This window comes from Natronospira proteinivora (genome assembly GCF_024170465.1).
Lineage (GTDB): Bacteria > Pseudomonadota > Gammaproteobacteria > Natronospirales > Natronospiraceae > Natronospira > Natronospira proteinivora.
The window spans coordinates 458,179-573,521 of sequence record NZ_JALJYF010000002.1 but is presented as its reverse complement, the minus strand read 5'-3'; the positions used below and the strand labels follow the sequence as shown (position 1 = coordinate 573,521).

Annotated in this window: 85 protein-coding genes and 1 tRNA gene (1 of these 86 running past the window's edge); 72 read left to right on the top strand and 14 right to left on the bottom strand. The window is 60.3% G+C overall.

What is annotated here, in order from left to right:
• Positions 1–210: 210 nt before the first annotated feature.
• Positions 211–1,548 (bottom strand): MFS transporter, encoded by a 1,338-nt coding sequence (locus J2T60_RS09740; RefSeq protein ID WP_253449129.1) that lies wholly within the window; start codon positions 1,546–1,548, stop codon positions 211–213.
• A gap of 134 nt (positions 1,549–1,682) precedes the next feature.
• On the opposite strand from J2T60_RS09740, the gene J2T60_RS09735 reads away from it, so the two are divergent.
• The 5 genes from J2T60_RS09735 to J2T60_RS09715 all read left to right on the top strand — a co-directional run bounded on the left by J2T60_RS09735 (position 1,683) and on the right by J2T60_RS09715 (position 9,154).
• Positions 1,683–3,425, top strand: coding sequence for a COG3014 family protein (locus J2T60_RS09735; protein WP_253449125.1), 1,743 nt, complete (start codon positions 1,683–1,685; stop codon positions 3,423–3,425).
• A 23-nt stretch (positions 3,426–3,448) separates the two neighbouring features.
• A complete protein-coding gene (locus tag J2T60_RS09730; protein ID WP_253449122.1) occupies positions 3,449–4,057 on the top strand; it encodes a penicillin-binding protein activator LpoB in 609 nt (202 codons plus the stop codon).
• Position 4,058: 1 nt separating this feature from the next.
• On the top strand, positions 4,059–5,078 hold the full coding sequence (locus J2T60_RS09725; protein WP_253449119.1) for an LPP20 family lipoprotein: 1,020 nt from the start codon (positions 4,059–4,061) through the stop codon (positions 5,076–5,078).
• 14 nt (positions 5,079–5,092) lie between these two features.
• Entirely contained in the window at positions 5,093–5,668 is a 576-nt protein-coding gene (locus J2T60_RS09720; RefSeq protein ID WP_253449116.1) for a hypothetical protein, read from the top strand.
• A gap of 897 nt (positions 5,669–6,565) precedes the next feature.
• Positions 6,566–9,154, top strand: coding sequence for a bifunctional aspartate kinase/diaminopimelate decarboxylase (locus tag J2T60_RS09715; protein WP_253449113.1), 2,589 nt, complete (start codon positions 6,566–6,568; stop codon positions 9,152–9,154).
• 422 nt (positions 9,155–9,576) lie between these two features.
• Here J2T60_RS09715 and J2T60_RS09710 read toward each other — a convergent pair whose 3' ends face one another.
• Positions 9,577–10,296 (bottom strand): ComF family protein, encoded by a 720-nt coding sequence (locus J2T60_RS09710; protein ID WP_253449110.1) that lies wholly within the window; start codon positions 10,294–10,296, stop codon positions 9,577–9,579.
• A gap of 145 nt (positions 10,297–10,441) precedes the next feature.
• On the opposite strand from J2T60_RS09710, the gene bioB reads away from it, so the two are divergent.
• From bioB to J2T60_RS09660, 11 genes are all read left to right on the top strand, one after another.
• The gene (gene bioB, locus J2T60_RS09705) at positions 10,442–11,551 is read left to right on the top strand and encodes a biotin synthase BioB (protein ID WP_253449107.1); all 1,110 of its coding nucleotides are present in this window, start codon (positions 10,442–10,444) and stop codon (positions 11,549–11,551) included.
• Positions 11,535–12,725, top strand: coding sequence for an 8-amino-7-oxononanoate synthase (bioF, locus tag J2T60_RS09700; RefSeq protein WP_253449103.1), 1,191 nt, complete (start codon positions 11,535–11,537; stop codon positions 12,723–12,725). The genes bioB and bioF overlap by 17 nt, the downstream gene beginning before the upstream one ends.
• Before the next feature lie 5 nt (positions 12,726–12,730).
• A complete protein-coding gene (gene bioH, locus J2T60_RS09695; RefSeq protein WP_253449100.1) occupies positions 12,731–13,501 on the top strand; it encodes a pimeloyl-ACP methyl ester esterase BioH in 771 nt (256 codons plus the stop codon).
• Complete coding sequence (gene bioC, locus J2T60_RS09690) at positions 13,479–14,348, top strand: malonyl-ACP O-methyltransferase BioC (protein WP_253449096.1); 870 nt, start codon at positions 13,479–13,481, stop codon at positions 14,346–14,348. The genes bioH and bioC overlap by 23 nt, the downstream gene beginning before the upstream one ends.
• Before the next feature lie 280 nt (positions 14,349–14,628).
• On the top strand, positions 14,629–15,294 hold the full coding sequence (bioD, locus tag J2T60_RS09685; protein ID WP_253449093.1) for a dethiobiotin synthase: 666 nt from the start codon (positions 14,629–14,631) through the stop codon (positions 15,292–15,294).
• A gap of 82 nt (positions 15,295–15,376) precedes the next feature.
• A complete protein-coding gene (locus tag J2T60_RS09680) occupies positions 15,377–15,856 on the top strand; it encodes a DUF2244 domain-containing protein (RefSeq protein WP_253449090.1) in 480 nt (159 codons plus the stop codon).
• Between the two features lie 89 nt (positions 15,857–15,945).
• Positions 15,946–16,815, top strand: coding sequence for a cytochrome c oxidase subunit II (gene coxB / locus J2T60_RS09675; RefSeq protein ID WP_253449087.1), 870 nt, complete (start codon positions 15,946–15,948; stop codon positions 16,813–16,815).
• 24 nt (positions 16,816–16,839) lie between these two features.
• Positions 16,840–18,420 (top strand): cytochrome c oxidase subunit I, encoded by a 1,581-nt coding sequence (gene ctaD / locus J2T60_RS09670; protein ID WP_253449084.1) that lies wholly within the window; start codon positions 16,840–16,842, stop codon positions 18,418–18,420.
• A gap of 44 nt (positions 18,421–18,464) precedes the next feature.
• Positions 18,465–18,587, top strand: coding sequence for a hypothetical protein (locus J2T60_RS13325; RefSeq protein WP_301288404.1), 123 nt, complete (start codon positions 18,465–18,467; stop codon positions 18,585–18,587).
• Positions 18,588–18,605: 18 nt separating this feature from the next.
• Positions 18,606–19,163: a cytochrome c oxidase assembly protein gene (locus tag J2T60_RS09665; RefSeq protein WP_253449081.1), complete on the top strand. Its 558-nt coding sequence runs from the start codon at positions 18,606–18,608 to the stop codon at positions 19,161–19,163.
• Positions 19,164–19,230: 67 nt separating this feature from the next.
• Positions 19,231–20,097 carry a cytochrome c oxidase subunit 3 gene (locus J2T60_RS09660; protein WP_253449078.1) on the top strand — a complete coding sequence of 289 codons (867 nt, stop codon included), beginning with the start codon at positions 19,231–19,233 and terminating at the stop codon, positions 20,095–20,097.
• Between the two features lie 109 nt (positions 20,098–20,206).
• Here the strand turns inward: J2T60_RS09660 and J2T60_RS09655 are convergent, their stop codons facing one another.
• The gene (locus J2T60_RS09655; protein ID WP_253449075.1) at positions 20,207–20,413 is read right to left on the bottom strand and encodes a twin transmembrane helix small protein; all 207 of its coding nucleotides are present in this window, start codon (positions 20,411–20,413) and stop codon (positions 20,207–20,209) included.
• A gap of 96 nt (positions 20,414–20,509) precedes the next feature.
• On the opposite strand from J2T60_RS09655, the gene J2T60_RS09650 reads away from it, so the two are divergent.
• The 7 genes from J2T60_RS09650 (at position 20,510) to rpoH (ending at position 35,407) form a co-directional block, all read left to right on the top strand.
• Positions 20,510–21,220 carry an SURF1 family protein gene (locus J2T60_RS09650; protein ID WP_253449072.1) on the top strand — a complete coding sequence of 237 codons (711 nt, stop codon included), beginning with the start codon at positions 20,510–20,512 and terminating at the stop codon, positions 21,218–21,220.
• Positions 21,217–21,837 (top strand): redox-active disulfide-containing membrane protein, encoded by a 621-nt coding sequence (locus J2T60_RS09645; RefSeq protein ID WP_253449069.1) that lies wholly within the window; start codon positions 21,217–21,219, stop codon positions 21,835–21,837. Before J2T60_RS09650 ends, J2T60_RS09645 begins: the two co-directional genes overlap by 4 nt.
• Before the next feature lie 10 nt (positions 21,838–21,847).
• Complete coding sequence (locus J2T60_RS09640) at positions 21,848–22,885, top strand: COX15/CtaA family protein (protein WP_253449066.1); 1,038 nt, start codon at positions 21,848–21,850, stop codon at positions 22,883–22,885.
• A gap of 26 nt (positions 22,886–22,911) precedes the next feature.
• On the top strand, positions 22,912–23,805 hold the full coding sequence (gene cyoE, locus J2T60_RS09635) for a heme o synthase (protein ID WP_253449063.1): 894 nt from the start codon (positions 22,912–22,914) through the stop codon (positions 23,803–23,805).
• Between the two features lie 687 nt (positions 23,806–24,492).
• Positions 24,493–29,775, top strand: coding sequence for a S8 family serine peptidase (locus J2T60_RS09630; protein WP_253449060.1), 5,283 nt, complete (start codon positions 24,493–24,495; stop codon positions 29,773–29,775).
• 331 nt (positions 29,776–30,106) lie between these two features.
• Positions 30,107–34,153 carry a S8 family serine peptidase gene (locus J2T60_RS09625; RefSeq protein WP_253449058.1) on the top strand — a complete coding sequence of 1,349 codons (4,047 nt, stop codon included), beginning with the start codon at positions 30,107–30,109 and terminating at the stop codon, positions 34,151–34,153.
• Positions 34,154–34,525: 372 nt separating this feature from the next.
• The gene (gene rpoH / locus J2T60_RS09620; protein ID WP_253449055.1) at positions 34,526–35,407 is read left to right on the top strand and encodes an RNA polymerase sigma factor RpoH; all 882 of its coding nucleotides are present in this window, start codon (positions 34,526–34,528) and stop codon (positions 35,405–35,407) included.
• A 327-nt stretch (positions 35,408–35,734) separates the two neighbouring features.
• Here rpoH and ftsX read toward each other — a convergent pair whose 3' ends face one another.
• From ftsX to J2T60_RS09600, 4 genes are all read right to left on the bottom strand, one after another.
• Positions 35,735–36,763: a permease-like cell division protein FtsX gene (gene ftsX / locus J2T60_RS09615; protein WP_253449052.1), complete on the bottom strand. Its 1,029-nt coding sequence runs from the start codon at positions 36,761–36,763 to the stop codon at positions 35,735–35,737.
• A complete protein-coding gene (gene ftsE / locus J2T60_RS09610) occupies positions 36,763–37,431 on the bottom strand; it encodes a cell division ATP-binding protein FtsE (RefSeq protein ID WP_253449049.1) in 669 nt (222 codons plus the stop codon). The genes ftsX and ftsE overlap by 1 nt, the downstream gene beginning before the upstream one ends.
• A gap of 77 nt (positions 37,432–37,508) precedes the next feature.
• Positions 37,509–38,447 carry a signal recognition particle-docking protein FtsY gene (gene ftsY, locus J2T60_RS09605; RefSeq protein WP_253449046.1) on the bottom strand — a complete coding sequence of 313 codons (939 nt, stop codon included), beginning with the start codon at positions 38,445–38,447 and terminating at the stop codon, positions 37,509–37,511.
• 156 nt (positions 38,448–38,603) lie between these two features.
• Positions 38,604–40,673 carry a hypothetical protein gene (locus J2T60_RS09600; RefSeq protein ID WP_253449043.1) on the bottom strand — a complete coding sequence of 690 codons (2,070 nt, stop codon included), beginning with the start codon at positions 40,671–40,673 and terminating at the stop codon, positions 38,604–38,606.
• Positions 40,674–40,906: 233 nt separating this feature from the next.
• On the opposite strand from J2T60_RS09600, the gene rsmD reads away from it, so the two are divergent.
• The 3 genes from rsmD (at position 40,907) to ggt (ending at position 44,707) form a co-directional block, all read left to right on the top strand.
• Positions 40,907–41,500, top strand: coding sequence for a 16S rRNA (guanine(966)-N(2))-methyltransferase RsmD (gene rsmD, locus J2T60_RS09595; protein ID WP_253449040.1), 594 nt, complete (start codon positions 40,907–40,909; stop codon positions 41,498–41,500).
• Positions 41,501–42,129: 629 nt separating this feature from the next.
• On the top strand, positions 42,130–42,618 hold the full coding sequence (gene coaD / locus J2T60_RS09590; RefSeq protein WP_253449037.1) for a pantetheine-phosphate adenylyltransferase: 489 nt from the start codon (positions 42,130–42,132) through the stop codon (positions 42,616–42,618).
• Positions 42,619–43,012: 394 nt separating this feature from the next.
• Positions 43,013–44,707 carry a gamma-glutamyltransferase gene (gene ggt, locus J2T60_RS09585; protein WP_253449035.1) on the top strand — a complete coding sequence of 565 codons (1,695 nt, stop codon included), beginning with the start codon at positions 43,013–43,015 and terminating at the stop codon, positions 44,705–44,707.
• A gap of 656 nt (positions 44,708–45,363) precedes the next feature.
• Here the strand turns inward: ggt and trmB are convergent.
• From trmB to thiS, 3 genes are all read right to left on the bottom strand, one after another.
• The gene (trmB, locus tag J2T60_RS09580; RefSeq protein ID WP_253449033.1) at positions 45,364–46,053 is read right to left on the bottom strand and encodes a tRNA (guanosine(46)-N7)-methyltransferase TrmB; all 690 of its coding nucleotides are present in this window, start codon (positions 46,051–46,053) and stop codon (positions 45,364–45,366) included.
• A 307-nt stretch (positions 46,054–46,360) separates the two neighbouring features.
• Positions 46,361–47,164 (bottom strand): thiazole synthase, encoded by an 804-nt coding sequence (locus J2T60_RS09575; protein ID WP_253449031.1) that lies wholly within the window; start codon positions 47,162–47,164, stop codon positions 46,361–46,363.
• Between the two features lie 153 nt (positions 47,165–47,317).
• Positions 47,318–47,518: a sulfur carrier protein ThiS gene (gene thiS / locus J2T60_RS09570; protein WP_253449029.1), complete on the bottom strand. Its 201-nt coding sequence runs from the start codon at positions 47,516–47,518 to the stop codon at positions 47,318–47,320.
• Between the two features lie 121 nt (positions 47,519–47,639).
• Here thiS and J2T60_RS09565 point away from each other — a divergent pair.
• From J2T60_RS09565 to traF, 6 genes are all read left to right on the top strand, one after another.
• Positions 47,640–47,713 (top strand) — tRNA-Gly (locus tag J2T60_RS09565).
• Between the two features lie 356 nt (positions 47,714–48,069).
• Positions 48,070–50,379: a hybrid sensor histidine kinase/response regulator gene (locus tag J2T60_RS09560; protein WP_253449026.1), complete on the top strand. Its 2,310-nt coding sequence runs from the start codon at positions 48,070–48,072 to the stop codon at positions 50,377–50,379.
• A 104-nt stretch (positions 50,380–50,483) separates the two neighbouring features.
• Complete coding sequence (locus J2T60_RS09555; RefSeq protein ID WP_253449023.1) at positions 50,484–52,796, top strand: AsmA family protein; 2,313 nt, start codon at positions 50,484–50,486, stop codon at positions 52,794–52,796.
• A gap of 28 nt (positions 52,797–52,824) precedes the next feature.
• A complete protein-coding gene (mutY, locus tag J2T60_RS09550) occupies positions 52,825–53,871 on the top strand; it encodes an A/G-specific adenine glycosylase (protein ID WP_253449020.1) in 1,047 nt (348 codons plus the stop codon).
• Positions 53,872–54,085: 214 nt separating this feature from the next.
• Positions 54,086–54,364 carry an oxidative damage protection protein gene (locus tag J2T60_RS09545; RefSeq protein WP_253449017.1) on the top strand — a complete coding sequence of 93 codons (279 nt, stop codon included), beginning with the start codon at positions 54,086–54,088 and terminating at the stop codon, positions 54,362–54,364.
• 43 nt (positions 54,365–54,407) lie between these two features.
• Positions 54,408–55,658 carry a conjugal transfer protein TraF gene (gene traF, locus J2T60_RS09540; protein WP_253449014.1) on the top strand — a complete coding sequence of 417 codons (1,251 nt, stop codon included), beginning with the start codon at positions 54,408–54,410 and terminating at the stop codon, positions 55,656–55,658.
• 55 nt (positions 55,659–55,713) lie between these two features.
• Here the strand turns inward: traF and J2T60_RS09535 are convergent, their stop codons facing one another.
• Both J2T60_RS09535 and J2T60_RS09530 read right to left on the bottom strand, forming a co-directional pair.
• A complete protein-coding gene (locus J2T60_RS09535; protein ID WP_253449011.1) occupies positions 55,714–56,595 on the bottom strand; it encodes a pirin family protein in 882 nt (293 codons plus the stop codon).
• A gap of 100 nt (positions 56,596–56,695) precedes the next feature.
• Positions 56,696–57,169 carry a MarR family winged helix-turn-helix transcriptional regulator gene (locus tag J2T60_RS09530; RefSeq protein ID WP_253449008.1) on the bottom strand — a complete coding sequence of 158 codons (474 nt, stop codon included), beginning with the start codon at positions 57,167–57,169 and terminating at the stop codon, positions 56,696–56,698.
• Positions 57,170–57,291: 122 nt separating this feature from the next.
• Here J2T60_RS09530 and J2T60_RS09525 point away from each other — a divergent pair, with 122 nt between their 5' ends.
• The gene (locus J2T60_RS09525) at positions 57,292–58,206 is read left to right on the top strand and encodes an ATP-grasp fold amidoligase family protein (protein WP_253449005.1); all 915 of its coding nucleotides are present in this window, start codon (positions 57,292–57,294) and stop codon (positions 58,204–58,206) included.
• Between the two features lie 11 nt (positions 58,207–58,217).
• On the opposite strand, the gene J2T60_RS09520 is transcribed toward J2T60_RS09525, so the two are convergent.
• The gene (locus tag J2T60_RS09520; RefSeq protein WP_253448989.1) at positions 58,218–59,030 is read right to left on the bottom strand and encodes an ElyC/SanA/YdcF family protein; all 813 of its coding nucleotides are present in this window, start codon (positions 59,028–59,030) and stop codon (positions 58,218–58,220) included.
• Positions 59,031–59,146: 116 nt separating this feature from the next.
• Here J2T60_RS09520 and miaB point away from each other — a divergent pair, with 116 nt between their 5' ends.
• The 34 genes from miaB to J2T60_RS09350 all read left to right on the top strand — a co-directional run bounded on the left by miaB (position 59,147) and on the right by J2T60_RS09350 (position 106,702).
• Entirely contained in the window at positions 59,147–60,493 is a 1,347-nt protein-coding gene (gene miaB / locus J2T60_RS09515; RefSeq protein WP_253448986.1) for a tRNA (N6-isopentenyl adenosine(37)-C2)-methylthiotransferase MiaB, read from the top strand.
• 22 nt (positions 60,494–60,515) lie between these two features.
• A complete protein-coding gene (locus tag J2T60_RS09510; protein ID WP_253448983.1) occupies positions 60,516–62,243 on the top strand; it encodes an O-antigen ligase family protein in 1,728 nt (575 codons plus the stop codon).
• Between the two features lie 172 nt (positions 62,244–62,415).
• Positions 62,416–63,600: an MFS transporter gene (locus tag J2T60_RS09505; protein ID WP_253448981.1), complete on the top strand. Its 1,185-nt coding sequence runs from the start codon at positions 62,416–62,418 to the stop codon at positions 63,598–63,600.
• Positions 63,601–63,706: 106 nt separating this feature from the next.
• A complete protein-coding gene (locus J2T60_RS09500) occupies positions 63,707–65,044 on the top strand; it encodes a UDP-glucose dehydrogenase family protein (protein ID WP_253448978.1) in 1,338 nt (445 codons plus the stop codon).
• A gap of 376 nt (positions 65,045–65,420) precedes the next feature.
• Complete coding sequence (ssb, locus tag J2T60_RS09495; RefSeq protein ID WP_253448974.1) at positions 65,421–65,885, top strand: single-stranded DNA-binding protein; 465 nt, start codon at positions 65,421–65,423, stop codon at positions 65,883–65,885.
• A 473-nt stretch (positions 65,886–66,358) separates the two neighbouring features.
• Positions 66,359–68,224 carry an outer membrane protein assembly factor BamB family protein gene (locus J2T60_RS09490; protein WP_253448971.1) on the top strand — a complete coding sequence of 622 codons (1,866 nt, stop codon included), beginning with the start codon at positions 66,359–66,361 and terminating at the stop codon, positions 68,222–68,224.
• A 147-nt stretch (positions 68,225–68,371) separates the two neighbouring features.
• Positions 68,372–73,675 carry a S8 family serine peptidase gene (locus tag J2T60_RS09485; RefSeq protein WP_253448968.1) on the top strand — a complete coding sequence of 1,768 codons (5,304 nt, stop codon included), beginning with the start codon at positions 68,372–68,374 and terminating at the stop codon, positions 73,673–73,675.
• Positions 73,676–73,845: 170 nt separating this feature from the next.
• Complete coding sequence (locus tag J2T60_RS09480; protein WP_253448965.1) at positions 73,846–74,610, top strand: glycosyltransferase family 2 protein; 765 nt, start codon at positions 73,846–73,848, stop codon at positions 74,608–74,610.
• Between the two features lie 199 nt (positions 74,611–74,809).
• Entirely contained in the window at positions 74,810–75,016 is a 207-nt protein-coding gene (locus J2T60_RS09475) for a hypothetical protein (protein ID WP_253448962.1), read from the top strand.
• 319 nt (positions 75,017–75,335) lie between these two features.
• Positions 75,336–76,292: an NAD-dependent epimerase/dehydratase family protein gene (locus J2T60_RS09470; RefSeq protein ID WP_253448959.1), complete on the top strand. Its 957-nt coding sequence runs from the start codon at positions 75,336–75,338 to the stop codon at positions 76,290–76,292.
• Between the two features lie 3 nt (positions 76,293–76,295).
• Positions 76,296–77,363 carry an MraY family glycosyltransferase gene (locus tag J2T60_RS09465; RefSeq protein WP_253448956.1) on the top strand — a complete coding sequence of 356 codons (1,068 nt, stop codon included), beginning with the start codon at positions 76,296–76,298 and terminating at the stop codon, positions 77,361–77,363.
• Between the two features lie 126 nt (positions 77,364–77,489).
• Positions 77,490–79,373 (top strand): polysaccharide biosynthesis protein, encoded by a 1,884-nt coding sequence (locus J2T60_RS09460; protein ID WP_253448954.1) that lies wholly within the window; start codon positions 77,490–77,492, stop codon positions 79,371–79,373.
• Between the two features lie 128 nt (positions 79,374–79,501).
• Positions 79,502–79,780, top strand: a complete 279-nt coding sequence (locus J2T60_RS09455; protein ID WP_253448952.1) for a BrnT family toxin — start codon at positions 79,502–79,504, stop codon at positions 79,778–79,780.
• Positions 79,777–80,070 (top strand): hypothetical protein, encoded by a 294-nt coding sequence (locus J2T60_RS09450; RefSeq protein ID WP_253448949.1) that lies wholly within the window; start codon positions 79,777–79,779, stop codon positions 80,068–80,070. The genes J2T60_RS09455 and J2T60_RS09450 overlap by 4 nt, the downstream gene beginning before the upstream one ends.
• Positions 80,071–80,279: 209 nt before the next feature.
• Positions 80,280–80,561, top strand: a complete 282-nt coding sequence (locus J2T60_RS09445; protein ID WP_253448946.1) for a helix-turn-helix domain-containing protein — start codon at positions 80,280–80,282, stop codon at positions 80,559–80,561.
• Positions 80,558–81,796 (top strand): type II toxin-antitoxin system HipA family toxin, encoded by a 1,239-nt coding sequence (locus tag J2T60_RS09440; RefSeq protein ID WP_253448943.1) that lies wholly within the window; start codon positions 80,558–80,560, stop codon positions 81,794–81,796. The genes J2T60_RS09445 and J2T60_RS09440 overlap by 4 nt, the downstream gene beginning before the upstream one ends.
• Positions 81,797–82,138: 342 nt before the next feature.
• A complete protein-coding gene (gene galU, locus J2T60_RS09435) occupies positions 82,139–83,032 on the top strand; it encodes a UTP--glucose-1-phosphate uridylyltransferase GalU (protein WP_253448940.1) in 894 nt (297 codons plus the stop codon).
• 53 nt (positions 83,033–83,085) lie between these two features.
• Positions 83,086–84,675, top strand: coding sequence for a glucose-6-phosphate isomerase (pgi, locus tag J2T60_RS09430; RefSeq protein WP_445376059.1), 1,590 nt, complete (start codon positions 83,086–83,088; stop codon positions 84,673–84,675).
• Positions 84,672–86,225, top strand: coding sequence for a coiled-coil domain-containing protein (locus J2T60_RS09425; protein WP_253448934.1), 1,554 nt, complete (start codon positions 84,672–84,674; stop codon positions 86,223–86,225). The genes pgi and J2T60_RS09425 overlap by 4 nt, the downstream gene beginning before the upstream one ends.
• Positions 86,226–86,275: 50 nt before the next feature.
• Positions 86,276–88,309: a hypothetical protein gene (locus J2T60_RS09420; RefSeq protein ID WP_253448931.1), complete on the top strand. Its 2,034-nt coding sequence runs from the start codon at positions 86,276–86,278 to the stop codon at positions 88,307–88,309.
• Positions 88,310–88,348: 39 nt separating this feature from the next.
• Positions 88,349–89,359, top strand: coding sequence for a hypothetical protein (locus J2T60_RS09415; RefSeq protein ID WP_253448928.1), 1,011 nt, complete (start codon positions 88,349–88,351; stop codon positions 89,357–89,359).
• 20 nt (positions 89,360–89,379) lie between these two features.
• A complete protein-coding gene (locus J2T60_RS09410) occupies positions 89,380–91,017 on the top strand; it encodes a glycosyltransferase family A protein (RefSeq protein WP_253448925.1) in 1,638 nt (545 codons plus the stop codon).
• 50 nt (positions 91,018–91,067) lie between these two features.
• On the top strand, positions 91,068–92,090 hold the full coding sequence (locus J2T60_RS09405; protein ID WP_253450807.1) for a phosphotransferase: 1,023 nt from the start codon (positions 91,068–91,070) through the stop codon (positions 92,088–92,090).
• 136 nt (positions 92,091–92,226) lie between these two features.
• On the top strand, positions 92,227–94,242 hold the full coding sequence (locus tag J2T60_RS09400; RefSeq protein WP_253448922.1) for a hypothetical protein: 2,016 nt from the start codon (positions 92,227–92,229) through the stop codon (positions 94,240–94,242).
• A complete protein-coding gene (locus tag J2T60_RS09395; RefSeq protein ID WP_253448919.1) occupies positions 94,235–95,122 on the top strand; it encodes an endonuclease/exonuclease/phosphatase family protein in 888 nt (295 codons plus the stop codon). Before J2T60_RS09400 ends, J2T60_RS09395 begins: the two co-directional genes overlap by 8 nt.
• A gap of 277 nt (positions 95,123–95,399) precedes the next feature.
• Positions 95,400–98,492 (top strand): PEP/pyruvate-binding domain-containing protein, encoded by a 3,093-nt coding sequence (locus J2T60_RS09390; RefSeq protein ID WP_253448916.1) that lies wholly within the window; start codon positions 95,400–95,402, stop codon positions 98,490–98,492.
• A gap of 34 nt (positions 98,493–98,526) precedes the next feature.
• Complete coding sequence (locus tag J2T60_RS09385) at positions 98,527–99,171, top strand: class I SAM-dependent methyltransferase (RefSeq protein ID WP_253448913.1); 645 nt, start codon at positions 98,527–98,529, stop codon at positions 99,169–99,171.
• 30 nt (positions 99,172–99,201) lie between these two features.
• Positions 99,202–99,831 (top strand): gamma-glutamyl-gamma-aminobutyrate hydrolase family protein, encoded by a 630-nt coding sequence (locus J2T60_RS09380; RefSeq protein ID WP_253448910.1) that lies wholly within the window; start codon positions 99,202–99,204, stop codon positions 99,829–99,831.
• 2 nt (positions 99,832–99,833) lie between these two features.
• Complete coding sequence (locus tag J2T60_RS09375; RefSeq protein WP_253448907.1) at positions 99,834–100,610, top strand: phosphocholine cytidylyltransferase family protein; 777 nt, start codon at positions 99,834–99,836, stop codon at positions 100,608–100,610.
• Between the two features lie 178 nt (positions 100,611–100,788).
• Complete coding sequence (locus J2T60_RS09370) at positions 100,789–102,195, top strand: hypothetical protein (RefSeq protein WP_253448904.1); 1,407 nt, start codon at positions 100,789–100,791, stop codon at positions 102,193–102,195.
• 105 nt (positions 102,196–102,300) lie between these two features.
• The gene (wecB, locus tag J2T60_RS09365; RefSeq protein ID WP_253448901.1) at positions 102,301–103,437 is read left to right on the top strand and encodes a non-hydrolyzing UDP-N-acetylglucosamine 2-epimerase; all 1,137 of its coding nucleotides are present in this window, start codon (positions 102,301–102,303) and stop codon (positions 103,435–103,437) included.
• Complete coding sequence (gene wecC / locus J2T60_RS09360) at positions 103,427–104,674, top strand: UDP-N-acetyl-D-mannosamine dehydrogenase (RefSeq protein ID WP_253448898.1); 1,248 nt, start codon at positions 103,427–103,429, stop codon at positions 104,672–104,674. Before wecB ends, wecC begins: the two co-directional genes overlap by 11 nt.
• Positions 104,675–104,795: 121 nt before the next feature.
• Complete coding sequence (locus J2T60_RS09355) at positions 104,796–105,863, top strand: type IV toxin-antitoxin system AbiEi family antitoxin (RefSeq protein ID WP_253448895.1); 1,068 nt, start codon at positions 104,796–104,798, stop codon at positions 105,861–105,863.
• On the top strand, positions 105,860–106,702 hold the full coding sequence (locus J2T60_RS09350; protein ID WP_253448892.1) for a nucleotidyl transferase AbiEii/AbiGii toxin family protein: 843 nt from the start codon (positions 105,860–105,862) through the stop codon (positions 106,700–106,702). Before J2T60_RS09355 ends, J2T60_RS09350 begins: the two co-directional genes overlap by 4 nt.
• A gap of 131 nt (positions 106,703–106,833) precedes the next feature.
• Here J2T60_RS09350 and J2T60_RS09345 read toward each other — a convergent pair whose 3' ends face one another.
• Positions 106,834–107,073, bottom strand: coding sequence for a helix-turn-helix domain-containing protein (locus tag J2T60_RS09345; RefSeq protein WP_253448889.1), 240 nt, complete (start codon positions 107,071–107,073; stop codon positions 106,834–106,836).
• Positions 107,074–107,445: 372 nt separating this feature from the next.
• On the opposite strand from J2T60_RS09345, the gene J2T60_RS09340 reads away from it, so the two are divergent.
• The 5 genes from J2T60_RS09340 to J2T60_RS09320 all read left to right on the top strand — a co-directional run.
• Positions 107,446–109,227 (top strand): hypothetical protein, encoded by a 1,782-nt coding sequence (locus tag J2T60_RS09340; protein ID WP_253448886.1) that lies wholly within the window; start codon positions 107,446–107,448, stop codon positions 109,225–109,227.
• Positions 109,220–111,112: a glycosyltransferase family 4 protein gene (locus tag J2T60_RS09335; RefSeq protein ID WP_253448883.1), complete on the top strand. Its 1,893-nt coding sequence runs from the start codon at positions 109,220–109,222 to the stop codon at positions 111,110–111,112. The genes J2T60_RS09340 and J2T60_RS09335 overlap by 8 nt, the downstream gene beginning before the upstream one ends.
• 13 nt (positions 111,113–111,125) lie before the next feature.
• On the top strand, positions 111,126–111,725 hold the full coding sequence (locus J2T60_RS09330; protein ID WP_253448880.1) for a hypothetical protein: 600 nt from the start codon (positions 111,126–111,128) through the stop codon (positions 111,723–111,725).
• A 101-nt stretch (positions 111,726–111,826) separates the two neighbouring features.
• Positions 111,827–113,140 (top strand): glycosyltransferase family protein, encoded by a 1,314-nt coding sequence (locus tag J2T60_RS09325; protein ID WP_253448877.1) that lies wholly within the window; start codon positions 111,827–111,829, stop codon positions 113,138–113,140.
• Positions 113,137–115,343 carry the 5' portion of a glycosyltransferase gene (locus J2T60_RS09320; RefSeq protein WP_253448874.1) on the top strand. It continues 82 nt past the right edge of the window, so the window shows 2,207 of its 2,289 coding nt (coding positions 1–2,207); it begins with the start codon at positions 113,137–113,139; its stop codon lies beyond the right edge, outside the window. Before J2T60_RS09325 ends, J2T60_RS09320 begins: the two co-directional genes overlap by 4 nt.

Genomic DNA, 115,343 nt, shown 5'->3' with positions numbered 1-115,343 from the left:
CGCGGCGGACGCCGCTCCCACTGCCCACAGAATCATCGCGAATGAATTCGCTCCTACGATAGGCCCGCACCCAATTCAACTCCGTGTTCTCCGTGGCCCTCCGTGATCTCCGTGTTAAATTACCAACCCCGAATCCAACAAGACAGCATCAACCGCCCCGTAGCCCAGCAACATTACAATCCCTTCGTGTTCGATTTTCGTGTCATCCATTCAACCCTCACCCCGCTCCCGCCAGTTCTCGGCGACTTGTTCGCCGCGTTGTTCGTTGACGGGTAGGGCGAAGATAAAGGCCAGGATGAACAGGCTGAGGCAGAAGAGAATGGCATCCGCCAGGCCCAGCCAGGCCTGGATCAGACCCAGGCCCAGGATGCCGAAGATGGCCGCCAGTTTGGAGGCGAAACCCCAGAAACCGAAGAACTCCGCCGCCTTGCCCCGGGGAGTAAGCACCCCCACCAATGCCCGCCCGGCTGATTGGGCCGCACCCAGGCTCAAGCCGGCCAAGACCCCGGCAAACAGGAAGACATACTGGGCTTCCCACTCCAGGGACCAGAGGCTCTGGGCCAGGGCCGCCACATTGGGGGTCTGCCAGATGGCGATAATCGCGCCCATCCACAATGCCAGGGTGATCAGATAGGTCAGCCTGGCGCCAATGCGGCTTTGCAAAAAGCCAAAGCCCAGGGCCCCTACCGCCGCCGTGATTTGTACCGTGACAAACATCATCATCCGCACCGATTCATCCCACTGAATCACCTGGGCCCCGTAGATGAAGGAGAAGCTGATGATGATGTAGATGCCGGCCATGGTGAAAAAGATGGAGATCAGCAGAATGCTCAGATCCCGGAACTGGCGCAGTTGCTGGTAGGTGTCCCGGAGTCGCTGGAAGCCGGCGCGAACGTAACTGCTGCCCACCGGCACGGTACGCCGGCGTCCCCGCTCCCGGAGCCAGAGGAAAGTGGGAATGGCGGCCAGCAGGAAAAAGCCCGCAGCGAAGGGTCCCACCCAGCGCAGTCGATCAAAGTTGTCCGCCGCCACCTCCCCCAACACCACCAGGGTGAAGGCGGTGGCGATCAAGCCACCGATATAACCCAGGCCCCAGCCCAGGCCGGAAATCCAGCCCAGGTCTTTGCGGGGACCCAGGTCCGGCAGAAAGCTGGCAATGAAGTTCTCGCCGATGGCATAGGCGAAGTTGGAGACGATGATCAGCACCATGGCCAGCACAATCCAGCCGGGCTCCACGAAGTAGAGCAGGGCAGTGGCGGTGATGGTGAGCACATAGCTGGCAAACAGAAAGCGCTTGCGGCTGCGGGAATAGTCCATGATCGCCCCGCAAACCGGGCCGCTGACCACCACCAGGAAATAGCTCACCGCCAGTGCCAGGCTCCAGAGCAGATTGCCCAGACGGTAATCCGGCCCGTCGCCCACAATCACCCGGGTGAACAGATCCCCGAAGATCACCGTGATGATCAACAGGGTGTAGGCCTGGTTGGCGAAGTCGAACATCGCCCAGCCGAATATTTCCCGGGCCGGCGCCCGCCGCTTGCTGACCATGGTCCATTCAGTCCTTGTGCCGGGTATTCCTTGACATGCTATCGGATTCATTCCGGACCGACCATGATGCGCCGCCTGTCCATGGCCTGATGTAGCATAATCGTGTGACCCAATGAGACTGACGGCAAAACCCGATGCGGAATACACCCTGGCTGGCGCTCTGTTTGAGCCTGACCCTGCTTGGCGGCTGTGCCACCTATGGTGACGAGGTGGGCGGGGCCCTGCGCATGGCCGATGCCGGGGAGTACGAGGCTGCTCGGGAAAGCCTGAGTGAGGTGCTGGACCCGGAAGGGGATGATCGCCTGCTCTATCACCTGGAGCAGGGGGTGATTGCCCACCTGGCCGGAGACTATCAGCAGAGCATTGACTATCTGCTTACCGCCGAAGACATCGGCGATGCCCTCTATACTCGCTATTTTAGTGATGCCGTGCGTGCCGCCCTGAGCCATCCGCGCAATGCGCCCTACCGGGGCACGGCCTATGAGCTGGCCTACATCCATTATTTCCAGGCCCTGAACTTCACCCACCTGGCCCAGCAAAGTGATGACCGGGTCACCCGGCGCCGTCACCTGGACAGTGCCCTGGTGGAGACCCGCCGCCTGGATGCCCGGCTGCGGGAGTTGATGCTGCTGGAGGGGGATTACCAGGAGGCGGCCGCCGACCGGGAAGCCAATCGCATGTCCGGCCTGTTGCAGGCCTTCCATGGTATTTCCGCGGATATCAGCGATCCCAATCTGCTGCAGTTCCGGGAAGCGGCCTGGTTGCGCTACCTCAGCGGTGTCTTGTATGAGAAGGCCGGCGATCTGGATGATGCCCGTATTGCCTACCAGCGGGCGGCGGAGTTGTACGAAGAGGGCTACGCCCAGCAGTTTGCCATCGATGAGGGGATGGTGGACCGGGCCTGGCGGGATGCCTTTCGCATGGAGGCTGTCACGGGCAATTGGTCGGCGGTGGCCGAGACGGCCGAACAGCGGCTGGGCGAATCGGCCGCCCAAGGGATTCGGGAAAGCGATTCGGATACTGCGCATGTGGTGGTGATCCAGCATGTGGATCGACTGCCACCCCGGGGCGAGCTCAATCTGGTGATGTATGCCGACCCCCGTCGACGCTCGGTCACCCTTCAGCCGGTGGCCGTGGGTAGCTATGAGGAGCAGATGGCCCAGGAGATCTGGTTCCGGGCCCTGTATGCCGATACCGGTCCCCTGGGCTGGCTCACGCATTTCAGCCAGGGGGGCCTGGAAGGCCTGATCCGGGGCAGCTTCGAGAAAAGCTTCTATATCGGCCCCTTCTGGGGCCAACTGGAATCCCTGGGCCTGGTGGACGCCCTGCGGGGCGGGGTGCGGGTGGCGGTGCCCTATCCCGGCCCGCCGCGTCCGCCTCCGCCGCCAGCCAAGCTCTGGGTGGGCGAGGGCCAGCATGTTTTCCAGACGGCCGACAATCTGACTTACATGGCCTACCAGGACCTGCTCATGGAAGCCGGGGAGGAATTGCGCCGGGCCGTGGCCCGGGAGCTGCTGCGCCATTCCCTGGCCTCCCTGGCGGCCCGGGAACTGGAAGAGGAATTCGGGACAGCGGGATTGCTCCTGGGACTCTTCGCCCGGGCCGGCACCTCAGCCACGGTGCGGGCTGACACCCGGGCCTGGCAGGGGCTGCCCGCCGCGGTTCGAGTGGTTCGCCTGGAACTGCCCCCGGGGGAACATGAGTTGCGATTGTCCAGCGGTCGTTTCATGATTCCCGAAGGGGGCGAATCGGCCACCGTCCGGCTGACAGTCTCCGCCGGGGATGTCCATGTGCTTCAGGCCCGGCGTATTTCCCATCGGCATGATTTATTGCCCCCGCTGGAACGCAATGAGGCTATGATTCGTCTTAACCATTAGGGTCGATTCAGGGAGAAGGAAGGATGCAACGATTTTTGCCAGGCCTCTTGATCACGGTATTGATCGCCACGCTGGTGGGCTGCGGTGGCACGGAAGTGACCCGCCTGGATCCGGATGAGCAGGTGGATCTCACCGATCGCTGGAATGCCACCGATTCCCGCCTGGTCTCCGAGGCCATGATCGAGGAAATGCTGACCTTCCCCTGGGTGGATCGCTTCCACAGTGCAAATCCGGATCGGGACAGGCCCCGGGTCATTATTCAATCCGTGCGCAATCGCTCCCATGAGCATATTCCGGTGGAGACCTTCATCAATGATCTGCGCCGGGAACTGATCCGTGCCGGACGGGTGGATTTCGTCGCCGGCGGCGCCGATCGGGAAGACATCCGGGAAGAGCGCCGGGATCAGGAATTCCATGCCGACGAAGCCACCCGGGCCGAGATGGGCCGGGAGCTTGGGGCCGATTATGCCCTGAGCGGCACCATCAATTCCTTCGTGGATCGTCTGGACGGCACCCGGGCCACCTCCTATCAGGTGGATCTGAGACTGGTGGACCTGGAGACCAATGTGGAAGTCTGGAATGGTCAGAAGCGTATTCAGAAGGTCATGCAGCAATCCCGGCGGGGGCTGTGACGTGCGCCTTCGTCCATTATTGTCACTGATGCTGCTGGGCCTGGCCGTCTCGGCCTGCGCCACCGGGCCGGAAGAATCCGCCCCGGGCGGGGTCCCTGACTGGGTGCTGGAGACCCCCGAGGACCTGCGCTACGCCTACGGGGTGGGTTCTTCTCCGGTACGCGATGACCAGGCCCATGCCCGTCGGATTGCCACCGACCGGGCCCGCAGCGATCTCATCCAGGGCTTGCGGGTGACCGTCTCCGGGGGAACCGTGAGTTGGATCGAGCGGGTCCGCGAAGACGGCGCCGGCCCGGTGACCCGCGGTTTTGCCGAACAGGTGAGAACGCGGGTGCCGGACACCACTCTGGATGAGATGGAAATGGCCGAGGCGGTGGTGGATGAAGCCAGCGAGGTGCTCTATGTGCTGGTGCGCCTGGACCGCAGCGCCGCCACCCTGCGTCTGTCCAATCAGCTTAACCGGGTGCGTGACCGGCTTGAGGAGTTGGCGGGGCAGGTGCCCAACGGGGGCGACCGCCTGGCGCTGGTCCGCCATTACCTGCCTGCATTGGAGCAGTTTGCCCAAGCTGAACAGCTGGAGGAGCAACTCAGTCTGATTGCCCGCCAAGCTGCGATGCGGGATCCGGTTTCCCAAAGCCATGCCCATGTGCTCGATCAGGCCCGGGATGCCCTGGATGCCTTGCGCATCCAGGTGGATGATGAGGCCTTTGATAGCCGAATCGCCCATGCCCTGAAATCCGGCTTGCTGGAACAGGGCCTGCGGGTGGGCGGCGACCAGACACCGGATCTTGTAATCGGCGGTGACATCCGTATTCGCACCGTGAGCCGGGACCCCGACTATTTTGCCTTCGCCGAAGGCGATGTGGTGGTCCGGGACGCTGAAGGGCGAGCCTTGGGCCAATTCCGCCACCGCAGCCGGGAAGGCTCCACCGACGCCGGCCTGGCGGAGGACAGGGTCCTGTCCCGTATGGGTGACGCCCTGGGCCGGGATCTGGGCCGGCATCTCATCGAGTTTCTTTAAAAGGAGGGAAGATCATGTTCAAGCAAACCACCACCGTGGCCGTCGCGGCCCTGATATTGGCCGCCTGTGCCGGCCCTGAGCAGGCCCCGGAAGACCGTATTCCCGATTGGGTGGCCGATCCCCAGAGTGAGGTGAGCGATGGCCTGGCCGCGACCAATTGCGTGCCGGCCTCGGACAGCTTTTCCATTGATCGCAGTGAAGCCATCGCCCTGACCCGCCAGATGCTGGCGGCCCAGATCGAAGTGGGGGTGGAAGCCATGGATGAGACTTACCAACAGCAGACCCGTACCAGCGAGGGAGAAACCGTCTCCGGTTCCACCTTCCAGAGCGTGTCCCGTCAGCTCACCGATCAGACCCTGACCGGAGTGCGGGTCAACCAGGCCGGTTATGAAACCATCAATGAACAGCGCCAGCTTTGCACCATGCTGGTGATGGGGGAGTCCGATATGCGTGGCCTGTTCGACGACATCATTGAAACCAGTAACCGCCCCATGGCCGATCAGGATGAGGCCGTCCTCTGGGAACAGTTCCGTCACACCCAGGCCCGCGAAGAAATGGACAGCGCCCTGGAACGCCGCCGCGGGAATTGATTGATTGAAAAGCGTGACACGAAGGACACGAAGAAAGGCAGAAGGACACGAAGGAAAGAATGGCTAGCGGTTCTGTATCCGTAGGAGCGAATTCATTCGCGATAGGCCTGCGGGGCCATAGAGGGCTGGTTATTTAAGAACACAGAGATCACGGAGAAGCCACGGAGGAGACGGAGGGGGAAATGGGCAAGGCCTTAGCTGTGGGAGGGGCATTCCTGCCCCGACTTCCAGCCAGCTCGCTATTGATCGCGGCGGACGCCGCTCCCACAAGGCGATGTTACCTTCACAAATAACCCCTCTGTGATCTCTGCGGATCCTCCGCGCCCTCTGTGTTCCAAAGGCCCAACCCGCTACACCCCCAAAACCCAATCGCGGATGAATCCGCTCCTACAGCCGCCACATTTATACCCTCCGTGCTCTCCGTGGCTTCTCCGTGTCCTCCGTGTTCAAAACACCGAACCCGCTATACACCCCGAGACCCGATCGCGGATGAATCCGCTCCTACGGATGCGAGATCGCCAGCCATTGTCTTCCTTCGCGTCCTTCTGCCTTTCTTCGTGTCCTTCGTGTCAGAATTTCCTTGCCTCAGCCCTGAAAATGGGCGTAAAGTAGCGCCGCCCGGGTTCACCGTACCCGGGCTTATGACTGAACAATATTTCCGAACAGGACCAAGCCATGCGCAGCATGACCAGCAAATGCAAACGGGTGAAACAGGAGGCAGACAGCAAAAAGCTGTTCCCTGCCCGTTGATTTGCATGCCGGAAATCTGTTCCGAAAAACCGGCCTCTGCGCCGGTTTTTTTATGTCCTGAATAATCAACTATGGGCCACCCGTAGGAGCGGATTCATCCGCGATAAACCCAAGACCCAATCACAAGCAAGACTCAGGAGTAACAGAATGGAACCCAGCAGTCCCTTAGTCGTCCTCAAGTTTGGCGGAACCAGTGTTTCATCCAGTGACAACTGGAAGCAGATCGAAACCGTGGTGGCCAAACGAAAACAGGCCGGTTTTCGGGTGCTGCTGGTCCATTCCGCCCTGGCCGGTGTCTCGGACACCATTGCCGAAGCTTTGGCCGGGATCAGCAGTCTGGATCCGGACAGCCTGATCGATGAATTGCGTGCCCGTCATCTGAGCCTGGCCGCCAGCATGGATTTGGCCGGGGTGGAATCGGGCCTGGAAGAAGGGCTGGAAGAGCTGGGCCGCTTGCTGGAAGGGGCCCGCCTGATCGGTGAGGTGACCCCCCGCCTGCGGGCCCGGGCCATGAGTCAGGGCGAACGCCTGGCCGGGGTGCTGGCCGAGGCCCGCCTGGAAGCGGCCGGCTTGGCGCCGGATGCGGTGGACCCCACTGAACTGTTGAGCATCCAACCCCGTGACCTGGATGCCGCCGATTGGCTGTCGGCGGTCTGCGACGATGCCGCCGACCCGGGCGGCCAGGCCTGGCTGCAGGGCCGGGGCGAACTGGTGCTGACCCAGGGCTTTTTTGCCCGCCATCCGGAGGGCGGTCCCGCCCTGCTGGGCAGGGGTGGCTCGGACACCTCGGCGGCCTATCTGGCTGCCCGCCTGGGGGCGGAGCGGCTGGAAATCTGGACCGATGTGCCCGGCCTGTTCAGTGCCAATCCCAAGGCCCTGCCCTCGGCCCGCCTGCTTCGCCGCCTGGACTATGACGAGGCCCAGGAAATCGCCACCACCGGCGCCAAGATTCTCCATCCCCGCTGCATCGCCCCGGTGCGCCGCCACCAGATTCCCCTTTGGGTTCGCTATACCGGCAATCCCGACATGGACGGTACTGAGATCGGCCCCGGCAGCGGCGATACCGAAGCCCGGGTCAAGGCCATCTCCACCCGCAGTGGCGTGGTGCTGGTTTCCATGGAAACCCTGGGCATGTGGCAGGAAGTGGGCTTCCTGGCCCGGGCCTTTGATTGCTTCAGCCGCCACGGGCTCTCGGTGGACCTGGTCTCCACCTCCGAGACCAACGTCACCGTCTCCCTGGATGCCGATGCCAACGATCTGGGCGAAGAGGTCTTGACGGGCTTGCTGGATGATCTGTCCGGCTTTTGCCGTGCCACCCTGATCCGGGATTGCGCCACCGTCAGCGTGGTGGGCCGGCGTATCCGTTCCATCCTGCATCAACTGGGCCCGGCCCTGGAGGTCTTTGAAGAGCGCCATATCCACCTGCTCAGCCAGGCCGCCAATGATCTCAACTTCACCGCCGTGATCGAGGCCGGCGAAGCCCCGCGCCTGGTGGAGCAGCTGCACCGCAGCCTGATTCACACGGTCCCTGACGACCCGGTGCTGGGCCCCACCTGGCAGCAGCTGTTCGAGCCCGGCCCCCAGGCGGTCACCCCCCTGCGCCCGGCCAGCTGGTGGTGGCAGGACCGGGATCGCTTGCTCAGCCTGGCTGTGGAACAGGCCCCGGCCTTTGTCTATCACCTGCCCTCGGTGCAATCGGCCATCGATGAACTGGCCGCGGTCACCGCCGTGGACCGGGTCCTGTATGCGGTCAAGGCCAATGCCCACCCGCAGATTCTGGCCCAGGTGGAGCGGGCTGGCTTCGGATTTGAATGCGTCTCCCCCGGCGAGGTCCGCCATGTCAAAGAACAACTGCCGGGGCTGGACCCCGAGCGCATTCTCTTCACCCCCAACTTCGCCCCCCGGGCCGAATATGTCTTTGGCCTGGAGCAGGGCGTGCGGGTGACTTTGGACAATCTGCATCCCCTGATCCATTGGCCGGAGCTGTTCGCCGGCCGGGATATCTTCCTGCGCCTGGACCCGGGGCAGGGCCGGGGCCATCACAAGCATGTGCGCACCGCCGGCATCCAGTCCAAGTTCGGCATTCCCCTGTTCGAACTGGATGAAGCCGCCCGCCTGGTGGAAGCGGCCGGGGCCCGGGTGGTGGGCCTGCATGCCCATAGTGGCAGTGGCATCCGCACCCCGGACAACTGGCGCCAGATCGCCATCATCCTGGGCGAGGCGGCCGAGCGCTTTCCCGATGTGGAGATCCTGGATCTGGGCGGCGGCCTGGGCGTGGTGGAAAAGCCCGGCGACCAGCCTCTGGATACCGAGGCCATGGACGAATCCCTCAAGAGCATGGCCTCGGCCTTTCCCGGCAAGCAACTCTGGATCGAGCCGGGCCGTTACCTGGTGGCTCGTGCGGGGGTCTTGCTGGCCCGGGTGACCCAGACCAAGGGCAAGGGCGAGGCTCGCTATGTGGGCATCGAGACCGGTATGAACAGCCTCATCCGTCCATCCCTCTATGGCGCCTGGCACGAGATCGTCAATCTCTCCCGGCCCAATGAACCCGCGGGCAGCCCGGCCACGGTGGTGGGGCCCATCTGCGAGACCGGGGATGTGCTGGGCAATGAACGCCTGCTGCCCGAATGCACCGAAGGCGACGTCCTGGCCATCGCCAACGCCGGCGCCTACGGCCGCGTCATGAGCTCTAACTACAACCGCCGCGACCCCGCCGCCGAAATCGTCATTGAATGATTTCGGGGCGGTTAGGTTGTTGAAAATCGAACACGAAGGACACGAAGGAGTAATACTGTTGGGTGCAGGGGCGGTAGATGCTGCCTTGTTGGATTCAGGTTTGGGGATTTAACACGGAGATCACGGAGAACCACGGAGGGCACGGAGTTTAACTATGCCGTGGGAGCGGCGTCCGCCGCGATCAAGGCAGATAGATCCCCAATTCGCGGCGGACGCCGCTCCCACACCTAATAGCCCCCCATTCATCCCCTCCGTGATCTCCGTGGTCCTCCGTGCACTCCGTGTTCAAAATTTCGAGCCTTCTATACATCCCCGAGGCCCAATCGCGGATAAATCCGCTCCTACGGATGCGGGACTGCCAGCCATTTTTTCCTTCGTGTCCTTCTGCCTTTCTTCGTGACCTTCGTGTTCGATTTTCATAGTCAAGGCGTCCGGGCAATGGCCCAGACATCCACGCGGGTGGCGCCGGCTTGTTTGAGGGTGCGGGCCAGTTCGGCGACGGTGCTGGCGGAGGTGACCACATCGTCTACGATGGCCACATGCCCGGGCGGTTCGCGGCGGACCTTGAACAGGCCCCGGATATTGCGTCGCCGCTGGTCCAGGGGCAGCTCGGCCTGGGCGGGGCCGTGTTGGCGCCGGTGGACCAGGCCGTCGGCGATGGGGATTTGGAAACGGCGAGCCATGGGCCGGGCCAGCTCCCGGGCCTGATTGAAACCCCGCTCCCGCCAGCGTCGCCGGTGCAGAGGCACGGGGACCAGTGCCTGGGGCAAGCGCACGCCTTCACTGGCCAGGGCCTGGGCCGTCAATTCACCCAGCAAGCGCCCGGTGGCCAGTTGGCCGTGAAACTTCAGGTTCAGAATCAGCCGATCCAGGGGAAAGTCATACAGCAGAGGCGCGTGGATCCGGTCAAAGCCACGGGGCGTCTCCCCGGAAAGGCAGGCGCCGCAAAGGCTGTCTGGTCGGCTGCCGGGGGGCAGGGGATTGGCGCAGCGGGGACAGGAGTGGCGGTTCCAGGGCAGGTCTTCGCCGCAGCCCCGGCATAGATCCAGGCCGTCCTCACCATTCGCGCCGCAAAGCAGGCAGCGATGCGGCAGTAATACCCCCTCCAGCCAGCGCAGGCCGCGCCGAATCTTGTCAACCATGTATCCCCCTTTCAGGTTGACAGCGCATTCGTTAGACTTCTTCCTTTCGCTGCCTCGGCAGTGACCAGGCAGCAAGCATTAACTGTTGCCCAATTGCATTCGTCTTTCAACTCGCGCGCCCGCGATAGACCAGGATCGTTCAGCCATGTCCGTTTCACAGCAGACCGCCCAATCCCAAACCACCCTGGAACGCGTGCGCCGAGGCGAAATTCGCCATGACTGGACGGCGGAAGAAGCCCGGGCCCTGTTCGAGCTGCCCTTCAATGAGCTGATCTTTGCCGCCCAGACCGTGCATCGCCAGTACTTCGATCCCAATGAAGTCCAGGTCTCCACCCTGCTTTCCATCAAGACCGGCGGCTGCCCCGAGGACTGTGCCTACTGTCCCCAGAGCGCGCGCTATGACACCGGTCTGGAAAAGGAAAAGCTGATGGACGTGAATTTCGTGGTGGCCCAGGCCAAGGCGGCCAAGGCCAAGGGCGCCACCCGTTTCTGCATGGGCGCGGCCTACCGCAGCCCCACCGACAAGCACCTGGACCGCATCACCGACATGATCAGCCAGGTCCGGGCCCTGGGCATGGAAACCTGCGCCACATTGGGCATGGTCAACCGGGAACAGGCCGAGAAGATGGCCGACGCCGGGCTGGACTACTACAACCACAACATCGATACCGCCGAGGATTTCTACGGCGACATCATCACCACCCGCACCTTCGATGACCGCATGGACACCCTGGAAAACGTTCGCCAGGCCGGGCTCAATGTCTGCTGCGGCGGCATCGTGGGCATGGGCGAGGAGACCGGCCATCGGGCCGACATGCTGCGGGCCCTGGCCAATCTGCCCCAACACCCGGGCAGCGTGCCCATCAACCAGCTGGTCCAGGTCCCGGGCACGCCGCTGTACGGCCAGGAAGAAGTCCACCCGGTGGAGTTCGTGCGTACCATTGCCGCGGCCCGGCTGATGATGCCCGCCTCCCATGTTCGCCTGTCTGCGGGCCGTACCGACATGAACGACGAGACCCAGGCCCTGTGTTTTCTGGCCGGTGCCAACTCCATTTTCTATGGCGATAAGCTGCTGACCACCGACAACCCGGAAGCCGATGCCGACCAGCAGCTCTTCCAGCGCCTGGGTCTGCGCCCGGAAGCGGTGGGGCGGGTGGAAGAGCGCCGCGAATGCGGTCGCGGCAAGCGGGAGGACGCCGCCGCCGAAGCCGCTGCTCAAGCTGATCAGGCCGAGCCCCATGTCCGGGCCGACTGAGCCCGATAACCCCGCCCAACGCCTGGATGCCCGCCTTGCCCCCGGCCTTGCCCAGCGCGAGGCCGAAGGGCTGCGGCGCCAGACCCGCACCTTCCAGCGCCGTTCCGCCACCCGGGTGCAATGGCAGGGCCGGGAATGCATCAACTTCTGCGCCAACGACTACCTGGGCCTGGCCGCCGACCCCCGCGTAGTGGCGGCCGGTGAGCAGGCCCTTCAGGCCCATGGGGCCGGCAGCGGCGCCGCGCATCTGATCACGGGCCACAGTCCCGAGCATGCCGCCCTGGAAGCAGAGCTGGCCGAGTGGACCGGTCGCGAGGCTGCCTTGCTGTTTTCCACCGGCTACATGGCCAATCTGGGCCTGGCCCAGGCCCTGGCCGGCAAGGGCGACAGTCTCGTTCAGGACAAGCTCAACCATGCCTCCTTGATTGACGGGGGCCAGTTGAGCCGGGCTCGTCTGATCCGCTATCACCATGCCGATGCCGAGCATCTGGACCAGCGATTGGCGACCGCCCCTGGCCACCGCCTGGTGATGACCGATTCAGTGTTCAGCATGGACGGGGATATCGCCCCGCTGAAACAAATCGCGAACCATTGTCAGGCGCATCAGGCCACGCTCATGGTGGACGAGGCCCATGGTCTGGGGGTGCTCGGCCCGGAAGGTCGGGGCGCGGCCGCAGAAGCGGGGCTGGGTCCGGCGCAGGTCCCGGTCTTCATGGGTACCCTGGGCAAGGCCCTGGGCGGTTTCGGGGCCTTCGTGGCCGGCAGTCGAACGCTGATCGATTATCTGCAGCAATACGCTCGCGCCTATGTCTATACCACCGCCACCCCGCCCTCGGTGGCGGCCATGGTGCGGGCGGGCGTTGCCATCTGCCGGGAAGATACGGGCCCGCGCGACCAGCTTGCGGCGCGAATTGCCCAGTTTCGTGAAGGGGCCGAGGCCCATGGCATCCCGCTGATGCCTTCGCGCACGCCCATTCAGCCCATCCGGGTGGGCGAGGCGGCCCCGACCGTGGCATTATCCCGCGCCCTGGCGGAGGCCGGCTTTCTGGTCCAGGCCATCCGCCCGCCCACCGTCCCTGCCGGCACCGCGCGACTGCGGGTCACCCTCTCCGCCGCCCACAGCGAGGCGGACGTCGAGGCCCTGGTGGCGGCCCTGGCAACGCTTTGGAAGTAGAGACAATGACACCCTGGTATGAAACAAGCGGCGATGGCCCGCTCCTGGTCCTGATCCACGGCTGGGGCCTGCATTCCGATGTCTGGGATCCCATCCTGGCCGAGCTCACGGCTCGCTACCGGGTCACTCGCATCGATCTGCCCGGCCATGGCCACAGCCGCGAGGTGCCGGTGGGCGAGAGTCTGGCCGACTGGGCCGAGGCCGCCCTGTCCGTGGCCCCTGAAAAGGCCAGCTGGCTGGGCTGGTCCCTGGGCGGCATGGTCGCCACCCGGGCCGCCCTGGATGCCCCCGAGCGGGTGGAGCGCCTGCTGGCCGTGGCCACCACGCCGCGTTTTGTCACCGGCCCGGACTGGCCCCATGCCATGGCTCCCGAGACCCTGGAGAAATTCGCCAGCGAACTGCGAAACGATTTCAAGGGCACCGTCCAGCAGTTTCTGGCCCTGCAGGTCCAGGGCGACCCCCAGGCCCGGCCACTTCTGCGACAATTACGGGAAGCGGTCTTTCGCCATGGCGAGCCCCATCACCAGGTACTGGAAAACGGCCTTTCCCTGCTGGGCTCGGTGGACCTGCGGGCGGAATTGCCGGGCCTCAAGCCGCCCACCCGGGTGATCAGCGGCCGCCTGGATCGCCTCACCCATCCCGAGGCGGGCCGGGCCATGGCGGAGGCCATCCCCAAGGCGGATTATCATTGTTTACAGCGCACCGCTCATGCGCCATTCCTGTCCGATCCCGAGCATTTTCTGGAGCTGATCCATGACTTCACCCAAGCGGGTTGATCCCTCCCTGCCACGGCTGGACGACCGCCCCGAATCCCATCCGGAGCTGCCGGAGCGTTCCGCCGTGCGCCGCTCCTTTGATCGGGCCGCGGCCGAGTACGACGAGCATGCCGTGCTGCAACGGGAAGTCTGCGATCGTCTCCTGGAACGGCTGGACTACACCACCATCGAACCCCAGGTGATCCTGGATCTGGCCAGCGGCACCGGCCAGGGGGCCGGGGCCCTCTTTGAGCGTTATCGCAAGGCCCGGGTGCTGCCCATGGATCTGTCAGAGGCCATGCTCAAGCAAGCCCGCCGTCGGGGTGGCTGGTTCCGCCGTCTGCATCCGGTGGGCGCGGATATGACCGCCCTGCCCATCGCCGACCACAGCGTGGACCTGGTCTTCTCCAGCCTGGGCCTGCAGTGGGTGGATGATCTGGACCGGGTGTTTCGCGAGGTGCGCCGGGTCTTGAAACCCCAGGGGCTTTTCCTGTTTACCACCTTCGGCCCGGATACCCTCAAGGAGTTACGGGCGGCCTGGTCGGCGGTGGACGAGAAAAGCCATGTGAATGTTTTCACCGATATGCACAACATCGGTGACGGTCTGGTCCGGGCCGGTCTGGCCGAGCCGGTGATGGACGTGGAGCACTTCACCCTGACCTATGAAACCACCACCGAACTGATGCGCGACATCAAGCGCATCGGCGCCCACAACGTCACCGGCAACCGTCCCCGGGGGCTCATGGGCCGCAAAAAAATGGCCCGCTTCCAGGCCGCCTATGAAGACTACCGCCACGACGGCCGTCTCCCCGCCACCTACGAAGTCGTCTACGGCACCGTCTGGGCACCCGCATTGAAAAAAACCTGAATTGGTGCAGGTCAGATACAAAAAATCGAACACGAAGGACACGAAGAAAGGCAGAAGAGCACGAAGGAAGGAATGGCTGGTGGCCCCGTCCTCCGTGACCTCCGTGTTAAAAAACCAGCCTTCTATACGCCCCGAGACCCAATCGCGGATAAATCCGCTCCTACGGGGGCAGAACCGCCAGCCAATTTTTCCTTCCTGCTCTTCTGCCTTTCTTCGTGTCCTTCGTGTTCGATTTTTAATGTCAGATAGCAAACAAGCTCAATCCAAGGAGAAAAAAATCGTGGAGTACTTCGTAACGGGAACGGATACGGAGGTGGGCAAGACGCTGGTGACGGCGAGTTTGCTGCATGCCCTGCGGGGGCGGGGGGAGACGGCGGTGGGACTCAAGCCGGTGGCTTCCGGGGCCGAGCGTCGTCCCGAGGGGTTGCGCAATGAAGATGGCCAGGCCCTGTTGGCCGCATCCAGCACGGGGTTTTCCTATGAGCAGATCAACCCCCTGGTGCTGGAACCGGCCATCGCTCCGCATATTGCCGCCCGGGACGTTGGTCGGGAACTGAGTGTTTCGCGGCTGCTGTCCGGGATCACCCCGCGCCCCCAGGCCGACTACCACCTGATTGAAGGGGTAGGGGGCTGGCGGGTCCCGCTGAATGATCACGAGACCATGGAAGACCTGGCTCTGGCCATCGGCGCCCCGGTGATTTTGGTGGTGGCCTTGCGCCTGGGTTGTCTGAGTCACGCCCTGTTGACGGCGGATCGGATCAGAGCCGTGGGCCTGCCCCTGACCGGCTGGGTGGCCACCGAACCCCAGCCCGGCCAATCCCGTCTGGACGAGAATTTCCAGACACTTGAGTGCCATTTGGATGCACCCTGTTTGGGTCGCCTGGACCATACCCCCTCGCCGAAACCCGAAAAGCTGGCAGATAGATTCGATATCACCCGCCTCTAGCAGGCATCCTGCCGCTTGTCACCGTTGCGCCTCGGGGGGGCTTGAAGTACCATTTCGCCCTCCGGAAACCCGGACCAAGTCCATGACCAAGGTCAAGGGATCAGCCAGGGCAGGGCCCCATCGAATTGTGGTCCAACCCAACGACTCGCTGGGAAGCCGCGGTCGGCTGGTCTTTTTTTTATTGGTGGCCCTGGCGGCGCTGGCGGTTGCCGGTGTGGCGGCGCTGCGGGGTTTCTGGCCGGTGTTGCCGTATGCTGGCATCGAACTGCTGGTTCTGGCCATTTGTTTGTATCTGGTTCAGCACCGGCTTCGGTACCGGGAAGTGCTGACACTGGAGAAGGATCGGCTCAGGATAGAGCGTGGCTTTGGCCGGCCCCAGGCGGTTCGGGACTTTCATACGGCCTGGGTTCGTGTTGAGCTGGATCCTTCCGGACACCGTCATTACCCCGCCCGCCTGTTTCTGCGCGAAGGGCAGAGCGAGTGGGAGATCGGACGTTGCCTGACCGAGGATGAGAAGATTTCGCTTCGGGACAGGTTAAGAGACCTTCTGGCCGAAGGTTGAGGGAACTCCCCAAACCCTTCCGTAAGGGAGGGGTCGGTGGCCTGCGGTAAAGCGGGCTGCTTGATGAACCACGCAGGAGAAGTGAAAGCATGTTCACAGCCAAGCTTTCTGGCGCCATCCGCCACATTTTCTTGCTCGGCTTCTTGATGTTGCCGGGCCAGGCCCTGGCCTTCCGTGAGGGAATCAACCTCCCCCGCGGCGTCACCACCATGAGTGAAGACATTTACAATCTTCACATGCTGATCTTCTGGATCTGCGTGGTGATTGCCGTGCTGGTTTTCGGGGCCATGATTATTTCCATCTTCATGCACCGCAAATCCCGAGGCGTGGAACCGGCCAAGTGGCACCACAACACGGCCGTGGAAGTGGTCTGGACAGTAATCCCCTTCCTGATTCTGATCGGCATGGCCATTCCCGCCGCCAAGAGCCTGATCGAGCTGGAAGATTACCGTGACTACGATATGAGTATTCAGGTCACTGGTTACCAGTGGTTCTGGCATTACGACTATCGCGGCGAAGATGTCTCCTTCTACAGCCGTCTGGACCGGGACAGCAACCGGGCCCGCCAGCTACGACCTCACCGCGAGCTGAATCCCATGGAAGTGGACAACTACCTGCTGGAAGTGGACAACCGGGTGGTGGTGCCCATCAATCAGAAGGTCCTGATTCTGCTCACCGCGGATGATGTGATTCACGCCTGGTGGGTACCGGAGCTGGGGGGCAAGAAGGACGCCATCCCCGGGGTGGTCAATGAGATGTGGTTCGAGGTGACTGAACCCGGTGTCTATCGCGGCCAGTGCGCCGAGCTCTGCGGCCGTGACCATGGCTTCATGCCCATTGTGGTGGAAGCCGTGGAAGAAGAAGAATACGAAGCCTGGCTCGAAGAGCAGCGGGAAGAACAGACCGCTGAGGAAGACGACGAGTCCATGCAGCTTTCCGCCATTGAAGTGGCCCGGTAAGACTGAGCCGGAGGTCGAGGGAAAATGAGTACTGCTACCGATACCCATCACGACGAACATCACGGCCCGGCATCCGGGATGCGCCGCTGGCTCTTTACCACCAATCACAAGGACATTGGCTCGCTGTACCTCTGGTTCAGCCTGATCATGTTCTTCGTGGGCGGTGCCATGGCCATGGTGATCCGTGCCGAGCTGATCCAGCCCGGCATGAATCTGGTTGACCCCATGTTCTACAACCAGATGGTCACCATGCATGCCCTGATCATGATCTTCGGGGCGGTGATGCCAGCCTTCGTGGGTCTGGCCAACTGGATGATCCCCATGATGGTGGGGGCGCCGGACATGGCCCTGCCGCGGATGAATAACTGGAGCTTCTGGATTCTGCCCATTGGCTTCACCCTGCTGCTGATGACCTTCTTCGTGCCGGGGGGGGCGCCCGCAGCGGGCTGGACCATCTACCCGCCGCTTTCCCTGCAGACCGGGGATGCCTTCCCGCTCTTGGTCTTCGGCATCCACGTGCTGGGTATCTCCTCCATCATGGGCGCGATCAACATCATCGTGACCATCATGAACATGCGTGCGCCTGGCATGGGCCTGCTGAAGATGCCTATCTTCGTCTGGAGCTGGCTGATTACCGCCTACCTGCTGATTGCCGTGATGCCGGTGCTGGCAGGCGCGGTGACCATGCTGCTCACCGATAAGTACTTCGGTACCACCTTCTTCGATGCCGCCGGCGGCGGTGACCCGGTTCTGTTCCAGCATATCTTCTGGTTCTTCGGGCACCCCGAGGTGTACATCATGATTCTGCCGGCCTTCGGCATTATCTCGGAGATCATTCCCACCTTTGCCCGCAAGAAGCTCTTCGGCTACAGCGCCATGGTTTACGCCATTGCTGCCATTGCTTTCTTGAGCTTCATCGTCTGGGCCCACCACATGTTCACTGTGGGCATGCCGGTGGCGGGGCTGCTGTTTTTCATGTTCACCACCATGTTGATTGCAGTACCCACCGGGGTGAAGGTCTTCAACTGGGTGGCCACCATGTGGCGCGGGGCCATGACCTTTGAAACCCCCATGCTGTTCGCCCTGGCTTTCTTGTTCCTGTTCACCATTGGTGGTTTCTCCGGGCTGATGCTGGCCATCGTGCCGGCGGACTTCCAATACCATGATTCCTACTTCGTGGTGGCCCATTTCCACTATGTGCTGGTGCCGGGGGCGGTATTTGCCATCATGGCGGCGGCCTACTACTGGCTACCCAAGTGGACGGGGTATATGTACAACGAGTTCTGGGGTAAAACCCATTTCTGGTTGTCCACCATCTCCATCAACGTGACCTTCTTCCCCCAGCACTTCCTGGGCCTGGCGGGCATGCCGCGACGCATTCCGGACTATGCCGTGCAGTTTGCCGACTGGAACTTCGTCTCCAGCATCGGCGCCTTTGTCTTCGGCATCTCCCAGCTGATCTTCGTGGCCGTGATCATCGGCTGTATTCGGGGCGGTGTGGGTCGCGCCACCGACCGGGTCTGGGAAGGCTCCCATGGTCTGGAATGGACCGTGCCGTCTCCGGCGCCGTACCACACCTTCGAGACTGCGCCGGAAGTGAAATAAGACAGCGCGTTGGAAAGAAGATTGACACCCCTGGAGGGCTGATCGTGGACGATCAGGAAAGAACCCGAAAAAACCGGCGCCGGGCCCGAAACTGGGCCCTGGCGATCGGCGGTGTAGCCATCGCCTTTTATGTCGGTATTTTCTTCTTGATTCATGCGCGGTACTGAACCCCGGAGGTTCACGTCATGAGCGACGACAAGCGTGAGAGAAAACCCGAGAGCAATGCCAGCCTGGTGGTCAAGCTGGGCTTTGCCTCTCTGGCCATGTTCGGCTTCGGCTTTGCCATGGTCCCGCTCTATGATGTCTTTTGCGAAGTCACTGGCATCAGTAGCAGCAGTACCACCACGGCGGCGGCGGAACCGGTTTCCCTGGAACCCGATTACGACCGGACGGTGACGGTGGAACTGGCCTCCAGCCTGAACCAGCGGGACCTTTGGAACTTCTCCGCGGAAGAGACCCGCATGGAGGTCCACCCGGGTAAGCTCTATACCACCCATTACATTGCGGAAAACCTGGGTGCCGAGGAACGGATTGGTCATGCGGTGCCCAGCGTGGCGCCGGCCGGGGCGACCCGCTATGTTCAGAAGGTGGAGTGTTTCTGCTTCGAGGAACAGCTGTTTGCCGGCGAGGAAAGCCGACGCATGCCGGTATTGTTCTATGTGGATCCGGAGCTCCCGTCCAATATCGGCACGGTGACTCTGTCCTATTCCTTCTACGCCCGGGACCAGGTGGGCGAAAAATGATTCCTGATCCGGCCGCTCTGATCGGCGGCCGATCGCATCAACCAATGCAGGATTGAGGAAGAACGAGATGGCGCAGGAAAAGGGTAGTTACTACGTTCCCCATGAAAGCCACTGGCCGGTGGTGGGTACTATCGGCATGTTCGTGGCGGTTCTGGGCGTCGCCGCGCTCCTGAATGGCATTCAGTGGGGCACCCCGGTGATGTTCGTGGGCGGCCTGATCATCATCTACATGGTCTGGGGCTGGTTCCGGGATGTCATCAACGAGAGTGTTTCCGGCGTCTACGGTCCCCAGGAGGAACGCAGCTTCCGACAGGGCATGGCCTGGTTCATCCTCTCCGAGGTGTTCTTCTTCGCCGCCTTCTTCGGCGCCCTGTTCTACGCCCGCATCTATTCCGTGCCGTGGCTGGGGGGGGAAGGGGCTAACTTCTTCACCAATCTCCTGCTATGGGAAGGCTTCGAGGCCAGCTGGCCCACCGACGGCCCGGCGCCTCGTCACGACGAGTTCGGCACCATGGGTGCCTGGGGCCTGCCGGCGATCAATACCGCCATCCTGCTGACCTCCGGCGTGACCCTGACCATTGCCCACCACGCCATCAAGGAAAACAACCGCAAGGTCCTCAACTGGGGCCTGTTCGCCACCATTGCACTGGGCCTGATCTTCTTGTCCGTGCAGATGTATGAGTATGTCCACGCCTATGTGGATCTGAACCTGCGGCTGGATTCCGGCATCTATGGCTCCACCTTCTTCATGCTCACCGGCTTCCACGGCTTGCACGTGATCCTGGGGGCATTGATGTTGCTGGTGGTGTACTTCCGCTGTCTGAAGGGGCATTTCACGGCGGAGAACCACTTCGCCTTTGAAGCGGCCGCCTGGTACTGGCACTTCGTGGATGTGGTCTGGCTGCTGCTCTTCGTCTTCGTCTACTGGCTGTAGGAACAGGTGTTAAGAGAAAAGGGGCCTCTGTTCAAGCATTGAGGCCCCTTACACCATAGACGCGCGAACGCGCCTTATCTGTTCACTGGGAACTTTCACCTGTTCACTTTCAACCCACCGGCGGACCGGACGGCTGAAGAATCCCCAGGGCATAGCCCAGCCAAAGCAGCATGAACAGGCCGATGGAGACACCGACCCGCAAGGTCAGGGCCCAGACGGTCCGTTTTGAATGGCCGCCGTCCTTGAGCAGGTAGAACATGGCGGAGGCAAGGCTGGCCAGAATGGCCAGAATCATCAGCAGGATAAGCAGGCGCATGGAAAGGTCTCTTGCTGGGGTGAAGCATTTTTTGTCAGCCAGGCGGGACAGCATTCCCACCCATTGTTAACACCGGCCTTGCGGCCGGGAGGCAGTATGACACAACAGAGGCGCTGGCAGTTCAAGCCGCCTGTCTGGGCCTGCTTGCTGACACTGCTCACCGTACTGCTGTTTTCCGCCCTCTCGTTTTGGCAGGTGAACCGGGCCGAGGAGAAGCGCGAGATTCTCGCCTATTTCCAGGATGAACACCCGGCCAGGGAGGTGGTGGCACTGGAGGACCTGGAAGGCTTGCCGCCCTACGCCGATGTTCGCCTGAGGGGACATTTCCTCTCCGACCGGCAGTTTCTCCTGGAGAACATGTTGAGAGAGGGCCAGCCGGGTTTTCACGTCTGGACCCCGTTCAAGCTGCAAGACGATGACGCCATCGTCATTGTTGACCGGGGCTGGATCGTTGAGCAGGACGCACCCCCCTCGGCCCCCGGCGAGGAGGCCCGCACGGTGGAAGGACAGCTCAACAGCTTGCCGGAGCCGGGGTTTCGCCTGTCCGCGCCGATCCCCAGCGGTGATTGGCCCCGGCGGATTTATTTCCCCACCCGGGCCGACCTGGAAGAACAGCTGGATACGGTGGTTTTCGATGGCCGCCTGATGATGTCGCCGGAGGAAAGCCCCGGCTATCGCCGGGATTTCGAGCCCATCAACATGCCGCCGGAACGCCACCTGGCGTATGCCTTTCAATGGGGTGCCTTGGCCCTGGCTGTCTTTATTGTATTTTTGGTCGTCAATTTAAAGCGAGTACGCCGCCCATGACTGTGGATCCCAAGACCCGTCGTTTCCGTTTCACCCTGATACTGGTGTTCCTCGTCTGCGTGGGGCCCTTCATCCTTGCCTGGCTGTTTTTTGCCTTTCGCGGGGCCCCCGAGATCACCGATACCACCAACAAGGGCGAGCTGATTCATCCCGCTCAGCCCTTGGAGGATGTGACATTGCCGGCGCTGGCCTCCCGGGAGGAATTGAGCGAGCGTCCCGTGCTGGATGGCCGCAAGTGGACGGTGGTCTATTTGGCCGCCGACGGCTGCGGGGCGGATTGCCGGGAAGTGCTCTGGGGTACCCGTCAGATTCGCCTGTCTCTGGGTCGCGACATGGGCCGGGTCCAGCGCGTGCTGCTGACCCCGGAGAACGATGCCCAACTGGAATTCTTTCGCGAGGAGCATGCGGATCTCACCGTCTTCCCCATCGATCATCCCGCTGCCGAGGCATTTCTGGAACAATTTGAACTGGAGGACGGCCAGGTCCCGGCCGAGTCAGGACGTCTGTATATTGTCGATCCCCTGGATAATCTGATGATGTATTTCCCGCCGGGCTTTGATCCCGATGATTTCATGGATGATATGCGGCGACTGCTTCGGGCTTCCCAGATTGGCTAGGTGAAAAGAAATGACACGTCTGCAGCTGTTTAACCGATTGTCCCTTTTCGGCACCGTGCTCACCCTGATCGTGGTGATCCTGGGTGCCTTTGTTCGATTGTCCGATGCCGGCCTGGGCTGTCCCGATTGGCCCGGTTGCTACGGCGTGCTCACCGTCCCCCAGTCCGAGGAGCAGATTGGCTATGCCCTGGAGGGCTGGGATGACACCCCCCTGGCCCGGGGAGACGAGGCCTGGGTGGCCAAGGCCTGGAAGGAAATGGTCCACCGCTATGTGGCCGGACTTCTGGGTCTGCTGATTCTGGGCTTGGCGGTGATGGCTTGGATCAACCGGCGAGATCCCGACCAGCCCGTCAAGTTACCCTGGCTATTGCTGGCTCTGGTGATCTTCCAGTCCGCCCTGGGCATGTGGACGGTGACCCTGCTGGTGAAACCGGCCATTGTGCTGGCCCACCTGCTGGGGGGATTGGCGACCCTGTCCCTGATTTGGTTGCAGTACCTGCGCACTCGCGACAAGGGCAAGCCCAAGGAAGTGGCCGACATCCCGCCCACCCGCTTTAAGCGCCTGCGGCAACTGGGCATGGTGGCCTTTGTTGTGTTGATCGCCCAGATCGCCCTGGGCGGCTGGGTGAGTACCAACTATGCCGCCCTGGCCTGTCCGGATTTCCCCACCTGCCATGGCCAGTACTGGCCCGATATGGATTTCGAAGACGGCTTCACCCTCTGGCGGGAGCTGGGCAAGAATTATGAATACGGCGTGCTGGATAACCAGGCCCGCACCGCCATCCATTACACCCACCGCCTGGGTGCCATTGCCGCCCTGTTGGCCATCGGGGCCTTTGTCGCCTTCCTTTGGGCCTGGGGGCAGCGAATCATGCGGCGCATGGCCTATGTCGTGGCCGGACTGCTCACGGTACAGCTGCTGATCGGCGTCACCGTGGTGATCTTCAGTCTGCCCCTGTGGCTGGCTACGGCCCACAACGCCGGGGCGGCCCTGTTGACCCTCGCCATGGTCACCGCTCTGTGGACCCTGTATGGTAGGCGCCCCTGAGACGGACCCAGCCGGATCGAATTGATATGAGCAAGCCTGGTTTCCAAGCCGTGGCGGCCGACTACCTGGATCTCTGCAAACCCAAGGTCGTGGCCCTGATCGTCTTCACCGCCATGGTGGGGATGTTGCTGGCCGTGCCGGGCATGGTGCCCATTGACCTGTTCATCCTGGGCTCCATTGGGATCGGCCTGGCCGCCGCCTCGGCCGCTGCCATCAATCATTATATTGATCGCAAGATCGATGCCGAGATGGCACGAACCCGCAAGCGGCCCCTGCCCACCGGCCATCTGAAAGGCTGGCAGGTGTTGAGCTTCGCAGCCGTACTGGGCCTGATCGCCATGGCCCTGCTGTGGTTTCTGGTCAATCCCCTGACCGCAGTGCTGACCCTGGCCTCACTGGTGGGGTATGCCATCATCTATACGGTCTTTCTCAAGAGGGCCACACCCCAGAATATCGTAATCGGCGGGGCCGCCGGTGCCGCACCCCCCGTGCTCGGCTGGGCGGCCATTACCGGCGAGGTCCATCCCCACGCCTTGCTGCTGTTCCTGATTATCTTCACCTGGACGCCGCCCCATTTCTGGGCCCTGGCCATCCATCGCCGGGAAGAGTACGCCAAGGTGGACATGCCCATGCTGCCGGTCACCCATGGGGTGAGCTTCACCGGCTGGCATATCATTTTCTATACCGTCCTGCTGTTGCTGGTTACCTTGCTGCCCTGGTTAACCGGCATGTCCGGTCTGCTTTATCTCGTCTCGGCGGTGATTTTGGGTGTGGCATTTCTCGCCTACACCATTGCGCTGAAGCGGGATCCGGATGGCCTTTGGCCCATGAAAACCTTCGGCTTCTCCATTACCTATTTGATCCTGCTGTTTGCCGCTCTCATGGTGGATCACTACTTGACCATATGGCTTGCGAATTGAACGAATTCCATGGAAATGGGGTAAATATCTCGATTCTTCTGTGGTGAATACGTCTTGTTTGGTCGTGTTGAACGTGATGGCTCGCGCAGCCTTCCTGCTACCTTTCTTCTGAAAGCTTTTACAAGCTCCCGCACCCGAAATTTTTTGATCCCGCATTTTATCCCTTCCTGTTCCATGTCCTTTGACATAAAAATGCTCAAATCAACGAGATAAGCCATTCATCCCTTTCCGGCCACCTTCCATCACGCCTGTTGTTTATAGACAACGCTGTTGTACAGTTTTGACACCGCCCGGAGCTCATGCTATTTCATAACGTCACGGTATAAACCGTGACTTGATTTATCGAACACGAAAGATGTGAAGACGGCTCGGATGTTTTCATCCTTGGGGGGATGTGAGCCGCCAAACGATCAGTTCGATCGCTCTGTGGCACGGGAGGGAGCCAGAGCAAGACTCCTACCCAGGGGGGTACCAGACCCCAGCCCCGCGTTTTCACGCTTTCCGATATGGCGACAGGCCAGCCTCAGGCCGGCTTGTCCTGACCAGGGAGGAGTTGGTGCGTATGGGAAGCATTGTTCAGCCGGCGATTGACCGTCTGTTGCCTCCCCGGCGTTCCCGACTTCTGGACACCTTGGCGTGTCCGGCGTTTCATCGCTTAAACAACAACCTATAAAGGCTGGAGATCTCATGCAGGTACTTACCCAATCCCGCATGGCCGCATTGGCACTGTCACTGACATTTTCACTGGCGGCCGGTGGTTTGACGGCTGCATCTTCTTCCGAATCCATGGCTTATGCGGATAAGCCCTTGGACCGGCACCTTGATATCAGCAAGGATGCCAAGCAGGGAGAGGGTGAGCTGGATACTTTCATTATCCGCTTGTATGAGCCCCCGGCCGTTCGCTACCGGGGCGGGATCCCCGGCCTGGAGGCCACCAGTCCCTCAGCCACCGGCCACGCTCGTTTTGATGTCGATAATCCGGCGGTAAGCATTTATCAGAATTATCTGCGCCAACGCCAGGATGAAATCCTCGCCGGCATTACCCAGCACACCGGCCGGAACTTCAACCCGGAACGCCGCTGGCAGCTGGCCCTCAATGGCTTTGCCATCGAGACTGATGCCGCCACCGCTCGCAAGATCCAGTCCATGCCGGAAGTCCGGCATGTGAAGCGTGAGATTGTCTACGAGCCCATGACCTTTGCCGGCCCGACTCATATTGCCGCCCCGGAAATCTGGGAAGGTAATGCAACGGGCGTGGAGAGCAAGGGCGAAGACATGGTCGTCGCTATCGTCGATAGCGGCATCAATGATGTCCATGAGTCATTTGCCGAAGTGGCCGAAGATGGCTACGAGCATCAGAACCCGCTGGGTTCCGGTGAATTCATCGGTGCCTGTGATCCCGATCATGAGCAATACGATGATAGCTATCAGTGCAATGACAAGCTGATCGGCGCATTCGGCTTTGGACCGGCTACCAATGCCCATGATGACAACGGCCACGGTAGTCACGTGGCCGGTACGGCGGCGGGTAATCAGCTCACCACGTCGGACGGCTTCGATATCTCCGGTGTGGCGCCCCGCGCCAACATCATCAACTACCGCATCTGTGCGCCGGGCTGTTCCGGCATGCCCGACGTCGCTGAAGACATCCTGAGTCGAGGCGATCTGGTGGATGCGGTCAACTATTCCATTGGCCCCCAAACGGGTGGCGGCGATCCCTACGGGGAAGCCTCCGCCGAGGCCTTCCTCAGCCTGAACGAAGGCGGTGTTCTGGTGGCGGCTGCCGGGGGTAACTCGGGGCCGGGTGCCGGGAGCATCTCCAACTTTGGACCCTGGAACCTGACGGTGGCCAGCTCCAATCACGGTGGCGCCATCGTCAACCCGGTGACCGTGACCGGCCCGGGTGATGTGGATGAAGCCCTCGAGAACATGGGCGGTGTGCCCAGTGCCGAATTTGATATTAGCGCCGCCATCGACGGCGACCTGGTGGATGCCGGCGATGTGGGCGATCCACTGGCCTGTGATGCCCTGGATGCCGACAGCATGGACGGCGCCATCGGCGTGGCCAGCCGCGGTGATTGTCCCTTTACGGATAAGGTCTCGAACCTGGCTGATGCCGGCGCGATTGCTGCGGTGATCACCAATCATGAGAGCGGCGCCCCCATTGTGATGGGCGGTGATGATCCCTTTGCCGTGCCCGCCGTGATGATCAGCCTTGAGGATGGCGATGCCCTGTATGACTGGATCGCCGCGAACGATGATGCAAGCGCCGAAATCGGCGTGGATACCTTCGTCGCCTCTTTCGACGGCGACGTGATGGCCGATTCCAGTTCTCGCGGTCCCGGGAGTGGTAACTACACTGAATTCCACGGCCCTGACGTGGTTGCCCCCGGTGACGGTATTTTCGCCGCCTGGATTGGTGGCGAGCAGGAGTACGACACCATTGGTGGCACTTCCATGGCCTCGCCCCATGTGGCCGGCGCCATTCTCCTGATGCGGGACCTTTATCCAGACTGGACCCCGCAGGAAATCCAGTCGGCGCTCATGATGTCCGGCTATCCGGATCCGGTGCTCAAGGAAGATGGCGAGACCCCGGCAGATCCCTTCGATCGTGGCAATGGCCGGGTCGATGTGGGTGCGGCGGCTCAGGCTGGACTGGTGCTGGATGAGACCCGTGACCGTTTCGAGGACGCCAATCCCAGTGTGGGTGATCTGGCGTTGCATGAGCTGAACATTGCCTTTTTGAGCCAGGAAGGCTGTATCGAGGAATGTACCTGGACGCGGACCTTCAAGGCCGTTCAGGCCGGCACTTACGAGTTCACTGTCGACGGTGATGTCAGCGGTGAGGTTGAGCCGGCTTCCGCCACCCTCAGTACAGGGGACGAAGTGGAAGTGACGGTCACCGTTGACGGGCCTCGAGGTGAAAGTGATTGGGTCTTCGGTCAGCTGCTGATCAGCGAATCCAGTGGTGAGGCCTCTGATGCTCGCCTGCCCATTTCCGTGCTCACCATTGAAGGCCCTGCGGAGATCGACGCTGTCAGCAGCATCGATACCGAATTGACCGGGCCCTGGGGTATTACCCAGGCTCTGGAAAATGCCGATGGTGTCTGGATCGGCGCTGATGATCAGGTTCATGAGTTTGACCTGGACTTCAACGCCACCGGAAACAGCCATGACGCTGATTGGCTGGATGGTGGCCAAGGCGGTGGTCTGGTCTATACCGCCGCCTTTGGCAGCTTCTGGCAGCTTGAGGTGGGTGGTGACAACTGTCTCCACGAATGGACCGCTGCCGACGGCGACCAGGGCGCTTCCATCTGCCCCGATTGGGAGGAGTCGGTCCAGGCTGTGGCCTACGATCGTCGCGATTCCACTCTTTGGGCCGCCGGTGAATCGGGCCTGCTCCAGCAGATCGATTCAAGCGGTGACATTCTGGCCACCGAGCAGCTGGATGATTCAGTGACCGGTCTGGCACTGGCCGAAGGTTCCGGCATCCTCTATGTGATGCAGGATGCGGCTGAAGAAGGCCAGCTTCTGGCACTGGATACCAATAGTGGTTTCTCTCTGATCAACCAGTATGTCTTGAGTGCCGAGGACGGCAGCGCCGCCTTCGGTGAAGGTGATCGGGGTGATCTGACCATCAGCTGCGATGGCCTGGTCTGGGCCACGGACCCTGGCACCGGCTATGTCCATGCCTTTGACTTGCCGGCCGAAGGGGTGTGCCCCAGTGACTCCCTCCTTCTGGATGGTGACGTCCCCGGTGAGTCACGAGACGATGCAGCCGTGTTGACCTTCCTCGCCCCGGGTGGAGAGGTCGAGGAGCTCATGTGGGAGCTGAATTACGCCACGGAGGGGTCGGCCTGGCTGGAAGAGTTCCGCATGGAAATCGAAAGCCCGGAAGGCACTGTGATCATGGCCGGTGGTGGTGTGGGAAGTTTCACGGATCCCTATGACGACCTCGACTATGATTTTGGCTGGCCAGGAGAGACTGGCGACGATAGCGACAGCCGTAGCGTCAATGATTTCAACGGCGAAGATGCTGCCGGCCAATGGACGGTCCGGGTCTGGGGTACCTTTGGTGCCACCGCCGGCAACTTGACCAATGACAGCCGGATTCAGCTTGAGTTGGCTGGCATGTCGGTGTCCTTCTCCCCCGATGGCGGTGGCTATCTCCTCGACGATGCCCCGCTTGAAGTGAGTCTCACTTCCAGTGAAGGCGACAACGACACCATCCGCTATACCCTGGATGGAAGCGAGCCCGACGGTGACAGCGACTCGGTTACCAGCGGCGGTAGCGTGCATGTTGGTGCGGCTGATCCGGACTCGGGTGACACGGTCGAGCTCCGCGCCTATGCGGAAACCGCGGATGGACATACGGACGTCTTCAATCGTAGCTATACCTTCTACGACGAAGTTTCGGTTGAAGATGGTGACGGTGATCCCATCAGCGATCCCCGCGTATCCGCCGGTCAGGGTGTGACCTTCACGCCGTCCAGTGGCTCCGGTGACTACAGTGTGGATGCCGGCATGAACACCGTCAGCGGGTCGGAAGTTGAGGGCGAGCTGAGCGAAGACGATGGCGAGTGGACCTTCACTGCCCCGTCCAGCGGTGCCTTCGCGGGTAGCTATGAAGTCACGGTTACCGACGACGAGACCGGGTCGAGCAGCAGCTTCACGGTGGATGTGGATCTGCTGGTGGATGCTGACTTCAATCTGCTCCTCCAGGGCGATGAGCCACAATCCCTGGCTGTCCGTGGTGCGACACCGGGGTATGTGCTCCAACTGGCGGTGCAGGATGATGCGGGCGATGACAGTGATGTCGCCATCCTGGATCCAGTGGAAGTCGAGGCCGTGGACGATGCGGACTCGGGCAATGAAGCCCTGACCATGGCCAGCGCCAACACCACGGATGAAGTGGAGTTCCAGGTTCAGGTGCAAGACAGTGGTGGTACTTACGACACCGTTACCGAAGATGGCTTCTCCATTGCCGAGAGCCGTCAGTATGCCGGCTGGGTTCGCAGTGAATTTGACGAGCCTCTGGCTGGTGCCCGGGTCAAGACCACTGAAGAAGTGGGTCCGGACGGTGCCGAAGACCGTTATCGCGCATATACCGATGAAGAGGGTGTTTTCCACCTCTTCACGCCGGTTCCCGAGAATGGCGAACACGAGCTCACGGTCGTGGCCGATGGTTTTGCCATGCTCAATGTGGGTGGTGCGGACTGCGTCGGTAGCGAACCGCAATGTGATCTGACTGTGGAAGCCGCTGGTGAAATCAGTGGCCAAATGGCCGGCTTGCTGGCCGATGAGGAAGTGGCTCTGACACTGGTTGATTCCGGGGACGGCAGCAGTATCGGTCCCATGATGCTCACCGGCGATGGCAGTGGTGAAGACGCCTTTGTGCTGCCGGCCGTGACTTCCCGGGCCTATTCCGCCATCGAAGTCACCGGTACGGGCTATGAGCCCCTGTCCGAAGACAATGATGGGATGGGGTATGCATTCGAAGGCGATTCCGAGGAGATCAGCGGTGTAATGCTTGAGCCCACTCCCACCACGCCGGAGATTCAGGCTGTGAGCGTTACCGCTGGTGATGACAGTGCCACGGTAACCGTGGAGCTGGATGCCAATGAGCGGGCCGGTACGGTCACTGTTTCCTATGGCAGTGTCGGAAGTCTGGATTCCGAAAGCGACGCCGTGGAATTCGCCCCGGATGATGATGCGGTAGAGGTCACCATCGCCGGACTCGACTGCGGTAGCTCCTTTGAAATGCAGGCCGTCGCGGTGAATGACCGGGATATGGAAGATGAAAGCGACGTGGTTAGCGCCGATACGGATGCCTGTCCTAGTGCGTCATCTTCCTCCTCCTCTTCGAGCACCTGTTCCATTGGGGCAGGCAAAGGAAGGTTGGACCCGAGTCTGCCCTTGCTGATCCTGCTGTCCATGGTCGGTTTGATGGCGGCTCGGCGGAGAGTGTGATCTGAAATGTGGCCAGTCCGGGCCCTTGGGGCCCGGACTGGATTCAGAATTTAAGGACACGTCCTTTCTTGAAAAAAGCAGGATCGTGTACTTGACTTAGGAATGGTCCGGCGTGGGGGGCGACTTGATGGGGGACGTCTCTTCGTCGGATAAGGAGCCCGAAAGGGCTTTGTAATTGCCAGGCAAGGCAACGGAAACTTTCGCGGACTTGGCCCGCTGTTTGGGGGGGGTCCTCGAAAGGAGTGAATGTAAAACAGCAATGGAGCTTGTTATGAAATTGAGGCCAATACTATCAGTCGCGACCGGGGTCGGTCTGGCTGTGGGGGTTGCCATGGCGACTGCCACCGCCAGTGGACCGACCACAATTCCGGTTTCGGAATACAAGGGCGGCATCGGCTACAACGTTGATGGGGAGCTGGTAAGTCCTCGTCTCAGCGATGAAAAGCTGCGCGCCGCCGAACGGGGTCAGGATCCGAACCCGGGTCTGCGTGAGCTTGTCCAGAACCAGGGCGATGAAATGATGCGTTTCATCGTTGCCTTCGATGATCCCGCCGTTTCCCTCTATACCGGTGGAATTGAGGGTTTTGAAGCCACCAGCCCTGCAGTGACCGGCGAAAGTCGTTTGCAGACCCAGGGTAGTGCCGTTCAGGCATATAGCAATTACCTGATGGGCCAGCAGGACGAGTTCCTGTCCACCCTGCGTAATGAGCTTCGCCGCGATGTCAAAGTCGATCATCAATACATTCGCGCCATGAACGGCATGGCCATTACGGTCACGCCCAATGAAGCCATGAAGCTCAATCGCATGGACGGTGTTCGCTATGTGACACCGGACGAAGTGCGTGAGATGGATACCGATCAGGGTCCTGGCCGTATTGGGGCCGATGGCGTTTGGGATAATGACGACGCCGCAGTAGCTAACCGTGGCGAAGGCGTGGTTATTGGTATCATCGATAGTGGTATCAATCCCTTCCACACTTCCTTTGATGCTGAATCTCCCGATGGTTATCAGCATGTCAACCCGATGGGCGAGGGGGTTTACCTTGGGGTCTGTGATCCCTCCAGTGCGGATTACAACCCGGACTATCCCTGTAACAGCAAGCTGATCGGCGCCTACGACTATGCTGGTGAAGGCGGCTTTGACGTGAACGGCCATGGTAGTCACGTCGCCAGCACGGCCGCGGGTAACCCGACCGTTGCCACCATGATTCCGTTCTACGAGCCCTTCGATGTGCTGCCGGAAGCCGGCACTGACGAGCCCTATGAGCGGAACGTGACCGGTGTGGCGCCGAGAGCCAACCTGGTCAATTATCGCGTTTGCGCACCGGGTTGTCCGGTTGCTGATTCGGTGGCTGCTGTAGAGCAGTCCATCGAAGATGGTGTTGATATCCTCAACTTCTCCATCAGTGGCGCCAACAACCCCTGGGATGAAGATGCGGATCCGGTGAGTGATGCCTGGGCAGGTGCTACCCATGCCGGTATCTTCGTGGCCGCATCCGCGGGCAACGATGGCCCCGGTGCAGGGACCGTCTCCAAGGCCGCGCCCTGGGTCAGCTCCGTGGCCGCCAACACCCATGACCGGGTGCTGGAATCCATGGTGGATGTGACTTATGGCCCTGAAGGTGAGGAAGTCAACCTCGTCGGTGCCGGCTTTACCAGTGCTTACGAGGAAGACATCATCTATGGTGGCGATGTCGGTGTGAATGACGGTGCATTTTGTGCCGACACCCTTCTTGGGGGGCAGGTTTTCGCACCGGATGAGTTCGATGGTGAAATCGTCCTCTGCGACCTCGGTACGGATCTTTTCGGTGGCTCTCTGATGAATGCTGCCTTGGCCAACGTGTTTGAGGCAGGTGGTGGTGGTGTTCTCTATGCCAACACCGACGCCATCTATTTTATCGACGATGATGGTGACGAAACACTGCTTGATATGCGTGCGCCACTGCCGGCTGCTCATATCTTGAGCACGGACCGTGCTGAACTGATTGAAGCTCTGGATGGCGACACGCTGCCGGGTTCCATCGGACTGGCCTCCATCTCAGAAGAAGTGGACGAGGCGTTCGGTGGCCAAATGGCGAACTTCAGTTCCCGCGGGCCGATTACCTCCGATCCCGTATTGGCGGATCTCCTGAAGCCGGACATTTCCGCGCCGGGTCAGGGTATTCTCGCCGCTTATGCGGGTGCTACCGAGGATGTGGATGAGTACGACGCCATTGGTGGCACATCCATGTCCAGCCCGCATGTGGCCGGTGCCGCCGCGCTGGTGATGGCTGGCCGTCCGGACTGGACTCCGATGGAAGTCAAGTCGGCGCTGATGCTGACCGCTTATGCCCTGGAAGGCTATGACTGGTATGACCAGGGTGCGGGCGAAGCCCGGGTTGGCGCTGCCGTTGATGCCGGTCTGGTACTGGATGAAAGCATTGCCAACATGATCGGTAACGATCCCCATGAGTTCGGCAACATCCGGACGCTGAACCTGGCCAGTATGGCCAATCGGGATTGTCTGGCCAGCTGTTCCTGGACCCGTACGTTCAAGGCGACCCGTGCCGGGACCTACAGCTTTGAAGGGATGACTGTTCAGGGTGATGTGGAAGTCTCCGTTGAACCCGCTGAACTGACCCTTGAGGCCGGACAGCAGGCTGCAATCACCGTGACCATGGCCGGCGCCGGCCTGGTGGGTGAAGGGCCGACCAACTTTGGTCGTGTGATGATCACCGACCACAATGGTGGCCCGGATATGGCCATGCCCATTGCGGCGGAGCCGGATGACAGTGTGGATCTGGTGGATGCCAGCTTCGATACTGGTCTGATGGGTAGCTATGGCATTGCCCACACCCTGCGTGGTGGTAATGTCTGGGTGGCCGATCGCGAGCTTTATCAAGGTAGCGATCACATCCACGGCTTCAACTTCGATGGTTCGCCCACCGAGAGCAGCATCTCCACCAAGCCCTATGCGGATGGTGATGACGGTGACTGGACCGCAGGTATGACCTACGATCCGGAAAGCGGCATGCTCTGGCACCTGAATGTGGGTGGTGATCAATGCCTGCACGAAGTGGATCCGTCTGAAGGCGAAGCCACCGGCAACGCCATCTGCCTGGATCAGGAAGATCTGGAAGATGGCCGTCTCCGTGGGGTTGCCTACGATCAATCCAGCGAGCTGCTGTACTTCGGTGACCGCGGTGGCTGGATTTACGAGGTCAACCTGGATGGTGAAGTGCTGAACTCGGTTGATACCGGTTACGCCATTGGCGGCCTGGCCGTCAATCCGGCTACCGGCAGCATCTTCATCACTGACTATCAGCGGGACACCTCTGCCGATGTCTTCGTGCATGACCTCAACGATGGCTATGCCTTCGTTGATGAGATTGTCTATGCCGACGAAGCAGGTGAGCGTGTACTGCTGGATACGGTGCGGGATGTCACCATCGACTGTGATGGTACTATCTGGGCCACCAACCAGATCACGGGTATGGCTCATGGCATCAACCGTTCCTATGCTCGCGGTGCATGCACCACAAATCTGCTGAACCTGGCTGGTATTGAGGTGAGCGGTGGTGTCGGTAATCCCACTGTGGTCACTCTGGATGGCATTGACGGTACGCTGACCGCAGGTGCCACGCTGGATATCACCTATACCGCTACCGGTGGTGACTGGCTGGACGAGTTCCGTATGCATCTCACTTCTCCGGAAGGAACCGAAGTTCTGATCGGCGGTGCTGCCGGTGCTACCGGGGCAGATCCAGATGAAGAGCTGGACTATGACCTGGGTTGGGCCTCTGGTGGCGGAACCGATTCGGCGGAAGAGCTGCTGGAAGAGTTCGCCGGTGAAGAAGCCGCTGGTGAATGGACCGTTGAGCTGTACTCCACCTGGGATGGCAGCGCGGTTGCCGGTGTAATCGATGCCGGTGGCCTGGTGCTGGAAGGTCTTGGTGATGAGATCGAGCTGATGAGTGTCGATGGTCAAGCCATTGATGAGGAATCGGTCGAGTTGACCATGACCGCCAACACCTTCGGTGCAACGCCCTCGGGCTACTTCATCGACGGTGATGGTGAGCAGACCGAAGGCTTCGAGCTGATGGCGAGCTTCTATCCCCAGACCTACACGGAAGTGGTGGATGGACTCGAGTGTGGTGCCTCCTACGACTTCCAGGGCGAAATTGCCGCCTCGGCGGGGGATATCACCAGCGAGGCCTTCAGTGTCAGCACGGCTGCCTGTGTTGATGATGAAGATGAGGATGTCGCTGAGCCAAGTGGGCCCAGTGGCAGCAGCTTCTTCAGTTGCTCCATGGGTAGTGGCAAGGGACCGATTGATCCGCTGATGCCGACGCTGTTCCTGTTGGCACTGCTGGGTCTGGCGGCCCGTCGCCGTGTGTAAGGGCCTTCCAAGGCCATAGTCAGTCCCCGCCGGCTTAGCCGGCGGGTCTGACCGAAAAGATTCCGCCCCCCGGCTTTGCCGGGGGGCGGTTTTTTTTGGGGCCGCTGACCCGGGGGGAGATTCGGCGCCTGGACGTCTCTGACGACCGCTCGCTTGGTATTTACTCGGCACGTAGCTTTGGCTACGCACCTCGCTCCATACCGGCGCGAGCGGCCGCCAGAGCCGCCCAGGCCCTCGAATTCCCCCGGGCCAGCGGCCCTGGGCCGCTTGGTCGGTGAGCTTGGGAACTCATTTCGGGATTAGCACTCCAACCCGGTGAGTGCTAGAATAGAGCGTGGAAATTTCCCTGAACCGTTTTTGGAGGCCGACGGGATGGCGGATAAGAAAGCTTTAACCCTCAAAAACAATGCCGCATTGGCGCTGGCCGGTCCGTCCAACAGCCTGGACGCCTATCTCAGTGCCGTGAGCAGCATCCCCGTGCTCTCCGAAGATGAAGAGCACGACCTGGCCGTGCGTTACCACGACGAAGGCGACCTGGATGCGGCCCGCACCCTGGTCCTCTCCAATCTGCGTTTCGTGGTCCATGTGGCCCGGGGTTACCAGGGCTACGGCCTGCCCTTTGCCGACCTGATCCAGGAAGGCAATGTGGGCCTGATGAAGGCGGTCAAGCGCTTCGACCCCAGTGTTGGCGTCCGCCTGATTTCCTTCGCCGTGCACTGGATTCGTGCCGAGATTCACGAGTACGTGATCCGCAACTGGCGGATTGTGAAAATCGCCACCACCAAGGCCCAGCGCAAGCTCTTTTTCAACCTGCGCAAGGCCAAGCATCGTCTGGGCTGGTTCAGCAAGGACGAAGTAGACAACGTGGCACGGGATCTGGGTGTGAGCAGCGAACAGGTGATGGAAATGGAAGGCCGCCTGGCCCACCATGACGTGGCCTTTGACCCCTATCCCGGCGCCAATGACGATGAGGAGGGCAGCTACGCTCCGGCCCACTACCTGCCTGACAGCAGCAGTGACCCGGCCGTAGCCGTTGAGGCCGATGACTGGAGTGACTCCGGCAGCCGCCGCCTGAGCCAGGCCTTAAGCCGCCTGGATGAGCGTTCCCGTCACATCGTCCAGTCCCGCTGGATGAGCGAGGATGGCAAGACCACTTTGCATGATCTGGCCGACGAGTACGGCGTCTCCGCCGAACGAATCCGCCAGATCGAGAACAGCGCCATCAAGAAACTCAGGGGCTACATGGCCGCCTAACACCGGCGGCCCTATCCGAGGCTTTGCCCCTTCTGCAGGACTGGATAAACCCGCCCCTACGGATGCGGGAATGGCAGTCATTCTTTTCTTCGTGTCCTTCTGCTCTTCTTCGTGCCCTTCGTGTTAGATTTTATAGAGCCAGAGAAAGACATGGCACGAAGGACACGAAGAAAGGCAGAAGGGGCACGAAGGGTTAATTTGCTTGGATTTCGGGATATTGATGCCGGCTTGGCGAACCCAGGCTGGATATTTTACGCGGAGATCACGGAGGACCATATCCCGGCAGATCAATCGCGGATAAATCCGCTCCTACGGGGGCTGTTCTGATCAGGCCGGCTCGATTTCACTCAGGTGGCGGGCCACCGCCAGCCAGCTGCCGCCCCAGCCCAGCAAGGCCCCGACCCCGAGCACCTGCAGACTGGGCAGAAAACCCAGGCCGGACAACTGGAAACCGCTGCCGTAGAGCCCCGCCAGGGAACGCACCGGATCATGCAGCACCCAGACCGCCCCGGTCACCAGCAGACAGGCCAACACCCCGCCAAACACTCCGTACCAGAGCCCGGTATAGAGGAAGGGTCGGCGTATAAAGGCATCCGTTGCCCCCACCAGCTTGGTGACCTCAATCTCCTCCCGCCGGTTCTGGATCTCCAGGCGGATGGTATTACCCACCACAATCAACACCGCGAGGGCCAGCAGCGCCGCCACAACCGCAATGCCCCGTTCGGCAATCTCCAGCATGGCGTGGAACCGCTCAATCCACTGGGTATCCACCTGCACCAGGTCTACTTCCTCCAGGTCCTGCAGTTCCGAGACCAGGGCCCGCAGCCCCTCCGGCGTGGCCGCCGACTCGGTGGGATGCACCACCAGCACCGGGGGCAGGGGATTCTCCTCCAGCACCGCCAGGGCATCACCGAAGCCCGAACGCTCCGTGAACTCCTCCATGGCCGCCTCGGCACTGATGTGCTCCACCTGGGACACTTCCGAGCGGGCCTCCAACTCCTCCCGCAGGGAACGCGCCCGGGATTCCGGGCTGCCCGGCTCCATGAAGACCGAGACCCGCGAAACCCCTTCCCAATTGCCGGCCAGGCCACTGGTGTTTTCCACCAACACATACATGGCCGCCGGCAGGGCCAGGGCCACGCCGATCACCCCGGCGGTGAGTGAGCTGGAACCGGGCCGGCGCGAGATTCGGCCCAGGGTAAAGACCAGGGTCTGGGCGTGACGCAGCAACCAGGCCTGGAAGCGGGCAATCAGGCCCAGACCACCGCGACGGGCGCCCTTCTTGTCGCGCTTGGGGGGATTGGGCCGGCGGGCAGAGCGGTCCGGGCGAAGTCGATTGGGGCGTCGAGAGGCCATCAGTCCATTAACTCCGCGTCGGTCATTCGTCCGTCGCGCAGGGTCAGCACCCGGCGGCCGGTCTCGCGAATCAGGCGATGATCATGACTGGCCACCATGACGGTCACCCCCACCTGCTGGAAGCGTTCGAACAGGCTCATGATTTCCCGGGACAGGGCCGGGTCCAGATTACCGGTGGGCTCATCCGCCACCAGCATGGGGGGCCGGCCCACCACCGCCCGGGCAATGCCCACCCGCTGCTGTTCACCGCCGGAGAGGGTGGCGGGCAGGGCGTGTTCCTTGTGCAGCAGCTCCACCTGATCTAGGGCCGCCTGAACCCGGCGACGAATCTCGCGATGCCCCATGCCGGTAATCACCAGGGGCAGGGCCACATTGTCGAACACGGTGCGATCCTGCAGCAGCTTGTGGTCCTGAAAGATCAGGCCCACCTTGCGGCGGTGATAGGGAATACCCCATTTGCCCACCTTGCCCAGATTGCGTCCGTCAAAAAGCACATGCCCGCGAGTGGGCCGCTCCAGCATGGCAATCAGTTTCAGCAAGGTGGATTTGCCGGCCCCGGAATGGCCGGTGAGATAGACGAACTCCGCCGGCTCCAGCTCGAAGCTGACATCGCTCAAGGCCTGGTTGCCCCCGGGATAACTCTTGCTGACACGATCAAAGCGAATCATTCATCCACCTTCTCTGTCCTCGTAGGAGCGGATTTATCCGCGACCGGGCCCCCGGGCCCGGTTGGCTCCCGGTTCCCTCAATCCCCAGCCTCAAGCAATGCCCGGGTAAAATCCTCCGCCCGAAACACATCCAGATCCTCGGCCGCCTCGCCAATGCCGATAAAACGCACCGGAATCTTCAACTCCCGGGCCACGGCCAGCAACACCCCGCCCTTGGCCGAACCGTCCAGCTTGGTCACCGCCAGGCCGCTCAGCTCGACCGCGGAATGAAACTCACGCGCCTGGGCAATGGCATTCTGCCCGGTGCTGCCGTCCAGCACCAAGAGGGTTTCATGGGGGGCCGATGGCATCACCCGCTGGATCACCCGGCGGACCTTCTTGAGCTCATCCATCAGCCCGGCCTGGGTATGCAGACGCCCGGCGGTATCGATCAGCAATACGTCGATATCCCGCGAGAGGGCGGATTGCACCGCATCATGGGCCACCGCTGCTGAATCCGCCCCGGTGGCATGGGCGATCACCGGCACATCGTTACGCTCGCCCCAGACCTGGAGCTGTTCCACCGCCGCCGCCCGAAAGGTATCCCCGGCCGCCAGCATCACCGACTTGCCCTGGTCCCGGAAACGCCGGGCCAGCTTGCCGATGGTGGTGGTCTTGCCACTGCCGTTCACCCCCACCACCAGAATCACGAAAGGCCCATCACCTGGCTGCCTGGGCTCCAGGGCCGATTCCACCGGATCCAGGATGGCATGAACCTCTTGCCGCAGCCCCTGCAACAGCTGATCTCGGTTGGCCAGGGCCTTGCGGTTCAGCCGCTCACGCAGACCATCCATGATCTGCTGGGTGGCCGAGACCCCCACATCCGCCATCAGCAGGCGGGTCTCCAGTTCTTCCAGGGTGTCTTCGTCGGGCGGCCCGGAACCGGGCAGCAGTTCGGTGAGGTCCTTGGTGAGGAGGGAGTCGCCCCGGTTCAGTCGTTCCCGGAGGCGGCCAAAAAAACCTTTTTTCTCGGACATGGAATGGGTTGGTGCCTGCAATGGAGAATGGTCAAAAACGTTGCCACATCCTACCAAGTTCACCCTGCAAAATCGCCCCTGCCCGGCGCTCGCCCATAAAAAAGCCGGGGCCCTGAAGGGCCCCGGCCAAACTGCCTTCGATCATTGAACCAAGACTTATTCGATCAAGTCCATGTTGGCTGCTGCAGCACAGTTGTCCGGACTCTGCTCCGCTTCGCCGCTTGCGTCGATAACGGCATTGCCGCTGGCCGCCGTAGCGATGAAGAACGCCGTTTGGCATTGGATGGAGGCCCATACTGCCTGGCTCTCTGGATCATCAGCGCCCGGCTGTAGCAGTGAACCGTGGTTGCCGGCGAGATAGCGCACCCAGCCCTGCCCATCGGAACCATCGGCTGTCGTACTAACTTGTGCCAAGTCCAAGGTATTGGAGAGGTATTGGGTCGCACTGTTCGGAACCACGGAATCCCCATCGATTTCGATGACGAACACATCCCGATCATCGGCCAAGTTCCCGTAATTGGCAGGGTCCCCAGCATCAATGATGGTCTGCGCTTGGCGGAAGAAACGGTCAAAGAGCGTCGTACCCTCAACCAGGTTGGAGTTTTCCGCCACCAATCCATCTCGGATGCGGTCACCAAACTCATCAGATTCCAGCAGCAGATCAGTGATCTTGCCGCCGGGCATTGCCAGTACAGAAGCGACAATGCTCTCGTCCAGCCCGGTTAGGCTGGTGCCTGCGATGCCACCCAGGGAGTGGCCAACGAAGAATTTGGCATCCGTATCAATGGCCAACTGTCCATCGGGATTCCCGTCTTGATCCAGAGTGACGATGGCCCCCGCCGAAGCGGAAAGCTGCAACAAGTCGGCAACGGACTGGCGGAGATTGTCCCGGCTGGTGGGCAGGCTGGCGATGTTGATGTAGTGCTCCCCAGAACCGTCGAAGCTTCCGTCCTCGCCTATGACCTCGGCTGGATCAGAAGGCTGCCCTTGCACCATGTAGAAATGCCGTTCCTGTACGTCGAAGGCTTCATACAAGGGGGAGCCTGGCCCCACGAATAACGGGCTTTCAGGGTCGGTGATCCCGTGCAGGGGATGGTCGATGGCGGCCATGGCAAAGCCCTGGCAACTGAGCGTGTCGGCCAGGCCGAGCATCTGGCTTCGGTCACCGGTGATGCCGTGCTGGAAAATGACTACTGGCCAGCCATCGCCGGGCTCACCTGATACCGGGCAGTTAGCGTCATCAATCGCTTCCTGACTTGGAACGGTGACAAACAGGGGAATGGACTTTTGATCACGCGCTGCGGGCATCGGATTAGCCCGGGTTAGCGGCTGACCCTCATCATCCACCCAAAACTCGCTCAGGGGCGCTTCCGGGTCGAGATAGTAGGCTACATCGAGAAAGCCAGCCCAAATATCGGCATAGCCCGGTGAACCGTCAACGACATCGCCGGAGTCCATGCCGGATGGGCTGATGGCTGCCATGTCCGGAGCAGTTTCATTAGCCACCATTTCCATGGAGTTGCGCGTGCCAACGGTCTGGAAGGTCCAGAGAACGGCAACATCACCGCTATCGACACCCAGTGCCGAGGTCAATTGGAGCGGACCCTGAATGGCCTGCCGGATATTTTCGAAGGTCTCATTGGCCAATTCTTCATCAGCAACGGCCGCATCCCGGATAGTCCTGAAATCCGTATCCGGCGCCAGGCTGTTGCCCGTCGTACTCTGGATGCCGGAAGTCAGAAAGGCCATATAGCGAGCGGGTATCACACCCCCTTCACCATCGGGCATGTCGCTCCGGAGCGGCTGGTGGACATGGAAGTCGATGCGATGCTGGGCAGTGCCCTCGAGCTGGGAAACCGACACTGAATAGTGCTCTCCCGGTGTCAGCGGTGCTGGTTCAGCGGGGTTGGTGATATCCACCAGTACAGCATTCTCACCCGCCACGATGCTGTCTTCGTCCACAGTGTCCGTGGTCATGGTGACCGTCGAGGCGGTGGTGGAGAAGCCATCGACCGTATTGATCGGCGTTAGCGGACTTGGGATGTCCACAGTGCCGTCTTCCTGATCAATATAGAGGTCGTTCCCGAAGGGCAGTAGGCCCACGGCGGGAATAAACTCTGCTCGAAATGTGGGTTTCGGCTCGGTGGATTCCTCGTCATCCACGAAACAACCATTCAGGCCCACCAGGGGCAGCAAAACGGCGACAGGCAAAAGTCGTTTAAACATTGTTCTATCCCTCCAGGGCGAAACACGCCAGAATGAACCGGGCCGACGCTCAGTATGCAACACTGGAGTGCCTCGGCACACTCACTTAGGATGGCCAGCCTGCTTCATCGTGTATTCCCCGTCGAAGCAGGTACCAGCCGTTTCATTACGGCTCCCTGACAACTATAGGTAGGTGGGCGCTTTCAAACAAGCGTACGAGTGAATTCAGCGTGGTAAAAAAACGACACAAAGCGGTGAGGCGCGGAAAAAGGACTCGCGAGGCCCCCCGGTCCGGCCAGCTGCGCCTGATTGCCGGGCAACATGGCGGCCGTCGACTGCGCTTTCCCGACGCCGGTGGTGTGCGCCCGACACCCGACCGGGTGCGCGAAACCCTGTTCAACTGGCTGGCCCCCACATTGGTCGGCGAATCCGCTCTGGATCTTTTCGCCGGCAGCGGCGCCCTGGGGCTGGAAGCCCTGTCCCGGGGCGCGGCCCGAGTGGATTTCGTCGAGCGCGACCGCCGCCTGGTGGCGGCCCTGAAGCAGAACCTGAACCTGCTGGGGGCGGAAGACAAGGCAAGCGTGCACGGCATGGAAGTGGAGAAATATCTTGGATCTCCCTTGCCCGATTCCCCCTATGGCCTGGTCTTTCTCGATCCCCCTTATGACGCCGGCCTCTATGGCCCCGTTCTCGAAGCCTTGCAAGCGGGGGCATGGCTCAAGCCCGGCGCCCAGATCTACCTGGAATACCGCAGCCACAACCCGCCCCCCGAGATCCCCCCGGCCTGGATCTGGACCCGCCAATCCACCGCCGGCGACGTCACCTACGGCCTGATCACCACTTCCTAGGCGCGCTTGCACCCCCGTAGGGGCGAATTCATTCGCGATAGGCCTGCGGGGCCATAGAGGGCTTGGTATGAGGAACACGGAGATCACGGAGGAGCCACGGAGACCACGGAGGGGGTAATGCCGGGAGCGCCGTAGGAGCGGATTTATCCGCGATTGGGTTTGGGGGGGGTAGCGAGTTGGAGTTTTGGAACGCAGAGGGCACGGAGAATCCGCAGAGGTCACAGAGGGGTTATATGTGGAGGTAACATAGCCTTGTGGGAGCGGCGTCCGCCGCGATCAATAGCCGGCTAGCTGGAAATCGCGGCGGACGCCGCTCCCACAGCTACCTAAGCCCAATTGCATTCCTCCGTGTCCTCCGTGGCTTCTCCGTGATCTCCGTGTTCCAAAAAAACGAACCCGCCTATAACCGCCTCGCTCGAATCGCGAATGAATTCGCTCCTACGGCCGCGACATTCATCTCCTCCGTGACCTCTGCGGATTCTCTGCGTCCTCTGCGTTCCAACACACCAGCCTTCTATATCCCGGCAGATCAATCGCGGATAAATCCGCTCCTACGGCCTCCCGCCGAATTCCAAAAACCAGCCCTGATACACTAGAAAGAAACCCGAAGATTCAAGGACCCGCAGCCAATGAGCGTCAAAGCCCTGTATCCCGGCACCTTCGATCCCATTACCAACGGCCATACCGACCTGGTGCGCCGTGCCGCCCGCCTGTTCGACAGCGTGGTGCTGGCGGTGGCGGCCAGCCCCGGCAAGCAACCCAGCTTCTCACTGGAAGACCGGGTCCGCTTCGCCGAGCTGGCCCTGGCAGACATCCCCAATGTGGAAGTACTGCCCTTCAAGGGACTGACCGTGGAATTTGCCCGGGATCACGGGATCAGCGCCATCCTGCGTGGCCTGCGGGCGGTCTCGGATTTCGAATTCGAATTCCAGCTGGCGGCCATGAACCGGCATCTGGACCCCGGGGTGGAAACGGTCTTTCTCACGCCCAGCGAGCAATACACCTTCGTCTCCTCCAGCCTGGTGCGGGAAATCGCCTCCCTGGACGGCGAGGTTTCCGACTTCGTCCATCCCACCATCGAGGCCGAGCTTAAAAAGGCCCTCAGCAAGAAGGCCTGAACGGCAGCGGGGGATAACCCCCCTGGCTGAAACATTGCGGCATACGACTTCGGCCAGTCACTGGCCGGTCACTTTGGCGCCATGGTGCGGTGGGGTTTCTGCTTGATTGCCACGGATTGATCCGGGGGTAGCCTTGCCCAGGAACGCCATGGACCCATCCCTGGGGGCTTTGACGAGAACATCCTGTTCTCGACAATCCTGCTCAGGCCTACCCCCGGATCAATCCTCCTGGCTTCAAACATCGGGGGTGGTGAGATGCCTGCCCTTCGATAAACGGGCGCAAGCGATTGACCACATATCCCTAGCGAACCAGAAGAACCCCCTCTCACGTCCTGCCGGAAAATCAGTTAATCTGTGCCCTCCTGCAAAGCAAGCCAAAGCCCTGAAGAACACCATGCTCAAACTGCAACGCCTGCTGATTACCCTGCTGACCGCCCTGTTTCTCACCGCCTGCGCCGGGCTGTCACCAAACGACGGACCAAGCCCGACCAGCGAAGGCGGCGCGGTGGCCACCGCCCACCCTCTGGCCACCCAGGCTGGCCGGGAAATCCTGGAGCAAGGGGGCAATGCCTTTGATGCCGCAGTGGCCGTGAGTGCTGTCCTGGCGGTGGTGGAACCCTTCGGTTCCGGCGTGGGCGGTGGCGGCTTCTGGCTGCTGCATCAAGCCGGCGAGGATCGCAGTATCATGGTGGACGGCCGGGAAACGGCCCCCGGCGAGGCCCATGCCGAGATGTACCTGGACGAAGACGGGGAAGTGGATGACGACCTCTCCCGCAACGGGCCCCTGGCCGCCGCCATCCCCGGCCAGCCCGCCGCCCTGATTCACATCACCGAGCAATACGGCCAACTCAGCCTGGAAGACAACCTGGCCCCCGCCATTCGCCTGGCCCGGGAAGGCTTTAGTGTGGGTGAACGCTATATCCGCGGCGTGGACTTCAAGCAGGATATTCTCAAGCGCTGGCCCGCCGGCGCCGACGTCTTTCTGGATGACGGGGACGTCCCCGAAGAAGGCTGGACGCTGAAACAACCCGACCTGGCCGACACCCTGGAACGCATCGCCCAGCAGGGCCGGGCCGGCTTCTATGAAGGGGAACTGGCCGAGCAAATGGTGACCCAGGTGCGCGAGGCCGGGGGTATCTGGCAGCTGCAGGACCTGGCCGACTACCAGGTGGTCGAGCGTGAACCCATCACCAGCGAGTATCGCGGTGCCCGCATCACCGCCGCCTCACCCCCCAGCGCCGGTGGCGTGGCCCTGGCCACCACGCTCAACATCCTGGAAGGCTATGACCTGGATGCCGTGGATGAGGCCACCCGCATTCACGTAATCAGCGAAGCCCTGCGCCGCGCCTATCGGGACCGGGGCGCCTGGCTGGGGGACCCGGATTTCGTGGACATGCCCATCGAGCGGCTCACCAGCGCCGACTATGCCGCCGGCCTGCGGGCCAGCATCCGCCAGGACCGGGCCACCCCCAGTGATCACCTGCCCGATGTGGTCAGTCCCCTGGAAGGGCCCCAGACCACCCATTTCTCCATCATGGACCGGCAGGGCAATCGGGTGGGGGCCACGCTTTCCATCAACTTCTGGTTCGGCTCCGGTTTCATGCCCGAAGGCACCGGCGTCATCCTCAACAATGAAATGGATGATTTCTCATCCGAGCCCGGCACCCCGGACGGCTTTGGCCTGGTGTCCTCCAAGGCCAATGCCATCGAGCCCGGCAAGCGCATGCTCTCCAGCATGACCCCCACCTTCGTGGAAGACGAGCGGGGCGTGGCCATCCTGGGCAGCCCCGGCGGCAGCCGCATCATCACCACCGTGCTCACCGGCATCCTGGCCTATCTGGACGGGGCCGACGCCGAAGCCGCCGTGGCCAAGCCGCGCTTCCACCACCAGTACCGCCCGGATCACATCAGCCATGAGCCCGATTCCATCTCGGCGTCCGCATTGGAAGCGCTCAAGACCAAGGGTCATGAGCTGGAAAGCCGGGACCGCCCCTGGGGCAACCTGCAAATGGTGATCTGGAACCGGGAAAGCGGCGAGCTGGAAGCCGCCTCCGACCCCCGCGGCGAAGGCAGCCCCGATGTTTATTAAGCTCCCAAAACCCAATCGCGAATGAATTCGCTCCTACGGCGGCCCATTGTCCGTAGGAGCGGATTTATCCGCGATCCGAACGAGGGGCGATAGCGGGTTCGGTTTTTTGAACACAGAGATCACGGAGAATCCACGGAGGTCACGGAGGGATGAATGTCGCGGCCGTAGGAGCGAATTCATTCGCGATTCGAGCGAAGCGGTTATAGCGGGTTCGTTTTTTGGAACACGGAGATCACGGAGAAGCCACGGAGGTCACGGAGGGATGAATGCCGTGGCCGTAGGAGCGAATTCATTCGCGATTCGAACGAGGGGGCGATAGCGGATTCGTTTTTTGGAACACGGAGATCACGGAGGACACGGAGGAAGGCAATGGGGCCTGTAGAAGCTGTGGGAGGGGCATTCTTGGCCCGACTTTCCAGCTAGCCAGCTATAGATCGCGGCGGACGCCGCTCCCACAAGACACTGCTATTTCCCAACAACACCCCCTCCGTGCTCTCCGTGTCCTCTGTGTTCCAAAAAAACGAACCCGCTACATCCCCAAAACCTGATCGCGGATAAATCCGCTCCTACGGCAATACCTATCCCCTCCGTGTTCTCCGTGACTCCTCCGTGATCTCCGTGTTCCAAATACCCAGCCCTCTACACCCCCAACAGCCCTAAACCCGCTCATAAACCAGATCCCAAACCCCATGCCCCTTGCGCTTGCCGCGTTGTTCGAAATGGGTCACCGGGCGGTCATCCGGCCGGGGCACGGTGCCACCATCGCCAGCGGTATTGGACAGGGCCGGGCAGGCATCCAGCACCGCCAGCATGTGGTCCTTGTAGTTTTCCCAGTCCGTGGCCAGGTGCAGCCGGCCACCGGGGGCGAGCCGGCTGGCCGCCAGCTCGGCAAAGGCCGGCTGAATCAGGCGGCGCTTGTGGTGGCGTTTCTTGGGCCAGGGGTCAGGGAAGAAGATCAGCAGCCGATCCAGGCTCTTGGGTGGAATCTGCTCCCGCAGCACTTCCACCGCATCGTGGGTCGAGACCCGTACATTCTCCAGGCCTTGCTCGTCCAGCTGATTGAGCAGCCGCCCCACACCAGGACGATGGACCTCGATCCCCATGAAGTTCCGTTCCGGGTGACTGACCGCCAGTGTCGCCAGCAGATCCCCGTTGCCGAAACCGATCTCCAGGGTCACCGGCGCTTTGCGACCGAACAGGACGTTGAAATCCAGCGGCTCGGCCTGAAATTCAATGCCGTAACGGGGAAAAAAGCGATCCAACGCCTTCTGCTGCCCGGGCGTCAAACGCCCCTCCCGCCGCACAAAACTCCGTATCGGCCGCCAGTTCTTTTCCTGCTCAGTCATTCAGGGGGTCCTTTTGGGGAGGTGGAGGTATAAAAGCGTTGCACGAAGGACACGAAGAAAGGCAGAAGGACACGAAGAAGGACAAGAATGTGGGAGCGGCGTCCGCCGCGATTTCCAGCTAGCTTGCCATTAGTCGCGGCGGACGCCGCTCCCACTTCTGGCCCACCCCATCAGATTTTCCTTCGTGCCCTTCGTGCTTTTCTTCGTGTCCTTCGTGTTACCGCATTAAATGTTCTCTAAATCCTTGACGCTGAAACCGCCCCAACGTTTCTGGGCCAATCGCGGATAAATCCGCTCCTACGGGTGATTAGCGGATTACTCCTTCAATCGGGGAGGAGGCCGAGGCGAAGCGTTTCTTGGGGATGCGTCCGGCCAGGAAGGCTTCGCGGCCGGCTTCCACCGCCTTGCGCATGGCCGAGGCCATCAGCACCGGGTGCTGGGCGCCGGCGATGGCGGTGTTCATCAGCACCCCGTCACAGCCCAGCTCCATGGCCACCGAGGCATCCGAGGCCGTGCCCACGCCGGCATCCACCAGAATGGGCACCTTGGCATTCTCCACAATGGTGATGATGTTGTAGGGGTTCTGAATCCCCAGTCCAGAACCGATGGGCGCCGCCAGGGGCATCACTGCCACGCAGCCGATTTCCTCCAGGCGCTTGGCGATGATGGGATCGTCATTGGTATAGACCATCACCTCGAAGCCCTCGTCCACCAGGGTCTTGGCCGCTTCCAGGGTGGCCGGAATATCCGGGTAGAGGGTACGCTCATCCCCCAGCACCTCCAGCTTCACCAGGCGATGATCGTCCAGCAGCTCCCGGGCCAGGCGGCAGACCCGCACCGCATCCTCGGCCGTGTAGCAACCGGCGGTGTTGGGCAGGATGGTGTACTTCGATGGCGGCACCGCATCCAGCAGATTGGGCTCATCGGATTTCTGGCCGATGTTGGAGCGGCGCAGGGCCACAGTCACGATCTCGGCACCACTGGTTTCAATGGCTTCCCGGGTTTCCTGGAAATCCTTGTACTTGCCGGTCCCCACCAGCAGCCGGGATTGATATTCCCGCCCGGCAATCACCAGCGGTTTCAGGGTCGGTGTGTTCTCGTTATCGCTCATTGTGACTCCAAAGGAAAAGGGTTGCTCTTGTCGGGCGAATCCATGATCGCGGTGTGACTAGGCTCCAGCGTAATCGCGGATCAATCCGCTCCTACGGACGAGGAGCCACCGTAGGAGCGAATTCATTCGCGATCAAAGCGCGGATTGGCCCCTTCAACCGCCGCCGACGGCCTGGACGATCTCCAGGCGGTCGCCGTCCGCCAGCCGGGTGTCGGCATGCTGGCTACGGGGGACGATCATGCCGTTGCGCTCGACAGCCACCCGGCGGCCGGTGAAGGCCAGGGCTTCAAGCAATTCGCTGATGGTGGGTTCGCCATCGAATTCTCGAGTTTCGCCGTTAACCTCAAGCCGCATGCCTGAACTCCATCGGGGTAAAATGGCATTTTAACATCAGAGCGGGAACAGGGCGGGGCCGTTAGCGGCACTCAGCGAGGGCTTTCCCGCAATGCCCGCCTACTATAGAATTGAGGGCGATGCGGGTGTAGTTCAATGGTAGAACATCAGCTTCCCAAGCTGAGAACGTGGGTTCGATTCCCATCACCCGCTCCACCTTCCTGGTCTATACTTCAGTCACTCACTCCCCAATCCGGTTTGCCCGGCGCCATTCATCCTGACAGCACGCGCGTCTGTCGCCGAATTTCCCGAATTGTCTTGCGGGCCGGCCTGATTTCGCCAATATCAGGGAAAACGTTATTTAACGATAAATCCAGACATAAGTCGGCTTGTTGTAGGCCGTTTTTAATTGCACCTGATCGTGGCAGGTTCTTGCATTGTTGGGTAGGCAGTAATTGCGGTGAGGGTTGCAGGATGCAAAAGGGAGCGTGTTTGTCGGGCCATGGGACACAGGGTCGGACGGAGCCATCCAAACCGGGAGTTGTTTGCCCACGGTACAAGACTGGGCGTCCATGAGACTGCTGCGTTACGCCGTTAAACGCTTACTCAGGCCACGGTCCTCACGGCGGTTGATCTGGATTGCCCCGGTAGTGCTCCTACTGGTGCTGATACTGGATCTGCTCACCCCCCTGGGCTATGCGGTCGGGGCCCTGTATGTCTTTCCCGTTCTGCTTGTGGCCTTGACCCGGAGTGCCCGGGCCGTGGTGTTAATGGGGCTCCTGGGGGCAGGGCTGGTACTCGTTGGCTATGCCCTCTCTCCCTCGGTGGAACAGCTTCCCGAATTTCTGCCGCCATTGCTCAACCGCCTGTTCAGCCTGGGCGTGATTCTGGGGGCAACCCTCATGGGCCTGGTCCTGGCCCATTTGCTGCATCGCCATCGCCGGGTAGGCCGGGTGGTGCTCGCCGCCCAAAAGGCTCGCCGGGAGAGCCTGGAACAGATGGATCTGGCCGCCCGCATGGCTTTGCTGGGGGCCTGGTCATACCAGGTGGACAGCAATACCCTGGAATTGTCCCCCTTGGTGATGGAGTTGCACGGGCTTCCGCCGGGTGAAAGCCTGACTCTTGAGTCGATCTTGCACTATTACACGCCGGAAAGCCGGGCCCGGATGCGGGCCTGTTTCCAGCAGTGTCTAGAAAAGGGCGAAGGATTCGACGAGCAATTCCAGTTGCGTCTGCGTGAAGGCTCGCAGCGCTGGGCCCGCTGTATCGCCCGTGCCAGTCGTGATGCTGAGGGGCGAACCGTCGAGGTCCTGGGGGCCTTCCAGGACATCACCCGTCAGAAGGAAATCGAAAATCTCCTGCTGGTGAGCGAGCGCCGCTTCCAGCGGTTGGTTGATGCCATCCCCTTGATCGTCTGGTCGGCCGATCCAGAGGGCCGTGTCGATTACTTCAGTCGGGATCTGCATGTATTCACCGGCGTGAATGATTCGGATCGATTGATGGGGGACGGCTGGCTGAGTGTGGTCCATCCTGATGACCGGGATAATGCGGCCGAGCAATGGCAGACCGCTGTGAAGAAGGGCGGGAACTACACGGTGGAATTGCGGCTTCGACGTCATGATGGCCGCTACCACTGGCATCTGGTCCGGGCCGAAGCGGCGAGGGATGGCGAGGGGCTGATCCGGAAATGGTATGGCAGCGCCACCGATATTGATGATCAAAGGCGCCTGCAACAACAACTGCAGCAGGCCCAGCAGTTGGAGGCGCTGGGTCACCTCACCGGCGGGGTGGCCCATGACTTCAATAATCTGATCACCGTGATCCAGGGCAATGCCGAGCTGTTGATGGCTGCATTGCATGGGGATCAGAGATTGTATCCATTGGCCGACATGATCGATGGCGCCGCTCGCCGGGGCGCGGCCCTGACCCAGCGCCTGCTGGCGGTTGCCCGTCGCCAGCGTCTGGAACCAAGGACGGTGGATATCAATGAAATGGTTCGGGAAATGCAGGATCTGCTTTGTCGGACCCTGGGTAAGCATGTGGCGGTTGAACTGCAGCTGACGGAAGGGGCCTGGCCGGCCCGGGTGGATCCCAGTCAGTTGGAGTCGGCATTGCTCAATCTTTGCATCAACGCCCGGGACGCCATGCCCCAAGGCGGTCGCCTGACCATCGAAAGCGACAATATCGTGCTGGATTTGGACGATGCCAGCAGTGACCCGGATCTGGTGCCTGGGGAGTACGTGATGCTGGCAGTCTCCGACACCGGTGAAGGCATGGATGAAAAGACACAGGCTCAGTTGTTTGAGCCTTTTTTTACCACCAAGGAACCCGGCAAGGGCAGTGGTCTCGGCCTGCCCATGCTCTATGGTTTTATCAAGCAATCCCGTGGTCATGTGCGGGTGGATTCCAGCCCGGGGCAGGGCACCACCGTCCGCTGTTATCTGCCACGGGATACCGAAGGACAGGATCAGCAGGAGAGCGAAATGGTTGTACCAATGGAAACACGAGGTAGTGAAACCGTACTGCTGGTAGAAGACGATGATCTGGTGCGTCGCTATGCCAGCGAGCAAGTGCAGAATATGGGTTACAAGGTGGTTGAAGCCACCGATGGATCTTCCGCCATGAAGGTGCTGGAAGCACGGGATGATATTGATCTCTTGTTCACCGATGTGGTGATGCCTGGTGGCATGGCCGCCCAGGACCTAGTGGTCGAAGCCAGGCGCCTGCATCCCGAGATTCGTGTCCTGTATACCTCCGGTTACACCGAAAACGCCATTCTTCACCGTGGCCGCCTGGAATCGGATGGGCTGATGCTGTCCAAGCCCTATCGCCGGGAAGACCTGGCCAGGATGATTCGAGTCGCGCTGGAGCAGGAGGGTTGAGCACCTAAGTCGGGTCATCAATTTGAAAGACGCAGGGCTTTTCCTGTCCCCGGCCGGGCGCCATAATGACGGTTCGGAATGTCCCGGGATCAAGGAAGGCGATCATGAAACGACTCCTCATTGCACTGGCATCCATCCTGCGTGCCCTGGTTCTACTGCTGGTTCTCGCGGTGGTGATCATCACGATGGTCATCGACCCCAATGATTACCGCGAGGACGTGGAAGCGGCGGTCTACGATGCCACCGGCCGGAATATGCAAATCCAGGATGAACTATCCCTGTCCTTCTTCCCCTGGTTGGGGGTGGAAACCGGTCGGGTCACCCTGGGCAATGCCGAAGGTTTTGAAGACGATTTCTTCAGCCTGGACAGTGCCGATATGCGGCTGCGCCTGATCCCCTTGCTGCGCCGCCAGCTGGAAGTGGCCGAGATTCAGGTGGATGGCTTGCGCCTGAACCTGGCGGTCAATGAAGACGGCGTGAGTAACTGGGATGATCTGGTCGCCCCCGAGGAGGCCGAAGACCGGCCTGAGGAAGAGGTGGACGCAGAGCTGGATTTCAGTGATCTGGAACGCATTCGTATTGGTGGGCTCAGTCTCAGCAATGCCACTCTCAGTTGGCGGGATGATGTCAGCGGTCTGCGGGCCCGTGTGGATGATTGGTCCCTGACCCTGGGCGAGATTCGCCTCGGTGAGCCCCTGAGCTTTCAAACCGCGCTGGATTTTGATCTCAATGAACCCGAACTGTCGGGACGGCTGCAAGCCAATGCCCGGCTGATGGCGGATCTGGCCGGGGACGGTCGTATTCGCATTGATGCCATGGAGCTGGAGCTGGACAGTCAGGGCGACATCCTGCCGGTCTCCCCCCTGGCGGTGCAGCTGTCCTGGCGGGAGCTGTTGTTCGATCCCGAAGCCGACCGCCTGACCCTTGAAGATTTCACCGGCCAGTTGGCGGAAATGCCTTTTGGAGGCGATGTCATCATTGACGCCCTGTCCAGCGACCCGCGCATTGCCTTTGAGCTGGGTTCCGGTGATTTCCCCGGCGCGGCCCTGATGTCCCTGCTGGGCGAGGACGCCCCCAAGGGCCTGGATCTGGAACCGGTGGAAACCGTCAACTGGCGCCTGAATGGCCATCTGGATACCGCCGAGGACCGCCTCACCCTGGATGAAGGGGTACTGCGGCTGGACGAGCTGGATGCCCAGCTGGCACTGGTGGTGGAGCAACTGGGCGCTGAGACCCCGGAAGTCTCGGGTCGCCTGGAAATCCCGGGTTTCTCCCCCCGGCAACTGCTGACCCGCATCGGCCTGGCCGACATGCTGCCCGAAACCAGTGATCCAGAAGTGCTTGAGCGATTCGCCCTGCGCAGTGACTTATCCTATGGCCAGGCCGGGCTGGCCCTGAACGAGCTTAACCTGACCCTGGATGACAGCCGCATCCAGGGCGCGGTGACCCTGCCCGAACTCGAGCCTTTGGCCCTGCGTTTTGATTTGCACCTGGACACCATTGACCTGGATCGCTACATGGCCCCCGATGAAGACGGCGAGCCGGTGGATAGCGACGAGCCGCTGGACCTGGATGCCATCGAGATCCCGGCCCAGGCCATTCGCGGCCATGACCTGGAAGGTCGGCTTCGTATTGATTCGTTGATGCTGGCCGGCATGCAACTGGAGGAAGTGGAAACCGGCGTGCGCATCCGGGACGACGTGTTGCGTTTGGCGCCCATCGACGCCCGGCTCTACGGCGGTCGCCAGCAGGGTGAGCTGGAGGTGGATGCCAGCGGCGAGGTACCGCAAATCCGCTTCACCGAGGAGCTGGATGGCGTGCGCATGCAGGGACTGATGAATGATCTCTTCCAGATCGAACAGTTCAGCGGCGGCCTTGAGCTTTTCATGGAACTGTCCGGAGAAGGCCATACGGTGGGTGAGTTGCGGCCCACCCTGGATGGCCGTTTGCGCTTGCGTCTGGATGAGGGGGCCATCGAAGGGGTGGATGTGGCCCATGCCTTGTCCGAGGCCACGGCCCGCTTCCGCGATGATGGCAGCGTCGCACCCGATCGGGGGCGTACGCCTTTCTCCACCCTGGCCCTGCGCGGCCAGATTCAAGAAGGACGACTGACCAGTGAAGACTTTGGTCTCCTGGTGGATAAGCTCGCCATTCGGGGTGATGGTTGGCTGAGCCTGGTGGATTTCTCCATGGAGTATCAGATGCGGGCCCAGGTTCTGGATGGTGCCCGCAGCGAGCTGCGGGCGGATGAATTCAACGTTCGGGGCCGGGAGTTTGCCTTCCGCATCACCGGCACGCCGCTGTCGCCCCGGCTGCGCTTTGATGTGGAGACCATGCTCCGGGATGCCACCGAGGATCGGGTCCGGGACCGTGCGGATGAAGTGGAAGACAGGTTGCGGGATCGATTCGGGCGATGATTCGGCCAGCGCGTCAACCGGAGCGGTCATGAGCCAGCTGGCGCCCCGGGTCATCGCCTGGTATCGCCGGGCCGGTCGCCACCGTCTGCCCTGGCAGCAGGACCCCAGCCCCTACCGGGTCTGGGTCTCCGAGATCATGCTGCAGCAGACCCAGGTGACCACGGTGATTCCCTACTTCGAACGTTTCATGAAACGTTTTCCCACCGTCAGTGACCTGGCCGCGGCACCCATCGACGAGGTGCTGCACCTGTGGTCCGGGCTGGGTTATTACGCCCGTGCCCGCAATCTGCACAAGGCTGCCGTGCAAATCGAGACCGAGCATGGCGGCGTTTTTCCTGAGGATATCGAGGCGGTCATGGCCCTGCCGGGCATCGGCCGCTCCACTGCCGGGGCCATCCTGGCGCTTGCCCGGGGCCAGCGTCATCCCATTCTGGATGGCAATGTGAAGCGGGTTCTGGCCCGCTATCACACCATCGACGGCTGGCCCGGGCGCACCGCCGTGGCTCGGACACTCTGGGCCAAGGCCGAGGCCCATCTGCCCGAGACGGATATCAAGGCCTACACCCAGGGCATGATGGATCTCGGGGCTACCCTTTGTACCCGCAGCCGGCCGGCCTGCGGGCAATGTCCCCTGGAAACCGATTGCCAGGCCCGGGCCAGTGGCACCCCCGAGCGCTGGCCCGGCAAGAAGCCGAAAAAGGCCAAGCCCCGGCGCCGCAGCCGCATGCTCATGACCGTCGCCGAAGGCCAGGTACTGCTGGAGCGTCGTCCCCCCAGCGGTATCTGGGGCGGGCTATGGGCCTTTCCCGAAATGAATGAAGAAGTCGAGGCGGGCGAGTGGTGCCAGGCCCAATTGCAGCGTACCCCCCAGGCCACCGAGGCCTGGGCCCCGCTGCGCCACGTATTCACCCATTTCGAGCTGGATATCCACCCGGTGCGGGCTGATTTGCCCCGCCTCCCCCAGGCCGTTACCGACGGCGACCACCAGGCCTGGTTCGACCTCAACCAACCCATCAAAGTCGGCCTCGCGGCCCCCGTCAGCAAGCTCCTGGAAAAACTCCGCCAACAGCTCTAACCGAGGAGAGGGCTGTGGGAGGGGCATTCCTGCTCCGACTAGAACCCGAAAACCCAATCGCGGATAAATCCGCTCCTACGATCGTGCACCCCATCGCCGTAGGAGCGGATTCATCCGCGATTACCAAACCGTCTATAGCCCCAGTCACAACAACCCCCGCCATCATCCGTTACAATCAGAACCCATCTACCACCGACACAACACGGAGTTCTTCATGACCCGCAAGGTACACTGTGTCCTGCTGGGGACCGAAGCCGAAGGCCTGGATCGCCCTCCCTACCCTGGAGAGCTGGGGAAAAAGCTGTATGAAAATGTCTCCAAGGCCGCCTGGCAGCAATGGCTGAATCACCAGACCATGCTGATCAATGAATACCGGCTCTCGCCCATCGAGCCCGGGGCCAGGAAATTTCTGGAAGAGGAAATGGAAAAGTTTTTCTTCAGCAAGGAAGCCGTCGACAAGCCCGAGGGATATGTGCCGCCTGACAAGGACTGACAAACCCCCGGGTTGGGGAATTTGCCTGGGCCTGGGCACCTTGATGCTTGCGTTTCCCGCGCTGGTCTCGGCCGACGCCTTCACCGCCCTGGACCCCCGCTCCATGAGCCTGGGGGGCGGCGGGGCGGCGACCATGCGCCCCTACAATGCCAGCCATTTCAATCCGGCCCGTTTCGCGGGCAACCCCCGGGTCCAGGCCCGCCGGGATGACCGGCCCTTTGGCCGTTTTTTCCTTGGTGCTCGCCTGATCGACCGGGACAGTTTCCTGAACTCACTGGATGAATACCAGGAAAGCAACAACAACGACCGTTTCGACAGCGCCCTGGAGCATTTGCAACAGCGTATCGACGATCAGAACACCAGCGGCCAGGATTTCCGGGACGTGACCAATGCCGGCAATGCCCTGCTGGATGACTATGAATCCCTCTCCGACAAGCCCCTGCGGGCCGCTGCCTCCGCCGGACTCAATGTCGGTTACCCCGGCGATCAATGGGGCATCGGCGCGCATGTTCGCCAGAACCTGGCGGTGGGCATGGAAGTACGTGTTTCCGAATCCGACCGCCGGAGGATCCGGGAAACACTGAACTTCATCGATACTCTGGTGGATATCTCGGAAACCGGGGAATTGCCCGATGATGTGGTCATCCCCCGGCCGGTGGATCAGTTCACCTCCGAGTTCGCCCTTCAGGGCGCCATGGTCCGGGACAGCGGTGTCAGTCTGGCCGGTCGTATCCCCGGCAATGAGCGCACCATGGTGGGGGTGACGGTCAAGTCATTGTATGTGGAGACAGTGGACTGGCGGGTGGATGTGGATAGTGCCGACAGCGATAACTTCGACTTCGATGAACACCGCCGGGCCCACAGCGACCCCAACCTGGATCTGGGCTTGATTCATGAACTGGACGAGCACTGGACCGCCGCCATTATGGTTCGCAACCTCATCAGTCGGGATTACAAGACCGTACTGGACAATGAAGTGCGCCTGCGTCCGGCACTGCGGGGTGGCTTGGCCTGGCAGACCCGGCGATGGAGCGTTTCGGTGGACATGGATTTCAATGAGACCGAGGCCATCGGTTTCGATCCGGCCAAGCGCTACACCACCGTAGGGCTGGAATACCGGCCCATGCGTTGGCTGAGCTTGCGTGGTGGCTATCGCTACGAGAATGTCCTGCATGAGGGCAATGCCTCGCTGGGCTTCGGTCTGGATTCCCGCCATGCCCATTTTGATTTCGCCGTCAGCGGCGACACCGGCGATTCCCTCGGCATCGCCCTCCAGGCCGGCACCCGTTTTTAGCGGATAGAGGGCGGGCAACCCCTCCGCCGTAGGAGCGGATTCATCCGCGATTTCCTCAGGCCATCTCCCGGGGCTTGATGGCGCCCATCTTGCCCGCCTGGAAATCCCGAATGGCCTGTTCAATCTCCTCCGGCTCATTCATCACAAAGGGCCCATAGCGGGAAACCGGCTCGGACAAGGGCTGACCGCTCACGATCAACACCCGCATGCCATCCTCACCGGCACTGGCCGGCACTGTCTCCCCGTCATTGCCGAACAGGGCGAAATGCCCCCGCTCCAGGGCGGTCTGGTTATTCCCCACCCGGCCCGAGCCGGCCACCACAAAGGCCATGGCATTCCAGCCCTCGGGGATGGGCACCGCGCCACTGGCACTGGCTTCCAAATGTAGATCCACAATTCGGGTGGGCACCACCGTCTGCACCGGCGAGGTCTGACCCGCCATCTCCCCCGACACCAGTCGAGCCAGGGCCCCTTCGCCCAGGACTATCTCGGGAATCTGCTCGGCCGGAATATCCCGATACCCCGGGGCCATCATCTTCTGATCCCGGGGCAGATTGATCCACATCTGAATGGCATGCATGCGGCCACCGTCCCGCAGCAGGGCATCGGAGGGCTTTTCCTCATGCACAATGCCCGCCCCGGTGGTCATCTGCTGGGCACCGCCGGCATGCACCACCCCCTGGTTATCAAAGGAATCCCGGTGCGCGATGCCCCCGGCGATCACATAGGTCAGGGTCTCAAAGCCCCGGTGGGGATGGGGCGCGGTGCCAATGGCCTCGCCCGGGCCGTGATCCGAGGGACCCATCTCATCAAACAGCAACAGCGGATCCACCAGCGACAGGCGGGGGCCGGGGAAGGGTCGATGGACCACAAAACCTTCTCCCTCACGGCCTTCCGGCGCCTCGTAATTCAGAACAACCTTTCTTTCCTGGCTCATGTCAGCCTCCCGGCGCAACGCGTTCAATAGATGGTACGATATCGTACTATCTGAGGGCAATATTCGCCCGAATCAAGCGCGTTGGAAAATTCGTGGGGGCTTAGCCGTCCAGGTAGGAGCGCACCTCACGCAGGGCGCGGACCAGGCGGTCCCGCTCCCGCTTGGGAATACGGCCCACCCGCTTTTTCAGATGGGCGATATGGGCCGGGAAAACCTCCTCAAAGCGGTGTTCGCCTGCCTCGGTGAGCCGGGCGTAAGTCCGGCGGCGGTCGGTATCGCAGGGGATGCGTTCCACCAGGCCCTTCTTTTGTAGCCGGTCCACCACGCTGGTCAGGGTGGTCTTGAACAGCAGGGTGCTGTCTCCCAGCTCGGTCAGGGTCATGCCGCTGGTATTGCCCAGGGTCACCAGCACATCGAATTCGGCCGGGTTGAAACCGTGACTGCGAATATCCGGCATGGCGTAGGATTCAAAGGCCTGGTAAGTGCGGACCAGCTCCCGGATCAAGGTCATGAAGGGTTCCCGCGCCGCCTGCATGGTGTTGTCGGGTGCGTCTTCTGCCTGCTTATCACTCATTATGTATCTGTCCGGTGGCCGTCTCGGATGGGTTCTTTTGCAAGAGTACCGCTTCCGCCCCATACTTGTCAGTTCCGGATGCTGATCGAAATAGGGTCAGAATATGGCCCGAAGGGGGGGGAGTGAAATTACTGGGGGGAAGAGTGGAGGCCTGGCTGGATCGTATGCTGGGCTATCCCGTAGAGCGTCATCGTTTTCGCCGCAAGCTGGGCTATGCACCGTCATTGCTGCGACCGCGCTCCTATAATGAAAAGATTGTCTGGCGAAAACTGTTTGATCGCAATCCGCTATTTCCCCGGGTTACCGACAAATGGCTGGTTCGCGGCTACATTGTTGAGCGCTTGGGTCAGGCCCAAGCCGAGCAATATCTGCCCCCGGTCCTGGCCGTGTTGGATAAGGCCGAACAGCTTCAGGCCGATAGTCTCAAGCAGCCCTGCGTGATCAAGCCCACCCATTCATCGGGCCGGGTGATTCTGCTGCCCGAAGGGCTGGGAAACAGCCGACAATGGACACTGTCCGGCATCCAGAAGGAATGTCGTCGCTGGTTCCGGGAACCCCCTTATCATTCCACTCACCATGAATGGGCCTATCAGACACTAAAGCCCCGCCTCATGGTGGAGTCCTTCATTGGCGAGGCCAACACACCGGCCCCCGACTACAAGTTCCTGGTTTTCCACGGTCGGATTCGCCTGATCCAGGTCCATCTGGGGCGTTTCGCCGAGTCTCAGCGTCAAGAGTTTGATATGGATTGGCGTCCGGTTCACGAAACCCGGGATCTACCTGAGGCTGATCGTCTGTCTGCACCGGAGCAACTTGGGACCATGGCCCGGCTGGCCCAACAACTGGCCGCGCCCTTCGATTTCATGCGCGTGGATATGTACTGCGTGGCCGGACGCATCTACCTGGGCGAGTTGACTTGCTACCCGGCCTCCGGCCGCCGCCTTTTTGTCGATCCCTCAATGGATTTTCATCTGGGTGAGTATTGGCGACTGCCTGGCCGGGAGATTGTCGGCATTCGTTTGCCGGTGGGCGACTGAAGCGTTCCGAATCAGTCAATATCGCCCTGCAGTTTCGACCAGGCCAGGCCCAGGTATTCATGGATGGCCCGTTCGGTCATGGCCAGGGCGGCGGAGGAGGGAGCGAAGCGGCGCGGATCGCTGCGGGAACTGGCCCGCCAGACGGTGGGGGCGGGAATGGGATTGAGCCCCAATTTTTCGCACAGGGCCATGGCCCGGGGCATATGCGAGGCCGATGTCACCAGCACAAAGGGGGCATCCCCCAGCGATTCACTCAGAATGCGAGCCTCTTCCCGGGTATTCTCCGGTCCCGGGAAGGTGCGCAGGCGGAGAGGATTAACCCCCAGTGACAGGGCCGCCCGGCTCATCACCGTGGCGCTGGGGCTGCCCGCAAACACCGTGCCGCCGGTGAGCACTAGTTCACTGTCCGGCAAAGCCTTGTGAATGCGAATCCCCTCCATCAGTCGCAGGCTGGCCACCCCCGACAGCCGGGTGGTGGCCGGGCGGCTGGCTATATCCGAAGCATAGGACCCCAGCACCACCACCGAATGAACCCCTTCCAGTTCAGCCAGGTTTTCCAGCGGGGGATAACGGTCCTCCAGCGGCGAGAGCAGCAAGCGCGCCACCGGCTCATTACTGAACAGCCCCAGCAACAACACACCGCTCAGCACCAGGCCCCCGCCCAGCCGTCTCCGCCCCAGTACCAGCAATACCAGCCCGGCCATGGCCAGCAGCATGACCAGGGGCAGGGGAGAGAGTAGGGTGATGATGGCACCCAAAATGTGATTCAGCGTCATGAGGGTTGCTGTGTTTGGGTTGAGATAGGCGTATTCTACCGCTGCCATCACCGTTCTGTCCCCTTTCGGTGGTCATTCTGGTCCCGGCCATGCGGCCCGCTGGCCCGGGCCGCTGCCAGTGCGATAAAATAGCGGGTCATATTTCCCAACCGCGGTAGGTCATCATGTCCGGCAAGCTTTTCGTCCAGACCCACGGATGCCAGATGAACGAGTACGACTCCAGCAAGATGGTGGACGTGCTCGTCGACGCCCATGGCATGACCGTCACCCAGGACCCCCGCGAAGCGGATGTCATCCTGCTCAACACCTGTTCGGTGCGGGAAAAGGCCCAGGAAAAGGTCTTCTCCCAGCTGGGCCGCTGGAAGGACCTCAAGCAGGCCAATGAGAATCTGGTGATTGGCGTGGGCGGCTGCGTGGCCAGCCAGGAAGGCGAGGCCATCGCCCAGCGGGCGAGTTTCGTGGACATGGTCTTCGGTCCCCAGACGGTTCACCGCCTGCCGGCCATGGTGGAAGAGGCCCGGGCAACCCGACAGCCCGTGGTGGATGTCTCCTTCCCCGAAATCGAGAAGTTCGACAATCTGCCCGAACCTCGTGCCGAAGGCCCCACCGCCTTCGTGTCCATCATGGAAGGCTGCTCAAAGTACTGCACCTTCTGCGTGGTGCCCTACACCCGCGGCGAGGAAATCTCCCGACCCTTTGACGATGTCATCGCCGAGACAGTCCAGCTGGCCGAGCAGGGCGTGCGCGAAATCACCTTTCTGGGGCAGAACGTCAACGCCTACCAGGGCCCCATGGCTGACGGCGCCACCGCCAGTCTCGGCCTGCTGATCCGTTTTGCTGCCCAGATCGACGGCATTGAACGAATCCGTTTCACCACCTCCCACCCGGTGGAATTCACCGATGACCTGATCGAGGCCTACCGGGACGTGCCCGAGCTGGCCAATTATCTGCACCTGCCGGTGCAGAGCGGTTCCGACCGGATACTGGCGGCCATGAAGCGCGGCCACATGGTGCTGGAATACAAGCAAAAGATCCGCAAGCTGCGGGAAGCCCGACCGGATATCAGCATCTCCTCGGATTTCATCATCGGTTTCCCCGGCGAAACCGAGAAAGACTTTAATGACACCATGAAGCTGATTGCCGATATCGGCTTCGACCAGAGCTTTTCCTTCATCTACAGCCGTCGTCCGGGCACTCCGGCCGCCAGCTTTGAAGATGATGTGAGCCTGGACGAGAAGAAACGTCGCCTGGCCCTGCTCCAGGATCGGGTCAACAAGCAGGCCCGGGCCATCAGCGAGTCCATGGTGGGTACCACCCAGCGGGTGCTGGTGGAACGCCCCTCCAAGAAAGACAGCAATCAGATGGCCGGGCGTTGCGAAAACATGCGCTGGGTTAACTTCGACGGCCCCGAATCCCTGACTGGCCAATTCGTGGATGTGGTGATCACCGAAGCCATGCCCAACAGCCTGCGCGGTCGATTAAGTGATGATGCGGTGAAGCAGGCTTCGTGAACCAAGGTCGGGAGACGGTCGAATGATCCAGGAAACCAGGGAATGGTGGTCGGCGCTGAGCAATGCTCAGCGTTTCTTTATTGTCTGTCTCCTGGTTTCCCCCTTGCTGTTACTGCTCTGGCGCGACGGCCGTAATCTTTCCCTGTTGCTGGCCGGTTTGCCGGGCCTCTGGTTCGGCTTTCGTGTGGGCTTTCGCCAGTTCATCGGCCGCGATGGTCATCGCTGGCTTTGGCTGGTCTGGGCCTTTCTCGCCGCCGGTGTACTGTCCTGGGGGATTAGCGGCTTCCCTGAGGTCGGCTCGGACCGCCTGGACCGCCATTTCCGTGTACTGTTCTTTCTGCCCTGGCTGATCACCCTCATTTGGGCCCGCCCGCCGGCCCGCCTGATCTGGCTGTCCCTGGCGGTCGCCGGCATGGGGATCGGCCTGGGTGGCCTGATAGAGGTTTGGCTCTCCGGTGAAGGGCTCTCCCATCGGGTGGAGGGAGATGCCCATGTAATGAGCTACGGCCTCATCAGCGCCCTGATCTTCACCGCCTTGGTGGGCGCGGCCTGGCAGCATCGGGGGCAACGTTTGTTTGCCTTGTTGCTGGCGGTGGGGGCCATGCTGGCCCTGGTGGGGGTGGTGACTACCGGCGTGCGGGCCGCCATCCTGGGGCTGGCCGGCGGCATTGCCATGCTGGCGGTGTTGTTTGCCTGGTTCGGTGATCGCCGGGGCGCTGTGCTGTTTCTGGGCTCGCCGGCCCTGCTGGTCGTCGTGGCCCTGGTCCTGGCCCATGAAGGCGTGACCGCGCGATTTTCCGCGGGGGTAGAGGAAGTAAAGCGCTATTACGAAACCGAAGCCGCCATGCCGCCGCGCAGTGAAGTCCGCATGGGCTGCCAGGATGATGACCGGTTGCTGAGAGCCTGGCTGGGGAGCTATGGGGTGTCCCTTTCCGGCCCCGTTAGCGTGGTGGTAGTGGATGGGCCTGCTACAGAGCATTGCGAGTATGGTCACCGCTTTCGCATGAGCGCTGAAACCGCCAATGCCCGGGCTGCCTTTGATCGTTCCGTGCAGGTGGAATTGGCACCCCGGCCTCTGCGCCTTGAAGCCCGTGGCGAGGGCGCCCGGGTTCGCCTGGGCGACGGGGAGTGGCAGCGCGTGGACGGAGAATTCCGTCTCTATGAGCTGGAAACCGCCTTGCGCCCCGGCACCCGTATCGATTGGTGGGTCCGGGATGGGGGCTGGGTGGAATGGGTGCCACTGGCCTCCCGCATGGGAGATTACCGCTATCCCCACGTGGTGGGCTCCATGCCCCAGCGTCTGGAAATGTGGAGTGTTGCCTGGCAGGGTTTTCGGGAGAATCCTCTGGTCGGTCACGGCACCGGGCGTTTCCATCATCTGACCGAACCATTGATCGAACAGGGCTTGTCGGCCGAGGCCATCCGAACCTATTCCCATGCCCATAGCGAATACCTGGATACCCTGGCGACCCGTGGGTTATTGGGGCTTGCCACGCTGGTACTGTGGCTGCTCGGTCTGATCTACATTGCCATGCGTCCCGGTCCCGGCCAGACCAAGAACGCCTTTCACCCCGGGATTCCCTTCGCCGCAGTCTGGGTGGCGTTCTCCCTTGCCCTGGTGACCGAGGCCAGCCTCTCCATGAACCTGGTCACCGTTACCGTTGGCCTGCTCATGAGCCTGACCCTCTACCTTACCCGGCGAGGCAAACAACCCCCCGACTGGACCCGCAACCGCCTGAAATTCTGGTAACCCCCGAACCACCCCTCCGTGATCTCCGTGCCCTCCGTGTCCAAAAAACCAAACCCCCTACAACCCCGAACCACCAATCGCGGATAAATCCGCTCCTACAGCAATCCACCCCTGTAGGAGCGGCGTCCGCCGCGAATCAAATCCCCACCGATTCTGATAAACTTCCGCCCCCGTGAATACCAGCAATCAACAACCCACCCCCGAGCAAGCCAACTGGCGTGCCGTCGGTGCCCTGTCCGGTGTTTTTGCCCTGCGCATGCTGGGCATCTTCATGGTCTTTCCGGTGCTCGCCATCTGGGCCGAAGACCTGCCCGATGCCACCCCGGCCCTGATCGGCCTGGCTCTGGGGGTCTATGGCGTCACCCAGGCCTTCTTCCAGATCCCCATGGGGGCGCTCTCTGATCGCATTGGCCGCCGCCGGGTGATTGTGGTCGGCCTGATCATCTTTGCCCTGGGCAGCTTGCTGGCCGCCAGCGCCGACACCATCTGGGGGGTGATCGCCGGCCGCGCCCTGCAGGGGGCCGGGGCCATCGCCGCCGCCATCACCGCCCTGGTGGCCGATGTCACCCCGCCCCATCTGCGCACCCGCTCCATGGCCATCATCGGGGCCAGCATCGGCGGGGCCTTCGGCCTGTCCATGGTGCTCGGCCCACTGCTGGAAGGAGTGATCGGCGTACCGGGAATCTTCCTGCTCACCGCCGTGCTCTCCGTGGCCGCCATCGCCTGGCTGCTGCTCACCGTGCCCAATCTGCCGGTCAAGCCGAAAGCGGAAGGGACGGGGCTCGGTCTGGCCCTGTTCCGTGAGCCGGGCTTTGCCGGTCTGACCATCGGTATTTTTGTCCTCCATCTGGTGCTCACCGCAGCCTTCGTGATCCTGCCCGGCCTGCTGCGTGACAGCACCGGGCTGGGCGTTTCCCAGCACTGGCAGATCTATCTCCCGGTTCTGCTTGCCGCCGTGGCCGGTATGGTACCCATGGTGCTCAAGGCCGAGCGCGGCACCCGGGCCCACGGCATGGTGCTGCTGGCCCTGGCCCAGGTGGCCGTGGGCCTGGCCTTGATGGCCTTTACCATCCAGACCGCCTGGGGCGTGGTGGCCGGTCTCTGGGTCTTTTTCATCGGTTTTACCTTCATGGAAGCCCATCTGCCCGCCCGGGTTAGCCAGGTGGTGCCCGAAGCCCAGCGCGGCACGGCCCTGGGCCTGTATTCCAGCGCCCAGTTCCTGGGCGCCTTCGTGGGCGGCGCCGGCGGCGGCCTGCTGCTGGGCTTTACCAGCCTGCCCGTTACCCTCGGCAGCGCCGCCGCCCTGGTCGCCCTCTGGCTCGCCTTCATGGCCACCACCTGCCGCCCCCGGGACTGAACACCCCGGCGCCCAATCGCGGATAAATCCGCTCCTACGGCCAATAGCCCCACAATCTTGTACAATCCCCCCCTTTCCAAACACCGCCATCAGGGAGAGGCCAGGAATGAAGATCGCTGTCGTCGGCACGGGCTATGTGGGCCTGGTTACCGGAGCCTGCTTTGCCGAAATGGGCAATCAGGTGATCTGCGTGGACCTGGATGCCGAGAAGGTCGAACGGATGCGCCAGGGCGAATGCCCCATCTACGAAGCCAGCCTGCCGGAAATGCTGCCCCGCAACATCGAAGAAGGTCGCCTGCGCTTTACTACCTCCCTGGCCGAGGCCGCCGAAACGGCTGATATCTTCTTCATCGCCGTGGGCACCAACCCCGCCGCCGACGGCTCCGCCGATCTCTCCGCCGTGATGGCCGTGGCCCGTCAACTGGGCGAAACCATCCAGCGCCCGGCCATCATCGTGGACAAATCCACCGTGCCCGTGGGTACCGGCGAGAAGGTCGAAGCCACCGTGCTTGATGCCCTGAAAAAGCGTGGCGAGAACATCGAATTCGAAGTCATCTCCAACCCGGAATTCCTCAAGGAAGGCGCGGCGGTGGCCGACTTCATGAAGCCCGACCGGGTGATCATCGGGACCGACAGCGAATGGGCCCGGGACGTGATGGGTCAACTCTACGCCCCCTTCACCGCCAAGAACGACCGTGTCCTCTATATGGGTCGGCGTGATGCGGAAATGACCAAGTACGCCGCCAACGCCATGCTGGCCACCAAGATCTCCTTCATGAATGAAATGGCCAGCCTGGCCGAGAAGCTGGACGTGGACATCGAGCAGGTCCGCCACGGCATCGGCTCCGATCCGCGCATCGGCTATTCCTTCATCTATCCCGGCTGCGGCTACGGCGGCTCCTGCTTCCCCAAGGACGTCAAGGCCCTGATCCAGACTGCCCGGGAGCAGGATTTCGACCCCGCCATCCTGGATGCCGTGGAACGCCGCAACGCCGCCCAGAAGCAGCGCCTCAGTGAAAAGATCAGCGCCCGCTTCGGCAACGATCTTACCGGCCATCACTTCGCTCTCTGGGGCCTGGCCTTCAAGCCCGGCACCGACGACATGCGTGAAGCCCCCTCCAAGGAGGTGCTGGCCCACATCATCCAGTCCGGCGGCACCGTCACCGCCCACGACCCGGAAGCCATGGACATGGCCCGGACCGAGCTGCCGGCCGAGTGGTTCGAATCCGGCCGGCTGAAACTGGCCGAGCACCAATACGATGTCCTGGACGGTGCCGATGCCCTGATCCTGGTCACCGAGTGGAAGCCCTACCGCCAGCCCGATTTCGACACCCTGGCCGAGCGCCTTAAGCAAAAGATCATCTTCGATGGCCGAAACCAGTACGACCCGGCCCTGATGAAAAAACTCGGCTTCGAATACCAGGGCATCGGCCGCAAAAACTAATTTGGGCTAATAACCTAGCCTGTGGGAGCGGCGTCCGCCGCGATCAATAGCCAGCTACCTGGAAATCGCGGATAAATCCGCTCCTACGGCTAGACCCCCCCCCACCCCGTAGGATCGGATTCATCCGCGATTCGGGGCAGATTCCGACCCTGATCGCGGATGAATCCGATCCTACAGCCAACAAATACACCCCATTTGCCTTCCTCCGTGTTCTCAACACCAAACCCGCTACAGCCCCATAAGCCGAAATCACGGCACAGCGCCCCCTGTAATCCTCCCCCGACACCCCCCATCGACATCCCCCTAATGATTCCCCCCGAGGAATCCCGTAGAATCTCCGCATTAGCAACATTCCAGCCAGACACGAGGAAACACCATGGCCAGAGGCATCAACAAAGCAATCCTCATCGGCAACCTGGGCGCCGATCCCGACACCAAATATGCCCCCTCCGGCTCGGCGGTCACCCGCCTGAGCGTGGCCACCTCCGACCAATGGAAGGACAAGCAAACCGGGGAAATGCAGGAGCGCACCGAATGGCACCGGGTGGTGATGTTCAACCGCCTGGCCGAGGTCGCCGCCGAATACCTGCGCAAGGGCTCCAAGGTTTACATCGAAGGCCGCATCCAGACCCGCAAATGGCAGGGCCAGGACGGCCAGGATCGCTACACCACCGAAGTCGTCGCCAATGAAATGCAGATGCTGGATTCTCGCGGTGGTGGCGGCGGCGAATTCACCCAGCGCCCCCCGGCCCAGAATCAAAACCAGAACCAGGGCCAGCAACCCGCCAACCAGAGCGGCGGCATGGGCGACACCGACTTCGACGACGACATCCCGTTCTAAAGACCCCCGTGGCTACCCTGCTGTGGGAGGGACATTCCTGTCCCGATACACACACAGGCAGTGGGAGCGGCGTCCGCCGCTCCCACTGCAAAAAGCCCCCACTGCATAGCGCCCCCGTAGGAGCGAATTCATTCGCGATCTCCCGCCCCGCTACGGGGCAGGAACACCCCCCTCTTAATGCGTCCCATTGGCAGTTGCACCGCATACGCATCCGTAGTTGATTCTCAATAACCGTCTATATTCATTAATCCCGTGAATATTCGGGTTTCCTAGAACCTTGGTTCCTTCTCCCCATAGCCCATCTAATGTCAGGCAGTTCAATGCCTTGCATGCCTGGAATGGTTCTAATTTTGTCTCTTGCGTTCAAAGCTCCCTAACTGCGTGCTAGGTTCAGGCCAGCAAATTCGTAAGCCGATGGTCTCCCTCCCAACAAGACCATCTCCCCTGAAGTAATCACCTGAGGAGTGATATTCATGCCTATGCATTCTCATAAACGCGGTCTGGTTTTGCTTTCCATGTTGCTTGTATCGCCGGCCTTTCTAACGGGTTGTTTCCTGGAAGGGGATGACGGCAGTGATGGGGCACAAGGACCGGAAGGTCCTGAAGGGTCTCAGGGACCGGAAGGTCCGGTGGGCCCGGTGGTTTCCTCCATGTCTTCCGTAGGTTTGCCTGCCAGCCCGGGTAGTCAGGTTCAGATTCTTGTCTCCGCCAATAGCCCGGAAGGCAATGATCTCAGTTATAGCTGGGAGGTTCCCGAGGGCTGGTCCGGCGAATCGGATTCCGATGTGCTGGTTATGACAGCACCGGACGAACAAGCCAACTCGGGCACCGTTGAAGTCGTGGTGGATGACGGCGAGCGTCAGGCAAGCGGCACCATGTTGGTGGCAACGGGTGGACCGGCCATCTCCGAAATGAGCATCGATTCCGATCTGCCGGTGACAGACGAAGCGGTCATGTCCGCCATGGCCTTCAACAAGGATGGCATGCGTCTGGATCCGATCCGTTGGAACGTCAGTGATTCCGACTTTGGTGAAGTGGGTGAGCAGTTTGTCTGGTCCAACCCGGGCCTGGGCGGTGACTATCAGGCCGTTGCTTATGTGGAAGATGCCGTGGGCAACTCCGCCGAGAGCCATATCGGTTTTTCAGCGGAAAGCATCGGTGCCTGGCAAGTCTTCGGTGGCAACATTCAGGGCCTTGCCCGTCATGGTGAACCCAGTGATGTGGCCGAAGGCGAGCTGCGCTATGAGTTTGAAACCGGCGGTATGGTGCAGGCTTCTCCCTCCATTGGCGAGGACGGCACGGTCTTTATCGGCGGTGATGATGATCATGTCTATGCCCTGCACCCGGACCCCAGTGATCCGGAAGACCCCCTGCTGTGGAGCTTTGAAACCGACGGCAACGTGCGCGGCACGCCGGTGATTGATGAGGACGGCATTCTGTATGTGGGCACCATGGGCGGAACCATGTATGCCCTGGACCCTGAAGCCGATGATGCCGATCGCGTTGTCTGGAGCTACGAGCTGGGCGATGGTGGCGATATCATTTCTTCTGCCGTTCTGAGCGCGGAAGGTGTTGTCTACTTTGGTTCCATCGACAACCACCTGTATGCCCTGGATACCAGTGCCGAAGATCTGGATGATGAAGACCGCCTGCTGTGGAGTTTCGAAGCCGGCGATGTGCCGGAGAACCCCACCATCGGGGCCGACGGCACCATCTACGTGGGCTCACGGGATCAGAACCTGTATGCCCTGGACCCGAGCCATGCGGATCTGAGTGACGCGGATCGTGAGCTCTGGCGCTTTGAAACCGAAGGGCGTATCCGTGGGCGTGCCGCCATTGCGCCGGATGGCACCCTCTATGTCGGGGCCTACGATGGTTTCCTGTATGCCATTGATCCCAGCCGGGACCAGCTCAGCAATGATGAGCGTGAGCTCTGGCGCTTTGATGCCCAGGGAGCCATCAACGCCTCCGCCATCATCAGCGAGGACGGTGTGTTGTACATCGCTTCCCGGGGTGGTGACGGGGCATTGAATGCGCTGGACTTGAATGCCGACAGTGCCGCTGACCGCCTGCTGTGGCGGTATGAGGCGCAAAACGGAATGGAAAGTGCCGCCACCATCGGTGCTGACGGAACCGTCTATATCGGTGGCAATGACGGCAATCTGCACGCCATCGATCCGGCCGTGGAACCGGAAGGGGATCGCCAGCTGTGGACCTACAACACGAGCATCCTGGCGGTGGACTCTTCGCCCGCCATTGGTTCTGACGGCACCATCTACTTTGCCAATTTCTGGGACATTGACCCGGATATAGAAGGCAAGATCTGGGCGATCGAATAAACCCCCATTGAACAAGCGTTGCTTGATCATCAAAGCAGGGGATGGGGCGGTGAAGACCGCTCCATCCCCCTTGTGATTCAGCCGGGGGCGTCAAGGCTCTGCCGGAACGTATCCCGCCCTCGGTCCCTATTCAGTTGGAAGTCCATCATGTCTCAAGTACTGCGAAAGCTTACCTCACTGTTGCTCCTGCCCATGCTGGGTCTGGTCTTGCTGGGCGGCACACAGCCAATTCATGCCTTCAGCGAAGACAGCCTCTCAGCCGATCCGGATGAAGTCAGCACCTGGATTGTCATGCTCAGCGAGCCGCCCGCAGCACGGTATCGCGGGGGCATTGCGGGATACATGGCCACCAGTGCCAAAAGCCGCGATGATCGGCAATTCGATGCGAACGCTCCGGAAGTGGAGGTGTATCGCAGTCACCTGGCACAGCGCCAGCAAGACGTGCTGGGCAGAATCAGTGAGCTGACCGGTCTGCCGGCCGAGGCCGAGCGCCAGTGGCAACTGGCCGCCAATGGCTTTGCCATCACCATGAGTGCCCTGCAGGCAGAGCAGGTGGAACGGCTCTCCGGCGTGCGCCGGGTATTCGAGGAACAGGAACTGATCCCCCTGACGTTCGCAGGCCCGGACCATGTGGGTGGCACGGATGTCTGGGAAGGGGTTGAAGGCGCCGTTACCGAGACCCGGGGTGAAGGGATTGTTGTCGGCATCATCGACTCTGGCGTTAACCTTGGCCACGATTCATTTGCCGGCACCGCCCCGGCGGATGGCTATGAACATGACAATCCCCTGGGAGAGGGGAATTATCTGGGGGCATGTGACCCGGACCATCCGGACTATGAAGAAGATCTCTCCTGCAATGACAAACTGATCGGTGCCTATGACTACACCGGTTCCGGGGCCGCTGATAATGACGGTCATGGCAGTCACGTGGCCGGTACCGCTGCGGGCAATGAAATGACCACCCCTGACGGTGAAGCTGTTTCCGGTGTGGCCCCCCGCGCCAACATTGTCAGTTTCAAGATTTGTGACGGTGGCTGCACCGGCGTGCTGGATGTGGCCGAAGACATCCTGGCCGACGGCGTGGTGGATGTAGTCAACTTCTCCATCGGCCCGATTCTTGGTGGCGGTGACCCCTATGCCGAGGAATCCGCCCAGGCCTTTCTTTCCCTGAGCGAAGCCGGTGTACTGGTGGCAGCCGCAGGTGGTAATGCCGGTGAGCCCGGCACCATCTCCAATTTTGCGCCCTGGAATCTGACCGTGGCCAACAGCTCCCACGACGGCATGATGGCCCATGAGATCAGCATTACCGGTCCGGGCAGTGATATTCCCGATGAGCTGGTGGAGATCAATGGCCTGCCCGGTGATAACCCCCACCCCGACAGTGATATCGATGCGTCCATTGTTGACGTTGGGGAACTGGGTGATGAGCTGGCATGCGAGTCACTTCCCGATGACAGCCTGTCGGGTGCCGTGGGCGTGGCCGTTCGGGGTGAATGCCAGTTCGATGTCAAGGCCGCCAATCTGGAAGCAGCCGGCGCCATTGCCATGATCGTGGTGAATGATATTCCAGGCGCCCCCATCGCCATGGGCGGGCTGAGCGATGCCATTCCAGCGGCCATGATCGACCGCGACGATGGCGATGCCATCCGTGATTGGCTGGCCAGTGAAGACGATGCGACGGTGTTCTTCAGCCAGGCCGTGTCAGCCGTGTTCGTGGATGAAGCCGCCGATGTGATGAGCCCCAGCAGTTCCATCGGTCCCGGGCAGGCACCCTATAACCAGATTCCCGGTCCCGATGTGGCCGCACCGGGGACCAATATCCTGGCCCCCTGGTACGAAGAGCAGGACGACTTCAATATCATCAGCGGCACGTCCATGGCTTCTCCCCATGCCGCCGGTGGTCTTGCCCTGATGCGCTCGCTCTATCCGGACTGGACGCCCCCGGAGATTCAGTCCGCCCTGATGATGACTGCCAAGCCCGACCCCATGCGCAAGCAGGATGGCCAGACCCCGGCCGATATCTTCGACCGGGGCAGTGGTCGCCTGGATCTGGCCGCGGCGGTCCAGGCCGGGCTGGTCATGGACGAGACCATCGACAACTTCGAGGCCGCCGATCCGGAACTGGCGGAGTTGGAGTTGCATGAATTGAATGTGCCCTATCTGAGTGCGCTTGCCTGCACCCTGCAGTGTGAATGGACCCGCACCGTGACCGCCACGGCGGAGGGCAGCTGGGAAGTCCTGGTGGATAATGACAACAGCGATTTCGAAATCACTGTCTCCCCCCAGAGCTTCACTCTTCAGGTCGGTGAATCCCAGGAGATTGAAGTGACCGCCCTGGGCTTTGTGCCCGATGACAGCTGGGCCTTTGCCGAGCTCACATTGAGCGAGACCAGTGGCAACCATCCCGATGCCCGCCTGCCCATGGCCATCAATGACCTGGCCGGTCCCGTGGCGGTGGATGCCGAGCGTGAGGCCGATACCGGCCTGTCGGGTGCCCGTGGCATCGCCGCCGGGCGGGATCAGCATCTCGGCGAGCTATGGCTGGGAACCGCCGAACAGCAGGGCGAGGGCAATGAACTGCATGGCTTTGATATCGAGACCCTCTCGGCCACCGGTGATGTCGTTACGGTGGACTGGTTGAGCGACGATGCCTGGCCGGCCGCCATCACCTATTCGGTCAACAGCGAGAGCTACTGGCAACTGGAGACGGAACCGGGGAATTGTCTGCACGAGTGGCGCCCCGATGAAGGTGCCACCGGCGAAGTCATCTGTCCTGACTGGCCGGAGCCGGTTCGCGCCGTCACCCATGATCCTTATGAACGGGTCTTCTGGGCCGGTGGTGCCGACGGCAATATCCATCAGATCAATCACGATGGCGAGGTGCTGGCCAGCCACGACACGTCTTACAGTGTGGCCGGTCTGGCCCTGGCGCCATTGTCCGGGCAGTTGTACGTCTCCAACGAGGGCGATGAACCCTTCGATGTGGCCGTGCTGGATAGTCGTGATGAGCTGGAACCACTGATGGTTTATGCCCTGCGCGACAGTGACGGCAACCCTGTCTTTGGTGATTTCAATCAGGCCGATATTCACCTGGCCTGTGATAACCGGCTCTGGCTCAGCCATCCCGGGCAGGATGAGATGTTCGCCTATGACCTGGGCGAAGAACAGGCCTGTCCCCAGAGCATGACCCAGCTGGATCTGGACGGCATTGCCGTACCCGGTGCCGGACAGACCAACAGTGAGTACAAGACCCTGCGTTTTGTCGGCCCCGATCAGCTGGTGGGAAGTTTCCAGTGGGACCTGGTCTATGACGCCGCCCAGGGCAATGGCCAGGCCGATGAATTCCGCATGGAGATCGAGTCCCCCGACGGTACGGTGATTCGGGTCGGTGGCCGTGAAAACAGCGCCGGCGCCCTGCCCAGTGAAGAGCTGGATTATGTGCTGGGCTGGCCCAATGAGGGCGATGCCGTGGTCAGCGACGCCCAGAGCATCGATGACTTCCAGGGGGAAAGTGCCAACGGTATCTGGCAGGTCCGCCTCTGGAGCAGCTTCGGTCTCGGGCTGCAATACGGTTTGCTGATTGACGATTCACAGATCGGTTTTACCACCCAATTGCCGTCGCCGAGTCTGGCACCGGATGGCGGTGACTTCGTGGAAGAAGAGGGCGCGTTGGCCGTGCAAATCACCGGCCCCGAGCCGCCGGCCGTGATTCGCTACACCCTGGACGGTAGCACCCCGGGGCCGGACAACGGCAACGAGATTGAGAGCGGTGAGACCGTGATGGTGGACGAGGATCTGACTTTGAAGGCCATCGCCCTGCCCGATGACGAGGAACTGGAAGCCTCGCCCGTGGTGGAAGCAGATTACCACTTCCATCCGGCCGTGGTCTTTGAAAGCGAGGACGGCGAAGAGATGGGCGATCCCTCCCTCGCCGCCGGTGAGACCGTCGAGTTTCAGGTGGCTGGCGGCAGTGGTCAGACCCAGGTGGAGGCCGACCCCAACGCCGTGTCCGGCGTGGAAGGCGAGCTGGATGTAGACGGTGAGCAAGGCAGCTTCACCGTGCCCGAGGAGGGCGCCTTTGCCGGCAGCTACCGGATCACGGTCACTGACAATGCTACCGGCGCCACTGACAGCTTTGATGTGATCGTGGACCTGGAAACCGAATCCGACCGCCGCTATCTGGTGGTGGATGAATCCGAAGCCATGCGCGTTCTTGGGGCCACCCCGGATTATGGCTTCAGCTTCCAGGTCACCGCCGATGGGGCGGCCTCGTCCATTGCCTCGGTGGATCCGGAGCAGGCCGATGCCAGTGACGATGCCGAAGCCGCCAACCCGGCCCTCACCCAGGTGACGGTGGAAGAGGCTGACGGCGTGGAGGCCTTCGCCGTCGAGGTCACACCGGAAGACGGCAGCTATGATGCCGTGGCCCATGACATGGAGGCCGATGAAGGTCAGCCCTATGCCGGCTGGATTCAGGATGAAAGCCAGACGCCCCTGGAAGGCGCCATGGTTTCCACCGCCGAGCCGGTGGGCCCCGCTGAACGCTATTACTCGGCCGAGAGTGATGCCGACGGGGTCTTTGCCTTCACCGCGCCGTCGCTGGAAGAGGATGAGTCCCGCCAGCTGTCTGCCAGTCTGTCCGGCTATGTCAGTCGCCAGCTGGATGCGATCGACTGCGAGGGCAGCTCACCCCAGTGCACCGTGACCCTGTATCAGTCAACGGCGGAAATTCAGGGTGATCTGCTGGGCCTGCTGGCTGAGGAAACGGTCAGCCTCTATCTGCTGGTGAGCCCGACGGACGCGGATGAAGAAGAACTGGGCCCCCATCATGTGACCGGATCCGGCGACGGGGTGGATCCCTTCACCCTGGATGTCAGCCACGAAGCCCATTACCCCGAGATCCGGGTGGAAGGCTTCGGCTATGAGTCGCAGACTGCGGATGGCGGCGGTGACGGCTTTGAGTTCCAGGAAGAAGGCCAGATCATCGCTGACGAGGAGATCGAAATGGTCCCCACCACACCCGAAATCGTCCAGGTTGAAGCCCGCGATAGGGACGAGGATAGCCTGACCCTGGTGGCCGAAGTGGCGCCCCGGGAACGTGAGACCAACGTGGTCTTCGAATGGGGTGACAGCAGTGAGTCACTGGATGAAACCCTGGAAGCCGGCACCCTGGATGCCCATACCGAGAGCGGTGAGCTGAGTGCCGAGCTGGATGGGCTGGAGTGTGGCAGCACCTTCCATTTCCGCGCCCGTGCGGAGAACGATCAATCCGTCAGCGCGGAATCCGAGACCAGCAGCGTCTCCACGGAGGATTGCCCGGCCACGCCGGAGCCACCGTCGTCCTCCAGTAGCAGTGGTTGCAGCCTGGGTGAGGGGCGCAGCCCCGTGGACCCGACCCTGCCGTGGCTGCTGCTACTGGCCGGACTGTTTGTACTGCGTCGAAGGGCCTGACCGGCTCCTGTAAACTTCCCTTGTAACCCCGGGCCCATCGGTGAGCGACATCACCGGTGGGCCCGGTTTTATATAGCCCCCATCACCGCCCACCGCAAGAGAGACATTCCCGGCGCTATCCCATAAAATCCTCCCTTCGCTGAAACGTTTTCAATATCAGCCGGAGTCCAATGACCACGCCCACCACCTCCATCATCACCCCGGTTCACAACAGCGCCGCCTTCCTGGACGCCTGTATTGATTCCGTCCAGGCCCAGACCCGGGAGGACTGGGAACTGATCTTGGTGGATGATGCCTCCAGCGATGACAGCCGCAAACGCATGGCGGCCCGCGCCGAGGACGATGCCCGCATCCGGCCCATTTATCTATCCCAAAACCAGGGCGCCGCCGTGGCCCGCAACACCGCCATCGAAAAGGCCCGGGGTCGCTACATCGCCTTCCTGGACAGCGATGACCTCTGGGCCCCGGACAAGCTGGAACGCCAGCTGGCCCTCTGTGAAGCGCAGGGCGCGGCCTTCGTCTACGGCGCCTATACCCTGCGCAAGGAAAACAGCGCGCCATCCCGGGAAAAAACCATCACCCCCCAGGCCCGCATCCATTACCGGGGCCTGCTCAACGCCACCATCATTGCCACCTCCACCGCCTTGTATGATCGGGAGGCCTTCGGCGGCCGGGTCTACATGCCCGAGATCCGCAAGCGCCAGGATCTCGGCCTCTGGCTCAAACTGCTGCGCCGCACCGATTGGGCCCATGGCGTGGTGGATAGCCCCGTAGCCACCATCTGCAAGCGCCCCGGTTCGCTGTCGGATAACAAGTTCTCCGCCCTCTACAACACCTGGCGCCTCTACCGGGACCACGAAGGCCTCTCCGCCTCCGCCAGCCTCTGGCATTTAGCCAACTACGCCACCCGCGCCGCCTTCAAATACCTCGGCTAGTCCACCCCTGAATCGCGGATAAATCCGCTCCTACGGCTAGACCCCTCACCCCGTAGGAGCGGATTCATCCGCGATTGGCGTGCGCGGCTGTAGCGGGTTTGGTTTTTTATCACGGAGGGCACGCCGCTCCCACAGCTTAAACAAACACGCTAAACTCTATTTGAAAAGCAGGATGAATTGACGACCTTGGAGTCTTGGTATGGCGCGGCTGAGTGAGGAAGAAAAGCAGGCTCTGAAAGCGGCCGCGGAATGGCCGCCGCAGCAACCGGCCTCGGCTCAGGATGTTGAGCTGGTAGCGCCCACGCCGGAAGCACGCATGCGCTATATCCGCTTCGCCACCGAAGCCGCCCGGCTGCACAGGCCAGGGCCCATCCGCCCCATGCGAGGCGAACACTGGAAATTGTAGCTCGGCCTCCCACCCGTAGGAGCGGATTCATCCGCGATTGGCGTGCGCGGTTGTAGCGGGTTTGGTTTTAAGAACACGGAGGACACGGAGGATCCACAGAGATCACGGAGGGGTAAATAGGGACAGGCATCGCCTGTGGGAGCGGCGTCCGCCGCGATTTCCATCTAGCTTCCCACAACAACACCACCCCTCCGTGTTCCAAATCCCCCTATCGCGAATAAATTCGCTCCTACGGCTAGACCCCCCACCCCGTAGGAGCGAATTTATTCGCGATACCCATTAGAATCCCCCCATCACCACCAACCCAACGAGCCAAGGAATGCCCGAGACCATCCTGATCACCGGCGCCACCGGCTTTGTCGGCCGTCACCTGATTCCGCCCCTGCAACAGGCCGGCTATTCCCTGCGCCTGGCCGTGCGTCAACCCGGGGCGGAGACGGCCGAGCAATCCGTGGTGGTGGGCGAGATCGGTCCGGACACCGAATGGGGCAGGGCACTGGACGGCATCGACACGGTGATTCACCTGGCCGGCCGCGCCCATCATCCGGACGGCCCCGGCGAAGCCGAGGCCCACGAGGCCATCAATCACCAGGCCACCCGCCGCCTGGCCGAGGCCTGCGAAGGCCGCGTGCAGCGCCTGATCCACATGAGCTCCTTGTCCGTCCACGGCTTAAACGCCAGCGACGAACCCATCACCGAACACACCCCCATCCGCCCCACCACCCCTTACGGCACAGCCAAGGCCCGGGCCGAGGCCGATCTGGCCGAGCGCCGGGAACAGGGCCGGCTGGACAGCCTCAGTCTGCGCCCACCCATGGTTTACGGCCCCGGCGCCCCGGGCAACCTGGCCCGCCTCAAAGCCGCGGTGGAACGGGGCTGGCCGCTGCCCCTGGCTTGGGTCCGTAACCAACGCAGCCTGATCGGCGTGGAGCACCTGGCACACATCCTCCTCGCCGCCCTGGCCCTGAGCCCCGAGGCTTTTCGCCAATTGCCCCCGGCCCTGGCCGTGTCAGATGATCACCCCATCTCAACCCCGGACATGGCCCGTGCCCTGGGCGAGGGCCTGGGCAAGCCGGCCCGTCTTTGGCCCTGCCCGGTGTCACTGCTGCGCCTGGGCGCCCGCATCACAGCACGTCAGGCCATGATGGATTCCCTCACCGGCTCGTTGATCGTGGATAATCAGGTCAGCCGCGAAGCCCTGGCTCAATCTCCCCGGGCCCTGCCGGCGTCACCCGAGACCTATCAGTGCCTGGTCCAGGCCATGCAGGAGAAATAGCCAATGCCATGGGAGTTACCCATACAAGGCAGCGCCATCTGGCCCCTGAGCTGGTTGTTGGCGGCTGTTTTCTCAGCCCTGGCCTGCACCGCCTGGCGGCCCCTGGCCCGTTATTTCGGCTTTCTCGATTACCCCAGCGAGCGCTCCCTGCATGCCGAGCCCATGGTCCGCGCCGGGGGCCTGCCCATGGCCCTGGCCCTCGCCCTGACCCTGCTGCTGATCCCGTCCAGTTTCGTGGGCAGCCCCGTCCTGGCCCTGGCCCTGGGCCTGGCGGCCGGGCTCATGGTTATTGCCACCTGGGATGATCGTCGCCCCCTGCCCGTGGGCCCGCGCCTGTCCCTCTATCTATTGCTCTGCGCGGCCATGGTCTTCAGTCTGCGCGATACCCCCGAGGCCACCCGGCTGCTCGGTGATGCCCCCGGCTGGATGCTTTTCTGGGGTGTCTTGTTCACCCTGGGCCTGGCCTGGATGACCAACCTCTACAACTTCATGGACGGCGCCGACGGCCTGGCCGGCGGCCAGGGCCTGATCGGCTTCGCCGCCATCGCCGCCCTGGCCCTGATCCAGGATGCCCCCCAGATCGCCCTGGCCAGTCTCGCCATCTCCGGTGTCTGCGCCGGTTTCCTCTGCTGGAACTTCCCCCCGGCGCGGCTGTTTCTGGGCGATGCCGGCGCCATCCCCCTGGGCTTTCTGGCCGGGGCCTTCGCCCTGATGCTGTTTCTGGAAACCGGCCTGGCCCCCTGGCTGGCCCTGCTGCCTTTCGCCCCCTTCTGGCTGGATGCCAGCGTCACCCTGCTGCGCCGCATCCTCAATCGGGAAGCCTTCTGGCGGCCCCACCGCAGCCATTTCTATCAGCGCCTGGTCCGCTCCGGCGTCGGCCACCGGGGCACGGCCCTGGTCTTCTATGCCCTGATGGTCTTGTGTGGCGGCCTGGCTCTGCTCGGCGCCGGCTTGGCCTCTGTCCTGCCCTCCGTCCTGCCCGGGCTGGGCGTGAGCGCGGTGGCTCTGGTCATTCTGGTGGCAACAGGTTTCTGGATTGACGGGCACTTTCAGCAGGCTCAGCGGCACTAAGTCTCCGGCAAGTCTCCAGAAAATATCGTAGAATGGGAGTATTATCCCGGACTCTGCCAAAGCATGGGGGGTGGCGGAGCGGGCAGGAGGCCCTATTTTCTACCCTCGACGGAAGAGGCAGGTTCAATGAACGACATGCAAAGGACTTTGCAATGGCGCCGCCCATTGGTGGTGCTGCATGACCTCCTGTGGATCCCCGTGGCCATCATCATGGCCTACTGGATGCGCTTTAACCTGGATACCATCCCCGCCGAGTTCCACACCTCCATTCTCGTGCTGATTGGCGTGGCTGTTCCCATCCACGCCGCCAGCTATTGGTACTTTGGCTGTTATCGCGGTGTCTGGCGCTTCGCCAGCATGCCGGACCTGTTTCGCCTGTCCAAGGCCATCGTGGTGGGCGCCCTGCTGGCGGTGACCGTCGTATTCCTCTATGACCGCCTGGCCGGTGTTCCGCGCTCGGTGGTCTTTCTCTACCCCCTGTTTCTGATCGTGGCCACCGGTGGTGCCCGGGCTGCCTACCGGGTGTACAAGGAGTTCTATCTCTCCCGCCTGCGCGATCCCAATGTCCAGCGCATGATCGTGGTGGGCGCCGGTACCGATGGCGAGCACCTGGTGCGGGGCCTTCGCAGCCGCCACGACGTGCTGCCCATCGGTCTGGTGGATGACGATCCCATCAAATGGGGCACCGAAATCTACGGCGTACGTGTACTCGGCCCCATCAGCCAGCTGGCCGAGATCTGCCGCCGTTACCACGTGGACAATGTCATCCTGGCCATCTCCTCGGCCTCCCGGGAGGCCTTCTCCCGGGTGCTGAGTCAGACCAATGAAGTGGGTGTGCCCTGCCAGATCAGCAGCGCCCTGTCCGAACACGACAGCATTCTGGGCGGTCTGCGGCCGGTCACCACCGAGGACGTCCTGGGCCGGGATCCGGTCACCCTGGACGAGCCGGCCATCAGCGCCACCTTCCGGGGCAAGACCGTGCTGGTCACCGGCGGGGGCGGCTCCATCGGCCTGGAGCTCTGCCGGCGGGTCCTGGGCCACCAGCCCGCGCGCCTGCTGCTGCTGGATCTGAGTGAATACAACCTCTACCGGGCCGAGCAGATCCTGATGCCGGAAGCCGGTGCCACCCGAATCGAGTTTATCCTGGGCAACGTCTGTGACCGGTCCCACATGCAGGGCCTGTTCGGCAAGCACCGCCCGGATATCGTCCTGCATGCCGCCGCCTACAAGCATGTGCCCCTGCTGGAATCCAATGTCCTGGCCGCGCTCTGTAACAATGTCCAGGGCACCCGCGTGGTGGCCGAGACCGCCGCCCAGTTCGAGGCCGGGAAATTCGTGCTGGTCTCCACCGACAAGACCGTCAACCCCACCAATGTCATGGGCGCCTCCAAGCGGGTGGCCGAGCTGATCTGCCGGGACCTGCACGAGCGCCACTCGGCCACCGACTACCTCATTACCCGTTTCGGCAATGTCCTGGGCTCCGCCGGCTCGGTGATTCCCCTGTTCGAGCGCCAGATTGCCGAAGGCGGGCCGGTGACCGTGACCCATCCCGAGGTCAAGCGCTTCTTCATGACCGTGGAAGAGGCCACCGGCCTGATCACCCAGGCCGCCGCCCTCAGCCGGGGCGGGGAAGTGTATGTGCTGGAAATGGGTCAGCCCGTGCTGATCCGGGAACTGGCCGAGAACATGATCCGCCTCTCCGGGCTCAAGCCCCACAAGGATATCGAGATCACCTATACCGGCCTGCGCCCGGGTGAAAAGCTGGAAGAAGAGCTTTTCTACGACAGCGAAAACCTCCACGGCACCGCCCACAGCAAGCTCATGCTGGCCGATTGCGGTGACGACCTTTGCCCCAAACTGCCCGAGTACCTTCAAGCCCTGGATATCGCCCTGGCCGAAGGCGACGAAGCAAGAGCCATTGCCCTGCTCAAGGACCTGGTCCCGGCCTTCAACCGCTTCATCCCCGAAACCGACCCCGGCGACCCCACCCCCCTGCGCATCGTCAAATAACCCCCACCCCGTAGGAGCGGATTTATCCGCGATCCAGAGCCATCTACCCTGTGGGAGCAGCGTCCGCCGCGATCAAGCAAATCACTCGCCTGATGACAAAAGGCATCCATAAGGGCTAGACTTCCCCTATGAAAACCCTCACTTGGAATCCAGAGAAAAATCGCTGGCTACTCCAGGAGCGCGGGGTCGCATTTGAAGATGTTGTCTATGCACTGCAGTCCAATGGATTGCTGGATGACCTAAAGCATCCGAACCGGGAAAAATACCCCGATCAGCGCCTAATGGTCATTGAATTGGATGGATATGCCTGGCTCGTTCCTTATGTGGAAAATGAATCGGAACTATTTTTGAAAACGATATTTCCCAGCAGGAAGGCAACGCGAGACTACCTCAAGAGGCAATCATGAGTAACACCAAGCTCGACAAAGAGGAAAAGGCCCTTCTGGAAGCCTATGAAGGCGGTGAATTTGAATCAGAACTCGACCAAGCCCGTGCCGGGGAACTTGCCGAGATCGCTGAAGCAACCGCCCGAAAGGATCAGCGGATTAATATCCGCATCTCCAGCCGGGACCTCATGCTTCTCAAGCGTCATGCCTTGCGGGAAGGGCTGCCGTACCAGTCGCTCGTCGCCAGCATCCTTCACAAGTACATTGCCGGCAGCCTCAAGGATGTGGATACCAACAACAACCAGAATTAACCCTCAATCCTCCCCACGCCTGTGGGAGGGCCATTCCTGGCCCGACAACCCCAGTCAATCCCACCCCCTGTGAGAGCGGCGTCCGCCGCGATCAAAGCCGCCACCGCCGTAGGAGCGGATTCATCCGCGATCACCCTCTCTAACATCCCTATACCCAGAAAAAGCAAGAATCCTTGCAAAAACCCAAAAAACCGCAATAATATTTGCATATGCAAACCGCCACCGAACAAACCCTGCAAACCCTGGCCCGGCAACTCGGTGCCAACCTGCGCGCCGCCCGCAAACGCCGCTTTCCCGGCGATACCCAAAGCGATTTCGCCCGCCGCATCGGCGTCTCCCACTACACCTGGCGCAAAATGGAAAAAGGCGACCCCTCCGTGGCCATGGGCAGCTACCTGCGCGCCGCCCATCTCCTGGGTCTGGCCGAAGCCCTGGTGGCCGCCTTCCACCCCCCCGAACCGTCCCTGTTTGACCGCAGGAGCGGCCCATGAGTACCGCCAACCGCCTTGAGGCCTACACCCTATGGCTAGCACTGCCGGACGGCCACTGCCGCCCCGTGGCGGAGTTCCTGCTTGAAACCGACCCCCGGGGCCGTCATCGACGCTCCGGCCTGCGCTATCTGCCCGCCTGGCTGGATGCGCCCGAGGCCTTCCCCCTCAATCCGGTACACGCCCCCCTGCAAACCGAGCCCCGGGAATGGCTTGGCCCTGAACTCCCGGCCGTGCTGGATGAGGTGCTGCCCGGGCAGTGGGAACGTCAGCTGCTACGCCATGCCTGGAACCAGTCAAACACCCTACGGGATCCGGGCGATCTGCATGCCGTACTCTCGGCACCGCGCAGCAGCTTCCGCCTCGGTGCCATGGAAATACTGCCCGGCAATGCCCAGCCGCCGGCCCTCAACAGCCCGCTATCCCTGTCCGACCTTGAAGCCTTGATCCTGGACGCCCGTGCCGTGGAAGCCGAGGCCTTTCCCGAGGCGGCCGCGCTCAAGCGACTGCGGCAAGGCTCCTCGGCCGGGGGCGCCCGTCCCAAGGCGCTGATCCAGGACGGGGGCCAGCCATGGCTGGCCAAGTTCAACCGGGCCGACGACCCCTTCAACCATGTCCGGGCTGAAGCCCTCTGCCTGAATCTGGCCGAGCGCGCCGGCCTCCAGATCCCGGCCCACCGGGTCATGCGAATTGGCGAGCTGGAAGCGCTGTTGCTACACCGTTTCGATGTGAACGAGGCCGGCGGGCGCTACCACATGCTCTCGGCGAATGCCCTGCTCAAGGACCCGGAGACCCAAGCCGACCTGGCCCATCCGCGCTATGACGATCTGGTCGAGCTTATCCGCCACCATGGCGCCGAACCCGCCCGGGACTTGAAACGGCTTTATGCGCAGATGCTGTTCAACGAAGCGATCAACAATCGCGACGACCACCTGCGCAACTTCAGCTTTCTTCAGGGGGAGGGCGGCCTGCACTTGTCACCGGCCTATGACCTGGTTCCCTCGGAGGCCCTTGGGAGCTGGCCCGTACTGGGTTTTGGCCATCAGGTGAGCCTTCCCCGGCCGGGCAGCGACAAGGCCCTGGCCGCCGCCCGCCATTTCGGCCTGCCTCCCACCGAGGCGCGAGAAGTGAATGAAGCCCTTCGCCACGCCTTCAGCGATCTGCCCCAGGCCCTTCAAAACCTGGACCTCAGCCCAAAGGACCAGGCTCTTTTCAAACGCCTCTTCTGGACACCCTAAACCAACCCTCCCCCCCACCCCGTAGGAGCGGATTCATCCGCGATCATGACCGGAATCCGCCTCCTCCCTCGTCACGCAACGCTTCGGGCCAAAGCCCGACCACCCCACACAAATGACTTAACCCCAACCCCGGCATTTTGCAACCAAATTCCTAAAGATTTATTGCATTTAAAACAGTATCAGCTTTTAGGGGTGTGCAAACACAACACCATCTCCTATACTCACTGCCCGCTTACAGGGAGCAGGCCCTGCAGAGCATTCATTAAACATAAACTTGTTGTTTTTTAGGGACGGCCCAGACCGCACCCCGAGGGAACTGGCAGGAAGCCAGGGGAGCACACTATGACAAGCACCATCCGCAAAGCCGTATTCCCGGTAGCCGGGCTCGGCACCCGTTTTCTCCCCGCCACCAAGGCCAGCCCCAAGGAAATGCTGCCCGTGGTGGACAAGCCACTGGTGCAGTACGCCGTGGAAGAGGCCGTGGAAGCTGGCGTCGATACCATCATCTTCGTCACCGGCCGCAACAAGCGCCCCATCCCGGACCACTTCGACCGCGCCTACGAGCTGGAAAACGAGCTCAAGCTGCGCGGCAAGGAAGACAAGTACGAACTTGCCCGCAACGTCATCCCGGATCACGTGGACTGCGTTTACATCCGCCAGGCCGAAGCCCTCGGCCTCGGCCATGCCGTGCAATGCGCCGAGAAGATCGTCGGCAACGAGCCCTTCTATGTGGTGCTCGCCGATGATCTCGTCCACAACGGCGGCAAGGGCTGCCTTGCCCAGATGGGTGATCAGTTCGACGAACTCAGCCACAGCCTCATCGGCGTGCAGCAAGTCCCCGAAGACCACACCAACAAATACGGCATCGTCGCCGGCGATGCCATCACAGACCAGCTGCGCCGCCTCAACCGCATCGTGGAAAAGCCTGAGCCCGAACAGGCCCCCTCAAACTGGGGCGTCATCGGCCGCTATGCCCTGACCCCGCGCATCTTCCACCACCTGGCCAACACCGGCAAAGGCGCCGGCGGTGAAATCCAGCTCACCGACGCCATCGCCACCCTGATGCTGGAAGAAGCCGTCTATGCCTACAACTTCGAAGGCAAACGCTACGACTGCGGCGACAAGCTGGGCTACCTGGAAGCCACGGTGGAAATGGCGCTGGAGCATCCGGAGCTGGGCGAAGATTTTGGCGAGTATCTGGATCGCTTCCTGCAGCAGCAACGCAGCGCATCCTGAGGCCTGATATGGCAAGCACAGTAGGACAATCCTCCCCGGCTGCGGAAGGCTGGCTGGGGCTGGCCGCGCACTGGCGTGGTCGGCATTTGCGCCAGATGTTCGCCGAGGACCCTCATCGTGTAGAAACCTGGCGGCGTGATGCCGCCGGCTTGAGTGTGGATATCTCTCGCCACTTCATTGACCGCGAATCTCTCACACAGCTCCTTGGCCTGATTCGGGCTCAGGGCTGGCCCGGCGCTCGTGAACGCCTGTTTGCCGGAGAGCCGGTCAATCACACCGAATCCCGCGCTGCCCTGCACATGGCCCTGCGCGCCTCCAAAGACCGCGACTGGCGTGCAGAAGGTGAGCCCGTTTCGGAGGCCATTTGTCATGAACTCAAACGGCTCGAGGCCTTCACCCGGCAAGTTCACGCAGGCGAGTTGAAAGGCGCGACTGGAAAACGCTTTCGCCATGTCATCAATATTGGTATCGGCGGTTCCCACCTTGGCCCGGAGCTGGTCGTCACTGCGCTGGACACCGCGCCTGAGGCACCCGACGTCCATTTCCTCTCCAACGTTGACCCGGCCCAGGCGCGCCGCGTACTTGCTCCGCTGGACCCGGCCGAAACCCTCGTCCTGGTGGTCTCAAAGAGCTTTACCACCCGCGAAACCCTGAGCAACGCCAACCGCGCAAAGGCCTGGCTATGCGAGGCCCTGGGCGAGAAGGCCATTGCCCGGCATTTCGTCGCCATCTCTACCAACGCCGAGGCCGTGGCCCGTTTTGGCGTCGCCCCAGAACAGCAGTTTGGTTTCTGGGATTGGGTGGGCGGGCGCTACTCTGTTTGGTCAGCCGTTGGTCTTGCTGCCATGCTGCACTTGGGGCCGAAAGGCTTCCGTGAGCTTCTCGCTGGTGCAGCCGACATGGATACGCATTTCGAAAAAGCGCCTGATGAAGACAACATTCCACTTCTGCTTGGTCTGATCGACGCCCAGTACATTTCTGCCTTTGGCTGGCATAGCTGGGCTGTGATCCCCTACTCAGACCGACTCAGACAGTTGCCGTCTTACCTTCAGCAGTTGGTGATGGAGAGCAATGGCAAGGGTGTCGACTCCCGGGGCAATCCCGTTTCCGCGTCTAGTCCCGTCTTACTCGGCGGCACCGGAACCGACGCCCAGCATTCCTTTTTTCAGATGTTCCATCAGGGGCCTAATCCGGTCCCTGTGGATTTCATTCTCGCCCGAGAACCAGACATTCCCGAGGAAATTGAGGCTCATCATCAGTTAGTTGCCAGCTGCCTAGGACAGATGGCAGCACTCGCGAATGGCCGTGAGCCGAGTAGTGACGCAGTCATGGCTCCCCACCAGGCTTGCCCCGGGAACCGGCCCAGCGGCTTGATCCTGATGGATCGCGTCACACCCCGGAACTTGGGTGCGCTTGTTGCTCTCTATGAGCACCGGACCTTCGTTCAGTCGCTCATATGGGGTATTAACCCCTATGACCAGATGGGGGTGGAATTGGGCAAGCAGGTTGCAACGGGCGCCCTAGGAGCTCTTGACTCGGGTCAGACGATGGGCGATTTCGCCAGGGACCGATGGCTGAAAGAATTTCCCGGGGCTGCGCCGTTCCGTGTCCCTGGCCAAAACCGGGGTGGTCATCAATCATGAGCGGCAGCGACCCTATGCCTCCATGTTCGATGCCGCCCGACCGTTGTGGCGCGAATCCGCCTGATACCCGGATCCATCTGATAGGCGTTACAATGCCCCAATCGATGGAGACCTTTGGAGAAGCAGGCATGTCCGGGGCACCTGAAGCAGAGTCCAGCACCCTCATATCATCCCAGCAGCCTGAACATATGCTGCTTTCAGTCTGGCCGGTAGGCGAGTTCAGCCGTGTAAGCCAGGTTTTATCACAGGCTGGCGCGGTGCTCTCTCAAGTACCCCCAGGTGGCACAGCCTTACCACCGCTCGACCCCGATGCGCGGGACCCGGTTATTCTGAGCAACGATACAGAAGAGCCGACTCCGACTGTGACCCGGGTTATGAACGAAGGGGACAGTGTCCACGCCCTTTTTGTTGTGGAAGGCCCGGTGGCGTACATCGCTCGCGCCTTGCACGCAGGCGAGCAATTGGAGAAGGCTGCTGACAATTGGCGAGCACAGGCTGAATCTGCACTCGCTCAAATTAATCAATATCGCTTGCGCTGCCTGACCGTCCAACTTGAGCAGGTTCTGGCTGCCCCCGAGACCTTTACCAAATTATTGACTAGGCGGTATGGCCTGAATTTGCAGGCCGTAGAAGCGCCAGAAGCAGGCAGCCCCGAAACTGCTCTCTACAGCATCCTCGCCGCCCAGCATGTAAATCAGGAACCCGAAATATCCGATCTGGCCCTGGAGCTGGAAGCCAGTGCTTGGCCTCTGACGGAAGACCCTGATCGTAGCCGTGATCTGGATATCCGTGCGGCGGTAGAGGCCTATCGCGGCGGCAGCCGGGAACTGGAAGAGTTTCGCAAGCAGTACCGGGAGCTGGAAAGCCTGCGCAGCGAGCGGGAAGAAATGCTCGCCCAGCTCCACAAGGTACAACTCGAGCTTGAGGAACACTTCAACGCCCTGAACAAGGAACGGGCCTCCCACGAAGCCACCCGAAAAGCGCTAAAAAAAGCCAAAGAAGGTGATGTAAAAGCCCTTGAGACTCGGCTCGCCGAGGCCGAGAAGGCAAGAGACCAGGCCCTTGAGCAGAAAGCCGAATCGGAAAGCTCCTTAAAGGAGATCCTGGCTGAACTCAAAACCGAACGTTCCCAGCACGAACAAGTACAGAAACAGCTCAAGGCACTGGAAACCGCTCAGCAAGGCAAGGAACAGAGCAGCAAGGAGCGCGAGCAACTGGAGGCCAGAATCAAGGACCTCCAGCAGGAAAACGAAACCATGCTCGAGCAACTCCACAAGGTCCAGCTCGAGCTGGAAGACTACTTCCTGCGCCATAGAGACGAGGCCACCCGTAACAAAGAACTCACCAAGCAGCTCAAGACGCTGAAAGAGGATGTCAGTAAAAGGGATAAACAGATTGAGTCCCAGAAAAAGGCGGCCAGCCAGAATGCTCGGGCGGTTCATGATCTAGAATCTGAAATCACCAGTCTCAAGCGCTCGCGTTCCTGGCGCCTTACCCGGCCCGTCCGAGCAATCGGCCGGATACTCCGGCGGCTGAAAGGTCGAAAGTGACTCGGACCTTCACCCTTGCGCTCATCACTTAATAACATTTCGGATGAACCATGCTTGCTAGCAAAAACCTAATTCCAGACCTTTCGGGCAAAAAGCCAGGTGTGTTGATCCACCTGGGGGCAGGCCGTGGACGAGATCTGAGTGCCTGGCGCAGCGCCGGTTTCCAGCGCGTGGTCCTGGTGGAAGCGGACCAGGTCCGCGTGGCAGACCTCACAACCCTGGCCGAGAGCATGGACGATGTCTCCGTGCTGGATGATGCCGTCTCCGCAAAAAGCGGCCAGGGCGAACTGCATGTACTCAATTACCCTGATGCCAGCAGCCTCCGCGAACCCGAACGCCTGCTTGAACTCTTCCCCGGTATCCGCACCCGCAAGCGCGTCCCTCATGCAGTTACCGGCATTGATGAACTGATAAAGAGAGAAGCCCTTGACGCCGAGCAGTTCAATGCCGTGGTCATTGAAACGCCCGGCGAAGAATGCGCCATTGTCGAAGCGCTGATCGAAAGCGAAGCCATCGAGCAGATCAGCCACCTGATCGTACAGGCACCCACGGTACCGCTCTACGCAGGTGCCAGATCGATCAATGAGATCGAGCAGCGATTGCTTGATGCGAATTACACGCTCAGCACAACCGACGAAAATACCGACCCAATTCGTCCCATAAAAAGCTTCCAGCGGGACCTCGCCGCCCTGAAACTGCGAAAGCTTGAGAAGCAACTCAAGCGCGAGAAGAGCACCAGAGAAAGTCTGGAGACTCAAGTCGAAGAGACCAAGGAAAGTGTTGGAGCGCTGGAGGGCAAATTAAAGGAATCAGAAAAACAAGCTGAGCGCCTTCAAGCCGAGTTATCCGCGTTGCGACAAGAGCGGGAAGACAGCGCCCAGAAGCTGGCGGAGCTAAAGAAAAAAGCCGAGCAGGCTAGCAAGTTGGAGAAAAAGCTTGCCGAGCACGAGTCCATCCGCAAGGAGCTCGAGAAAGTCCAGGGTGAGCTAAAAAAGACCTGGGTCGAGCGTGGTCAATACAAAGAGCAGGCTCAGAATACCTTAGCGGAAGCCAAGGACGCCAAAAAGCGTTGCGAGCGCATTGAGGAAAAGCTCCGTGAAGCGCGTGAAGAAGCGCAGCGCTTCAAGACTGAGGCGCAATCACAGCCCGCAGTTGGTGAGGAACTCAAGAAGCTTCTGGAAGCCCAGTCTGAAAAGTTTGAGAAAGTCGCGGCTGAGCAGAAGCAGACTAGGGAGGCGATGGAAGGGCGTGTCCTCAATAAGATCGTATCTCGCATAGATAATTCCGCGAAGCAGGTAGAGTCTTATATCGGGCTCAACGCCTTTATGGAGAGTGGCCAGATATTGCCTGACCTCCACGGATGGCCGATATCACCTGACCTGGCACTCTATTTGATGCGCCTAATAAATGATCGAGATTACGACCTTATCGTTGAATTTGGCAGCGGTAGCTCGACTGTACTCATGGCGCATGCGGTTGCTCAAAAGATGCGATCGGCTGGCATGGAGGATGTTAGTGCAAGTCGCCGTGAGCTCAGCCACCATACTACGACTGCAGACCCCAGGTCGGAGGGGTTGAGTTCAGGGGTGCCCACTCATCAGGTTGCAAAGGAGTTGGCTCGCGCAGATGTCATGCCTCGAATTGTCGCATTCGAGCATATGCGAGAGTTTTATAAGAAGACAGCTGAGAATCTCCAGCGTGCTGGTTTAGCCGAGTTTGTAGAGCTTGTTCATGCCCCCCTCATGGACTTTAGAAGCGGCAATGGGGAACAGTATCTCTACTATGACTGTGAACAGGTGATCCAATCTCTTGCTCATCGCATGAGTGATCATCCAGTAAAGATTCTCTGCCTGGTTGACGGCCCACCCGGAAAAACCACGAAAAACGCACGGTATCCTGCATTTCCCGTGATCATGAAAGGATTCGCGGGCCATCAGGTCGACTTTCTTATGGATGACTCAAAAAGGGACGACGAGGCTGCTGTGCTTAACTTGTGGGAGCAAGAGGCAGATCGACGCGGATTGAGCGTTTCGAGAACCGAATTGGCCTTCGAAAAAGGCGCGGTCCTAATGGGCGTCGAATAACACTAGGACGGAAATCTGAAAACACGGAATGAGTGAGCTATGAGTCAGACTCTCGAAGCTGCATATGAATTAATGCGAATGGCGCGCTATGACGATGCATTGGCGCAATATCGAAAAGCACAAGCTCAAACACCAGAGCTTGCGCATCTGCTCGACTATAATATTCGCCTCTGCGAGGCCAGAAAAGCCGGCGAGGCTCCCGAAGCCGGAGCGATCGAGCATCAATCTTCTCCTCAGATAGATGTGACTCTCACAACAATCAGCTCCAGGCTGGATCGTATTATCCCAGTCTTGCATTCATTGAGTAATCAAAGCCTCACTCCCAGGCGGATTGTTCTGTATCTCTCGGAAGATCCACGCCTGCTAGATAATGGGGTGAGTAGAAAAGACCCTCGCTTAGGACCGATCCGCAAAATGGAGCGGGTCGAAATTAAGTGGACCAGGAATACGGGCTCGTATCGGAAAATTGTTCCCTATGTGGAAGAGTGTGCCGGAGAAGAATCTGCCAGCGGCCAGCTGTTCGTCACTGCAGATGACGATACGCTCTATCCTTACTATTTTCTCGAGCGTCTATATCAGGAATACCTCAGGTCCAAGTGTGTGGTCGCATTCCGCGGGCGAAGAATGTGCTTAGCCGAGAATGAAATTGCACCCTATTCTGAGTGGCAACTAGGCGTTCCAGAACCGAGTTTTTTGAACGTCCCCACCGGGAAAGATGGGGTGATTTATTCCACTAGCTTCTTTACTGATGAGTTCATGGATATGGGTGGTGCGCTAGACGCTGCGCCTACGGCCGATGATTTGTGGATAAAGTGGCATACGGCATTGAACGGTGTCCGATCGATTGTCCTACGCCCAAAGGCAGCTACGTCTGATTATGAGAGCTTCCCTGTGGTCGACTACTCGAAAGAATATCGTGACGTAAGTCTTTATAAAGCGCATAACTCAAGCGGTAGTGGAAATAAAAATGACGATGCCGTAGGAGCCTTGGAGAAATATTTCTCTGCAAACTACGGATATTCCGTCCTTGATGTTTGCAAGGCTTTGTGATTGGCATCGTGGGGGAGCGATTGAGTAATTTACCTGATTTAGTGCTGGTTGTTGTTCAGGACAGGCCGATTGTCTCTGTCGACCGTGTTTCGGTTTCGTTACGTGCGTTACGGAAGCGGTTTAATTTAGGTGTAATGTTTTCTTTCTCTGGCCCTAACGCCTTTTTTGAATCAGATGTTGGGGAGAGGCTGTTCAGCCAGGATTTAATTGATCGAGCGTATATTTCAGATCAGCGTGGTCAGTTTATGTCGGATACGCTTGAATGTGCTCGCCGGGAAAACGCCCGCCGTTTGGTATTTTTGAAGTTGAGCGATCTTGAGAATCGCTGGCCCTTCTTGATTCGCGATCTTATTGATTTTGGCAAGGCTGGCGACCCATCCGGTATCGTTCATGGTCGGGTCTCCGTTTCTGTAAGAACAGATGATTTTCGGTCCGATGAAGATACCCGTTCCGCTGTTTCCGCAAGCCCCATGCTGCAGGGTGCTGCTGAAGATGTGTCAGAATGTCCAGTCCTATTCGTCACAGATACTGGTTTGAAAAGGTTTGGAGGCCTGAGTGAATTTCAATCCTTGCCTTTCCTGGTTGGCGGGCTGCCCGTATCAGAATTCAAAAGTATCTTATGTCTTGAATCTGGTTTTAAGGAAAGTAGCGCTAGTCAAAGGGATTGCCCGCAGGAAAATCGTCGGCCCGGTCGATTAGAACTTGCAGATGGCGGCGAGCTCATCGTCGATATTCAGCCGATAAGCTCCAGCGTGAAGTCCTGCGATCAGTTGGATGGTCCGTGGAGTGTTCCGAGAATGATCCTCTCTGTTCGCAAGCTTTCAAGGCCGCTCTGGAGTGACGCGTCCCATGGCGTGACTTTCGCTATGTCGAATCACAATAAAGAAGAGCATTTGTGTTCTGCGCTCTATTCGGTGGCTATGCAGACTTATCCTGAGTGCAAAGTGGTCCTGATAGATGACTGTAGTACGGATGGCTCAGTTGATGTAGCCATGAAGTTTAAAAATATGTTAGTGGATCATTTGTTCCTGACAGTTCGGCGCAATGAGCAAAATATCGGAACATATAGGATACGCAATTCAATAATATCGAATGAAGTTAAGAACGATGGCGTATATCTTGTAAATGATTCTGACGATTTTAGTGTATCTCAGCGAGCAGCTGTGCAGTTGAGTTCCTTGGATATACCTCGAGTCGAAGTGACGTTCGGCGATATTGTTCGAGTGGACGGGGACTTTCGTTTGCTACCGCTTGATGGAAAGGCCGATCGATATGGCACAGCCTCTCTGTGTGCACAAGCGGATGTGCATCGGATTTACGGATACTATGAAAACCTTTGGAAGAACGCTGATACCGAATTTATTGAGCGTGTTAAGCATTTTGGGGGGCGTGGTTCTGTTTGGTGGGAAAGGTACCCGGTGCTTTTTCAGCCATTTACCGGAAAGAATCTTACGGCAGATATCTACGATGTGACGGAAGGTAGAATAACATCGGATCTTTCAAAGAGGGAGTTGCACCGAGAGTTGTTTCGTAGCCGCCATCGGTCCTTGTCTCTGGAGCAGCTGCCTGATGTTTATCCGTCCGAGGGTCAAAGAATGCCAAAATCCTATCTAGCTGAATTGAATGAGCTGGTAGCGGAGCAGGGTGATCAAGGGTGATTGTGTATGCCGTTCCTTCTAAATTTAAATTGTAAGAGAAATAGTTCGTGATGGATCCAGTCAAAGCCTTAAGGGTTTCCGCTAATCGCACCCGCAGAAAAGCAGAGTTTGAAAAGTACGTCTCCGCAGTAAGAGATGACTTTGAGAGAATGTCTCGTGAAAGAGAGTGCTTTGATAATCTGAGGATCGAGCCGAAGACAGGGGGATCTGCGAATATTTATACCGGCAAGGTTTATGGTTGTGACACTCTCAAGTTTTTGAAGGTTGTCGATGGCAGTAAGCGGGCAGAAGCGAAGCTATTCGAAGATGTTGAAAAAGGTAATGTTAATCCGCGTGGCCAATTATACAGCATGGTTGTTGCGGAGAGAGTCATTTGCTTTGAAGGAAGGATTTACCTATTTTTTCCTTGCTTGGAGGACAATCGGTTGAATGTGGATCCCGGTGGCAGCTGCCGGGCTGTGCCGCGTCTCGTTATCGATGCGGTGGCCGAATTTCATAGCGCCAATCCTTATCGGGACAACGATCGAGTCAGTGTGCCTGTTCTCGATAAAGGGCGTGGACTAAAAGTTCCGGCGCTTTCAACCTTAGTAGATGTCTTCGGCGGCGCGAGTCGCGCATCGCTCCGTTCTTTGTGGGAGCGTCTGGATGTTGTTTCTCGGAAATGGTCTGTTGTTTCCGAGTATTTGTCGAGCCTGCCAATGGTCCTGACCCATGGCGATTTCAATCATTGGAATATCTCAATTGACTCGGACGTCGTATCTTTGCGCGACTTCGGGAGGGTATTCTATGGGCCCGTAGGATATGAGTTGTATTGGCTTTATTACTATATTGCGCGTGGGTCGAGTGGAGGCGAGGCTGCTTTGGCTCGATATTGGTCGGAGCTTTGTAGGTCATCTGGTCTCAAATATGACGCATTGTCGTTTTCAGATGTGAAGGCAGCGACATGTGCCGCATATGTTGAAAAGTGGGCGCCGGTTAACCTGAATGTGAAATCGACTCATGATCTCGAAAGGCTTACTGATGTAGTCGCAGCAGCTGAGCAGCTGACAGATCAATTAGGGGAAAGTGAGTGATTGGTGGAACTGTGGTTGGCCTGGACTTAGTTTTCGTGCCTGGAATGATAGCGCTAGCTATAGCTGGATGCTCTTGAGTCCGGCCGCCTAAGCTGTGATTCCAGGCTTTTGATTTAGTAATCATGGGCGGCGAAATATGTGGAAGAACTACCGGCATGCTGCAGATAGCGGCGATTGGATTAAAGCTTTAGATATAATTGAGCGAATCGCTGCTCTTGAGAGACCTGCAGTAAGCGAGCGCGTGTATCGCGCGCTTATTTTGGCGAGCTTTAAGAATAATAGGAAAGCGCTGTCAACGCTTTATGCTTATGAGTATCTTTCCGAGTACTTTGTCAGCCCAAAGGCGTGGCGATTTATTGGTGACCTTGGTCCCGCGTTTGAGTCGATGAGATGGAGTGAAATGTTATTTTATCGACTTGAGGATTGTGATGATTGTTATGAACGAATGAAAAGAAAGTTCATGCTAACGCATGTCGGTGGTCACGTAAATAGCGTTGAAAGTGTTGATCAAGTCGCAAGTGAGTTGTTACGTGCAGTTCTGATGCCTGGTCAATCCAAGCACGCCTCCGGGTTATTGGTTCCATTTTCGACGATATATGGCTGGTCACGCGCAATCGAAGCGATCTTGAAGATAGCCGTTTCCAGTGATGTTCCGACGCGCGCATTTGTTCTAGAAGAGTTAACGGCAGCATTTACCAAGGATAGATATATGCGTCGAGAGTCGACTCGAGCCGAGGCGCGGTATTGCGCGAATCTGCTTATCAAAGAATGGTCTAGCATAGAGCTTTATTCAAAATGCCCGAAAGATCCTCTTATTTTGCTCAAATTGGATTCATTCTCTGGTCGTGGACGGTATTTGAGTGCATTAAAGACATATATTAATAGTGCGGGTTCGGCAGTATCGCCGTCAGTTTTGCGTGAGTATGTGAAAATCTCCTATAAAGCAAAGCGATATGACGAGGTGGGTGGGGTTGTAAACGAATATTATTCGTCTATTTCGAAAGATGCAGAGATTTTACGGTATGAAAAAAAAGCATTTAACATGCTAAAAAGAATTTCTCAAGGTGAGAGGATTCTTTTTGAGTGCAAATCTATAACGAGTAGCAATCTACCTAAATTAGCAGAGATTATTTGTGATAATTCATCTTTGTCGTCTGATGAAAAAGAAATTATCTTCGAAATATTCTGCAAGATAAGAGACCCGGCGGACTGTGTGGGACGGTGCTCTAGTCTTTCGGCAACCTATCCTCGTATTTGGCTTACTTCAGGATTTCATTATTCGGGAGCTGGGGCAATAGCAGATTACTTAGAGGCTCATACGAACGCATTCCGGTTTCCGAAAGACTGTCTATGGATCAGTGGGGCGCGAACGGATCTTATTGGCGTAATTAATGCTAGTAAAAGCAGCGAGAGAGAATGGATCGAAACTCTGGCTCGGTTTATTTCGTCCAATTATCTCGGGATTCCATTTGGAACTAAGCGGCCTGATGCGGTTAGTGGGGTAGTGGATGAAGTGTCGGATGTCCGCGCTCGATGTCGGATTTTGAATGAATTGAAAGCGTTGTTCTTGGGGTTGGCGAAAGGAAGGGATCAAGGGGTGCGCCAGGCTCCTATTCAACTAGGTCCAGTAATCGCTGCAATGGCCGACTCGCTTGGTCGAAAACCAAGCGTCCCTATACTTCTCGATAGCGTAATCCGAGCTTGGGATGCCTGCCTTATTCGTAATTTTTCTGGATCGAAGATGTGCGTGTCCTTTAGAGACCCCAGAGATGTGTACATTACTAGGCGTGATGAAGGCAAAGGAAAGGTTGAGGCTGGAGAGTTTATTAGTGATTATTTGGAGAAAACTGAAAAATTTGAGCGATCCGTCGTTGATTGTGAATTAACAAAAGCAGTACAAACTGTTCAGTTTGAACAGTTTGTGCAGGACAGCAAAGAGCGGAGGCGTTTGCTTCTTTGGGTTACTGGTGGTCAGGAGCCTCTCTCGCAGGCGGGCCCCAAGTTTAACCCGAGAGATTCAATGAAGAATGTTGGGTTGTATAAACAAAGCGACCTGAGGGATGACATCGTGGTGGCTATAGAAGGTGATGGAAGATTGTCAAGCTATCTGCAGGGGCAGTCTGTGAGTGAGGAGGGTTCTACTCATGGCTGAATCTACTACGGTTCGGGTGCTTAGCTTTAGTGCAATGTCTGCTCCCTCGCATATGCTGGATAAGGGCTATCTGAGCGGGTTGCCGCAAGATGTTGGTTGGCAAGTGAGGATCGAATTGATCAGCGCGATTATACTGGCTGGTAATTATGATTTTGTGAATTTGCAGCACTTCGGGTGCGCAGAAGCAGCCGCGTTGGAAAACCTTGCGCGTGCGACAGGCCTTGAGCTCTGGCCAAATTCAGCAGCACTTTGCGCGAACGAGCGCGGAGATGGGGTGCCAATAATGTACAACCCAGAAAAATGGCACCCGGAGCTTGATCGAGACCCGGTGGTTAATTTCAAGACGGACTCTACTGGAGTGTCGGGTTCGGGCGGTACTCTGTTCGTCCATGGTCGATTTTCGGACGCAAGTGAAAGTATGCATGTAAACGTTTTGAATTTCCGGTTGAGAAATTCAAATGCAGCCAGCGCTAGGCGATATCGAGAGCTTACCGGCATCGAAATGATTGATTATGTGTGTGACAAGGTTGAAGGCTCAGAGGTGGTAATTATGGGGGGTGATACGAATTGTAAGCCGTTTAGTGATCCGGAGTGGAGTGCAGTGCTAGACCTAGCGTCAGAAAAGATGTCAACACGCGGAATCGATAGTAGTGATGAATGGATTGCGAATAACAGGAAGGGTCGCTGGTTGACGCAGCACAATTTCTTCCATGATGGATACGGTAGAGGCATTGGCGCAAATACGAGGGCGGTTCTCGTCGGTCGCGGAGAAATAAATCAGGTTTGTGAGCTTGGATTTCGTGTTGGATCTGCGTTTCCTTCCTATCACTATCCTGTGGAGTTTGAGTTTATGCTAGGTGATTCAAGGCGTATTAAATAACTAGCTTGGCCGTTGCCGGAGATCTATACAAGTGTTAGCAGATGATTGGCTTGTCTATATTGTAAGCCGCGCTGGGCCTCGGCAGCAGGGTATTCGCTTTTCATTACAGATTGAGCGGCGCGCATAGTCAGGAGTTTAGCGTAGTAAAGTCGCTGGAGCCTATTGTGTCTCCGGCTAGAATCGGCTCTTTTGCGTTGTCCACATAATGGGGCCGCTTACGGCATGATCGGCTAGTTTTAGATAATTGAAGATTGTCTATATATAGGATACCGAGAGTATGGCAGGTGTTAAGCGCGTCCCGTCGGAGCACAATGACTCCCCGAAGCTGGTCGTCCTCGGCGCGGGCCGCCCATTCCGTGGACAGCAGCATACGGCGCTGCGCGGAACAACCGGCGAGGGCCGTGTTCTTGATTGGCTCCTTCAGGCGGTCAGCGACCTAAAACCCGAGATCCACTTTGTTGGTGGTTATCAGGTTGAGGAAGTGGCCCGCCGATATCCGGACTTCCACTACGTGGTGAATCCAGAGTGGGAGGAAACGGGGGCGGCCGCCTCTTTGTTGGAAGCGGCATTATCAGGCGTGGTCGATCATTACGTGTCCTATGCCGATATTCTATTTCATGACTCTGTCGTGCGGGAAATGCGGCAAGTTGACGCCGATATAGTTGTTGGCGCGGATACGCATTGGCGCAAGCGTTTCGAAGGTCGGACTGAAGAAGATATTGCTCGCTGCGAGAAGTTGAACCTGCATGAGGGGACGGTTACCCGCCTGGGTGCCGATATTGACCCGGAATTTGCCGATGCCGAGTTCATCGGCCTGGTGCGTTTCTCGCCGCGCGTGGTTGCCTTCCTGAAAGATCAGGCAAGAACTCTGGCTGGCCGCATGCGGCGTGCCAAGCTCTCGCAGCTCGTGGAGTTTCTCCGGACCCGGGGCTTTAGTGTGCGCGCTGTGGATGTGGCCGGCGATTGGGCAGAGCTCAATGAGAGTCGGGACCTTGCCCACTTCGTGCTCGGCACCAAGGCCCAGACACTTTACCGCCTCCAGGGCCTTGTCAAGAAGAGCCGCATTGAGGATCAGGTCACCTTCACGGTCGCCCAGTGGCAGGCCGATACGACCGAGGTGATTCGCCGCGTGGCCGCGGCTTTTGATGGAAAGCCGCTGGTGGTTCGAAGTAGTGCACTCTCTGAAGATGGTTTTTCTTCTGCCAATGCCGGTGCCTATACCAGTGTGCTGCATGTGGATAGCAGTGATGCAGTCGCCCTACGCCAGGCGATTGAAGAAGTCGTGGCTTCCTATCCGGACGGCAACCCGGCCAACCAGGTGCTGGTCCAGCCCATGGTGGCCGATGTGCGGGCGAGTGGGGTGGCCTTCACCCGGACGCTTGCCTATGGCGCCCCCTATTATGTGATCAACTACGATGATGTGACTCGGAGTACCGAGTCCATCACCAGTGGGGCCAGCAAGGAACACAAGACCCTGGTGATCTACCGGGGGGCGGAGCTGGATCCGGAACGTATTCCGGAATCGGTGCGTGGCTTGCCGGCCGCCCTGCGCGAGATCGAGCGTCTGCTGGAATACGATTCGCTTGATATCGAATTCGCCATCAGTTCGGCAGGTGAAGTGCATATCCTCCAAGTGCGCCCCATTGCCGTGGATCATGAGCAGTGGGAAGTGTCGGATGGCGATGTAGCTGCATTGATTGAGACCGGTAGGAATCGTTTTCAGGCGCTACAGACACCTTCGCCATTCACTGTTGGTCGTCGCGCGTTCTTTGGTGTCATGCCCGATTGGAATCCTGCTGAGATTATTGGTACTAAGCCGGGCCGCTTGGCTATGGGCCTATACCGATATTTGATTATGGATGAGGTCTGGGCCACGCAGCGGGCTGAGTACGGATATCGTGATGTTCGGCCACACCCTCTACTGGTTGCTTTTGCAGGTCACCCTTATGTGGATATCCGTGCGAGTTTCAATTCCTTTGTTCCGGCTAAACTGGATGATGAGCTAGCTGGCCGACTGGTAGATTTCTACCTGGAATGGCTGGAAGCGAATCCGCATCTCCATGACAAGGTCGAATTTGATGTAGTACCCACCTGTTATGGGCTGAATTTTGAGCGCTGGGAACGTCGGCTGGTCGATGAGGGTGGGTTCAGCTCTGAGGAGGTTGCCCAGCTCCGCGATGCCCTCAAAGGTATTACGCGCGACGCGCTTGGACGTAATGCCCATGATCTGGCGTCTGTGGATACGTTGGAGTCTCGTTTCGACCGGATCATGGCGGCTGACATCCCGGCGCTGGAACGGGTTGTCGTACTCTTGGAGGACTGCCAGCGTTATGGAACACTGGCCTTTTCGCACCTTGCCCGCAGTGCCTTCGTCGCTGTGACATTATTGAAAACAGCGGTTGAAACCGAAGTGATGGACAAGGCGGCGATGGATGCCTTCCTCAATTCCATCCGTACGGTCACGCATCGATTTACCCATGATGCCGCCGCGACCGCCGAAGGTGAGATGAGCTGGGAGGCCTTCGTCGCCCGTTATGGCCATCTGCGCCCCGGCACCTACGACATTACCTCCCCCAGTTATCTTGAAGACCCAGAGCATTACCTGCGCCCGATCGTGGAGCGTGCCAAAGGCCAGATGCCGGAACAGGCCGATACCAGTGCCTGGGATGCGGCCCGGAGCGCATTCGGCAAAGCTGTCTCTGAGGTAGGCCTTTCCGATGACATTGATGCGGTGGAACGGTTCATGCGGGAGGCGATTGAAGGGCGGGAGTATGCGAAGTTTGTGTTTACTCGCAACCTGTCCGCTGCACTCGATTGCCTGGCGGAATTTGGTGAAAGCCACGGCCTCGATCGTGAAGAAATCTCCAATGTGCCGCTGGATGCCTTTTTCGGCCTACGCACCGGCAGCGTGGTGACCTCGGATATTGCCCAGTGGTTGAAGGATCGTGCCTATGCTGGCCATCGCCTGAGACACATGGCAAGCGTGATTGAGCTCCCACCTCTGCTGCTTGATGCGGGCGACTTTGACGTATTCATGTATCCGGGAAACCAGCCCAACTTCATCGGTGGTGGCCGAATCACGGCTGATTGTGTCGATCTCGCCGAGACGGGGAGCCGGGAAGCACCCAAGCTGTCAGGCAAGATTGCCATGATCCCCCAGGCGGACCCAGGTTATGATTGGCTCTTCGGTCAGGGTATCGCTGGGCTGATAACCATGTATGGGGGTGCTAACTCCCACATGGCCATTCGGGCGGCCGAGTTTGGTCTGCCAGCGGCTATTGGCGTGGGTGAGACGAAATACGCCCAGCTTTCCGGCGCGCAGGTATTGGAGCTGGATGCGGGTAATAGAAAAATACAGGTTCTCCGATAGCTGGCGAACCTATTTGACGACCAGAGGGCCTCGAATGGAAAAGTGGTACCCCAAAAAAATCCTCGCCGGCGAGTTTGCCGAGAAGTACAACAAGACTACGATTGACTTCATTGAGAAGCACAGTGGCTTGATGAATGTTCCGGATAAGGGGGTTCTTCGCTTTGCCGAAATTGGTATATGGAAGGGTGGTACTTCATTCCAGTTGGCCCGCCTTCTAGGCAAGAAGGGCGAGTTGTTCCTTTTTGATTATGAGGATAACGTTGACTATGTCGCGGAGAACCTGAAGAAAGAGGGCTATAAGAAAGTCCGACGGTTTGGTTCCACTCAGCGATTCCTTGATTCCTATAACTGGCCTCTCGGTAAGCTTATGGATCAATTTTCCTATCCCATATTTGACTATGTCTATTTGGATGGGGCTCACACCTGGGCGGTTGATGCTTTGACCTTTTTCCTTGCGGATCGACTACTGAAACCTGGCGGTTATTTTGATTTTGATGATTATGGCTGGCGGCTTCGTGGTTCCAGCCTTGATCCGGAAAAGATATCCGCCACGGCCGATATGTATACTGACGAGCAAATTGAAGCGCGACAGGTAGAGATGATCGTAGAGCGTCTGGTTCGACGCTCTGGACGATATACCGAACTCGTCAAGAATAAAATTTTTCGAAAGGAGGCCTAAGGTGTCTTCTCCGATTTATGGCGGTAACACGTGAGAATTGGTGTCTCCCAACGAGTTGAAGTAATCGATAGATACGGCGAACGCCGTGACTGCCTCGATCAGGCCTGGTTTCGCCTGCTGGAATCCCTGGGTCTCGTGCCTGTCCCGCTGCCCAATAGCCTTGAGCACCCGAGCGCTTATCTGGCGGATCTGGGTCTGGATGGGTTTATCTTGAGCGGTGGCAATGATCTGGCACATTTGCCTAACGTCAGTCGGTCGGCGCCGGAGCGGGATCGCACCGAGGCAGCCGTTCTGGAGTTCTCCCGGGCACAAAACCTGCCCGTGCTCGGGGTCTGCCGTGGCATGCAGATGATGAATCATTTCCTGGGTGGCCGTCTCCAGCCTGTACAAGGCCATGTGGCCACCCGGCACGTGGTGGTGCCCGAAGGGGGTGACCCCCTTTTTGAGGCCTACCGTGAAGTGAACAGTTTTCACGATTGGGCGGTTCCCTCAGATGGGCTTGGCCAGGAGCTGAAGGCCCGAGCCCGTGCCGATGATGGTACCGTCGAGGCCGCCGTTCATACCTCACTCCCCTGGCTTGCCATCATGTGGCACCCTGAGCGGGAGACGCCTTTCCTTGATGCCGACACGCAACTTATCTCGCAACTATTCTGGAACTGATTATGAAAGCCATTATTCTTGCCGCGGGGCAGGGCACCCGCCTTCGTCCCTACACGGAAGATAAGCCCAAGTGCATGGTCCTGCTCGCTGGCCGGCCAATGCTGCATCGGCAGATTGATGTGCTGCGCCGCAACGGGGTGGAAGATATTTCGCTGGTTGGCGGGTATCGCGCAGAGTGCCTGGAAGCCCCGGATGTGGCGGTGATCACCAACCCACGCTTTGATCAAACCAATATGGTTGCGACCCTGTTCTGTGCCGCCGATCAGATGACGCCTGGGAATGGTTTGCTCATCAGCTATGGGGATATCGTCTTCGAGGATCGCGTCCTACAGGCCGTGTTGGAAGGTGAAGGGGAGATCGTTCTGGGCGCCGATCGCGAGTGGCGCCGGCTTTGGGAAACCCGGATGGATGATCCGCTCTCCGATGCCGAAACCTTTAAGATGAGAGATGGTAATCGCGTCACCGAGCTCGGCAAGGAGCCGACCTCCTATGACGATGCCCAGGCCCAGTACATGGGTTTGATCAAGATTCGCGGCGACCGGGTGAAGGATTTTGTCACGGCGTATCAGGGCATGGATCGGAATGCCGAGTATGACGGCAAGGACTTCGACAACATGTATATGACCAGTTTTATCCAGCATCTGATCGATGCCGGATGGGACACGCGTGCGGCTCTGGTCGAAAATGGCTGGCTGGAGGTGGATACTGCCTCCGAGCTTGAGGTTTATGAGGAAATGCAGGCTGACGGCAAATTGGAGGCATTTTGCCGTCTGGATTAGGGCTGCTTCTGTGCATGAGGGTTTCAAGCTTCGTAAGTCACTTGATCACCTGAAGGCGTAGTAAGAGGTCGTAAGGGAATGTGGCCATTGCCCGGAGAGCGGCATGAAGATAGAGAGGATGCTGGCAAAGGTCTCCCGACTCAAGCGCAGTCGAGCCTATGGTGAGGCACTGCAGGTCTTGAAGGATGCTGAGGCGGCCTATCCCCGGGCCTTGGAAGTCAAATCCCAGTTGCTTGATCTCCGTATGAAAGCCGGCATGGTGCTGGATGCCGGGGAGGTTCGCGGTCTGCTTGAGTTGATTGAGCTCGGCGATCCCGATACTGAGAGAGACCGGATTTTTCGGGCTGTGCGGCGGCTGGTGAAGCTCAAATCCAGTTTATCGGCACGGAAAGACGGCCTGAGCTGGGGAGGTGATGATGAAGGCCCTTCCCCTGAAGTTCTAAGCCGTTCTATTCAGCACGCCATGGCGCGTGTGACTGTTACTACGGAGGTGGGTGACTCGTTGGCTGCCTTTCCCCTGGATTCCAGGTTCCGTGAGGCCGCCCTTGATCTTGCTGCAAAGGCTTTGCGCGTTCGGGCCGTGGATCCGAATGTTGCTGCACTGATGCTTGAAGCCTTCGAGCGGCTGGTGAGCATCTCCACTGGTTCTGTTCGGGAGGGAGAGGGGGCTCGGGGTTCTGTTGGCCTGGATGCTGCTCCACGACGCAACAAGGTGACGGTGTCCGGGATGGGATGGTCCGGGGCGAGCGCAGTCTATGATTTTTTCTGTGATCAGGATGATGTGATTCCCGTGGGAGGTGGCTTCAGGCCGTTTACCGGCAACTGGAGCATCGCGCCTATATTCGAGCATTGTTCACAAGCCGACGAATGTGCCCGCGCCTTGATTCTGTTTCTGCTGCAGAAATACTTCGGGGTTTGGCCTGCCGACAATGCGCCGATGCACCGGATGTATGAGCAGTTCCTGAGGGAAGAGTCCGGCGAGAAACTTTGGGAAGCTTTTCTGTACTCATGTCGGCAGTTCGAGAGATTGATTGCAGAAGCGTACCGCGAGGGCCAAGGCGTTGATGAGATCGGCTTGAGAAATACCTTTGGCGGCGCGCTTGATTTCTATGCCCAGTCCTACGGCGAAGGCCAGTTGTACCTGTTTGATCAGCTGCTCAAATTCGGCAGTCAAGGTTTTGAGGGGTTGGGGTACATGGAAGGCTTCGATATGGTCTGCGTTGTCCGCGACCCCCGTGATGTGTATGCCACCCTGAAAATGAACGCCTCCGCGCCGCCTGTGGAGCGGTTTGCCAGCCGCTATGCGAGTCAGCGGCGAATGCTGGATAAGGCAATCGGCGCCCAGGTACCGGGTAACGAGCGAATAACGGTGGTGGGCTTCGAGGCCTTTGTCTTGAATGAGGGCCTGCGCCAGCGCTTGGCAGAAAAGCTTGGTTTGTCCGGAGGTATTCGGATGGAAGGCAGTCAATTCAAGCCGGAGGAGTCCTCTGAAAATATCGGTGTGTATCGCCAGATTTTAAATGAAGATGAGCGTCGCTTTATCGAAGGGCAGCTTAGCCCTTTTTTGGAGGGTCCTGCTATCTGATTGGCCCGGTTCGGCCAATCGTGGGGCCTGAATCGGTATAATCGACTGCTTTGTCATGCTTTTGGACTGCGCCGGATGACTCAGACCCTCTCAGGAAGGAGCCACATGGAAGCGCCCCTTAAGATTCTCACTGTGTTTGGTACTCGCCCGGAGGCCATCAAAATGGCGCCGCTGGTCAAGGCGCTGGCTGATGCGCCGGAGATTGAAGCGCGGGTGTGTGTGACCGGGCAGCACCGGGAAATGCTGGATCAGGTGCTGGCCCTGTTCGGGATTGAGCCGGATTTTGATCTGGGGATCATGCAGGGTGGGCAGGATCTGACGGATATTACCGCCGGGGTGCTGACCGGGCTTCGTGATGTGCTGGCGGAGTGGCGGCCGGATCGGGTACTGGTCCATGGGGACACCACCACCACCCTGGCGGCCAGTCTGGCGTCTTATTACGCCCAGGTGCCCGTGGGGCATGTGGAGGCCGGGCTGCGGACGGGGGATATCTATTCGCCCTGGCCGGAGGAGATCAATCGCAAGTTGACGGGTGGGATTGCGGATCTGCATTTTGCCCCCACTGAGCGGGCCCGGGAGTCCTTGCTGCGGGAAGGGGTGCCCAGTAATGCCGTTCAGGTGACGGGCAATACCGTCATCGATGCCTTGCTGCGGATGGCGGCCCGGATTGAGCAGGAGCCGGATCTGGCCGAGTCGCTGGCGGCGCGTTTTCCCTTTCTGGACCCCTCGCGTCGGCTGATATTGGTGACGGGGCATCGGCGGGAGAGCTTCGGGGCCGGTTTTGATCGGATATGCGAGGCCCTGGCCGAGCTTTCCGAGCGGCCGGATGTGCAAATTGTGTATCCTGTGCATCTCAACCCCCGGGTGCAGAAGCCGGTGCGCGAGACCCTGAGTGGCCGGGAGAATGTGCATCTCATTGAGCCCCAGGATTATCTGCCCTTTGTCTTTCTCATGACCCGGGCATCCCTCATAATTACCGATTCTGGTGGTGTCCAGGAAGAGGCGCCCTCGCTGGGCCGGCCGGTGCTGGTGATGCGGGAGCAGACCGAGCGGCCGGAGGCCCTTGAGGCCGGCACCGTGCAGCTGGTGGGGACCAGCCGCCAGCGGATCGTGGATGCGGCCGCGACACTCCTTGACGACCCGGATGCCTATAATCGAATGCGTCGGGCGCACAACCCTTATGGCGATGGTGCCGCCTGCCCGAGAATTATTCAGGGAGTACTTGCCAGACATGGCTATTGAGCGGATTGCGGTTGTCGGCCTGGGCTATATTGGCCTGCCGACAGCGGCCGTTATCGCCTCGCGCGGCATCGAGGTGGTGGGCGTGGATGTTTTGCCCTCGGTGGTGGAGACCATCAATGCCGGCGGCATTCATATCGTGGAGCCGGATCTGGACATGGCTGTGCGTAGCGCGGTGTCGGGCGGCAAGCTGCGCGCCCATACGGCCCCCCAGCCGGCGGATGCCTTTCTGATTGCCGTGCCCACGCCCTTTGATGGTGCCCACCAGCCGGATCTTTCCTTCATCCAGTCTGCCGCCCGAAATGTGGCGGGCGTGCTCAAGGCCGGGGATGTGGTGATTCTGGAATCCACCTCACCGGTGGGCACCACGGAAAAACTCAGCCAGTGGCTGGCCGAGGCCCGCCCGGATCTGACCTTCCCCCACCAGAAAGGCGAGTTCTCGGATATCCGCATCGCCCATTGCCCCGAGCGGGTGCTGCCCGGCCAGGTACTGCGGGAGCTGGTGGACAATGACCGGGTGATCGGCGGCATGACCTATGCCTGCTCCCAGGCCGCGGCCCGGGTTTACAAGCATTTCGTCAAGGGCGAGCTGGTGCGCACCAATGCCCGCACGGCGGAGATGTGCAAGCTGGTGGAGAACAGTTTCCGGGATGTGAATATTGCCTTCGCCAATGAGCTCTCGCTGATCTGTGACCATCATGACATTGATGTCTGGGAGCTGATCGCTCTGGCGAACCGCCATCCCCGGGTCAATATCCTGCAGCCGGGTACCGGGGTGGGTGGGCACTGTATTGCGGTGGACCCCTGGTTCATCGTCTCCCAGGATCCCAAAACCGCCCGCCTGATCCGCACCGCCCGGGAAGTCAATGAAATGAAACCCGACTGGTGTGTGGAGCGGATTCGCCAGAAGCTCGAGGGGCTCGAGCAGCCGGTGGTGGCCTGCCTGGGCTTGTCCTTCAAGCCCAATGTGGATGATTTCCGGGAAAGCCCCGCCGTGCGGGTGGTGGAGCGCCTGGCGCAGTCGTCAAATGCCCGGATTCTGGTGGTGGAGCCCCATGCGGATGCCCTGCCACCCTCCCTCAGTGATTACCCCCAGGTGGCCCTGGTGAACCTGGATACTGCCCTGGCCCAGGCCGACCTCACCGCCGTCCTGGTCCGCCACGATGCCCTCTACGAAGGCCTGGAAGGCCGCCAGATCGAATTCGGCAAGGTCCTGGATTTCGTGAATCTCTTTGGGTGATTGTTTAAGGGCTCTATCTCCCGCCGAGGCGCTGAAGGGGCAGGGCGGTAAAGTATATGGCGGGGTGTTCAATATTATGCTATGTTCAATTTTATTGAACAGCGTTTTTTATTGAACAGTCATGGACCAGCCGACAAAATTTTCGCTCATTGAGACGGCCCGGCAGGTGTTGGCGCAGCAGGCCGGCGTCCGAACAGATGAGCCTAAAACAGATCGTCGTTTCAACGGCATTACTCGCCCGAGAGACGGTATTGAGGCCTTTCTCGATCTGCGTTTCCCGGAGAAAGGGCCCGACATCCAGTATGCGGTGCTGGTCCGCCGTCAGGTGACTGCGGCGGTGGCCCGGAATGTCGCAGCGGTTGCCCAGCGGCTACCTGTACCGGGCCCCTACCTTCTGGTGGCCGAACGGATCGATGCTGAGGCCCTCGCCAGCCTGAAAACGCTCGGTATTCAGTATGTGGACGGCATTGGCAATGTCTATCTGCGTTCAACCGAGCCCTATGTTCATATCCGCCTTTCGGGCAAGCATGTTGCCAAGTCTCGGCCAGCGAAGGTCGTCCGGGCCTTTCAGCCCGCTGGCCTGAAAGTGATCTTCACGCTGTTGAGTCTGTATTCCCAGCGAAATAGCAGCTATCGGACCCTGGCCCGTTACTCCGGGGTTGCACTGGGTACCGTTGCCGGCACCATCGAGGATCTCGAGCGACTGGGGTACTGTCGGTCCCGAAAGGGGGGCCGGATTTTTGACCCCGACAGAGAAGATGAGCTGCTTGATCGTTGGGTCGAGGGGTATCTCCAGAAGTTGCGGCCGAGACTGGGTGGGCAGCGATTCCGCGCTCACGACCCGGACTGGTGGCGCAGTTTTGAGCTGGCTGATTTCAGGGCCCATGATCTCTGGTTGGGAGGCGAACCGGCCGCTTCTGTGCTCACCCAGTATCTTCGTCCCGGGCGCGTTACGGTTTACGGTCGACCGAAGCTGAATGAGCTGGCCCGGCGTCTGAGATTGAGCCGCGATGACGAAGGTGAGCTTGAGTTGTTGCAACCGTTCTGGGATTTCGATAAAGCCGATGCTGTAAAAGAATACGGTGGCAAGCGCTTGGTTCCGCCTCTTCTTGTTTACGCGGATCTGGTCGGTACCGGCGACGCGCGGTGCCTGGATGCAGCCGGTTTGATTCGGGAGCAGTTCCTGTGAGCTTGCATACGACTGTCGATGAGGAACTTCTGGAATCGCTGCGACAGTTCTCAAGGGCAGCAGAATTGGCAACCGTGCCCTGGCTTATTGTGGGGGCCACCGCCCGATGTCTTTTGCTCGAAAGCGTCTATCAATGGCCGAAAGGACGGGCTACGGAGGATACCGATTTTGCAGTCTGGGTCGAGGACTGGGCTCATTTCGACAGGCTGTGCCAGGCATGTGCCGACACCCGTCATTTTGAGGCACTGGCAAGACCGCCTAAACGATTTCGTGCGGTCAATGGCCGGTATTTCGATCTGCTTCCCTATGGCGGGGTTGAAGGGCCGGGGAACCAGGTGCTGTGGCCACCTCATGGTGACTCGGTGATGACCGTTCGAGGTTTTCGCGGTGCGGCCAAGGCAGCCTACCGGGTTACGGTGAATGATGAACTGGAAGTGCCCGTTGCGAGCCCGGCCGGGCTGTTGGCATTGAAGCTGTTCGCATGGGAAGAGCGGGGCCACCAGCAACCGGGGCGGGATGCCGAGGATATTGCGTATCTCATTGAGCATGCGGAAAGAATCGCCAATGTGGATGAGATATACGACCGGTATCCGGATCTCGCTGCTTTTCATGACTATGATCTTCACCTTGCAGCTATATCGGTTCTTGGATGGCAAGCCGGTGAGATTCTGGCGAGCGATGATCGGACTTTCTTGCTGGATTTTCTGGGGCATGAAATAGATCAAGATGGGGACTCAAGACTCGTTGCTGATGTCCATCGATACATGCGCTCGCCAATACAGCGGATACCCACTGTCCTCGCGGCCCTGTGGGAGGGGCTAGTCAGGGCGGAGATTTAATGAAAATGATGCGTCTGCCCATGATCTTGGTGATCCGGGAAAGGCTGGGGGTTTCGCCGTATTCATTCTGCGCGGGTCGTAGGCGAAGCTCTGGTTTCAGTTCTGGGCCTCGCTCAGCAGGCCTGCCACGATCATGTCCGCTCCCGTGTGTGCAGTGTCAGTTCCAGGCCCAGGCCGGTGAGAATCTGCAGAGTCTTGCCGAGCTGGGCGGTGGGCTTGCCCCGTTCCAGCTCGGCGAGGAACCGGGTACCCACGCCACAGGCCATGGCGGCATCCGCCTGCGTCAGGCCCAGTTGGCGCCGACGCTGGCGGATGCCGGCACCCAGCATTGCTACATCATGAATAATCCCGTTCGGGATTATTTTGTCCATTATCGGAATCTCCAGCCTAAATCTTCCCGTCCGGGATTATTATAGCCTGGATTGCCGTGGAAGGAAGAATTTATTCCCGAACGGGAGTATTTTCATTTTCCAAAGGTGTAGGGCTTGTCCCCTGCTGAGGCGCGGAGGGTGGCAGGAAATTCAAGGGCGGAAAGGATGGGATCGCGCTAAGACGCGAAGGCGCTAAGAAGTCAAAACCTTTCAGTTCTTTTTTCTGGTTTCTTGGCGCCTTAGCGTCTTGGCGCGAGATCGGTTTTCGTTGTTTCCTGCCCAGCCGGGGAGGGTGTTTGGCGAAAATTTTCCCCTTAGTCAGTATAATGCGCTTCTCGCAATATCCTGTTTGTTTGGGCCCGGGTTCCACTGATGCGTCTATTTAGCAGTACCTGGCAGTTTTTGCGCTGGCATTTTGCTGTGATGGGGGCCTTTATGGCCATTCATCCGGTGATGACGCCGGTGCTGGTCTGGTCCAAGGCCACCGCCAACATCACCCGGATCCTGGCCTTCTTCATCCCCTTGAAGGTTTTGCTGCTGCTGGCCACGCCCGGCGTGCCGCGTTATTTTCGTTTCTTTATTGAACCCGAGTTGCGCAATGAGTGGGCCATTGGCCTGTCCATTGCGGCGGTGGTGGCCTACCTGCTGACCCTGGTCCTGGACAAGCTCTCCGAGAATCTCTCGGAGAAGGGCAGTCAGCGGTTGCTCGCGGTTTCCAATCAGCTGTCGGTGGTCCAGAACCAGAAGGAACTGGCCAAGCGCTACTTTTCGAGTTTTTCCGATGTCAGCGCCAGTTTTCTGTTGGCCTCGATTCTGCTGCTGGCGGGTTTTCTTATTCACCCCTGGCTGTTTGTCTTTACCACCGGTGTCATCGTCCTGATGGCGTTGGTTTCCTGGGCCGCACTGCGGACGGTGGAACCCCGGGAGCCCCGGGGTTTCGGGGGTTATATCCTGGGCAACCTGGGTTCTTATCTGGGTTATCTCTACGCCATTCTCTTCCTGGCGGTCTTCTCCTATCTGGTGATCGATTTCCTGCTGTTCGATGGCATCAATGTGTTGATCGCCATTCTCTCCTTCCTGATTGCCCGCCAGCTGCTTTCGGCCCTGAGCGGTGCGGTGAGTACGGCGGTGAGTCTGTCCGGGCAGCGCTCCACCATTGACCCGCTGGTGTTTCTGGAAGAGCAGCATGTGAAACAGGCCCGCTCCGCCTTTCAGGACCTGCAATACCATTACACCCCAGAGCGCCGCGAGGCCCGGATTCGGGAGCTGCTGAATTTGCATGCAGACGATGATGCCTTGTCGGTGAGCAGTCACTGGGTGGACCCCTTGCGCGGCATGTATCTCTTTCTGGTTCAGGCCGAGAACGGGGCAGGGGAGACCGTGTTTCGGGGGCTGGAACAGGTGGTGCCGTTCAAGCAGGCACAGAACCTGGATAACGAGGATCTGATCCGGGATCACATGGGCGCCGGTCCGCTGCGCCTGGCCGATGTGCGCTCGGAGTATGAGGTGGCCGGTTTCCGTTGCCGCCTGTATGAGCTGGGTGAGGGCCAGGCTCTGTCCCGCAATGCCTGGAAGCGCCACGCGCTACCGCTCACCCTGGAACTATGGCAGCTGGAGCCGCCCCAGGCCCTGTGCTCGGTGTTTGAGCTGTCCCAGCCTTATCTGGGCCAGCGTTTCTCGCCGGAGCTGCTGGAACGCATGGAGCTGGCCCTGGATGACCCTGAAAAATGCGAGCTGTTTGCCGAGCTCACCCGCCGCCTGGATGAGATTCGTGACCGTTTGAACCGAATCCCCCTGTTTCCCTATAACGCCGGCTTGAGCGAGAAAACCGCTTTCGCGGATGATGACGGCGACCTGACATTGACCGACTGGGGCAAGTGGTCCCTGGAGCCGGTGGGGGTGGGCGTGGCGCCGACCTTGCTCACCCATCGGCGGATGGATGCGGTATTTGATAAACTGCGTGCCCGGAAGGATTGCCCGGATGATCTGGGGCTGGATGACTTGCGGATCGCCTGTCTGGCGTATCGCATTGAGGACCTGGTACAGAAGAAGTCGGCGTTCAACGCGGCTTTTACGAATGTGGAGAAGTTGTTGAGTTATCTGGATGGACCGGCCGAAGTGCCCGGCGATGCCGAAGGAGTGGTGAATGGCTAGCAAGCTGGTTTCCGGCCTGCGCAGCTTCAAGTGGCGGGTGGTGGTGCCCATGAGCTACCACTTGGGCCTGCCCCATGAGCGCATTGCCGGATGGCTGCGCCTGGCGCCCCTCAAGGCGCGTCTGGGTAAAGCCAGCAAGGCACCGGCCCCAGAGGCCGGGGACGGCGAGTCGCCCAATGCCGCCTCCAACGATCCCGAAGCCCGTTATCCCGGCCCGCCCCGCTATTCCATCTATACCGCCAGCTCGGTGGCCACCTCCTGCCGCGCCCTGCGCCTGCGCTATGATCAGGCCCGGGCCGATGATTACATCGCGGCCCTGCTGGATGCCGCGCCTGAATACGAGCCGGATATCCGCTGGGGCGGCTTTCTCGCCGCCCTGGATGAAAACCCCGTGGACGGCCTGGCGGAAGGCGAGGCCCTGCTGGCGCAGTTCCCCCTGCATCGCCTGAGAAAATCCCTCTACTATCAATACAACCACGCCGGCCATATCCGCCGCACCCGGGAACTGGCCGAGGCCCTGCGTCACAGCGAAGGAGCCTTTGAGCGGAGCTGCGAGATTCTGGATGCCCGCGAGCGCATGTTGGCGCGCGGGGGCGTGGCCCTGCCGGCCCAGGAGGCGGCGCACAATGCCCGTCCCGCTACGCGTCGGGTCTTGTATTTGTTACATAATGCGCTTCCTTTGGACAGCGGGGGCTATGCCACCCGTACCCATGGCCTGTCCCGGGCCTTGATTGAACATGGCTGGGACATGGAATGCGTCACCCGCCTGGGTTATCCCTCGGATCTCAAGCACCGGGCCCACTGGGTGGTGCCCCGGGTGACGGTGGATGGCGTCCCCTATCAGCGCCTGTTGGATCCCAGCCGCAGTTATCGTCGCCTGGATGCCGAGCGCTATCTGGAGCGCAATGCCGAGACGGTGCTGAAGCTGGCGAAAAAACGCCGCCCGGCCCTGCTGCATGGGGCCTCCAACCACATCAACGGGATTGCCGCGGTCTGGGCCGGGCGCAAGCTGGGTCTGCCCTCGGTGTATGAAGTCAGGGGGCTGTGGGAGCTGACGCGTCTCTCCCGCCAGCCCAGCTTCGAGGGCTCGGAGCTGTATGACATGATCGTGCAGCTGGAGACCCAGGCCTGCCAGGAAGCGGATCAGGTCATTGCCATTACCGATGCCCTCAAGCAGTTGCTGGTGGATCGCGGGGTGCCGGGGGAGAAGATTGCGGTGATCCCCAACGGGGTGGACACTGAGCGTTTCGCCGGCCCCGCCCCGGATGTCGAGGCCGATGCCGGCGGGCAGGCACTTCGCCGTGAGTGGGGGATTCCTCCGGACGCCCTGGTATTGGGCTATGTGGGCTCCATGCCCCAGTACGAGGGCCTGGATGATTTGATAGAGGCGGTGGCCCGTCTGCGGGAGCAGGGCCAGGACAATCTATACTGTTTGCTGGTGGGGGACGGGGATCAGCTGAGCCGTCTGAAATGGCAGGCCCATCGCCTGGGTGTCAGCGAGCAGATCAAGTTTACCGGGCGGGTGCCCCATGAGCAGGTGGGGGATTACTACGCGGCCATGGATGTGATGGTCTTCCCCCGAAAGCCTCAGCCGGTTACCGAGATTGTCTCGCCCATGAAGCCCTTTGAGGCCATGGCGCTGGGCAAGCCGGTGTTGGCCTCTGATGTTGCCGCGCTGGCGGAAATCGTCAAGGATGGGGAAACGGGCCGCCTGTTCGAGAAGGGCAACGTGGATTCACTGGCCGAGGCCATCGCCACGCTGGCCGATGACGATGCCCTGCGTGAACGTCTGGCCGAGACCGCGCTGCGATGGGTGCGGGAAAATCGCGACTGGCGACGGCTGGCAGAAGATGCATCAAAACTCTACCAGGGTCTGACGGCTTGATAAGGTAAAGCGCATGTCGGAAGTGGAAAACAGTCAGAACAAGGATCTTGAGCAGTTTCAGCAGTGGCTGGCCCGGCTCCAGGTGCCCCAGTTGCAGCGCTGTGCCGAGCGGCATTTCGAGGCGGCTGCCCAGCAGCGCCCGCGTCGTTCCCTGTTCGGGCGCAAGCAGCCGTTTGAGCCGCCCCTGTCCCGCCCCCTGCGTCAGGGTCACCAGCTGGCGGTGTCGAGTGAAGATGGATTGGCCCGGCTGCGCCTGGACAATGAATGGGATCGATTGCAGTTCTCCCTGACCGGAACCAATGAGGCCGTGGCGGCCATGAAGCCGGCGCTGTTTCTGCAGGCCGATGTGGATTTGTCCAAGGTCCAGGGCCTGGAGGGCTGGCATTGCAACAAGCGGGGTGAGTATTACCGCTACCTGCCCAGCAATGGCGGGACCGTGACCCTGGGTTTTGCCGATCTGGCGGCCTTGCCGCAATACACCCTGGAATTGCGGGCCGCCCGCAGCCAGCATCGCCTGCCCGATGGAGTAACGCTGCTGGTAACGCCGGGTATGCCGGGTTTTGCCGAGCGCCTGTTGCAGCGCAAGAACGGGGCGGCCAAAAAAAAAAGCTGACCCCGCCGCTGATTGAAACATCCGAGGCCCTGCAGGATGGCACCCTTTACCGCCTCCAGATTGACTACGCAGAAGCGGCTGGCCATCGACATGGATTGGCGGTGGCGCTTCGCTTTCTGGATGAAGCAGGTGAGCGATTGCCGGGGCCCTACCCGGAATGCGCCGAATCCGAGGTCCTGGGGGCCTATCGCTATCTACCCACCCGGCCCGGCAGCAGCCATGTTCATTGTGACTTGCCGTGCCCGCCCGGCGCCCGGCAAGTCCAGCTGGCCCTGTATGCCTGGTCCGATCCCGATCTGACATGCGAGTCACTGGCCGTGCAGCCCAGTGGCTTGAGTCTGGGCTTGCAACGGGAACAGCTGGATGAGGCCGTGACGAGGTTTCTTGCGCAGGCCGTAGAGTGTCACAGGCGGCCGGTGATCATCCGCAGCCGCGAGGCCCTGGGCAGTGACGTGGGTTATGTCCCTCGCCTGATTCAGGCCTGGCGCTTGGCCGGCCACCCCGTTGTGCAGCTGGCCCCCCGGGCCGTGGCCGAAGTGCCGGTGGTCCAGTCCGAGGATGCGCTGTTGCTGCGAATCCCGGATGATCTCTTTGCCGAGCAGAGTGAACGCTTGCTGGCGGCGGCCGGTAAGGGGGGCGGCTATCTGGTGCAACTCATGGCCGATACCGAGGCGCTGCATCATCAATCCCTTTTTGCCGCTGCCGGCTGGCATTGCGCCTATTACCTGACCGGCGAATCCCAGCTCAGTGGTGCCACCCTGGCCGAGGGCCCTCTGGCCCGACAGGCTTCGGTAGCGGCCGCTGCCGGCCCCGTGCTGGCCGGCAGGCTGGCCACATTGTGTGGGCGGGATCATGTGCCCCTGTGGGCGCCGGGGCGGGAGGCCAGCGCTTCCGCCGAGGCCCGCCCGCCTGTCAAAACGGATCCTGACCAAGACGATCGGCCGACGGTGGTTTACTGGGGCAGTCTGGCTGCCGAGGTCTTTGACTGGCCGACTTTGCTGCATGCCGCCCGCGCGCGTCCTGATGTGCGGTTTTATTGCCGGGGGGAAGGGGCGCCCGGCGATCTGCCAAGTCTGGAGAATCTGATAGTGGCGTCGGGGGCTGGGTTTGCGGACACGGCACCGGGGCATTGGCGCGTGGCGATCTTGCCCTTGCCCACCGGCCAGCAACTACTGGCCCCCTGGCAATGGGGGGAATTCCGGGCCCTGGGGTTGCCGGTATTGCTGCCCGCCGAGTGTGACGTGGCTCTGTCCAAGGACGAGCCCCTTGTACATTGCTATGCCGATGAAACCGAATTCCTGGCCGGCCTGGATGCTGCCCTTGATGCCGCGCCGGTGACAGCGGAGAGAGCAGCGGACGGGCTGAGCTGGCAGGCCCTGGCCAATCGTCTACTGGGTGAAGAGGTGGCCGCGTGAAGCGATTGCTCCTGGCCTATCGTTATTGCAATTTCGGCGGGGTGACTTCCGTTCTCAAACAGCGCCTGCCCGCTCTGCGGGCGGCTGGCTGGGAAGTGCATTGCCTGTTCGGGCGGGACGATGGGGGGCGGCCGGATCTGCTGCGGGCCGGGGCGAGCCAGGTGGATATCGTGGCGCGCGGACTGGCCGATCAGTTCGTCACAAGCGCCCGCGAGGGGGCGTATCAGGCACTGCTGGTGATTGATACGCCGGAAGTCCTCAGCCGGGCGGTGTCGGCGGGCCTGCCGGTTTGTTATGAGATGCATACCTCCCTGCCCAGGGGGATACGCGGATTGACGGCCGAGACCTTGTGCGGGGCTCGCCGAGTGGTGGTACCCAGTGACTGGTCCCGGCGTTGGCTGCAACTGCAGTATCCCCCGTTGCCTGACGAGCAGATCAGCGTTTGTCCCAACCCGGTTCAGCTGCCAGTCCCGGCAGATACCCAGGCAGACACCGGGGCAGTGCCTGCATTTCATGCCGGGCAGAAACCCCTGCTCTGGGTGGGCAAGCTGGGCGGGGGCAAGCAATGGCAGGAAATGCTGCACACGGCGGCGCGGGTTTGCCGCCAGCGCCCGGAGACCCCTGTGTTGGTGGTAACCGGCGGCAAGCTGGATTCACTGCGAGTCGGGGAGTTTCTGGCCCGGGCCGAGGCCCTGGGCTTGAGTGCCCACCTGCAATGGCTGCATAACCTCTCCCAATCGGCCATGGCCGAGCTTTACCGGGCCGTTGCCCGGGCGCGGGGGGTGCTGCTTTCCTGCTCTCGCCGGGAGTCTTTCTGTTTCACCGTGCACGAGGCCATGTGGTCGGGCGTGCCGGTGGTCGCGGCGCCGGCCGGCGCCGTGAGAGAGGTGTTGGACTCGGGCTGCAACGCCCTGATGTATCCGCCCGGCGATGACCGTTTGGCCGCCGAGCAGATTCTTTCCCTGTTTTCAGATCAGCCGCTGCATGAACGTCTTGCCCGTGAGGGCCTGGCCACGGTTCGGGCGCGTTTTCATCCTCGCCAGTTGCTGGCGGATTACCTGGCCCTGCTGGATCGCCTCCGCCCCAATCCGGAACTGGCCGAGGAAGTCGCCCCCTTCAAGGATGCGCCTGTATCGGATGAAGACCGACCCCGGGTGTCTGTGGTCATGACGGCCTGGAATGCCGCCGACAGCATCGAGGCGGCCATGCGTTCGGTCCTTGAGCAGAGCGAGCGGGATCTGGAATTGATCGTGGTGGATGATGCCAGTGAGGACGATACCGCTGGCCGTGTGGAAGCCATGGCGGCGGAAGACGGGCGCGTACGATTGCTTCGCTGTGGGGAAAACCGGGGAACCTACTGGGCCAAGAACCTGGGATTGATGATGGCCCGGGGGCAATACATTGCCCTGCATGATGCGGATGACACCTCGGATCCGGCTCGATTGGCCGTGCAGATTGCCGAACTGGAAGAACATCCCCAGGCCTGGATTTGCTATGTGCATTGGCAGCGGGTGGATGAACATGGGGAAGTCCTGTTGAACCGGGGCCGACAGGCCCGGCCGGGTTACCCCTCGGCCTTGTTCCGCCGTGAATTGATTGCCCGGGTCGGGTTTTTTGATGCGGTTCGCGTGGGGGCGGATGATGAGTTTCAGAAGCGGGTGAGGGCGGTGCTGGGTGCGGAGGCTACCCGCGTGGTGGACCGTGTGCTGTACTGGGCCCCGATCGCCGGGGACTCCCTCACCGGGCAAAACCCCGTGCACCTGTCCTTGCGTGATGACAGCGATCCGGCCAGTTATCTGTCCGAGTCACGGCGAGCCTATATTGCCGCCTTCAATCATTGGCATCGCAGCGGTGAGCAATTGCTGATGCCTTTCCCGCTGCGGGAGCGCTATGTGGTATCGCCCCCGTCCATCCGTAGCGAGATATTTCCACCGGCATACCGGGTGGTGGTGCATTTGGAAGCCGGGGATGTGTCGGGGCAGCTGCTGGCGGCCCGGATTCGTGACTGGCTGGCCCGTGTGGATTTGCTTTGCCTGGTCACCGACAATGCGGTCTCGCTGCCCGATGGCTTGCACGATGAACCCCGCCTTCGATTGATGCCGGAACGACCGGGCGAGGCTGAGGACAAAGCCTGGTGGTTTGATGAAGAGCGGGTAGCGCTTTGTCTTTATTTGCACGCCGGCGAGGAATATCACCCCAATTA

Excerpts from the sequence above, each read along its gene's own strand:
- wecC (WP_253448898.1), top strand. The coding sequence starts at position 103,427 with ATGGCTATTGAGCGGATTGCGGTTGTCGGCCTGGGCTATATTGGCCTG.
- mutY (WP_253449020.1), top strand. The coding sequence starts at position 52,825 with ATGAGCCAGCTGGCGCCCCGGGTCATCGCCTGGTATCGCCGGGCCGGT.
- J2T60_RS09445 (WP_253448946.1), top strand. The coding sequence starts at position 80,280 with ATGCAAACCGCCACCGAACAAACCCTGCAAACCCTGGCCCGGCAACTC.
- J2T60_RS09450 (WP_253448949.1), top strand. The coding sequence starts at position 79,777 with ATGAGTAACACCAAGCTCGACAAAGAGGAAAAGGCCCTTCTGGAAGCC.
- ggt (WP_253449035.1), top strand. The coding sequence starts at position 43,013 with ATGCTCAAACTGCAACGCCTGCTGATTACCCTGCTGACCGCCCTGTTT.
- J2T60_RS09355 (WP_253448895.1), top strand. The coding sequence starts at position 104,796 with ATGGACCAGCCGACAAAATTTTCGCTCATTGAGACGGCCCGGCAGGTG.
- J2T60_RS09465 (WP_253448956.1), top strand. The coding sequence starts at position 76,296 with ATGCCATGGGAGTTACCCATACAAGGCAGCGCCATCTGGCCCCTGAGC.
- J2T60_RS09650 (WP_253449072.1), top strand. The coding sequence starts at position 20,510 with ATGACACAACAGAGGCGCTGGCAGTTCAAGCCGCCTGTCTGGGCCTGC.
- J2T60_RS09485 (WP_253448968.1), top strand. The coding sequence starts at position 68,372 with ATGTCTCAAGTACTGCGAAAGCTTACCTCACTGTTGCTCCTGCCCATG.
- J2T60_RS09345 (WP_253448889.1), bottom strand. The coding sequence starts at position 107,073 with ATGGACAAAATAATCCCGAACGGGATTATTCATGATGTAGCAATGCTG.
- wecB (WP_253448901.1), top strand. The coding sequence starts at position 102,301 with ATGGAAGCGCCCCTTAAGATTCTCACTGTGTTTGGTACTCGCCCGGAG.
- traF (WP_253449014.1), top strand. The coding sequence starts at position 54,408 with ATGCTTGCGTTTCCCGCGCTGGTCTCGGCCGACGCCTTCACCGCCCTG.
- J2T60_RS09645 (WP_253449069.1), top strand. The coding sequence starts at position 21,217 with ATGACTGTGGATCCCAAGACCCGTCGTTTCCGTTTCACCCTGATACTG.
- miaB (WP_253448986.1), top strand. The coding sequence starts at position 59,147 with ATGTCCGGCAAGCTTTTCGTCCAGACCCACGGATGCCAGATGAACGAG.
- J2T60_RS09470 (WP_253448959.1), top strand. The coding sequence starts at position 75,336 with ATGCCCGAGACCATCCTGATCACCGGCGCCACCGGCTTTGTCGGCCGT.
- J2T60_RS09400 (WP_253448922.1), top strand. The coding sequence starts at position 92,227 with ATGTGGAAGAACTACCGGCATGCTGCAGATAGCGGCGATTGGATTAAA.
- ctaD (WP_253449084.1), top strand. The coding sequence starts at position 16,840 with ATGAGTACTGCTACCGATACCCATCACGACGAACATCACGGCCCGGCA.
- J2T60_RS09710 (WP_253449110.1), bottom strand. The coding sequence starts at position 10,296 with ATGGTTGACAAGATTCGGCGCGGCCTGCGCTGGCTGGAGGGGGTATTA.
- J2T60_RS09510 (WP_253448983.1), top strand. The coding sequence starts at position 60,516 with ATGATCCAGGAAACCAGGGAATGGTGGTCGGCGCTGAGCAATGCTCAG.
- J2T60_RS09625 (WP_253449058.1), top strand. The coding sequence starts at position 30,107 with ATGGCGACTGCCACCGCCAGTGGACCGACCACAATTCCGGTTTCGGAA.
- bioB (WP_253449107.1), top strand. The coding sequence starts at position 10,442 with ATGTCCGTTTCACAGCAGACCGCCCAATCCCAAACCACCCTGGAACGC.
- J2T60_RS09665 (WP_253449081.1), top strand. The coding sequence starts at position 18,606 with ATGAGCGACGACAAGCGTGAGAGAAAACCCGAGAGCAATGCCAGCCTG.
- cyoE (WP_253449063.1), top strand. The coding sequence starts at position 22,912 with ATGAGCAAGCCTGGTTTCCAAGCCGTGGCGGCCGACTACCTGGATCTC.
- J2T60_RS09720 (WP_253449116.1), top strand. The coding sequence starts at position 5,093 with ATGTTCAAGCAAACCACCACCGTGGCCGTCGCGGCCCTGATATTGGCC.
- J2T60_RS09660 (WP_253449078.1), top strand. The coding sequence starts at position 19,231 with ATGGCGCAGGAAAAGGGTAGTTACTACGTTCCCCATGAAAGCCACTGG.
- J2T60_RS09640 (WP_253449066.1), top strand. The coding sequence starts at position 21,848 with ATGACACGTCTGCAGCTGTTTAACCGATTGTCCCTTTTCGGCACCGTG.
- J2T60_RS09680 (WP_253449090.1), top strand. The coding sequence starts at position 15,377 with ATGACCAAGGTCAAGGGATCAGCCAGGGCAGGGCCCCATCGAATTGTG.
- J2T60_RS09405 (WP_253450807.1), top strand. The coding sequence starts at position 91,068 with ATGGATCCAGTCAAAGCCTTAAGGGTTTCCGCTAATCGCACCCGCAGA.
- J2T60_RS09600 (WP_253449043.1), bottom strand. The coding sequence starts at position 40,673 with ATGTTTAAACGACTTTTGCCTGTCGCCGTTTTGCTGCCCCTGGTGGGC.
- J2T60_RS09490 (WP_253448971.1), top strand. The coding sequence starts at position 66,359 with ATGCCTATGCATTCTCATAAACGCGGTCTGGTTTTGCTTTCCATGTTG.
- ftsY (WP_253449046.1), bottom strand. The coding sequence starts at position 38,447 with ATGTCCGAGAAAAAAGGTTTTTTTGGCCGCCTCCGGGAACGACTGAAC.
- J2T60_RS09630 (WP_253449060.1), top strand. The coding sequence starts at position 24,493 with ATGCAGGTACTTACCCAATCCCGCATGGCCGCATTGGCACTGTCACTG.
- coxB (WP_253449087.1), top strand. The coding sequence starts at position 15,946 with ATGTTCACAGCCAAGCTTTCTGGCGCCATCCGCCACATTTTCTTGCTC.
- J2T60_RS09545 (WP_253449017.1), top strand. The coding sequence starts at position 54,086 with ATGACCCGCAAGGTACACTGTGTCCTGCTGGGGACCGAAGCCGAAGGC.
- bioF (WP_253449103.1), top strand. The coding sequence starts at position 11,535 with ATGTCCGGGCCGACTGAGCCCGATAACCCCGCCCAACGCCTGGATGCC.
- J2T60_RS09455 (WP_253448952.1), top strand. The coding sequence starts at position 79,502 with ATGAAAACCCTCACTTGGAATCCAGAGAAAAATCGCTGGCTACTCCAG.
- J2T60_RS09655 (WP_253449075.1), bottom strand. The coding sequence starts at position 20,413 with ATGCGCCTGCTTATCCTGCTGATGATTCTGGCCATTCTGGCCAGCCTT.
- J2T60_RS09520 (WP_253448989.1), bottom strand. The coding sequence starts at position 59,030 with ATGGCAGCGGTAGAATACGCCTATCTCAACCCAAACACAGCAACCCTC.
- J2T60_RS09480 (WP_253448965.1), top strand. The coding sequence starts at position 73,846 with ATGACCACGCCCACCACCTCCATCATCACCCCGGTTCACAACAGCGCC.
- J2T60_RS09340 (WP_253448886.1), top strand. The coding sequence starts at position 107,446 with ATGCGTCTATTTAGCAGTACCTGGCAGTTTTTGCGCTGGCATTTTGCT.
- J2T60_RS09330 (WP_253448880.1), top strand. The coding sequence starts at position 111,126 with ATGTCGGAAGTGGAAAACAGTCAGAACAAGGATCTTGAGCAGTTTCAG.
- ftsE (WP_253449049.1), bottom strand. The coding sequence starts at position 37,431 with ATGATTCGCTTTGATCGTGTCAGCAAGAGTTATCCCGGGGGCAACCAG.
- ftsX (WP_253449052.1), bottom strand. The coding sequence starts at position 36,763 with ATGGCCTCTCGACGCCCCAATCGACTTCGCCCGGACCGCTCTGCCCGC.
- J2T60_RS09385 (WP_253448913.1), top strand. The coding sequence starts at position 98,527 with ATGGAAAAGTGGTACCCCAAAAAAATCCTCGCCGGCGAGTTTGCCGAG.
- J2T60_RS09395 (WP_253448919.1), top strand. The coding sequence starts at position 94,235 with ATGGCTGAATCTACTACGGTTCGGGTGCTTAGCTTTAGTGCAATGTCT.
- bioH (WP_253449100.1), top strand. The coding sequence starts at position 12,731 with ATGACACCCTGGTATGAAACAAGCGGCGATGGCCCGCTCCTGGTCCTG.
- J2T60_RS09560 (WP_253449026.1), top strand. The coding sequence starts at position 48,070 with ATGAGACTGCTGCGTTACGCCGTTAAACGCTTACTCAGGCCACGGTCC.
- ssb (WP_253448974.1), top strand. The coding sequence starts at position 65,421 with ATGGCCAGAGGCATCAACAAAGCAATCCTCATCGGCAACCTGGGCGCC.
- J2T60_RS09740 (WP_253449129.1), bottom strand. The coding sequence starts at position 1,548 with ATGGTCAGCAAGCGGCGGGCGCCGGCCCGGGAAATATTCGGCTGGGCG.
- trmB (WP_253449033.1), bottom strand. The coding sequence starts at position 46,053 with ATGACTGAGCAGGAAAAGAACTGGCGGCCGATACGGAGTTTTGTGCGG.
- J2T60_RS09555 (WP_253449023.1), top strand. The coding sequence starts at position 50,484 with ATGAAACGACTCCTCATTGCACTGGCATCCATCCTGCGTGCCCTGGTT.
- J2T60_RS09735 (WP_253449125.1), top strand. The coding sequence starts at position 1,683 with ATGCGGAATACACCCTGGCTGGCGCTCTGTTTGAGCCTGACCCTGCTT.
- J2T60_RS09335 (WP_253448883.1), top strand. The coding sequence starts at position 109,220 with ATGGCTAGCAAGCTGGTTTCCGGCCTGCGCAGCTTCAAGTGGCGGGTG.
- J2T60_RS09460 (WP_253448954.1), top strand. The coding sequence starts at position 77,490 with ATGAACGACATGCAAAGGACTTTGCAATGGCGCCGCCCATTGGTGGTG.
- J2T60_RS09500 (WP_253448978.1), top strand. The coding sequence starts at position 63,707 with ATGAAGATCGCTGTCGTCGGCACGGGCTATGTGGGCCTGGTTACCGGA.
- bioC (WP_253449096.1), top strand. The coding sequence starts at position 13,479 with ATGACTTCACCCAAGCGGGTTGATCCCTCCCTGCCACGGCTGGACGAC.
- J2T60_RS09440 (WP_253448943.1), top strand. The coding sequence starts at position 80,558 with ATGAGTACCGCCAACCGCCTTGAGGCCTACACCCTATGGCTAGCACTG.
- rpoH (WP_253449055.1), top strand. The coding sequence starts at position 34,526 with ATGGCGGATAAGAAAGCTTTAACCCTCAAAAACAATGCCGCATTGGCG.
- J2T60_RS09415 (WP_253448928.1), top strand. The coding sequence starts at position 88,349 with ATGAGTCAGACTCTCGAAGCTGCATATGAATTAATGCGAATGGCGCGC.
- coaD (WP_253449037.1), top strand. The coding sequence starts at position 42,130 with ATGAGCGTCAAAGCCCTGTATCCCGGCACCTTCGATCCCATTACCAAC.
- galU (WP_253448940.1), top strand. The coding sequence starts at position 82,139 with ATGACAAGCACCATCCGCAAAGCCGTATTCCCGGTAGCCGGGCTCGGC.
- J2T60_RS09375 (WP_253448907.1), top strand. The coding sequence starts at position 99,834 with ATGAAAGCCATTATTCTTGCCGCGGGGCAGGGCACCCGCCTTCGTCCC.
- J2T60_RS09730 (WP_253449122.1), top strand. The coding sequence starts at position 3,449 with ATGCAACGATTTTTGCCAGGCCTCTTGATCACGGTATTGATCGCCACG.
- thiS (WP_253449029.1), bottom strand. The coding sequence starts at position 47,518 with ATGCGGCTTGAGGTTAACGGCGAAACTCGAGAATTCGATGGCGAACCC.
- J2T60_RS09535 (WP_253449011.1), bottom strand. The coding sequence starts at position 56,595 with ATGAGCCAGGAAAGAAAGGTTGTTCTGAATTACGAGGCGCCGGAAGGC.
- J2T60_RS09530 (WP_253449008.1), bottom strand. The coding sequence starts at position 57,169 with ATGAGTGATAAGCAGGCAGAAGACGCACCCGACAACACCATGCAGGCG.
- J2T60_RS09475 (WP_253448962.1), top strand. The coding sequence starts at position 74,810 with ATGGCGCGGCTGAGTGAGGAAGAAAAGCAGGCTCTGAAAGCGGCCGCG.
- J2T60_RS09425 (WP_253448934.1), top strand. The coding sequence starts at position 84,672 with ATGAGCGGCAGCGACCCTATGCCTCCATGTTCGATGCCGCCCGACCGT.
- J2T60_RS09715 (WP_253449113.1), top strand. The coding sequence starts at position 6,566 with ATGGAACCCAGCAGTCCCTTAGTCGTCCTCAAGTTTGGCGGAACCAGT.
- J2T60_RS09390 (WP_253448916.1), top strand. The coding sequence starts at position 95,400 with ATGGCAGGTGTTAAGCGCGTCCCGTCGGAGCACAATGACTCCCCGAAG.
- J2T60_RS09575 (WP_253449031.1), bottom strand. The coding sequence starts at position 47,164 with ATGAGCGATAACGAGAACACACCGACCCTGAAACCGCTGGTGATTGCC.
- J2T60_RS09420 (WP_253448931.1), top strand. The coding sequence starts at position 86,276 with ATGCTTGCTAGCAAAAACCTAATTCCAGACCTTTCGGGCAAAAAGCCA.